The 111,342-nt window shown below is 63.1% G+C and carries 110 protein-coding genes, 1 tRNA gene, 1 other RNA gene and 4 pseudogenes (2 of these 116 only partly in view); 77 read left to right on the top strand and 39 right to left on the bottom strand.

What is annotated here, in order from left to right; translation table 11 throughout:
• The 8 genes from NKI31_RS18150 to NKI31_RS18115 form a co-directional block, all read left to right on the top strand.
• Positions 1-313, top strand: partial view of a TRAP transporter small permease gene (locus NKI31_RS18150; RefSeq protein ID WP_023668678.1) — the 3' portion only. The gene continues 251 nt to the left of window position 1, outside the view; the window shows 313 of its 564 coding nt (coding positions 252-564); the start codon falls outside the window, past its left edge; it ends in the stop codon at positions 311-313.
• The gene (locus tag NKI31_RS18145; protein WP_352652244.1) at positions 314-1,594 is read left to right on the top strand and encodes a TRAP transporter large permease; all 1,281 of its coding nucleotides are present in this window, start codon (positions 314-316) and stop codon (positions 1,592-1,594) included.
• A gap of 23 nt (positions 1,595-1,617) precedes the next feature.
• Positions 1,618-2,394, top strand: a complete 777-nt coding sequence (locus NKI31_RS18140) for a FadR/GntR family transcriptional regulator (RefSeq protein WP_023684107.1) — start codon at positions 1,618-1,620, stop codon at positions 2,392-2,394.
• A gap of 20 nt (positions 2,395-2,414) precedes the next feature.
• Positions 2,415-3,272, top strand: a complete 858-nt coding sequence (gene kduI / locus NKI31_RS18135; protein ID WP_023704937.1) for a 5-dehydro-4-deoxy-D-glucuronate isomerase — start codon at positions 2,415-2,417, stop codon at positions 3,270-3,272.
• Positions 3,269-4,036 carry a 2-dehydro-3-deoxy-D-gluconate 5-dehydrogenase KduD gene (kduD, locus tag NKI31_RS18130; protein WP_023704936.1) on the top strand — a complete coding sequence of 256 codons (768 nt, stop codon included), beginning with the start codon at positions 3,269-3,271 and terminating at the stop codon, positions 4,034-4,036. The genes kduI and kduD overlap by 4 nt, the downstream gene beginning before the upstream one ends.
• A gap of 10 nt (positions 4,037-4,046) precedes the next feature.
• Entirely contained in the window at positions 4,047-4,385 is a 339-nt protein-coding gene (locus tag NKI31_RS18125) for a cupin domain-containing protein (protein WP_352652243.1), read from the top strand.
• A 260-nt stretch (positions 4,386-4,645) separates the two neighbouring features.
• Entirely contained in the window at positions 4,646-6,484 is a 1,839-nt protein-coding gene (gene recQ / locus NKI31_RS18120) for a DNA helicase RecQ (protein WP_023747309.1), read from the top strand.
• A gap of 395 nt (positions 6,485-6,879) precedes the next feature.
• Entirely contained in the window at positions 6,880-7,032 is a 153-nt protein-coding gene (locus tag NKI31_RS18115) for a hypothetical protein (protein ID WP_352652242.1), read from the top strand.
• A gap of 740 nt (positions 7,033-7,772) precedes the next feature.
• Here NKI31_RS18115 and NKI31_RS18110 read toward each other — a convergent pair.
• Positions 7,773-8,711: an AraC family transcriptional regulator gene (locus NKI31_RS18110; RefSeq protein ID WP_023747308.1), complete on the bottom strand. Its 939-nt coding sequence runs from the start codon at positions 8,709-8,711 to the stop codon at positions 7,773-7,775.
• A gap of 127 nt (positions 8,712-8,838) precedes the next feature.
• Between NKI31_RS18110 and NKI31_RS18105 the strand changes: the two genes are divergently transcribed.
• Positions 8,839-9,732: an SDR family oxidoreductase gene (locus tag NKI31_RS18105; RefSeq protein WP_023704933.1), complete on the top strand. Its 894-nt coding sequence runs from the start codon at positions 8,839-8,841 to the stop codon at positions 9,730-9,732.
• Between the two features lie 277 nt (positions 9,733-10,009).
• On the opposite strand, the gene NKI31_RS18100 is transcribed toward NKI31_RS18105, so the two are convergent.
• Positions 10,010-11,056 carry a class I SAM-dependent methyltransferase gene (locus tag NKI31_RS18100; RefSeq protein ID WP_352652241.1) on the bottom strand — a complete coding sequence of 349 codons (1,047 nt, stop codon included), beginning with the start codon at positions 11,054-11,056 and terminating at the stop codon, positions 10,010-10,012.
• 267 nt (positions 11,057-11,323) lie between these two features.
• Between NKI31_RS18100 and NKI31_RS18095 the strand changes: the two genes are divergently transcribed.
• On the top strand, positions 11,324-13,303 hold the full coding sequence (locus NKI31_RS18095; RefSeq protein ID WP_352652240.1) for a putative bifunctional diguanylate cyclase/phosphodiesterase: 1,980 nt from the start codon (positions 11,324-11,326) through the stop codon (positions 13,301-13,303).
• 138 nt (positions 13,304-13,441) lie between these two features.
• Here NKI31_RS18095 and NKI31_RS18090 read toward each other — a convergent pair.
• Positions 13,442-13,531, bottom strand: a tRNA-Ser gene (locus NKI31_RS18090).
• Between the two features lie 369 nt (positions 13,532-13,900).
• On the opposite strand from NKI31_RS18090, the gene NKI31_RS18085 reads away from it, so the two are divergent.
• The 3 genes from NKI31_RS18085 (at position 13,901) to NKI31_RS18075 (ending at position 15,697) form a co-directional block, all read left to right on the top strand.
• The gene (locus NKI31_RS18085) at positions 13,901-14,608 is read left to right on the top strand and encodes a 50S ribosomal protein L21 (RefSeq protein WP_023693165.1); all 708 of its coding nucleotides are present in this window, start codon (positions 13,901-13,903) and stop codon (positions 14,606-14,608) included.
• 99 nt (positions 14,609-14,707) lie between these two features.
• Entirely contained in the window at positions 14,708-14,977 is a 270-nt protein-coding gene (rpmA, locus tag NKI31_RS18080; protein ID WP_015315190.1) for a 50S ribosomal protein L27, read from the top strand.
• Positions 14,978-15,109: 132 nt separating this feature from the next.
• A complete protein-coding gene (locus NKI31_RS18075; protein WP_023700237.1) occupies positions 15,110-15,697 on the top strand; it encodes a GNAT family N-acetyltransferase in 588 nt (195 codons plus the stop codon).
• 192 nt (positions 15,698-15,889) lie between these two features.
• Here the strand turns inward: NKI31_RS18075 and NKI31_RS18070 are convergent, their stop codons facing one another.
• Positions 15,890-16,753, bottom strand: coding sequence for an endonuclease/exonuclease/phosphatase family protein (locus NKI31_RS18070; protein ID WP_023728671.1), 864 nt, complete (start codon positions 16,751-16,753; stop codon positions 15,890-15,892).
• 167 nt (positions 16,754-16,920) lie between these two features.
• Between NKI31_RS18070 and obgE the strand changes: the two genes are divergently transcribed.
• From obgE to NKI31_RS18045, 5 genes are all read left to right on the top strand, one after another.
• On the top strand, positions 16,921-17,952 hold the full coding sequence (gene obgE / locus NKI31_RS18065) for a GTPase ObgE (RefSeq protein WP_352652239.1): 1,032 nt from the start codon (positions 16,921-16,923) through the stop codon (positions 17,950-17,952).
• A gap of 2 nt (positions 17,953-17,954) precedes the next feature.
• Positions 17,955-19,133 (top strand): glutamate 5-kinase, encoded by a 1,179-nt coding sequence (gene proB / locus NKI31_RS18060; protein WP_352652238.1) that lies wholly within the window; start codon positions 17,955-17,957, stop codon positions 19,131-19,133.
• Between the two features lie 3 nt (positions 19,134-19,136).
• Positions 19,137-20,423, top strand: a complete 1,287-nt coding sequence (locus NKI31_RS18055; RefSeq protein WP_352652237.1) for a glutamate-5-semialdehyde dehydrogenase — start codon at positions 19,137-19,139, stop codon at positions 20,421-20,423.
• Between the two features lie 163 nt (positions 20,424-20,586).
• Positions 20,587-21,174, top strand: a complete 588-nt coding sequence (locus NKI31_RS18050; protein ID WP_023684122.1) for a nicotinate-nucleotide adenylyltransferase — start codon at positions 20,587-20,589, stop codon at positions 21,172-21,174.
• Between the two features lie 84 nt (positions 21,175-21,258).
• Entirely contained in the window at positions 21,259-22,527 is a 1,269-nt protein-coding gene (locus NKI31_RS18045) for an MFS transporter (RefSeq protein ID WP_502899151.1), read from the top strand.
• Between the two features lie 15 nt (positions 22,528-22,542).
• Here the strand turns inward: NKI31_RS18045 and NKI31_RS18040 are convergent, their stop codons facing one another.
• Complete coding sequence (locus tag NKI31_RS18040) at positions 22,543-23,397, bottom strand: mechanosensitive ion channel family protein (RefSeq protein ID WP_352537831.1); 855 nt, start codon at positions 23,395-23,397, stop codon at positions 22,543-22,545.
• A gap of 241 nt (positions 23,398-23,638) precedes the next feature.
• On the opposite strand from NKI31_RS18040, the gene rsfS reads away from it, so the two are divergent.
• The 8 genes from rsfS to NKI31_RS18000 all read left to right on the top strand — a co-directional run bounded on the left by rsfS (position 23,639) and on the right by NKI31_RS18000 (position 31,822).
• On the top strand, positions 23,639-24,016 hold the full coding sequence (rsfS, locus tag NKI31_RS18035) for a ribosome silencing factor (protein ID WP_023668698.1): 378 nt from the start codon (positions 23,639-23,641) through the stop codon (positions 24,014-24,016).
• Positions 24,017-24,078: 62 nt separating this feature from the next.
• Entirely contained in the window at positions 24,079-24,561 is a 483-nt protein-coding gene (gene rlmH / locus NKI31_RS18030; protein WP_023684125.1) for a 23S rRNA (pseudouridine(1915)-N(3))-methyltransferase RlmH, read from the top strand.
• A 122-nt stretch (positions 24,562-24,683) separates the two neighbouring features.
• Complete coding sequence (locus NKI31_RS18025) at positions 24,684-26,042, top strand: murein hydrolase activator EnvC family protein (RefSeq protein ID WP_023668700.1); 1,359 nt, start codon at positions 24,684-24,686, stop codon at positions 26,040-26,042.
• A gap of 1 nt (position 26,043) precedes the next feature.
• Positions 26,044-27,369 (top strand): S41 family peptidase, encoded by a 1,326-nt coding sequence (locus tag NKI31_RS18020; protein WP_023668701.1) that lies wholly within the window; start codon positions 26,044-26,046, stop codon positions 27,367-27,369.
• Positions 27,370-27,552: 183 nt separating this feature from the next.
• Positions 27,553-28,734 (top strand): divergent polysaccharide deacetylase family protein, encoded by a 1,182-nt coding sequence (locus NKI31_RS18015; protein WP_352652235.1) that lies wholly within the window; start codon positions 27,553-27,555, stop codon positions 28,732-28,734.
• Positions 28,735-28,736: 2 nt separating this feature from the next.
• Positions 28,737-29,252, top strand: a complete 516-nt coding sequence (locus NKI31_RS18010) for an RNA pyrophosphohydrolase (RefSeq protein ID WP_352652233.1) — start codon at positions 28,737-28,739, stop codon at positions 29,250-29,252.
• A 74-nt stretch (positions 29,253-29,326) separates the two neighbouring features.
• A complete protein-coding gene (alr, locus tag NKI31_RS18005; protein ID WP_352652232.1) occupies positions 29,327-30,472 on the top strand; it encodes an alanine racemase in 1,146 nt (381 codons plus the stop codon).
• Positions 30,473-30,565: 93 nt separating this feature from the next.
• Positions 30,566-31,822, top strand: coding sequence for a D-amino acid dehydrogenase (locus NKI31_RS18000; RefSeq protein ID WP_023668705.1), 1,257 nt, complete (start codon positions 30,566-30,568; stop codon positions 31,820-31,822).
• Between the two features lie 102 nt (positions 31,823-31,924).
• On the opposite strand, the gene NKI31_RS17995 is transcribed toward NKI31_RS18000, so the two are convergent.
• The 3 genes from NKI31_RS17995 to NKI31_RS17985 form a co-directional block, all read right to left on the bottom strand.
• Positions 31,925-34,075 (bottom strand): phospholipase D-like domain-containing protein, encoded by a 2,151-nt coding sequence (locus NKI31_RS17995; RefSeq protein ID WP_352652231.1) that lies wholly within the window; start codon positions 34,073-34,075, stop codon positions 31,925-31,927.
• Entirely contained in the window at positions 34,072-34,512 is a 441-nt protein-coding gene (locus NKI31_RS17990) for a phospholipase A2 family protein (protein ID WP_023684130.1), read from the bottom strand. The genes NKI31_RS17995 and NKI31_RS17990 overlap by 4 nt, the downstream gene beginning before the upstream one ends.
• 123 nt (positions 34,513-34,635) lie before the next feature.
• A complete protein-coding gene (locus NKI31_RS17985) occupies positions 34,636-35,517 on the bottom strand; it encodes a LysR family transcriptional regulator (protein WP_023668708.1) in 882 nt (293 codons plus the stop codon).
• A 365-nt stretch (positions 35,518-35,882) separates the two neighbouring features.
• Between NKI31_RS17985 and NKI31_RS17980 the strand changes: the two genes are divergently transcribed.
• Positions 35,883-37,379: a CoA-acylating methylmalonate-semialdehyde dehydrogenase gene (locus NKI31_RS17980; protein ID WP_352652230.1), complete on the top strand. Its 1,497-nt coding sequence runs from the start codon at positions 35,883-35,885 to the stop codon at positions 37,377-37,379.
• A gap of 538 nt (positions 37,380-37,917) precedes the next feature.
• Here the strand turns inward: NKI31_RS17980 and NKI31_RS17975 are convergent.
• Complete coding sequence (locus NKI31_RS17975) at positions 37,918-38,607, bottom strand: GntR family transcriptional regulator (RefSeq protein WP_502899150.1); 690 nt, start codon at positions 38,605-38,607, stop codon at positions 37,918-37,920.
• A 69-nt stretch (positions 38,608-38,676) separates the two neighbouring features.
• On the opposite strand from NKI31_RS17975, the gene NKI31_RS17970 reads away from it, so the two are divergent.
• The 13 genes and pseudogenes from NKI31_RS17970 (at position 38,677) to NKI31_RS17910 (ending at position 53,594) form a co-directional block, all read left to right on the top strand.
• Positions 38,677-39,570 (top strand): dihydrodipicolinate synthase family protein, encoded by an 894-nt coding sequence (locus NKI31_RS17970; RefSeq protein WP_352652228.1) that lies wholly within the window; start codon positions 38,677-38,679, stop codon positions 39,568-39,570.
• 51 nt (positions 39,571-39,621) lie between these two features.
• A complete protein-coding gene (locus tag NKI31_RS17965; RefSeq protein WP_280938707.1) occupies positions 39,622-41,040 on the top strand; it encodes an NAD(P)/FAD-dependent oxidoreductase in 1,419 nt (472 codons plus the stop codon).
• A gap of 13 nt (positions 41,041-41,053) precedes the next feature.
• Positions 41,054-42,055, top strand: coding sequence for a 4-hydroxyproline epimerase (locus NKI31_RS17960; RefSeq protein WP_352652227.1), 1,002 nt, complete (start codon positions 41,054-41,056; stop codon positions 42,053-42,055).
• Positions 42,056-42,515: 460 nt separating this feature from the next.
• The gene (locus NKI31_RS17955) at positions 42,516-43,418 is read left to right on the top strand and encodes a branched-chain amino acid ABC transporter permease (protein ID WP_023668715.1); all 903 of its coding nucleotides are present in this window, start codon (positions 42,516-42,518) and stop codon (positions 43,416-43,418) included.
• Positions 43,419-43,422: 4 nt separating this feature from the next.
• Positions 43,423-45,018 (top strand): high-affinity branched-chain amino acid ABC transporter permease LivM, encoded by a 1,596-nt coding sequence (gene livM, locus NKI31_RS17950; RefSeq protein WP_023684138.1) that lies wholly within the window; start codon positions 43,423-43,425, stop codon positions 45,016-45,018.
• Positions 45,018-46,124: pseudogene (locus NKI31_RS17945) on the top strand (ABC transporter ATP-binding protein); the annotation flags it as partial. The gene livM and the pseudogene NKI31_RS17945, both read left to right, overlap by 1 nt.
• A gap of 20 nt (positions 46,125-46,144) precedes the next feature.
• Positions 46,145-46,873, top strand: a complete 729-nt coding sequence (locus NKI31_RS17940) for an ABC transporter ATP-binding protein (protein ID WP_023668718.1) — start codon at positions 46,145-46,147, stop codon at positions 46,871-46,873.
• Positions 46,874-46,984: 111 nt separating this feature from the next.
• Entirely contained in the window at positions 46,985-47,332 is a 348-nt protein-coding gene (locus NKI31_RS17935) for a DUF6867 family protein (protein WP_023668719.1), read from the top strand.
• A gap of 137 nt (positions 47,333-47,469) precedes the next feature.
• Positions 47,470-48,591 carry a branched-chain amino acid ABC transporter substrate-binding protein gene (locus NKI31_RS17930; RefSeq protein ID WP_023668720.1) on the top strand — a complete coding sequence of 374 codons (1,122 nt, stop codon included), beginning with the start codon at positions 47,470-47,472 and terminating at the stop codon, positions 48,589-48,591.
• Positions 48,592-48,873: 282 nt separating this feature from the next.
• Entirely contained in the window at positions 48,874-52,332 is a 3,459-nt protein-coding gene (gene pyc / locus NKI31_RS17925; protein WP_352652226.1) for a pyruvate carboxylase, read from the top strand.
• A 148-nt stretch (positions 52,333-52,480) separates the two neighbouring features.
• Positions 52,481-52,741, top strand: a complete 261-nt coding sequence (locus NKI31_RS17920; protein WP_023668722.1) for a DUF2312 domain-containing protein — start codon at positions 52,481-52,483, stop codon at positions 52,739-52,741.
• 93 nt (positions 52,742-52,834) lie between these two features.
• On the top strand, positions 52,835-53,275 hold the full coding sequence (locus NKI31_RS17915; RefSeq protein ID WP_023668723.1) for a hypothetical protein: 441 nt from the start codon (positions 52,835-52,837) through the stop codon (positions 53,273-53,275).
• Between the two features lie 7 nt (positions 53,276-53,282).
• Entirely contained in the window at positions 53,283-53,594 is a 312-nt protein-coding gene (locus NKI31_RS17910) for a hypothetical protein (protein ID WP_023688926.1), read from the top strand.
• Positions 53,595-53,656: 62 nt separating this feature from the next.
• On the opposite strand, the gene msrB is transcribed toward NKI31_RS17910, so the two are convergent.
• From msrB to NKI31_RS17880, 6 genes are all read right to left on the bottom strand, one after another.
• The gene (gene msrB / locus NKI31_RS17905) at positions 53,657-54,061 is read right to left on the bottom strand and encodes a peptide-methionine (R)-S-oxide reductase MsrB (protein ID WP_013529102.1); all 405 of its coding nucleotides are present in this window, start codon (positions 54,059-54,061) and stop codon (positions 53,657-53,659) included.
• Positions 54,062-54,161: 100 nt separating this feature from the next.
• The gene (locus NKI31_RS17900; protein WP_352652225.1) at positions 54,162-54,959 is read right to left on the bottom strand and encodes an MBL fold metallo-hydrolase; all 798 of its coding nucleotides are present in this window, start codon (positions 54,957-54,959) and stop codon (positions 54,162-54,164) included.
• 16 nt (positions 54,960-54,975) lie between these two features.
• Positions 54,976-56,166, bottom strand: a complete 1,191-nt coding sequence (locus NKI31_RS17895; protein ID WP_352652223.1) for a vWA domain-containing protein — start codon at positions 56,164-56,166, stop codon at positions 54,976-54,978.
• A 9-nt stretch (positions 56,167-56,175) separates the two neighbouring features.
• Entirely contained in the window at positions 56,176-56,436 is a 261-nt protein-coding gene (locus NKI31_RS17890) for a type II toxin-antitoxin system HicB family antitoxin (RefSeq protein WP_050485875.1), read from the bottom strand.
• Positions 56,437-56,471: 35 nt separating this feature from the next.
• A complete protein-coding gene (locus NKI31_RS17885) occupies positions 56,472-56,918 on the bottom strand; it encodes a GNAT family N-acetyltransferase (RefSeq protein WP_023668728.1) in 447 nt (148 codons plus the stop codon).
• A 58-nt stretch (positions 56,919-56,976) separates the two neighbouring features.
• Positions 56,977-57,840, bottom strand: coding sequence for a LysR family transcriptional regulator (locus NKI31_RS17880; protein ID WP_352652222.1), 864 nt, complete (start codon positions 57,838-57,840; stop codon positions 56,977-56,979).
• 163 nt (positions 57,841-58,003) lie between these two features.
• Between NKI31_RS17880 and NKI31_RS17875 the strand changes: the two are divergent.
• A pseudogene (locus NKI31_RS17875) lies at positions 58,004-59,499 on the top strand (MFS transporter).
• A 62-nt stretch (positions 59,500-59,561) separates the two neighbouring features.
• Here the strand turns inward: NKI31_RS17875 and NKI31_RS17870 are convergent.
• Positions 59,562-60,401 carry an AAA family ATPase gene (locus tag NKI31_RS17870; protein WP_352652221.1) on the bottom strand — a complete coding sequence of 280 codons (840 nt, stop codon included), beginning with the start codon at positions 60,399-60,401 and terminating at the stop codon, positions 59,562-59,564.
• Between the two features lie 149 nt (positions 60,402-60,550).
• On the opposite strand from NKI31_RS17870, the gene ssrS reads away from it, so the two are divergent.
• From ssrS to NKI31_RS17845, 5 genes are all read left to right on the top strand, one after another.
• Positions 60,551-60,706, top strand: a non-coding RNA gene (gene ssrS / locus NKI31_RS17865) — 6S RNA.
• 92 nt (positions 60,707-60,798) lie between these two features.
• On the top strand, positions 60,799-61,383 hold the full coding sequence (locus NKI31_RS17860) for a 5-formyltetrahydrofolate cyclo-ligase (RefSeq protein WP_023698428.1): 585 nt from the start codon (positions 60,799-60,801) through the stop codon (positions 61,381-61,383).
• Between the two features lie 82 nt (positions 61,384-61,465).
• Complete coding sequence (locus NKI31_RS17855) at positions 61,466-61,993, top strand: DUF3592 domain-containing protein (RefSeq protein ID WP_352652220.1); 528 nt, start codon at positions 61,466-61,468, stop codon at positions 61,991-61,993.
• Positions 61,994-62,049: 56 nt separating this feature from the next.
• Positions 62,050-62,874, top strand: coding sequence for a TIGR00282 family metallophosphoesterase (locus tag NKI31_RS17850; protein WP_023726164.1), 825 nt, complete (start codon positions 62,050-62,052; stop codon positions 62,872-62,874).
• 70 nt (positions 62,875-62,944) lie between these two features.
• On the top strand, positions 62,945-63,706 hold the full coding sequence (locus NKI31_RS17845; RefSeq protein ID WP_023700265.1) for a TerC family protein: 762 nt from the start codon (positions 62,945-62,947) through the stop codon (positions 63,704-63,706).
• Positions 63,707-63,727: 21 nt separating this feature from the next.
• Here the strand turns inward: NKI31_RS17845 and NKI31_RS17840 are convergent, their stop codons facing one another.
• Genes NKI31_RS17840 through NKI31_RS17830 form a run of 3 tightly spaced genes read right to left on the bottom strand, consistent with a single transcriptional unit; the run spans position 63,728 to position 65,104 of the window.
• Positions 63,728-64,210, bottom strand: a complete 483-nt coding sequence (locus NKI31_RS17840; protein ID WP_352652219.1) for an SRPBCC family protein — start codon at positions 64,208-64,210, stop codon at positions 63,728-63,730.
• A 28-nt stretch (positions 64,211-64,238) separates the two neighbouring features.
• Complete coding sequence (locus NKI31_RS17835; RefSeq protein ID WP_023726167.1) at positions 64,239-64,601, bottom strand: VOC family protein; 363 nt, start codon at positions 64,599-64,601, stop codon at positions 64,239-64,241.
• Positions 64,602-64,621: 20 nt separating this feature from the next.
• Positions 64,622-65,104: an SRPBCC domain-containing protein gene (locus NKI31_RS17830; protein WP_023684154.1), complete on the bottom strand. Its 483-nt coding sequence runs from the start codon at positions 65,102-65,104 to the stop codon at positions 64,622-64,624.
• Between the two features lie 51 nt (positions 65,105-65,155).
• On the opposite strand from NKI31_RS17830, the gene NKI31_RS17825 reads away from it, so the two are divergent.
• From NKI31_RS17825 to NKI31_RS17810, 4 genes are all read left to right on the top strand, one after another.
• Positions 65,156-65,479, top strand: coding sequence for an ArsR/SmtB family transcription factor (locus NKI31_RS17825; RefSeq protein ID WP_023829289.1), 324 nt, complete (start codon positions 65,156-65,158; stop codon positions 65,477-65,479).
• Positions 65,480-65,658: 179 nt separating this feature from the next.
• On the top strand, positions 65,659-66,408 hold the full coding sequence (locus NKI31_RS17820; protein ID WP_023668740.1) for a YebC/PmpR family DNA-binding transcriptional regulator: 750 nt from the start codon (positions 65,659-65,661) through the stop codon (positions 66,406-66,408).
• Between the two features lie 80 nt (positions 66,409-66,488).
• On the top strand, positions 66,489-67,277 hold the full coding sequence (locus tag NKI31_RS17815; protein WP_352652218.1) for an RDD family protein: 789 nt from the start codon (positions 66,489-66,491) through the stop codon (positions 67,275-67,277).
• The gene (locus NKI31_RS17810) at positions 67,274-67,585 is read left to right on the top strand and encodes an Rdx family protein (protein ID WP_023668742.1); all 312 of its coding nucleotides are present in this window, start codon (positions 67,274-67,276) and stop codon (positions 67,583-67,585) included. Before NKI31_RS17815 ends, NKI31_RS17810 begins: the two co-directional genes overlap by 4 nt.
• A gap of 33 nt (positions 67,586-67,618) precedes the next feature.
• On the opposite strand, the gene NKI31_RS17805 is transcribed toward NKI31_RS17810, so the two are convergent.
• Together NKI31_RS17805 and NKI31_RS17800 are read right to left on the bottom strand one after the other, a co-directional pair.
• Positions 67,619-68,095: an anthrone oxygenase family protein gene (locus tag NKI31_RS17805; protein ID WP_352652217.1), complete on the bottom strand. Its 477-nt coding sequence runs from the start codon at positions 68,093-68,095 to the stop codon at positions 67,619-67,621.
• A gap of 1 nt (position 68,096) precedes the next feature.
• A complete protein-coding gene (locus NKI31_RS17800) occupies positions 68,097-68,924 on the bottom strand; it encodes an NAD(P)H-binding protein (protein WP_023668744.1) in 828 nt (275 codons plus the stop codon).
• Positions 68,925-69,041: 117 nt separating this feature from the next.
• Here NKI31_RS17800 and NKI31_RS17795 point away from each other — a divergent pair, with 117 nt between their 5' ends.
• The gene (locus NKI31_RS17795; protein ID WP_352652216.1) at positions 69,042-69,680 is read left to right on the top strand and encodes a TetR/AcrR family transcriptional regulator; all 639 of its coding nucleotides are present in this window, start codon (positions 69,042-69,044) and stop codon (positions 69,678-69,680) included.
• A gap of 187 nt (positions 69,681-69,867) precedes the next feature.
• On the opposite strand, the gene rpmE is transcribed toward NKI31_RS17795, so the two are convergent.
• The gene (gene rpmE / locus NKI31_RS17790; protein ID WP_023668748.1) at positions 69,868-70,089 is read right to left on the bottom strand and encodes a 50S ribosomal protein L31; all 222 of its coding nucleotides are present in this window, start codon (positions 70,087-70,089) and stop codon (positions 69,868-69,870) included.
• 204 nt (positions 70,090-70,293) lie between these two features.
• On the opposite strand from rpmE, the gene NKI31_RS17785 reads away from it, so the two are divergent.
• The gene (locus tag NKI31_RS17785; protein ID WP_352444864.1) at positions 70,294-72,096 is read left to right on the top strand and encodes an ABC transporter transmembrane domain-containing protein; all 1,803 of its coding nucleotides are present in this window, start codon (positions 70,294-70,296) and stop codon (positions 72,094-72,096) included.
• A gap of 10 nt (positions 72,097-72,106) precedes the next feature.
• Here NKI31_RS17785 and NKI31_RS17780 read toward each other — a convergent pair whose 3' ends face one another.
• Positions 72,107-73,594, bottom strand: a complete 1,488-nt coding sequence (locus NKI31_RS17780) for a carboxypeptidase M32 (protein WP_352652215.1) — start codon at positions 73,592-73,594, stop codon at positions 72,107-72,109.
• Between the two features lie 153 nt (positions 73,595-73,747).
• On the opposite strand from NKI31_RS17780, the gene NKI31_RS17775 reads away from it, so the two are divergent.
• The gene (locus tag NKI31_RS17775; protein ID WP_023736868.1) at positions 73,748-74,101 is read left to right on the top strand and encodes a DUF1304 domain-containing protein; all 354 of its coding nucleotides are present in this window, start codon (positions 73,748-73,750) and stop codon (positions 74,099-74,101) included.
• A 78-nt stretch (positions 74,102-74,179) separates the two neighbouring features.
• Here NKI31_RS17775 and NKI31_RS17770 read toward each other — a convergent pair whose 3' ends face one another.
• The 7 genes from NKI31_RS17770 to NKI31_RS17740 form a co-directional block, all read right to left on the bottom strand.
• On the bottom strand, positions 74,180-74,605 hold the full coding sequence (locus NKI31_RS17770) for a hypothetical protein (protein ID WP_352652214.1): 426 nt from the start codon (positions 74,603-74,605) through the stop codon (positions 74,180-74,182).
• 220 nt (positions 74,606-74,825) lie between these two features.
• Positions 74,826-75,857 carry a peptidoglycan -binding protein gene (locus NKI31_RS17765; protein WP_352652213.1) on the bottom strand — a complete coding sequence of 344 codons (1,032 nt, stop codon included), beginning with the start codon at positions 75,855-75,857 and terminating at the stop codon, positions 74,826-74,828.
• Position 75,858: 1 nt separating this feature from the next.
• Positions 75,859-76,884 (bottom strand): MotA/TolQ/ExbB proton channel family protein, encoded by a 1,026-nt coding sequence (locus tag NKI31_RS17760; protein ID WP_023668754.1) that lies wholly within the window; start codon positions 76,882-76,884, stop codon positions 75,859-75,861.
• A 179-nt stretch (positions 76,885-77,063) separates the two neighbouring features.
• Positions 77,064-77,780: a PAQR family membrane homeostasis protein TrhA gene (gene trhA / locus NKI31_RS17755; RefSeq protein WP_023700276.1), complete on the bottom strand. Its 717-nt coding sequence runs from the start codon at positions 77,778-77,780 to the stop codon at positions 77,064-77,066.
• 109 nt (positions 77,781-77,889) lie between these two features.
• Positions 77,890-78,690 (bottom strand): inositol monophosphatase family protein, encoded by an 801-nt coding sequence (locus tag NKI31_RS17750; RefSeq protein ID WP_352652211.1) that lies wholly within the window; start codon positions 78,688-78,690, stop codon positions 77,890-77,892.
• Between the two features lie 22 nt (positions 78,691-78,712).
• Complete coding sequence (gene efp / locus NKI31_RS17745) at positions 78,713-79,279, bottom strand: elongation factor P (RefSeq protein WP_352652210.1); 567 nt, start codon at positions 79,277-79,279, stop codon at positions 78,713-78,715.
• A 141-nt stretch (positions 79,280-79,420) separates the two neighbouring features.
• Positions 79,421-80,305: a LysR family transcriptional regulator gene (locus NKI31_RS17740; RefSeq protein ID WP_352652209.1), complete on the bottom strand. Its 885-nt coding sequence runs from the start codon at positions 80,303-80,305 to the stop codon at positions 79,421-79,423.
• A gap of 80 nt (positions 80,306-80,385) precedes the next feature.
• Here NKI31_RS17740 and NKI31_RS17735 point away from each other — a divergent pair, with 80 nt between their 5' ends.
• A complete protein-coding gene (locus NKI31_RS17735) occupies positions 80,386-81,402 on the top strand; it encodes a zinc-dependent alcohol dehydrogenase family protein (RefSeq protein ID WP_023742241.1) in 1,017 nt (338 codons plus the stop codon).
• Positions 81,403-81,411: 9 nt separating this feature from the next.
• On the opposite strand, the gene NKI31_RS17730 is transcribed toward NKI31_RS17735, so the two are convergent.
• The 3 genes from NKI31_RS17730 to NKI31_RS17720 form a co-directional block, all read right to left on the bottom strand.
• Complete coding sequence (locus NKI31_RS17730) at positions 81,412-82,476, bottom strand: tetratricopeptide repeat protein (protein ID WP_196814895.1); 1,065 nt, start codon at positions 82,474-82,476, stop codon at positions 81,412-81,414.
• Positions 82,477-82,522: 46 nt separating this feature from the next.
• A complete protein-coding gene (locus NKI31_RS17725) occupies positions 82,523-83,170 on the bottom strand; it encodes a thiamine phosphate synthase (RefSeq protein ID WP_023684171.1) in 648 nt (215 codons plus the stop codon).
• 142 nt (positions 83,171-83,312) lie between these two features.
• Complete coding sequence (locus NKI31_RS17720; protein WP_023684172.1) at positions 83,313-84,230, bottom strand: DMT family transporter; 918 nt, start codon at positions 84,228-84,230, stop codon at positions 83,313-83,315.
• A gap of 129 nt (positions 84,231-84,359) precedes the next feature.
• On the opposite strand from NKI31_RS17720, the gene NKI31_RS17715 reads away from it, so the two are divergent.
• Positions 84,360-84,797, top strand: a complete 438-nt coding sequence (locus NKI31_RS17715) for an Lrp/AsnC family transcriptional regulator (protein ID WP_023704892.1) — start codon at positions 84,360-84,362, stop codon at positions 84,795-84,797.
• Here the strand turns inward: NKI31_RS17715 and NKI31_RS17710 are convergent.
• Positions 84,754-85,192, bottom strand: a pseudogene (locus tag NKI31_RS17710) (GNAT family N-acetyltransferase). The gene NKI31_RS17715 and the pseudogene NKI31_RS17710 sit on opposite strands and share 44 nt — an antisense overlap.
• A gap of 261 nt (positions 85,193-85,453) precedes the next feature.
• Between NKI31_RS17710 and NKI31_RS17705 the strand changes: the two are divergent.
• Positions 85,454-86,224 carry a sulfite exporter TauE/SafE family protein gene (locus NKI31_RS17705; RefSeq protein ID WP_023818209.1) on the top strand — a complete coding sequence of 257 codons (771 nt, stop codon included), beginning with the start codon at positions 85,454-85,456 and terminating at the stop codon, positions 86,222-86,224.
• A 7-nt stretch (positions 86,225-86,231) separates the two neighbouring features.
• Here NKI31_RS17705 and NKI31_RS17700 read toward each other — a convergent pair whose 3' ends face one another.
• A complete protein-coding gene (locus NKI31_RS17700; RefSeq protein ID WP_352652208.1) occupies positions 86,232-86,783 on the bottom strand; it encodes a DUF2269 family protein in 552 nt (183 codons plus the stop codon).
• Between the two features lie 310 nt (positions 86,784-87,093).
• Between NKI31_RS17700 and NKI31_RS17695 the strand changes: the two are divergent.
• The 6 genes and pseudogenes from NKI31_RS17695 (at position 87,094) to NKI31_RS17670 (ending at position 91,714) form a co-directional block, all read left to right on the top strand.
• Positions 87,094-87,475 (top strand): annotated as a pseudogene (locus tag NKI31_RS17695) (hypothetical protein).
• Positions 87,476-87,861: 386 nt separating this feature from the next.
• The gene (rcdA, locus tag NKI31_RS17690; RefSeq protein ID WP_023688956.1) at positions 87,862-88,392 is read left to right on the top strand and encodes a protease adaptor protein RcdA; all 531 of its coding nucleotides are present in this window, start codon (positions 87,862-87,864) and stop codon (positions 88,390-88,392) included.
• Positions 88,393-88,459: 67 nt separating this feature from the next.
• A complete protein-coding gene (gene ruvC, locus NKI31_RS17685; protein ID WP_023688957.1) occupies positions 88,460-88,966 on the top strand; it encodes a crossover junction endodeoxyribonuclease RuvC in 507 nt (168 codons plus the stop codon).
• A 10-nt stretch (positions 88,967-88,976) separates the two neighbouring features.
• Positions 88,977-89,597, top strand: coding sequence for a Holliday junction branch migration protein RuvA (gene ruvA / locus NKI31_RS17680; RefSeq protein ID WP_023668770.1), 621 nt, complete (start codon positions 88,977-88,979; stop codon positions 89,595-89,597).
• A gap of 43 nt (positions 89,598-89,640) precedes the next feature.
• The gene (gene ruvB, locus NKI31_RS17675; RefSeq protein ID WP_023700287.1) at positions 89,641-90,678 is read left to right on the top strand and encodes a Holliday junction branch migration DNA helicase RuvB; all 1,038 of its coding nucleotides are present in this window, start codon (positions 89,641-89,643) and stop codon (positions 90,676-90,678) included.
• A 133-nt stretch (positions 90,679-90,811) separates the two neighbouring features.
• Positions 90,812-91,714: a metallophosphoesterase gene (locus NKI31_RS17670; RefSeq protein ID WP_352444882.1), complete on the top strand. Its 903-nt coding sequence runs from the start codon at positions 90,812-90,814 to the stop codon at positions 91,712-91,714.
• Between the two features lie 144 nt (positions 91,715-91,858).
• On the opposite strand, the gene NKI31_RS17665 is transcribed toward NKI31_RS17670, so the two are convergent.
• On the bottom strand, positions 91,859-93,109 hold the full coding sequence (locus tag NKI31_RS17665) for a glycoside hydrolase family 5 protein (protein ID WP_352652207.1): 1,251 nt from the start codon (positions 93,107-93,109) through the stop codon (positions 91,859-91,861).
• A 64-nt stretch (positions 93,110-93,173) separates the two neighbouring features.
• Between NKI31_RS17665 and ybgC the strand changes: the two genes are divergently transcribed.
• The 9 genes from ybgC (at position 93,174) to ftsH (ending at position 103,174) form a co-directional block, all read left to right on the top strand.
• Positions 93,174-93,644 (top strand): tol-pal system-associated acyl-CoA thioesterase, encoded by a 471-nt coding sequence (gene ybgC / locus NKI31_RS17660; protein ID WP_352444886.1) that lies wholly within the window; start codon positions 93,174-93,176, stop codon positions 93,642-93,644.
• 312 nt (positions 93,645-93,956) lie between these two features.
• Complete coding sequence (gene tolQ / locus NKI31_RS17655) at positions 93,957-94,667, top strand: protein TolQ (RefSeq protein WP_023673844.1); 711 nt, start codon at positions 93,957-93,959, stop codon at positions 94,665-94,667.
• A gap of 9 nt (positions 94,668-94,676) precedes the next feature.
• Positions 94,677-95,129: a protein TolR gene (tolR, locus tag NKI31_RS17650; RefSeq protein WP_023673843.1), complete on the top strand. Its 453-nt coding sequence runs from the start codon at positions 94,677-94,679 to the stop codon at positions 95,127-95,129.
• 7 nt (positions 95,130-95,136) lie between these two features.
• The gene (tolA, locus tag NKI31_RS17645) at positions 95,137-96,294 is read left to right on the top strand and encodes a cell envelope integrity protein TolA (protein WP_023684181.1); all 1,158 of its coding nucleotides are present in this window, start codon (positions 95,137-95,139) and stop codon (positions 96,292-96,294) included.
• A gap of 38 nt (positions 96,295-96,332) precedes the next feature.
• A complete protein-coding gene (tolB, locus tag NKI31_RS17640) occupies positions 96,333-97,637 on the top strand; it encodes a Tol-Pal system beta propeller repeat protein TolB (protein ID WP_352560891.1) in 1,305 nt (434 codons plus the stop codon).
• 249 nt (positions 97,638-97,886) lie between these two features.
• Positions 97,887-98,393 carry a peptidoglycan-associated lipoprotein Pal gene (pal, locus tag NKI31_RS17635; protein ID WP_023684182.1) on the top strand — a complete coding sequence of 169 codons (507 nt, stop codon included), beginning with the start codon at positions 97,887-97,889 and terminating at the stop codon, positions 98,391-98,393.
• A gap of 211 nt (positions 98,394-98,604) precedes the next feature.
• Complete coding sequence (gene ybgF, locus NKI31_RS17630; RefSeq protein WP_023733018.1) at positions 98,605-99,687, top strand: tol-pal system protein YbgF; 1,083 nt, start codon at positions 98,605-98,607, stop codon at positions 99,685-99,687.
• A 51-nt stretch (positions 99,688-99,738) separates the two neighbouring features.
• Complete coding sequence (tilS, locus tag NKI31_RS17625) at positions 99,739-101,145, top strand: tRNA lysidine(34) synthetase TilS (RefSeq protein WP_352652206.1); 1,407 nt, start codon at positions 99,739-99,741, stop codon at positions 101,143-101,145.
• A 103-nt stretch (positions 101,146-101,248) separates the two neighbouring features.
• A complete protein-coding gene (gene ftsH / locus NKI31_RS17620; protein WP_023673598.1) occupies positions 101,249-103,174 on the top strand; it encodes an ATP-dependent zinc metalloprotease FtsH in 1,926 nt (641 codons plus the stop codon).
• Positions 103,175-103,240: 66 nt separating this feature from the next.
• On the opposite strand, the gene NKI31_RS17615 is transcribed toward ftsH, so the two are convergent.
• Positions 103,241-103,579: a winged helix-turn-helix transcriptional regulator gene (locus tag NKI31_RS17615; protein WP_352652205.1), complete on the bottom strand. Its 339-nt coding sequence runs from the start codon at positions 103,577-103,579 to the stop codon at positions 103,241-103,243.
• A gap of 215 nt (positions 103,580-103,794) precedes the next feature.
• Here NKI31_RS17615 and NKI31_RS17610 point away from each other — a divergent pair, with 215 nt between their 5' ends.
• Both NKI31_RS17610 and NKI31_RS17605 read left to right on the top strand, forming a co-directional pair.
• Positions 103,795-104,559 carry an SDR family oxidoreductase gene (locus tag NKI31_RS17610; protein ID WP_352652204.1) on the top strand — a complete coding sequence of 255 codons (765 nt, stop codon included), beginning with the start codon at positions 103,795-103,797 and terminating at the stop codon, positions 104,557-104,559.
• Between the two features lie 28 nt (positions 104,560-104,587).
• The gene (locus NKI31_RS17605; protein WP_502899149.1) at positions 104,588-105,463 is read left to right on the top strand and encodes an NAD(P)-dependent oxidoreductase; all 876 of its coding nucleotides are present in this window, start codon (positions 104,588-104,590) and stop codon (positions 105,461-105,463) included.
• Positions 105,464-105,536: 73 nt separating this feature from the next.
• Here the strand turns inward: NKI31_RS17605 and NKI31_RS17600 are convergent, their stop codons facing one another.
• Both NKI31_RS17600 and NKI31_RS17595 read right to left on the bottom strand, forming a co-directional pair.
• The gene (locus NKI31_RS17600; protein ID WP_352652272.1) at positions 105,537-105,989 is read right to left on the bottom strand and encodes a hypothetical protein; all 453 of its coding nucleotides are present in this window, start codon (positions 105,987-105,989) and stop codon (positions 105,537-105,539) included.
• Between the two features lie 238 nt (positions 105,990-106,227).
• Positions 106,228-107,232 carry a hypothetical protein gene (locus NKI31_RS17595; RefSeq protein WP_352652203.1) on the bottom strand — a complete coding sequence of 335 codons (1,005 nt, stop codon included), beginning with the start codon at positions 107,230-107,232 and terminating at the stop codon, positions 106,228-106,230.
• Positions 107,233-107,576: 344 nt separating this feature from the next.
• Here NKI31_RS17595 and glmM point away from each other — a divergent pair, with 344 nt between their 5' ends.
• From glmM to NKI31_RS17575, 4 genes are all read left to right on the top strand, one after another.
• On the top strand, positions 107,577-108,929 hold the full coding sequence (glmM, locus tag NKI31_RS17590; RefSeq protein ID WP_023673591.1) for a phosphoglucosamine mutase: 1,353 nt from the start codon (positions 107,577-107,579) through the stop codon (positions 108,927-108,929).
• A 251-nt stretch (positions 108,930-109,180) separates the two neighbouring features.
• Positions 109,181-109,996, top strand: a complete 816-nt coding sequence (locus NKI31_RS17585) for an outer membrane protein (RefSeq protein WP_023684191.1) — start codon at positions 109,181-109,183, stop codon at positions 109,994-109,996.
• 229 nt (positions 109,997-110,225) lie between these two features.
• Positions 110,226-110,996, top strand: a complete 771-nt coding sequence (locus NKI31_RS17580; RefSeq protein ID WP_023684192.1) for an outer membrane protein — start codon at positions 110,226-110,228, stop codon at positions 110,994-110,996.
• Between the two features lie 201 nt (positions 110,997-111,197).
• Positions 111,198-111,342: the 5' portion of a phosphoserine transaminase gene (locus NKI31_RS17575; RefSeq protein WP_352652202.1), read on the top strand. Its footprint extends 1,031 nt past the window's final position; 145 of the gene's 1,176 nt are visible here — the first part of the coding sequence; its start codon is at positions 111,198-111,200; its stop codon lies beyond the right edge, outside the window.

Here is a 111,342-nt window from a genome sequence, read left to right as displayed (position 1 = left end):
CTTCGACGTGCTGCTCTATATCCTGCCCAAGGGCAGCAAATGGGCGCTGCGCACCCTGTCCGACCTGATCGCGTTCGGCTTCGGCTTCGGCATGGTCTGGTACGGCTGCAAGCTGGTCGGGCTGACCTGGCACACTGTCATCCCGGCGCTCGAACTTCCCGGCGGTTTCGACTATCTGCCGCTGGTTGCCGGCGGCTTTCTGATCTGCCTGTTCTCGGCCGAACGCATCGCGCTGCGCTGGTCCGGCGCCGACATCGACAAGGATATCAATCTCGAAGAAGTGCCGGAAATGCCGGCCGTGCAGGAGGCCTAGATGGAACTCTGGATCCTGTTTGGCGTCTTCACGCTTTTGATGTTTGCCGGCACGCCGATCGCCTTTTGCCTGGGTGCGGCGTCCTTCGCCACCGCGCTTTATCTCGGCCTGCCGCCCCTGGTGGTGTTCCAGCAATTGAAGTCGGGCATGTCGGCGTTCTCGCTGATGGCGATCCCGTTCTTCATCTTTGCCGGCGACCTGATGGTGCGCGGCGGCATCGCGCAGCGCATCGTTTCCTTTGCCGGCTCGCTGGTCGGTCATGTCCGCGGTGGGCTCGGTCAGGTCAACATCATCGCCGCGACGTTGTTCGGCGGCATTTCCGGCTCGGCTGTGGCGGAAGCCGCTGCCGTCGGCGGGCTGATGATCCCGCAGATGAAAGCGCGCGGCTACGGAGCCGACTATGCCGTCAACGTCACCTCGATGGCGGCGCTGATCGCGCTGCTTCTGCCGCCGTCGCAGAACATGATCATCTATTCGATCGCCGGCGGCGGCAAGATTTCGATCGCCGACCTGTTCACCGCCGGTATCCTGCCTGGTCTGCTGTTCGCCGCTTCGCTGATGGTCACCGCCTATTTCGTCGCCCGCAGCCGCGGCTACCCGGTCGAGGCTTTTCCCGGCTTCTCGCGTGTCGGCCAGCTGGCGGTCATCGCCATCCCCGGACTTCTGCTCATCGGGATCATCTTCGGCGGCGTTCGCTCGGGCATTTTCACGGCGACGGAAAGCTCCTGCATCGCCATCATCTACGCTTTGCTGGTCACCGTCTTCGTCTACCGGTCGATGGCCTGGGGCGATTTCGTCCATGCCACAAAGGGCGCGGTGCGCACGACCTCAATGGTGCTGCTGATCATCGGCACGGCGGCCTCGTTCAGCTGGCTGATGGCCTATCTCAAAGTGCCGGTGTTGCTGATCGCAGGCATGAACGCCATCTCCACCGATCCGCTGGTGGTGCTGCTTCTGCTCAACGTCTTGATGCTGCTGCTCGGCACCTTCATGGACATGGGGCCGATGATCATCATCTGCACGCCGATCTTCCTGCCGCTGGTCACCCATTACGGCGTCGACCCCGTGCATTTCGGCGTCATCACCATCCTCAATCTCGGCATTGGCCTCAACACGCCACCGGTCGGCACGGTGCAGTTCGTCGCCTGTGCCGTCGGCAAGATTACGGTCTGGGAAGCGATGCGCTCGATCTGGCCGTTCTATGGCGCGGGCATCCTGGTTCTGGGGCTGGTGACCTATATTCCGGCGATTTCGCTCTGGTTGCCGAGCGTGTTCAAATAGGCGTCTTCAAACAGGGGTGCGATATGGCATCGGATAGCGCTGTTGATCTCAGGGTCGAGAGAAAACCCAAACTGTCGGAGACCGTCGTTGCGGCGATCCGCAAGCAGTTGCAGGCGGGCGAGATCCTGCCCGGCCACAAATTGCCGACCGAGGGCCAGCTGACCGAGACCTTCGGCGTCAGCCGCACCGTCATCCGCGAAGCGCTGGCCAAGCTCGCCGCCGACGGGCTGGTCGAGGCGCGCCAGGGCGCAGGCGTGTTCGTCACCGAGCACATCTCAACGATGTTCGGCGCGCTCGCCGCCGACATGGGCAGCAAGGATTCCATCGCGCTCAATGTGCTCGAAGTGCGCCTGGCCGTCGAAATCGAATCGGCCGGGCTCGCCGCCATTCGCCGCAACGCCGCGCAGGAAGCAGCGATCCAGGAAGCGTTCTTCGAATTCGAACGGCTGCTTCTCAACAGCGAGCCGACCGGTCCGGCCGATCTCGCCTTCCACCGGGCAATCGCCAGCGCCACCAACAACCCGTTCTATGTCGAGATGCTCGATGTGCTCGGACGCCGCGCCATTCCCTGCGACGTGACCTCGCCCTGGTCGACGGAACTTGTGCAATCCGACAGCTATCAGCGCGGGCTGCAGCGCGAGCATCTGGTGATCCTGAATGCGATCACGTCAGGCGACGCCGAAGCCGCGCGCGAGGCGATGCGCACCCATCTCACCGCCAGCCAGCAGCGCTACCGCGAGCGCCTGCACGCCCGCCAGGTCTTTTATGCCGACTCGGTCAGGGCGACGGCATCCGAATAACCATTTCAGCCGGAGCAGTAATGTCTCAAAGTCACCCGCATACCGATTTCACCTCGCGTTTCGCCATCGACCCGGTTGCCGCGGCTTCTATGGGCACCGACGAACTGCGGCACAACTTCCATATTGACGACCTGTTCCAGCCGGGACGCGTCAGCCTGACCTATGCCCATTATGACCGCATGATCGTCGGCGGCGCCGTGCCGGAAGGGACAGCGCTGCCGCTGGAAGCGATCAAGCCAACGGGGACCAGGAATTTTCTCGACCGCCGCGAGCTGATCATCGTCAACATCGGCGGCGCCGGCTCGGTGACGGCAGATGGCGACACCCACCAGTTGCAGGCGCGCGACATGCTCTATCTAGGCATGGGCAGCACCGACGTGGCGTTCGCGTCGGCCGACAAGGCAGCGCCGGCCAAATTCTATCTGCTCAGCGCCCCGGCGCATCACGCCTATCCGAACCGGCTGATCCGCATCGGCGACGCCAAGCGGCTCGACCTCGGCAGCAAGGAAACCTGCAATGAGCGCTCGATCTTCCAGTTCATCCATGCCGATGGCGTCAAGACCTGCCAGCTGGTCGTCGGCATGACGCAGCTGGCGCCGGGCTCGGTGTGGAACACCATGCCTTGCCATGTGCATGACCGGCGCATGGAGGCCTATCTCTATTTCGACCTGCCGGAGACGGCGCGCGTCTTCCATTTCATGGGCGAGCCGGACGAAACCCGCCACATCGTCATGGCCAATGAGGAGGCAGTGCTGTCGCCCGGCTGGTCGATCCATTCAGGGGCAGGCACCTCGAATTATTCCTTCATCTGGGCGATGGCCGGCGACAATGTCGACTACACCGATGTCGACCCGGTGCCGCTGGGCGAACTGCGTTGAGCGGCCCTTCCTCCTTCAGCCTGGCCGGCAAGCGCGTCCTGGTCACCGGCGCAAACACCGGCATCGGCCAGGGCATCGCGGTCTCGATCGCGCGCGCCGGCGGCACCGTCATCGGTGTCGGCCGCTCGGCGATGGACGACACGGAAAGACAAGTCGCGGAAGCCGGCGGCCAGTTCGAGACTGTGCGGTGCGATCTCGCCGATCATGTTGCCGCCAAGGCCATGCTCGACCAGGTGTGGGAGAAGACCGGCCCGATCGACGGGCTGGTCAACAATGCCGGCATCATCCGCCGCGCCGATGCGGTCGATTTCTCGGAAACCGACTGGGACGACGTCGTCGACGTCAATCTGAAGACGCTGTTCTTTCTCAGCCAGGGTTTTGCCAGGCGCGTGCTGACCGACCCGAGGCGGCGCGGCAAGATCGTCAACATCGCCTCGGTGCTGAGTTTCCAGGGCGGCATCCGCGTCGCGTCCTATACCGCGTCGAAACATGGCGCGCTCGGCATAACCCGGCTGCTGGCCTGCGAATGGGCGGCAAAAGGCATCAACGTCAACGCCATTGCGCCCGGCTATATCGAAACCAACAACACCGAGGCGTTGCGCGCCGATCCCGACCGCAGTGCTGCCATCCTGGCGCGCATTCCGGCGGGACGTTGGGGCGGGCCGGAAGACATAGGCGATGCCGCCGTGTTCCTGCTGGCGCCAGCGTCCGACTATATGCATGGCGCGGTGGTTCCCGTGGACGGCGGCTGGCTGGCGCGATGAGGAGATGGTCATGATTGAAGCCAAGATTTTCGCACAGCCCGGCGAGAGCGCGTGGACGCCGACGCCGGACGGCAACAGGCGGCGCGTTCTCGTCTCCACCGATGAGCTGATGATGGTCGAGTTCGGCTTCGACAAGGGCGGCGTCGGCGCGCTGCATTCGCACCCGCATGTCCAGGCCAGCTATGTCGCCGAAGGCCGCTTCGAGGTGACCATCGACGGCCGCACCGCGACCATCGAGACCGGCGGCAGCTTCATCGTGCCGTCCAATCTGGGGCACGGCGTCAAGGCGCTGGAGGCCGGGCGCCTGGTCGACAGCTTTACCCCGCACCGCGCCGATTTCCTGGCCTGACCTTTTTCGGCAATTCCAGAAACAGGAAACCCGCGCCTCCTGGGGAGGCGCGGGCTGTTGCCTGTGCGCTCGTGGCGCAGCGGTACTCGAAACATCGCCGCAGGGTTGGACGGTGCCGCAACATGGTGAAGATAGGTTTAACGATGCCAATCAGGTCGATCGCCGGTGGGGTGTTGCTGCTGCTTGTTGTGGTCACGCAGGGGCTGCGCTAATCGTTCTGTCCACGCCGCTGCTTCGGGCGGCCGATCGAAACATCAGTGATGCAGATATTGACGACAAGCGTGCCGACGCACGATCCCAAACGGCGCGTCCTCAAGGACGTGTTCGGCTTCGACGATTTCCGTCCCGGACAGGCCGCGGTGATGGAGGCGCTGCTTGGCGGCCGCCATGTGCTGGCCGTCATGCCGACGGGTGCCGGCAAATCGCTGTGCTACCAGGTTCCGGCGCTGGTCAAGGGTGGGCTGACCATTGTCGTTTCGCCGCTAGTGGCGCTGATGCAGGATCAGGTCGCGGCACTGCGCCTCGCCGGCGTCGCCGCCGATACGATCAATTCCTCGATCGACCGTGATGCCAATGTCGCGGCATGGCGCCGCGTCGCGTCGGGCCAGACGCGGCTGCTCTACCTCGCGCCGGAACGGCTGATGACCGAGCGGATGCTGGATGCGCTTGCCAGGCTCGATGTCAGCCTGATCGCCATCGACGAGGCGCATTGCATTTCGCAGTGGGGGCCGGCGTTCCGGCGCGAATATGAAGACCTGTCGCAGCTGCGTGGCATCTTTCCCGACGTACCGATCATTGCGGTGACGGCGACGGCGGACGAGACGACGCGGGCAGACATCGAGAGACGGCTGTTTGGCGGGCGTGTCGAAACGCAGGTGCTTGGCTTCGACCGGCCCAACATCAAGCTTGCCATCGAGCCCAAGCAGGACAGCAAGCGGCAGTTGCTCAACTTCATCGAGCGCCATCAGGGGCGCAGCGGCATCGTCTACTGCCTGTCGCGCAAGAAGACCGAAGAGATGGCGGCATTCCTCGAAAAGAACGGCGTCCCCGCGCTCGCCTATCACGCCGGCATGAGCAAGGAGGCGCGTGATGCCAACCAGAACGCCTTCATGACGCTGTCGGGCGTCGTCATGGTGGCGACCATCGCCTTCGGCATGGGGATCGACAAGCCTGATGTCGCGTATGTCTTCCACACCGACCTGCCGGGCAGCCTCGAGGCCTATTACCAGGAAATCGGCCGCGCCGGTCGCGACGGCCGGGCGGCGGAGGCGCATATGCTTTACGGCCTTGGCGACATCCGCATGCGCCGCATGTTCATCGACGACGAGGACGCCGCTGTCGAACACAAGCGCCGCTCGCATGGCCGGCTCGATACGCTGATCGGCTATTGCGAGACGGCCGAGTGCCGCCGCCAGGTGCTGCTCGGTTATTTCGGTGAAGAGGCGGTCCCTTGCGGCAATTGCGACAATTGCCTGGAACAGGCGCCGCGCGCCGACGGCACCTCCGAGGCGCGCCTCATCCTGGCGGCGGTGGCGCAGAGCGGCGAGCGCTTCGGCGCCGGCCATGTCATCGACATCCTGATCGGCCACGAGACTGAAAAGATCGCGGCAAGGGGGCATCACAGGCTGGCAGCCTTCGGCAATGGCGCCGCGCACAAGAAGGATTTTTGGCAATCTATGATTCGCCAGCTGGTCGCGAACGGTTTCCTGATGCCGGACCCGGCCGGCCATGGCGGGTTGGCCATCGCGGACAAGGGCCACGCACTCGGCCGGGACGAGGTGCCGTTCCAGTATCGGGTCGAGATGCGCACGCGCGCCGCGCGCCGCGCGGCTCGCGCCGGGCAGAGCCCCCAGAGCGAAAATGTAGATGCGTCGCTGCTCGCGGCGCTCAAGACGCTGCGGCTGCGTCTGGCCAAGGAACGCCAGGTGCCGGCCTATGTGGTGTTTTCGGATCGTACACTGATCGACATGGCCGAGCGTCGTCCGCAAGACCTCGACGATTTTGCCGGGGTGAATGGCGTCGGCGCCGCCAAACTCAAGGAGTTCGGCAAGGCTTTTGTGAGCGCCATTGCCGCGCACCTTTCCGAGACGCCAGGCTGAAAGGGTTTTGCTGGACCAAAGCCCGATCCGGCATCAGTACGCCTTCAACTTGCCCGCCCGCTTATCCTTTCATTTTGGCGCTACCCTGCCGTAGGGGAATGGCCTTCTAAATTGTATGGAACCGGACGACAACACACATTCCTGAATCTATGCGGTCGATTCTTCGGATGTAGCCGTGACTATGGAAACCCGCTGTTGCGCGCGGATGGCGGTTTTCTCGGCCTTGGAGACGCTACCTCGGCAGCCGCTATCCGCTGACCCGAATGGTATGATTCAGACCATCTTTGTTGTTGAAAACCCGCTTTCGACGGGAGTATAAAACTCGAGGTTACCATTGCTTTTCGTATAGAGGCTGTGGTGGAAACGTGGGTCCAATCCGCAAAGCATTGCCTTGCGTGGAAGTGGTCGAAGCCTGCGGCGGATGGTCCGTTCCTGTGGCCAAGGAAGACCAGGAAATTACCCGATCATTCGTGATTGAACCGTTTGCGCTGTCCTATGCTGAGGGCCAGCGGATACGCCTGCATCTCGACAAGTTCGTTCGTCTGTAGAGAGGCTAAGCCCGATGAAAGACCGGTGGGAACCTGACCACCAGTTCATTGAAAGCGCCCGCCGTAGCCAGCTCCGAGCGGAGAGCCAACTGGACTCCCTGCAATCGACCATCGCCGAAACGCGACGCGTCCTAGAGGCTTCACGGAAGCTCTTGGAAAAGATAGGGAATGGCCGGTGCAGGTTGGGCATGCTTGTGGGGCTTCACCGCACCGGCCACTGCGGGAAGATATGAGGCCCCCCGCGCCGCCTAAGATATAGGCATATTAGCAATCGCGCAATTAACCCTATTGCGCTACCCAGCCGTAGAGGCAAGGAAATCGGAGAAGTTGGTGCCGGTTAACCGCCAGCACGCGAGCAAGTCATTCTGAAAGCATGAAAAACGCGATTTTGCTCGTGCCAATTGAGCGTCTGAAATCTAGTTCCTCCTGCCGATTATCCCTAAGTTAACTGGAATACTTATATCCCCGAAGGGTTGCGAATCAGTCGATTGTCAAGCGCATGCCATGGAGCAAGCAAGGGATCGATTTGAGCAGAAGGGCCGCAGCGGTCGAAGCGCGCTGGGAAATCCGAGCGGCTTCGGCAATTGTCCGCTCTGGCTCGCCCGCTACAACTCGACTCGCGCAGTGTGGACGGAATCACCGGCCATGTGGACGAGAACAATCTGGCGATGTCGTTCACCGAGTTTCGTTCGCGCTACAGCCTCTAAGGGCAAGGTAATCAAGGCGCTCGGATCGCCGCCTCAGGCGGCTTCGCGTTCGGCCTGCGCAGTCGGGTCCGGCTCCTGGCGGCTGTACTGCCGCGGCGAACAGCCCATGACGCGCTTGAATGCCGTGCTGAAGGCGCTTTCGGATTCGTAGCCGAGCGCCAGGGCGATGACGGAAACCGGATCGCCGGAATGCATCAGCCTGTCGCCGGCCAGCATCATGCGCCAGCGCGTCAGATAATCCAGGGGTGAGGCCCCGACCGTCTGCTTGAATCTGAGCGCAAAAGTCGATCGCGACATGCCGGCGCGCTCCGCCAGTTGCTGCAATGTCCAGCCATGCGCCGGGTCCTCGTGCATGGCGCCGATCGCCGCGCCGATCTGCCTGTCGGTGAGTGCGAACAGCCAGCCGACATTGCCTTGCGCGGTCATATGCAGGCGCAAGGCCTCGATCAGGATCATGTGGGCGAGGTGCTCGACGATGAGAAAGCCGCCGGGACGCCGCTGGCGCAATTCCTGCATCATCCGCTCCACCGGCCAGCGAAGCGCCGAATGGTCGCTCTCGCCGCGGATGTGGACGATGGGCGGCAGCATCCGCAACAGGATGCCGGCATGGTCGCCGGACAGCGTGAAGCGACTGCTGACCAGGAGGAAATCGCCGCCGCCATTATGGACGGTGATGCCGCCGGTCCGCGCCGGTGAAAAGATCGTTCGCGCATCGACCGTCGGCAGGCCGAGATCGCTGGCAAGGCGGAAAGGCCGGCCGCGCGGCAACAGGAAGCAGTCGCCCACGTCCAGCCGCACCGCGTCAGGGACGCCCTCGACCGACAGCCAGCATCGGCCGGACACCACGGCGCCGCATTTGATGGCGGCCTGCTGGTCAGGGAACTGGATCGCCCAGTCGCCACCGGTTTCCAGCCCAGCCGACAGGTAATTGCGCGGCTTCAGTAGCGACAGCACGTCTGACAGCGGATCCATGAGCGTTCTCGGACGATTGCGAAGATATCTCGGATTTTACAGTATAGATCGTATGATCGCAACCTTCTATCTCCTTCGGCAACGGGCTGCCTGTACGGCCTTCGCCGAAAACCAAGGAGAAATGATCATGCGTGTGTTCGTTACCGGGGCTACCGGTTTTGTCGGTTCGGCTGTTGTGCGGGAATTGCTCGGGGCGGGCCATCAGGTGCTTGGCCTCGCGCGGTCGGAAGCAGGTGCGGAGTCGATCGTGGCCGCGGGCGCCGAGGCGCATCGCGGCGATATCGAGGATTTCGAGAGCCTGCGCAGCGGCGCTGCCCAATCGGATGGCGTCATCCACACGGCCTTCAACCACGACTTTTCGAGATTCGCCGCCAGTTGCGCAGTTGACCAGCGCGCCATCGAAACGCTCGGCGCGGCGCTCGAGGGTTCCGAGCGGCCGCTGCTTGTCACCTCCGGACTCGCCGGTTTTGCTCAGGGAAGGCCGGCAACCGAAGACGACAAACCTGCGCCTCCATCGGTCTCCATGCCGCGCGCTTCGGAAGCAACGGCCGTGGCGCTCGCAGCGCGCGGGGTGCGCGCATCGACGGTGCGGCTGGCGCCGACCGTCCATGGCGAGGGCGATCACGGTTTCGTGCCGATGCTGATTGCCATTGCGCGTGAAAAGGGCGTCTCGGCCTATGTCGGCGACGGCGCAAATCGCTGGGCGGCGGTGCACCGGTTCGACGCCGCCACCCTGTACAGGCTGGCGCTGGAGAAGGGGGCGGGCGGCGTCAGCTATCATGCGGTTGCCGAACAGGGCGTGGCGAGCAAAGAGATCGCCGAGATCATCGGCCGCCGGCTCGGCCTGCCGGTCGTTTCCATAGGCCCCGAGGAGGCGGCTGCGCATTTCGGCTTTCTCGGGCATTTCATCGGCAGGGACTTGTCGGCGTCAAGTGAGCAGACCCGCACTGCGCTGGGATGGCAGCCGACCGGGCTTGGGCTCATCGCCGATCTCGACCGTCCCGGCTATTTCGAGGCCTGATCAGGCCGGCCAGTCGCGTTGCATTGCACGACCGACAGCCTGGCGATCAGCGGCAGTGCCAGCAACACGGCCAGACGCAGCCCGCCGAGCGGGCAGCACCGTCGTGCTGCTGGAACCGCCGCCACATCTGTATGGCGGCAGCAGAACGAACACGGCGTAGAGGCCGACCGCAGCCCGGACGAGCTGCTCGCCCGTCGCCGGAAAGCCGGCGAAGACATGGCCTCGTCATGGCAGACCTACCTTGCTACGGGGATGCGCGCGCGATTCCCGCGCCTAGTTAGAGATCGCCCTTCCTCACCTTGCCGTAAACGATATTCCGGTTCGAGCCATAGTAGACTTTCGCGTCGAAAGGACTCCCGCCGAGGGCGGCATTGATGATGTCCCACATATCGTCGGCCGAACGTAGGATGAGCGGCCAATCCATGAAAGTCTCCATGTAACCATCCGTCGTTATCTCGTCGCTGAAATTGGCAAACAGGAATTCGCCACCGGGCTTGACAAGTTCCATGGCTCTTTGAAGCAGGCGGACGCCGATGGCACGCGGCAGGTAATCGTAAAGCCCCGATGCGTAGACGAGATCGAATGTGCCAAGGGCGTAGGCGCGGCGTAGGATGCCGCGTACGGAACCCTGGACTGCCTCGACTGCCGTGCCGGCAAAGTCGTGGTTCACCATGGCTACGCTGACGGGGTCCTGATCCAGGCCGATCCAACGTTGCAGTTTATGCCTGGCCAACGCGTCGGAGCGTTCGGCTTCCCTGAGGTGGCCGCAGGCAATCGCCAGCACCTCAGCCTTTTCCACACTGCTGGCCGTCTCGTCCACGGTCCTGGCCAGAATATCCCGCCGCTCGCGCCCCGCCACCGAACTGGCAGCTTCACTGGTGTACGCATAAATTTGCCGACCAAGTAAGGTCGACGAGGCCACGATCTCGTCGGCGATCGGATGCTTGTAGTAAATATCCAGCAGGCCTGCATCGCCTGAATACCCGCGCGGTTTTTCGACCGACCACCGCGTGAACGGGTCTTGGAGCAAATATTCCGCGACCCGATGCTGCTGAGCCAAAGGAACGAGTTTCTGCCAGACCGCGGGAGCAACCTGCCGGCGGAGCTTGTGGAGTCGCCCCGCCAAACGATGGACGACGGGGGCGGCCGGTTTGTTTCGCGCAAAGGCTTGATGAGCAAGGTCCAGTATCAGGGCGAGCTGGGCCGTGCTGTCCCTCAACTCGTCGGAGTCAGCCGCCTCTTCGGAGGTCGCAACATGTTTCTTCATCAGCCTGGTGGTGACCAGGCTGTATTGGTCGAGCTGCAGTTTTGGCTTGATAGGCATGCCGTTTACTCTCCGGTTTACCGCCCCGGTCCCCGGCCAGCAGCATAGGTGCGCCGCCAACCAATGCTAACAATTTTAATAAAATTTTAGTAAAATTTTAATCAACGGAACGGCCATCAATCCTGCAAACTGGCTAAATCCGAACCGCCCGTTTACCCTCGGTTAGCGACATCTGACTTTTCTTGCGGACAGGGACGTCTTCATTCCCCAACCGCAGGCGACGTCGGCTGTTGCATTCGCTACTGCAGATCGCGGAGGAGCGTTGCGATGCAACTGAGCGAGGACGTTGCCCAGAAGGTGGCGGCAGCGATTGGACGTCCGCGGTGGCATTCCGCCGATCCGGAACTCCTGACACTGTTCCTGCAGAAGGATGCCGATGAGAATCGCAGCCTTGTGCGATGGGGTATTGCGGCTGCTGTATTCAGCTATGTGGCCTATGGCCTTTTCGATTGGTTTCTCTTTCCGGATGTCGCCGGCCGGCTTGTTTTGACGCGCGTTACGCTAGGGATCACTTCCCTGGCGCTTGTCGAATTTGTCGCCCGACGGGGCTTTGCCCTTGCCACCTTGCACCTTGTAGCAGCGCTGGCGATTGTCTCCGGTGCCCTTGGGTGGCTCGTCTCCGCTGTTGGAACAGAGCATCAGGATGCCCTCTCCCATTTCATGGTTTTTGGCACAGTGTTCATCCTGGGTGCGAATCTGTTCTTCAACTTCCGTTTTTGGCTTTCAGCCCTTGCCTCCGCGACGGTCGCCGCAAGCTTTGTGTACGCCGCGATGTTCTCCCTTCAGGCCGACATCGCCGGCCGCATCGTGCTGTCGGCCTATTTCGTGAACTGCCTCGTCTTGTCGCTTTATCTTTCGTGGCGGCTGAGCCTGGAGCGGTACCAGACTTTCCTGCACGCGCTTCGGGCGCAGTTCCAGGAGCAGGCTGCTATCAAGAAGGGGCAAAAGCTAACCGAAATCGCCGACACCGATCCGCTCACGGGAATGAAGAACCGCAGGGCGATCATTCGAGAATTCTCGGAGCTGCGCGAAGACTGGGCCGCGGACGACGACGAGATAGGGCTCATTCTGATCGACGTCGACTACTTCAAAAGGTTCAATGACGGACTTGGTCATCAGGCCGGCGACGATTGCCTGATCAAACTCGCCCATGTCCTCTCCGAGATGGCGGCTGCCAACAACGCCATCGCGGCCCGCTATGGCGGAGAAGAATTCGTCATTCTCTGCAAGGTCACCGGGCGGGCTCACCTTCATGAGATAACGAAGAAATTCTGTCGCGCTGTAGAGGATTTGGATATCTATCACCCTGACCGGGGCGACAAGCTCAACATCGTCACGATCAGTGCCGGAGCGTCGTTGACGCGCGCCGATCAGAGCATAGAGCTTAGAATCCTGCTGCAGGAAGCTGACCGCGCACTCTACGCGTCCAAGTTTGCCGGTCGGGCTACGTTCACGATTTACGACCCACACGCCACCAGCCAGGATCGCTCGGGCGAAAATCTTTCAGAACTGCTGAAGGTGGCAGTTTCCAACCAGCTCGTTTCTGTCGCCTACCAGCCAATTCGCGAGCTGGCGTCGGGACGCGTGCTGGGCCACGAGAGTCTGATGCGGGTATGCGACTTCGACGGCACCATGATCAGTCCGTCCGTATTCATACCCGTTGCCGAGCAGACCGGAGCGATCGTGGAACTGGGTACGTGGCTGATCGATCGAGCCTGCGGTGACATGACGGAATACGGATTGGGCTCGGTCGTGACGGTGAACGTCTCCGTTCTTCAGCTCAAGGCTCCCAACTTTTCGCTCCGGATCACCGAAATCCTTGGCAGGCACGGTCTTGCGCCCCAGAAACTGGCCATCGAAATCACCGAAGGCAGTGACATCTTTCTGGAGGCGCAAGCGGTAAGAAACGTGGAGCGGTTGCGAAAACTCGGCGTTCAGATCTGGCTGGACGACTTCGGAACGGGATTTGCCGGCCTGACATGGCTCCGCCGCTTCAAATTCGACGTGGTCAAGATCGATCGCAGCTTCCTCCACGATTGCCAGACGTCTCGTGGCTTGAGCCTGTTGCGGGACATGGTCGGGCTGCTTCGCAATCTCGGCCATGTCGTGCTCGCCGAGGGCGTCGAAACGGAGGAGCAGTACATATTGCTGCAGCGCCTGGGGGTAAATTTGATGCAGGGCTTCCTCACCGGGCATCCAGTCCCGATCGAAGGCGTAAACCAAATGAGGCAAGGCCTTGTTGCCTAGCGGCAGCCTCTACGCTGAAGCTTCGGAGGGCATCCTGCTTCGTTCCGGTCCCCCTACGCTACTTCGTAGCTTCGGGCGACACTCCTACGCCCAGATTCGGTTCCGGGTGGCCTGCCACCCGAAGCCCGCAGGGCGTAGTGGCGGAGAGGGAGGGATTCGAACCCCCGATGGGCTTGCACCCATGCCGCATTTCGAGTGCGGTGCATTCGACCACTCTGCCACCTCTCCGCGGTCATGGTCGGCCGTTGCCGGCGCGGCGCACTAGATAACGGCTGGGCGGGGAGGTTACAAGGCCAAATCCGCGGGGGAATTCAGCTTCCTGTGCGGGCTCTGCCGGGAGGGCTGCGTTGCGGCCACGTCGGCAGATGGGGCTAACCGGTCCTCGACCGGAGGGATCGGGGGCGGCAAGGAGGCGGCGTGGCCAAGGATTCCGCCCGTTTGCCTTGACTCGTACCGAACCTTCGGTTAGGGGAAGCGCGCAATCGGCGTGGAGGGTTCTTCCACGCCGCTTGTTTTTCGAACCCGCAGACTGACAAAAAGACGGCCGAACCGCGTGACGCGGCTCATCGAGGCCGACCGAACAGCGAAAGGCAAAAAATGTTCGCAGTCATTAAAACGGGCGGTAAGCAGTATCGCGTTGCCGCCAACGATCTCCTGAAGATCGAGAAGCTCGAAGCCAATGTCGGCGATATCGTCGAAATCGGCAGCGTCCTCGCCCATGGCGAAGGCGAAAATGTCACCTTCGGCGCCCCGTTCGTCGATGGCGCTCTGGTCACGGCGGAAGTCGTCGAGCAGGGCAAGAACCGCACCGTCATCGCTTTCAAGAAGCGCCGCCGGCAGAATTCGCGCCGCAAGATCGGCCACCGCCAGCTTCTGACCACCGTGCGGATCGCCGAGATCCTGCTGGGTGGCGCCAAGCCTTCCAAGAAGGCCTCAGCCAAGGTGGAAGCCAAGGAAGTCAAGGCTGACGTAGCGCCCGAGGCGAAGGCCGAGGCCGCGCCGAAGGAAGCCAAGGCGAAGAAGGAAGCCAAAGCCGAGGCTGCTCCGAAGGATGAAGCCAAGACGGAGACCGCCGTCGCCGCGCCGCTGTTCAAGGCGCCGAAGGGCGAGCCGGACGATTTGGCCGTGATCAAGGGCATCGGCCCGGTTGCCGCCGGCCAGCTGCACGAGCAGGGCATCACCACCTTCGCCCAGCTTGCCAAGCTGTCGGACAAGGACGTGGCCAAGATCGACGCGCACATGCCCTTCAGCACCGACCAGATCAACGACTGGCGCGAGCAGGCCAAGGAACTGGCGAAGAAGTAAAACGATCCGGCGACAAGGTCGCCGGATCGGACTTGAAACGGAACGCGAACGCGTTCATAAGACCATTCAAGCGCCCCAGGGCGCATCGGAGTTAGTTAGATGGCACACAAGAAAGCTGGCGGCTCGTCGCGCAACGGTCGCGACTCGCATTCCAAGCGTCTGGGCGTGAAGAAGTTCGGCGGCGAAGCCGTCATCCCGGGCAACATCATCATCCGTCAACGCGGCACCACCTGGCATCCCGGCGTCAATGTCGGCATGGGCACGGACCACACCCTTTTTGCGCTCGAGACCGGCGCAGTCACCTTCAACAAAAAAGCCAACGGCCGAACCTACGTATCGGTCAACCCGATTACCAAAGCCGCGGAGTAGCCGGTTCCGCACTATAAAACCGGCGCCCATCTCGGGAACCGGTGTCTGGCCAAACCAGTGAATGGAGCCAGGAAAAGGATCAGGGGAGATGGGTTTTCCATCTCCCCTTTTTTCTTGCCTGGAGGACGTCGAATGGTTGCCGAAGCGGAAGACACCGAAGACGAAAGTTACGCGATAGATTGCCCGGTGCTGGCCACGGAGCGGCTGGTGATGCGCGCTCCCTGCGAAGCCGACATCGCGCAACTGGTCGAGCTTGCCGACAACCGTCACGTCGCCGAGATGCTGGCCCGCATGCCGCACCCCTATGGTGAGGCAGAGGCACGCGCCTTCCTGGCTATGACGAGATCGCGCCGGGCCGGCATCGCCTATGCGCTGACGCTGGCCAGTACCGACATTTTCGTCGGCTGCGCCGGCCTCAACATGACCGACCGCGGGCTGGAGCTCGGCTACTGGATCGGCGAGCCCTACTGGAAGCGCGGCTATGCGACGGAGGCCGCGCACGCGTTGGTCGACCTCGCCTTCCAACGGACCTCGATCCAGGTGCTGCAGGCTTCGACGCGGGTGATCAATCCGGCCTCGCGCCGGGTCATCCACAAATGCGGCTTCCAGTATGCCGGCCAGGGCATGCTGAACTCGATCGTCGCCGGCCAGGTGCCGGTCGAGCGGTACCGGCTGGACAGAAAGACCTGGATCAGTCTTCGAAACTGGGTGCATTTCTAGGTGTTTTGATATTCAGGTGAGGCCGGCCTGCAAACGCGGGTTTTATGCGCTTCCGGTGCACGTACTTAAGTACACTCCGCTCCGGTTCTCGAAAACCAGTGTTTTCGGCTCGGCCTGACCTGAATCTCAACACACCTAGCGCGTGCCTCCAAACGACAGGTTTGGAAACGTTGGTTGTGGATCGGGCTCAACTCAGCCCATCTCGACCCAAATCGGGAGATGGTCCGAGCCGACCGCTTCACGGTCGACCCACAGGCGCTTCAGCGATCCGGCGAGCGAGGCCGAGGTGAAGATGTAGTCGATGCGTTTGTGGCGGCTTGTGTCTTCGGGTCGCGTGGGATCGACCCAGGTGACGACGTCTGGTGTGTTCAGGCGCTGGGCGACGTCGACGGCGAGATCGGCGGTCAGCGGCATGCCGAATTCATGGTCCGGGCGGCCGACGAGTTCGACATATTCGGGCGAGCCGGGCAGCATGTTGAAGTCGCCCATGACTATGAAGGCTTCGGGATAGGGCAGGTCCGGCAGGCCGATCTCGGGAATGCCGGAGAGACCGCCGCCCTCGAAGGCATAGTTCAACAGGCGCTGGCGCAGGAACCTGATCTGGCTGGCGCGCTCAACCGGACTGCGATGGTCAAGATGCGTGGAATAGAAGCGGATGAAGCCGAGCGGGGTCTCGACCAGCGCCTCGAGTGCGCCGCGCTGGAAGTTCATCGCCTCAAGGCTGCGGCTGCGCGGCAAAAGCAGATTGCGCGACAGATGGATCGGCGTCTTCGACAGCACCATGTTGCCGAGCTGGAAAGTGGTGGTGATGGCGCGGCCGGCCTCCAGGCGCGAGCCGACATTGACCTCGAAATTGCTGCCGTAGGCGGCAAAATATTCGGGCAGCGCCTCGCCGATCTCGGCGACCATGTCGCGGTTGCCGTTCCTCGGATTGTTGCGGGTCACTTCCTGCAGCGCGATCACGTCGGCGCCGCGAACCGCCGCGGTGATGCGGCCGAGATCGTAGCGGCCATCCAGACCGATACCGTACTGAATGTTGTAGCTTACAACCTTCATTCCCGCGCCCCTCAAGCTCCGTCCGCGAACACTGCTACCGCGTCCCCGGCAAAAGGGCATCCGGCGCTTTAGTCGCAAAACGGCCTCGCCCTTGGCCGCGCCTTGGTTTAGAGCAAGGCGCAAGATCTAAAGCAAAGCCGCAAGGCCAACAGAAACCGCGTAGTCCAATGAAATTTCTCGATCAAGCCAAGGTTTATATCCGCTCCGGCGACGGTGGCGCCGGCTCTGTGTCGTTCCGGCGCGAAAAATTCATCGAGTTCGGCGGCCCGGATGGCGGCGACGGTGGCCGCGGCGGTGATGTCTGGCTGGAAGCGGTCAATGGGCTGAACACGCTGATCGACTATCGCTACCAGCAGCACTTCAAGGCCAAGACCGGTGTCCACGGTATGGGCCGCAACATGACCGGCGCCAAGGGCGCCGATGTGACGCTCAAGGTGCCGGCCGGAACCCAGGTGTTTGCCGAGGACAATGAGACGCTGATCTGCGACCTGACCATGGTCGGCCAGCGCTTCCTGCTGGCCAAGGGCGGCAATGGCGGTTTCGGCAACCAGCATTTCAAGACCTCGACCAACCAGGCGCCTCGCCGCGCCAATCCGGGCCAGCCCGGCGAAGAGATGAATGTCTGGCTGCGGCTGAAGCTGATTGCCGACGCCGGCCTGGTCGGGCTGCCCAATGCCGGCAAGTCGACTTTTCTGGCAACCGTCACCGCAGCCAAGCCAAAGATCGCCGACTACCCCTTCACCACGCTGCATCCAGGTCTCGGCGTTGCCCGCATCGATGCGCGCGAATTCGTCATCGCCGACATTCCGGGCCTCATCGAGGGCGCGCATGAGGGTGTCGGCATCGGCGACCGGTTCCTCGGCCATGTCGAGCGCACGCGTGTACTTCTGCATCTGGTTTCGGCGCAGGAGGAAAATCCGGGCAAAGCCTATAAGACCGTGCGCGCCGAGCTCGACGCCTATGGCAATGGGCTGATCGAGAAGGTCGAGATCGTCGCGCTCAGCCAGGTCGATATCCTAGATGCCGATGAGCGCAAGAAGAAGGTTGCGTCGCTCAAACGCGCTGCCGGCCGCGCGCCGATGCTGCTGTCGGCGGCCACCGGCGAGGGCGTCGAAGCGGTGCTGCGGGCGCTGATGGCGGTTGTCGGCGAAGCGCGCGACAGGGCTGCCGCTCCCGTCGAGACCCGCTGGGACCAATAGCGATGACGGCGCAATCGCTGACAAAATACCGGCGCATCACGGTCAAGATCGGTTCGGCCTTGCTGGTCGACCGCACCAGCGGCCTGAAGCGCGACTGGCTTGCCTCGCTTGCCGAGGATATTGCGGTGCTCGCCAATGGCGGCGCCGAGATCCTGGTCGTATCGTCCGGCGCCATTGCGCTCGGCCGCACCATTCTCGGTCTCGGCAAACGGGCGCTGAAGCTGGAAGAAAGCCAGGCGGCTGCGGCCGTCGGCCAGATCGCGCTGGCCGGCGCGTGGTCGGATGCGCTGGGCAAGGGTTCGCTGAAATCGGGCCAGATCCTGCTGACGCTGGGCGACACCGAAGAGCGCCGCCGCTATCTGAATGCCCGCGCGACGATCTCGACGCTGCTCAAGATGAAGGCGGTGCCGGTCATCAACGAGAACGACACGGTGGCGACGTCCGAAATCCGCTATGGCGACAATGACCGGCTGGCGGCACGCGTGGCGACCATGATGGGCGCCGACCTGCTGGTGCTGCTCTCCGACATTGACGGGCTCTATACGGCGCCGCCGGCGCGCGATCCCGCTGCGAAATTCATTCCGGTGGTCGACCGCATTACACCCGATATCGAAGCAATGGCGGGGGCGGCCGCTTCCGAACTGTCGCGCGGTGGGATGCGCACCAAGCTCGATGCCGGCAAGATCGCCACCGCCGCCGGCACCGCCATGATCATCACCTCCGGCACAAGGCTGTCGCCACTGATGGCGATCGAGCGTGGCGAGCGCGCCACCTTCTTCAGGCCGAGCGCCAATCCGGTGAAGGGCTACAAGAGCTGGATCGCCGGCCAGCTCGAACCGGCGGGGCGGCTCACCGTCGATGCCGGCGCCATCGGTGCGCTGCTGTCCGGCAAATCTTTGCTGCCGGCCGGCGTCAGGCTGGTCAGCGGCAATTTCTCGCGTGGCGACACGGTGGCGATCCTGTCGCCCGAGGGCCGCGAGATCGCGCGCGGGCTGGTTGCCTATGATGCCGCCGATGCCGTAAGGATCGCAGGCCTGAAGACCGCCGAGATCGAAACCGTGCTCGGCTACGAGGCGCGCTCGGCGATGATCCACAGGGACGATCTGGTGGTGAGCGATCCGGGTGACCAGATACGGCCTGCCGGCCAGCTATGGGCCGGGGGCGAGGTAAGCGGAGGATGAGCCATGCTGAAACTGCATGAACAATCTGGGGATGACACCGTCGCGCTGATGGCGGATATCGGCCGCCGCGCCCGCGCGGCCGCCCGACCGTTGGCCATTGCGACCGCCGCCGCCAAGAATGCCGCGCTTCTCGCCATGGCCGACGCGATCATCGCGCGCCAGCAGCAGATTCTCGATGCCAACGCCATCGATGTCTCTAACGGACACGAATCGGGCTTGTCCGGCTCGTTCATGGACCGGTTGAAGCTCGATCCGGCGCGCACCCGTGCCATGGCGGATGGCATCCGTGAAATCGCCGAGCTCAGGGACCCTGTCGGCGATGTGATCGCGGCCTGGGATCGCCCCAACGGCCTGCAGATCGAGCGCGTGCGCACGCCGCTCGGCGTTGTCGGCGTCATTTATGAAAGCCGGCCGAATGTGACGGCGGATGCCGGCGCACTCTGCCTCAAGGCCGGCAATCCGGTGATCCTGCGCGGCGGCTCGGACTCGCTCAATTCATCCGCCGCCATCCATGCCTGCCTGGTCGAGGGGCTGAAGGCCGCCGGCCTGCCCGAAGACGCCATCCAGTTGGTGCCGACCACCGATCGCGCCGCCGTCGGTGAGATGCTGAAAGGGCTTTCCGGCAATCTCGACGTCATCATTCCGCGGGGCGGCAAGAGCCTGGTCGGGCGCGTCCAGAGCGAGGCGCGGGTGCCGGTCTTTGCCCATCTTGAAGGCATCTGCCATCTCTACATCGACCGCTCGGCCGATCTCGACATGGCGGTCAGGATCGCCGTCAACGCCAAGATGCGGCGCACCGGTGTCTGTGGCGCCGCAGAGACTTTGCTGGTCGACCGCGCTGTGGCCTCCACCCATCTGGTGCCGATCCTCGACGCGCTGCGCGCGGCAGGCTGCGAGATCCATGCCGACCAGGAAGTGATGAAGCTGTTCTTCGACGCCAAGCCGGCGACCGATGCCGACTGGGTGACCGAATATCTCGACGCCGTCATCGCGGTAAAACTGGTCGACGGGATTGCCGGCGCCATCGACCATATCGAGACGTTCTCCTCACACCACACAGAGGCGATCATCGCCGAGGATACCAAAGCGGTCGAGCGGTTCTTCAACGAGATCGACTCGGCGATCCTTTTGCACAATGCCTCCACCCAGTTCGCCGATGGCGGCGAGTTCGGCATGGGCGCCGAGATCGGCATCGCCACCGGCAAGATGCATGCGCGCGGACCGGTTGGCGTCGAACAGCTGACCTCGTTCAAATACCGCGTGCGCGGGTCGGGACAGGTGAGGCCTTGAGCGCTGGCCTTACCCTCCCCCTTGTGGGGAGGGTGGCGAGCGCAGCGAGCCGGGTGGGGGTACGACGCTGAATTCTGCAATCCCCCCACCCCGCTCCGCTTCGCGGATCGACCCTCCCCACAAGGGGGAGGGTGGGGCGCCTCTTTCCTCGCACTACCTCCGCATGCCGCATGCCGAAAAGGGCCTCGCCGTCGGGCTGTTCGGCGGATCGTTCAACCCGCCGCATGCCGGCCATGCGCTGGTGGCGGAAATTGCCTTGCGGCGCCTCGCGCTCGACCAATTGTGGTGGATGGTCACTCCAGGCAATCCGCTGAAGAGCACGAGGGAATTGGCGCCGCTGAGCGACCGGCTGCTGCAGTCGGAGCAGATCGCCAAGAACCCGAAGATCAAGGTCACCGCCTTCGAGGCGGCGCATCATATTCGCTTCACCGCCGACACGCTGGCGCTGGTCAAGGCACGCAATCCCGGCGTCGACTTCGTCTGGATCATGGGCGCCGACTCGCTTCGCGATTTCCACCGCTGGCAGCGCTGGCGCCAGATCGTCATGACCTTCCCGATCGCCGTCATCGACCGCCCGGGCGCGACGCTGTCCTTCCTGTCCTCGGTCGTGGCCAAAACCTTCGACTATGCCCGCGTCGACGAGGGTGACGCGCCCCGGCTCGCCCGCATGAAGGCGCCGGCCTGGACTTTTATTCACGGCCCGCGTTCGTCGCTGTCATCGAGTGCTATTCGCAAGCAAGCCAAGGGGTAACTCCTAAGCCAGATCGCCGATGTCGCTTTTACGGCGGCCTTTCGCGATCCGCTGGGCGATGCTGCGCTGGATATGGCCAATTCAGTGAACCAGACCGACATCGACCACAATCATGGCGCCCCGCCGGCGCCCGTGATCGCCATTGCCAGCGTAATCATGTCGATGGCGCTGATCGCGGTCGGCAACGGGTTGATGTTCGCCTATATCCCGGTCCGGCTTGGCGTCGAGCGCTTCGATCCGACCTGGGCCGGGCTGATCATCACCGGCCTGTCTGCCGGCGGACTTGCCGGCTGTATCCTGACCGGGCCGCTGGTGCGCCGCGTCGGGCACGCCCGCGCCTTCATGGTGCTGTCGGCGCTGATAGCGCTGTCGAATGCTGCCATTGGCGCCGGCACCTACCCGCTGCTGTGGATCGCGGCGCGCGCGCTTTACGGTTTTGCCATATGCGGCCTGTTCATCGTCGCCCAGAGCTGGCTCAACGATGCCGTCGCAAACGCCATTCGCGGCCGGGTGATGGCGGTGTTTTACGTCGCCTATGTCGCCGGACTTGGCGTCGGCTATGCCCTGCTGACGGCGGTCGACATCGCGACGGCGCAGGCGCCGCTGATCGGCATTGCCTTCACCGCGGTGTCGATCCTGCCGGTCGGCATGACGCGGTTGGCTCAACCGCCGCCACCTCGCGCAGCCTCCGTGGCGCTTGGCCGCGCCTGGCGGATCTCGCCGGTCGGCGTGGCCGGCATGCTGGCCGTCGGCGGCCTGTCGATGGCGATCGCCGGGTTCGCACCGATCCATGCCACGGCCAAGGGCTACAGCCAGGCCGATGTGGCGCTGCTTTTGTCGGCCATGCCCGTCGGCACGCTGATCCTGCAGATCCCGCTCGGCTGGATTTCGGATCGTACCGATCGCCGTTACGTGCTGGCCGGCGCTGCGGCACTGGCCATCGTTGCCGGTATTCTGGCTATCGGCTTTGACGGTGGCGCTCTGGCGGTGCTGGTGGTGATCTATGTGATCTGGGACGGCGCTTCGGAATCGATCTATTCGCTGGCCAGCGCACACGCCGCCGATCGCGGCGGCAAGGACGACATGGTGGCGCTGTCGAGTTCGCTGCTGTTTGCCTGGTCGCTGTCGGGTTTCATCGTGCCAGGTATCGTGACGGCCCTGTCGGCCGTCTATGGAACGCAGGCCTTCATCTATGTGGCGATCATCATCGCCACCGTGTTCTGCCTGTTCGTGCTGTGGCGAGTGGCGACGACGCAGGCCGTTCCCGCCACGGCGACCGGCAGTTTCGCGCCGATGTCGGCGCAGGCGCCATTGCCGGTGGAGCTCGCCTACGCCCCGGAAGATCAGCGCTGAACGGTTTCACAGCTCCTACTGCCTGGTGGCGGCAGTTTCCTGTCGGGCCTCCGGCGGAGGTGCGGGAACCGAAATGGCTTCGGCGTCGAAGGCCTGCTTGACGCGTTTGGTGAGATCGATCTGGGTGGCGAAGAAATCCGCCGCCGTGGTCCAATAGCGCAAGGTGATGGCGACGCTGGCATCGCCCACGGTGGCAACGAAGGCGATCGGCGCCGGCTCTCGCTTGACGCGGCGCTCGCTGCCGGCAACGCCCAGCATGGTTTTCTGCGCCAAGTCGATGTCGTTCCAGGAGCCGATGCTCAGCGTGATATCGCCGCGGCGCACGCCGTTGCGGGTAAAATTGCGCACCGGCTGGTTCCATAGCGTCGAATTGGGCGCCAGCACATAGACGCCGTCTGTCGTGCGGAGCTTGGTGGCGAACAGGCCGATTTCCTCGACGGTGCCGGAAATGGCGCCGACCTCGACATATTCGCCGATGCGGAATGGCCTGAGCGCCAGAAGCATGATGCCTGCGGCGATGTTCTGCAGCGTGCCTTGCAGCGCCAGGCCGATTGCCAGCCCGATGGCGCCGATGGCGGCGATGATCGAGGCCGTCTGAACGCCGAACTGGCCGAGCACCATGATGACCACCAGGATCAGGATGGCGTAGCGCACGATCTTCGAGAAGAAATGGCGCAGCGTCGCGTCGAAACCATGGATATGGCCGAGGCCGGCTGAGATCGATCGTTCTGCGAGCCCGGCGACGAGATAGCCGACGACCAGCAGGATGATGGCGCCGATGGCGGAGAAGGAATAGGAAACGATCAGCGTGCTGAGTTGCGCAAGGCCAGCCTGCACGGTGAGCAGCGTGTTCTGGGGGTCGATTGGCATCAGGAAAATCCGTTTGGGGGGTGTGTCGATAACCCCTGCCGCGGCCATGGGTTCCGATTTTTCTCAAGGCTCCGGAACCGGAAGTCTTGCACTGCGTTCGCGGTGGCAGGGCCTCCCGTCTTGAAACTGCAAGGGAACTCTGCCTATCTATAGGGTGTCACCTGATTTCGTGGGTGATTTGGTTGTTCTTGCTGCGAAAGGAAATACACTGAGAACAGCATTGCGGAAGAAGGCTGACGTCATGCCTTCGCCGGCCAGGATCAGCGTAGATGACGCCGTGTCCCGTGCCATCAAGACAGTCCTTGCCAGTCTGGAAGACTCCAAGGCCGAAAATATTGTCTCAATCGACATTCAGCGGAAATCGAGCCTCGGCGACTATATGGTCATCGCGTCGGGCCGGTCACACCGTCATGTCTCGGCTGTCGCCGACCACCTGCTCAAGGCGCTCAAGGATGCCGGTCTCGGCACGGCGCGCGTCGAGGGGCTGTCCGGCGCCGACTGGGTCCTGATCGATTCAGGCGACATCATCGTCCATGTCTTCCGCCCAGAAGTCCGCGAATTCTACAATCTTGAAAAGATGTGGCAGGCGCCGGACCTTGAGGAAGAGACCTTGCACTGAGCTCCGTCTCATGTCGTAACCATCCTGGGTGCGACATGGATTGAAAGCTCGCCGAGGCAGGGATGAAGATAGCAGTTCATGCCGTGGGCCGGATGAAGGCCGGCCCCGAGAGAGAACTCGCCGACCGCTATTTCGAGCGTTTCGCCAAGAGCGGCCCGGCGATCGGGTTCGAATTCTCTGGTGTCGCCGAGATCGCCGAGGGACGAGCCCAGAACGCCAATGAGCGCCGCCGCGAGGAAGGCCAGAAGCTGCAGGCACAGCTGCAGCCGGGCACGGCGCTGTTCCTGCTCGACGAACGCGGCAAAAACCTGTCCTCAGACGATTTCGCCAGCCGTATCGGCCAGCTGCGCGATGGCGGACGCAAGGCGTTGGTCATCGCCATTGGCGGCGCCGACGGGCACGACCAGTCGATTCGCGATCAGGCTGAGCTGATAGTCTCGTTCGGCGCGGCGACCTGGCCGCACCAACTGGTGCGCGTCATGCTGGGCGAGCAGCTCTATCGGGCGGCAACGATTCTTTCGGGACATCCCTACCACCGTTCGTAAATCAGTGGGTCGAGGATCAATCGTCCGGATTTCCGCCCCAATGCGCGGCTGTTTTGTGCTAGGCTTCGGTTCGATCATGGTTGATGGTTCGTTAACGAAGCCACGCATAGAGTCGGGCTTCAATGGCTGACAACGGGAAATCACGAACGGGCTTCCGGCACGCGCGCTGCGGCATCGCTGCAGCGGTGGTTTTGCTGTCGCTCGGGCTTGCGCGGGCCGAAAATACGCTGGACGTGGCGCCCGACCCCGATCTGAGCCGTGCCGAATATGAGAAGGTGTCGGCCGAGATCACGCTGTCGTCCGAACGGCTGGCCAAGCTCGCCGCCGACATTGCTTCGGTCAAGAAGGACCATGCCTCGATCACCGCGGCGCTTATCCAGTCGGCGATGACCGAGCAGAAGCTCGGCCAGGACATCGAGGATATCGGCGCCAGGCTCGAAGGACTGAAGGGCGAGGAACAGAAGATCCGTGTCTCGCTGGCGGCGCGGCGCGACGTGCTGGCCGAGGTGCTGGGGGCGCTGCAGCGCATGGGGCTCAATCCGCCGCCGGCGATCCTGGTCAAGCCGGAAGACGCACTGTCGTCGGTGCGCAGCGCCATCCTGCTCGGCGCAGTGGTGCCCGAACTGCGCCAGCAGACCGACAAATTGCTGGCCGACCTCAGGGAACAGACCCGGGTGACGGCCTCGATCGAGGCCGAGCGGACGCGGCTGACAGCGGCGGTCGGCGAGCAGACGGCGGAAAAGAAACGCCTCTCCATGCTGCTCGAAGCCAAGCAGAAGCTCGAGGCGGACACCTGGACGGCGATGGCCGCTGAAAAGCAGCGGTCCCAGGCGCTTGCGGCCAAGGCCGGCAGCCTGAAAGAGCTGATCGCTTCGCTTGAAGCCGACAAGAGCCGCAAGGCGGCGGATGCCGTCAAGGCAGGCGAACAGAAAGCGGCCGACAGCGATAAGCCGGACGCCGATAACGCCGATGCAGGCACAACCGCGTCGACGGAGCTGGCTTCGCTGCCCGTGCCGGAAGGCAACCGCCTCACCGCCGCCGCGCCGTTTTCGGCACTTCAGGGACAAGTCTCGCTGCCGGTCACCGGCAAGATCAAGCTGCGTTTCGGGGCCGATGACGGTAACGGCGCGGTGATGCTTGGCGACATGGTTGCGACACAATCGGGAGCCATCGTCACGGCACCGGCGGACGGAAATGTGCTTTATGCGGGGCCTTTTCGCTCCTATGGTCAACTCTTGATCCTCAATGCGGGAGACGGCTATCATGTCGTCCTGGCGGGGATGAGCAGAATCAGCGTCGCGTCTGGCCAGTCGGTGCTCGCAGGAGAGCCGGTCGGCGCGATGGGAGAGGCCCGGGTGGCAAGCACCTCGGCCTCGAAGAATGGAAATGCCACGCCGGAACTCTATGTCGAGTTCCGCAAGGATGGAAAACCCGTCGATCCGACCCCATGGTGGGCGGACCGCTTCTCTGGAAGGACGTGAAATGATGCGGAAACTGTCGCTTCTTATTGCCGGTGCGCTGATGGGCGCGTCAGCGATGAGCCTGGTCTATGGCGCGCCCGGCTCGACGGCGAACGCTGCAGGCTCCGAGACCTACAAGCAACTGGCGATCTTCGGCGACATCTTCGAGCGCGTGCGGGCGCAGTATGTGACGCCGCCGGACGACAAGTCGCTGGTCGAAAACGCCATCAACGGCATGCTCACCTCGCTCGACCCGCACTCCTCCTACATGAATGCCGAGCAGGCGCAGGACATGCGCGTGCAGACCAAGGGTGAGTTCGGCGGCCTCGGCATCGAGGTCACCATGGAGAACGACTTGGTCAAGGTGATCACGCCGATCGACGACACCCCGGCTGCCAAGGCAGGCGTGCTGGCCGGCGACTATATCGCCAAGATCGACGGCCAAGAGGTTCGCGGCCTGACGCTCAACGATGCAGTCGAAAAGATGCGCGGCCTGGTCAACACGCCGATCAAGCTGACCATCCTGCGCCAAGGCGCCGACAAGCCGATCGAGCTGACGGTGGTGCGCGATATCATCAAGGTCAAGGCGGTCAAGTTCCGGGTCGAGAACGACATCGGCTACATGAAGATCACCTCCTTCACCGAAAAGACCTATGACGACCTCGAGAATGCCATCGACACCATCAAGAAGCAGGTGCCGAACGACAAGCTCAAGGGCTATGTGCTCGATCTGCGCCTCAACCCGGGCGGCCTGCTCGACCAGGCGGTGAGCGTGTCCGACGCCTTCCTCGACCGTGGCGAGATCGTCTCGACCCGCGGCCGCGACCCGAAGGACGTCACACGCTTCGACGCCAAGGCAGGCGACGACATCGGCGCCAAGCCGCTGATCGTGCTCGTCAATGGCGGTTCGGCCAGCGCCTCCGAGATCGTCGCCGGCGCGCTTCAGGACCTGCGCCGCGCCACAGTGGTCGGCACGCAGTCGTTCGGCAAGGGCTCGGTGCAGACCATCATCCCGCTTGGCGAGAACGGCGCGCTGCGCCTGACGACGGCGCTCTATTACACGCCGTCCGGCAAGTCGATCCAGGGCAAGGGTATCACGCCCGATATCAAGGTCGACCAGCCGCTGCCGCCCGAACTGCAGGGCAGGGACCTGACGCGCGGCGAATCGGACCTCAAGGGCCATATCAAGGGCGCCGACGAGAGCGATACCGGCTCGGGCTCGGCTGCTTATGTGCCGCCGGATCCGAAGGACGATCTGCAGCTGATCTATGCCGAACAGCTGCTGCGCGGCCAGAAGACCGATCCGGCATTCCCGCCGAATCCGGAGAAGGCAGTGCTCAACCAGTAAAATCGACTGGTAGCTCTGGCTGCCCAATCGAAGCGATGCAATGCTGCCGGGACCGTGAGGTTCCGGCAGTTTGATTCGGGGACCGCTGGGCGCTGCGCCTCAAAAGGCGCAGGGGACGCGCCGTCAGTTTTGGATCTGCGCATGGCGAAAAGATTTCGCCGATCATGCGCCCGGGGATGCGGCTTGGCTGACATCGGCAAGGACATCGAACGCCCACTCGGACAGGCCGCCCGACCGCGTGCTGCGTCGCGCGGGATCAGCGCTGTCGCCGTCGCGGCGACGCTGGTCGTGCTGGCCGCGGTCGGCATCTCCGGCGCGATCGCGCTGCGCGAGAAGCCGTTCCGCAAACCGGAAGCAATCGCGGTCTCGACGCCAAAGGTGACGGCGGCGGCCGAGCCCGCGGCCGCAGCACCCACTGCTCAAGCGACGGCGGCAGCGCCGAAGGCGGAAACGCCCAAGGCCAGCGGTCCGCAGATCATCCATGTGCAAACCCAGGAGGGTGACGGCCCGCCCAATGCAGCCATTGTCATCCACGACCCGTCGACGATCGGCCAGAACCTGAAGATCGCGCATATCCCCGACAGGGCGCTGATCGAGGCCAGCGACACCGGCCCACTCCCGGTTCGCGCCGCTGACGGCCGGCGGCCGTTCGATGTCTATGCGCGGCCGTGGTCGGGTTCGCGCGGCGCTCGCGTGGCAATCGTCATCGGCGGGCTTGCCGTGTCGCAGACCGGCACGCAGGCGGCAATCGCCAAGCTGCCGGCTGAAGTGACTTTGGCCTTTGCGCCGCAAGGCAACAGCATCGGCCGGTGGATGCAGGCGGCACGGCAGAGCGGGCATGAGGTGGTCATGCAGGTGCCGCTCGAACCGTTCGACTATCCCAATGTCAATCCCGGCCGCAACACGCTGACAGTGGCGGCAAGCCAGGACGACAATCTGAAGAATCTGCGCTGGGCGCTGTCGCGGACCACCAACTATACCGGCGTCATGAACTATATGGGGGCGCGCTTTTCGGCCGACGCGACAGCGATGGGGCCGTTCATGGCCGAGCTTGGCAAGCGCGGCCTTGCCTATGTCGATGACGGCTCGTCCGCACGGAGCTTGGCGTCCGATCTCGCCTTGAAGGACGGTGTGCCGTTCGTCGCCGGCGATACGGCAATCGACGCCGTGCAGGACCGCGGCGCCATCCTGAAAAAGCTCGACGCGCTGGAAGCGACCGCGCGTGCGAAAGGCTCCGCCGTCGGCATCGGCTCGGCTTTCGACCTCACCGTCGACACCGTGGCGTTCTGGGCGGTCGAAGCGAAAAAGCGCGGCATCGAGATCGTGCCGATCTCGGCGGTGGCCATCGACCCGGAAAAAGGCTGATCATGACGAAGAAACCTGTCGACCCCGAGACGCTGCCTTACCGCCCTTGCGTAGGACTGATGATCCTCAATGGCGACGGGCTGGTCTGGGTTGGGCACCGCATCGCCGAGCCGGACAGCGAATTCGCCGGGACCACGCAGCTCTGGCAGATGCCGCAAGGCGGCATCGACGAGGGCGAGGAGCCGCTGCAGGCGGCCGGGCGCGAGCTCTATGAAGAGACCGGCATGCGCTCGGTCACGCTGCTGGCCGAGGCGCCGCACTGGATCAATTACGACCTGCCGCCCGATCTGGTCGGCATCGCCCTCAAGGGGCGTTATCGCGGCCAGACGCAGAAATGGTTCGCCTACCGCTTTCACGGCGAGGCCAGCGAGATCCATATCAATCCGCCGCCGGGCGGCCACACCGCCGAATTCGATGAATGGGCATGGCGGCCAATGCAGGACCTGCCCGATCTGATAGTGCCGTTCAAACGCAAGGTCTATGAGGATGTGGTGACGGCGTTCCGGCATTTGGCTTAGGCGGCTCGCTGTTGCGACGTCCATGATCTGTCCTTACTGATAGGGTTTGTTTCGTGCTCTGGTCAGGAGCGGGGATGAGCAGCGCCTCAGGGAAGTCATTGCATTCTGCACCGGAATCCGGCTTGCAGCCGATCAGCGAAGCGGCGGCCGGCGCCATTCTCACCATCGATCTCGGCGCTATCCGAGAGAATTACCGGCGGCTCAAGGCAAAGCTCGGCGGCGTGCGCTGCGCCGGCGTCGTCAAGGCCGACGGTTACGGGCTCGGCGCGCGGCAAGTGGCGGCGGCACTGGTTGCCGAAGGCTGCGACAGCTTCTTTGTCGCTCATCTCACCGAGGGTGTCCCGCTGCGCGACGCACTCGGACCGAAGCTGGAAATCCATGTGCTGAACGGGCTGCCGCCGGGCTCGGAACCCGAAGCGGTGGCTGCCGACCTTGTTCCCGTCATCAACAGTGGCGGACAATTGAAGGCGTGGAGCAAAGCCGGCCAGAAGGCCGGCCGCAAGCTCAAGGCCGCCATCCAGGTCGACAGCGGCATGTCGCGGCTGGGCATGGCGCCGGCAGAGGTCGAGGCGCTTACGGCCGATGCTTTCGCCGGCGTCGATGTCGTTCTCGTCATGAGCCATCTGGCCCGCGCCGACGAGCCGGGCAATCCGGCCAATGACGCGCAGCTCAAAGAGTTCGAACGGCTGCGCAAAATGCTGCCCAAGGCGCCGGCGTCGCTGGACAATTCCTCCGGCATCTTTCTTGGGCCGCGCTATCAGTACGACCTCGCGCGTCCGGGCGCTGCGCTCTACGGCATCAATCCGACGCCTGATGAGGCGAACCCGATGCTGCCGGTGGTGCGGCTCGAGGCAAAGATCATCCAGACACGCGGCATCGATAAGGGCGCGGGCGTCGGCTACGGACATGCGTTTCTGGCCAGCGGTCCCTTGCGCGCGGCCACGATCTCGCTCGGCTATGCCGATGGCTGGCACCGGCGCGCGGCTTCGGCTGCCTGGCTCGACGGCGTGCGACTGCCCTTTGTCGGGCGGGTGTCGATGGATTCGATCATACTCGACATCTCGGCCCTGCCGGCCGGCCGGCTGCGCGAGGGCGACCTTGTCGAACTCCTGGGCCCCTCGCAGAGCGTCGATGACGCCGCCGGTCATGCCGGCACGATCGGTTATGAAATCCTGACCAGTCTCGGCCCCCGCTTCCACCGCCGCTATATCAACGAATAGAGCCGCGACACGCCGCCCCTTGGCGGACGCCGCAGAATCCGGCAGACAGGAGGCGGCGGCCCTCTGACGGAAGTCGTCGTGGAGAGTGATGCGATGAAGATCTTCGTGTTGGGCGGCGGCGTTATCGGGGTCACCACTGCCTATTATCTCGCCGAGGCCGGCCACGAGGTGACGGTGTTCGACCGCCAGAAAGGGCCGGCGCTGGAAACCAGCTTCGCCAATGCCGGCGAGATCTCGCCGGGCTATGCTTCGCCCTGGGCCGGCCCCGGCATCCCGCTGAAGGCAATCAAGTGGCTGTTGATGAAGCACGGCCCGCTGGTGGTGCGGCCGGCCTTCGATCCGTATATGTGGACATGGCTCATCAAGATGCTGCGCAATTGCACCGCGGATCGCTACGCCATCAACAAGGCGCGCATGGTGCCGCTCGCCGAATACAGCCGCGACACGCTGAAGGCGCTGCGCGAGGCGACCGGCATCGCTTATGACGAGCGGACCAAGGGCACGCTGCAGCTGTTTCGCACGCAAAAGCAGCTCGACGGCACCGGCGGCGATGTAGAGGTGCTGAAGAAATATGGCGTTCCCTACGAGTTGCTCGATCCCGAAGGCTGCATTGGCGCCGAACCTGCGCTGGCCGGCGTGCGGGAAAAGTTTGTCGGCGGGCTGAGATTGCCCGGCGACGAAACTGGCGACTGCAAGATGTTCACCGATCGGCTGGCCGAGCTCTGCGTGGCGCGCGGCGTCACGTTCGAGTACGGCACGCAGATCCGGCGCTTCTCCAAGAACCGCAATCGCATCGTCAGCGTCGGCACCGACCAGCGCTCGCGCGCGGCCGACGCTTATGTGCTGGCGCTGGGCAGCTATTCGGCGCGCTTCATGCGCCTGCTCAGGCGCCCGATCCCGGTCTATCCGGTCAAGGGCTATTCGATCACTGTTCCGATCAAGGACGCGGTCGCCGCCCCGGTGTCGACGGTAATGGACGAAACCTACAAGGTGGCGATCACCAGGCTCGGCGACCGCATCCGCGTCGGCGGCACGGCGGAGATTTCCGGCTTCGATCTCAGGCTGCATGAATCGCGCCGGCGCACCCTCGAACATTCGGTCGGCGATCTGTTCCCGGATGGCGGCGACCTCAAGGCGGCGTCCTTCTGGTGCGGGCTGCGGCCGATGACGCCGGACGGGCCGCCGCTGGTCGGCCGCACCGAGTTCTCCAACCTCTATCTCAACACCGGGCACGGCACGCTTGGCTGGACCATGGCCTGCGGCTCGGCCAAGGTGCTGTCCGACATCATCTCCAGCAAGGTGCCTGATATCGATGTGCGGGAGCTGGGGCCGGAGCGGTATTTGAGGTAGGGGTGCTTTTTAAAGCTGGCGGGCCAGCACCCCTCTGTCCTACCGGACAGAGGGGTGTAAAGGATCGCTACAGAACGGCATTCCTTCAGCCTCGCCAGCCCCTCAAAACGCCTCCTTCACCCAGCCCTTCGAGAACAGCCACCGGTAGGCCCAGGGGATCATTACCTTGGTCGATACCGGATTCGAATGGGCGACATAGTCGTCGTAGACCGGCTGCATCCTGGCGTAGAAGGCAGGGTCGAGCACCGTCATGCCGTTCTCCAGATCGTGGAAGAAACTGCGGTTGTTGAGATTGACCGACGAGATCGTCACCAGCCTTTCGTCGATCATCATGATCTTGGAGTGCAGCACGACATCGGGCGCCTTGAATTCGCGGATGTTGATGCGGTCGCCATATTTCTCGACGAACAGCTTGTTGAGCGCGGTCAGCAGCTTGCCGCCAATATCGCCCTTGAGGTCGATGCGGCCGACAATGTCGATCCTGACGCCGCGCGCCAGCGCCCGCTCGATGGCCAGGCTGAGCTTCGGCGTCAGATTAAGGTAGGGATTGACGATCTCGATATGGTGCCGGGCAGTGTCGATCAGCTCGACGAAATAGGTCTCGAGCGCATGGTTGTCCTCGTAGGGCACGGAAATGAAATGGCGCACCGTGCCCGGCGGGCGCCGGCTGTCGGAGCGCACCGGAATGGAGAAGGGCCTTGCAATGTTGGTGTCGGCGTCGCGCAGCCACAATGTCGAGAGATGCGCGGCCAGCGTCTCGACCGTGGCCGGGTCGGCAAACTCGATGTCGAAATCGCTCCAGTTCGAATAGTAGTTGAGCGAGAGGCCGTCGGTCTTGCCGTATTGCTCGAGGTTCGGATAGCGCGACAGGTCGATCGGCTTGTGGAACAGGAAGCCGTCATGAATGTTGCGGCCGCCGATGATGACGCGCGAGCGGGCGGGATCCTCGGCAAGTGTCGCCAGCATCTTGACGTGATGGGTCTTGTGCAGCTGTGACAGTTGCTCGTCGACCGGCGCGCCGTGGTCGGCCCGCCAGCGATATTCCTGCAACTCGACATTGGGATAATCGGCCGCCAGCCGGTGCAGCAGCGCGTCGTCCTTGTCGCGCTCCAGCACGTCTGTGACCATGATGCGCACTTTGGTGCCGAGGCCTGCGTGATGGCGGATCAGCCGCTCGATGACGCGGCCGGAAAAATCGGCCTTGAACTCCAGCGACGACAGATAGACCAGCTTGAGTTTCGGCGCGCGCGAGAAATCGAGCGGCAGTTCGGGGTCGGCCTTGTCGAAGGCGCTGTCGGGTAAAAGCGCGCCGAGCAGCGCTTCGACCTTGGCGTTAAAGCCGTCGCGCGACTTGCGTAACAGGCGCGGTGACCCGAGCGGCAGCGAACAGGTCTGCGACAGCCAGCGGCCGGCGTAAAAGACGCTGGCAAGCTTATCCAGGCGGGATGGATCGGGCACTGGACAACGCTCGTAGCGGCTGTCGAGCGCGGCTATCGCCGGATAGGCAACCTCTTCGCGCAGGATGGTGAGCGGGGCGCCTGCCGGCGCCAGGCTGGAACTGAGCTTGAGGCTGCAGCGGTTCAGGTCAAATCTGGGGAACATGGAGACGGTTTGCCCGGCCGACAGGCGGAGCCGGAAGGCGGCGCCGCTCGCCACGCTGCGCGAGCCACCGCCGGCGCGAAACGCCAGCGCACCGTCGCAGACGCCCGATATCTCAACCGGCTGCTTTCCCGCCTGGCGCATCACGATCTCGACCGAGCGCGCCTGCAGGCCGGAAAAGCTGAACGTCTTTGGCGCGGAGGGCCGCGCGGCGGCGTCGACATAGAGCGTCTGCCGCGACACCCGCCAGCGGCCGTCAAAATGGCCTTCGCCGGGCTTGCCCTCTGCCGGCATCTGTTCGGCGGTGACCGGTTTCGCCAGCCGTTCCAGCGTCCGGTAGGTGGCCTGGAAATCGCGGTTGGCGATGGCGTGGCGGTCATGGCCGAACGGACCGGTGCCGTTCGCCCTGTCGATGGCGCCGATCTGGTTGTGGGCGAGCAGCGCCAGAAACTGCCTTTCATAGTCGCGGGCGCCGGCATCGCCGAAAAACGCTGCTGCTGCAGTCTGCGGTCCCGGCGTGTCGGCCGATAGCGACGGCCGGCCGCAATCCTTCGCATCGGGAAAGAAATCGCAGCTGTGCCGGATCGGGGCGGCGCAACCGGCAAGGGCCGCCAGCCCCAGCCCGGCCAAGGCCAGGCAGATGGCGCGGTTCATCCGGTCGCACCGTTCATCGTCTTCAGTTCAGCCGGATCGCGCGGCGGCAGGAAGCCTTGCGGAAACACCTTGCAGACGGGAAGCGCGAAAGTGGCGATCAAAAGCTCGGCCTCGCCGCGCATCTTTTTCGGCGCTGTCTTGTCATCACGGATCGCCTTTGCCGAGGCGACGAGCGCGCCGTCGCAGTCGCAATGATTATGGCGCGCGATGTAGCAGGCGTCATGGATTTGGCAGGCGCTGTCGAGGCGATTGACAGGGCGAGCCGAGAGGTCGCCGGTGCGGGTGCCGGGACCGCAATAATTGCCGAAGACGAAAGGCGACGGGCGGGCCATTGCGATACGGACCGGCTTGGGCAGTTCGGCTTCCGGAACTTCGGTCCATGGATTGGCGCAGGCGGAAAGCGCGACAAGCGGCAAGATGGCGAGCACCGCTCGCATTTTGATCCGCACCAGCTTTGCAAAAAAGTGTCCCACCCGGCGCAGCCAATCCTTAATGATAGGCGACATCGCGCTTGTTGCCACACTGGCCGATTTTGTGGCGAGGGCAAGGCGGCGCGGCCATCAGACAAACAGCCCGCGCTCTCTCTCGACTGCCTTGGTGATGAAGTTGGCGACGATCTGCACGCGGCGCAGTGGCCGGACCGATTCATGATAGACCAGCCAGTAGGCGCGGCGGATCGGCGTCACGATGTTAACGGGGATCAGCTCCGGCATAGAGCGGGCGACAAAGGTGTGCAAGATGCCGATGCCGGCGCCCGACCGCACCGCTTCGGCCTGGCCCAGCGCTGAGGAGATGGCGAAGCTGGTGCGCCAGTCCGGGCTGAACTCCGCCGCATAGTCGAGCGACGGGCTGACGATCAGGTCTGGGACATAGCCGATCAGCGTATGCTGGCCGAGTTCGGCAGCGGTCTCGGGTAAGCCGTGCGCCTGCGCATAGTCCCGCGAGGCAAACAGGCCGAGGGTGTAGTCGACCAGCTTTCCCGCCACCAGCCTGCCTTCGCTCGGCCGCTCGACGGTGATGGCGATGTCGGCCTCGCGCCGCGACAGCGAGAAGGAACGCGGCACCGGCACCAGCTGGATGGTGAGTTCGCGGTGCAGCGCGGTCAGCGCGCCAAGACGCGTGGCGAGGAATGCAACGCCAAACCCGTCGGGCGCGCCGATGCGCACCGTGCCTGAGATATCGTCGCCTTCGCCCGACACGGCGGAGCGCGCGGCGATCATGTCGGCTTCCATGCGCTCGGCAATATCGAGAAAGCGCTGGCCGGCCGGCGTCAGCTCGCTGCCGGTGGTAAGCCGGCGAAACAGTTTTGTCCGTAACGCATCCTCAAGCGCTGCGATGCGGCGCGAGACGGTGGCGTGATTGAGTTCCAGCCGCTTGGCGGCGCCAAGGATCTGCCCGGCACGGGCCACGGCGAGGAAGATGCGGACGTCATCCCAGTTCATTGGGGTGGTCCGGGCTAGCGGCGAACGCGGCGTTCTCGCCCACCCCCCTCTGGCCTGCCGGCCATCTCCCCCGCAAGGAGGGAGATTGGCAGCTCCGCCACCTGCGTCTCTTTTGGTGCGTTGAAGATTTGCGAAGGCGGCAGCCACATCTGATCTCCCCCCTTGCGGGGGAGATGTCCGGCAGGACAGAGGGGGGTGTGACGGAGCGCAACCTTCGGGCCTTTCAGCAATCTGTAATTTGCGGCAATTAATGCACACTCGTCCTTCGTTGTCTATTTCTTGCACAACGGTTGCGTTTCCCCTCGCGTTGCCTTCGCGCCTGCAAAGGGGTTGAATGCGCCATCACAAACTCAGGGAGAGAAACCATGATCGAATACGGTCATTTCATCGGCGGCAAGCATGTCGCCGGGACCAGCGGGCGCAAGCAGGACGTCATGCAGCCCATGGACGGCTCGGTGCGCGGCACGGTGGCGCTGGCTTCGCCGGCGGAACTGCGTGCGGCTGTCCTGAATGCCAAGGAAGCACAGATCAAATGGGCTGCGACCAACCCGCAGCGGCGTGTGCGCGTGCTGATGAAGTTTCTTGAACTGGTTTCCCGCGACTATGACGAACTGGCCGATCTCCTGGCGCGCGAGCACGGCAAGACCATCGCCGACGCCAAGGGCGACATCCAGCGCGGCCTCGAAGTGGTCGAAGTCTGCATCGGTGCGCCGCACATGATGAAGGGCGAGTTCACCGACGGCGCCGGCCCCGGCATCGATGTCTATTCGATGCGCCAGCCGCTTGGCGTCGTTGCCGGCATCACCCCGTTCAATTTCCCGGCGATGATCCCGTTGTGGAAGATTGCCCCGGCGCTGGCCTGCGGCAACGCCTTTATCCTGAAGCCTTCCGAGCGTGACCCTGGCGTGCCGATGCGCATCGCCGAACTGTTCCTCGAGGCTGGCCTGCCGGCTGGCGTTCTCAACGTCGTCAATGGCGACAAGGATGTCGTCGACGCCATCCTCGACGATCCTGATATCAAGGCTATCGGCTTTGTCGGCTCGACGCCGATCGCGCATTACATCTACTCGCGCGGCACGGCCGCGGGAAAACGCGTGCAGTGCTTCGGCGGCGCCAAGAACCACATGATCATCATGCCCGATGCCGACATGGACCAGACCGTCGACGCGCTGATCGGCGCGGGCTACGGCTCGGCCGGCGAGCGCTGCATGGCGATCTCGGTTGCCGTTCCCGTGGGCAACGACACCGCCAACCGGCTGATGGAAAAGCTCATCCCGCGTGTCGAAAGCCTCAAAGTCGGCCCGTCGACGGATTCGTCCGCCGATTTCGGCCCGCTGGTCACGGCGCAGGCATTGGAACGCGTCAAGGGTTATGTCGACACCGGCGTCAAGGAAGGCGCCAAGCTGGTCGTCGATGGCCGCGGCTTCTCCATGCAGGGCTACGAGGATGGCTACTATATGGGCGGCTGCCTGTTCGACAATGTGACGGCTGACATGCGCATCTACAAGGAAGAGATTTTTGGCCCGGTGCTGTCGGTGGTGCGTGCGCCGACCTATGAGAGCGCCATCAAGCTCGCCAACGATCATGAGATGGGCAATGGCGTCGCCATCTTCACCCGTGACGGGGATGCTGCTCGTGATTTTGCTTCGCGCGTCCAGGTCGGCATGGTCGGCATCAACGTGCCGATCCCGGTTCCGATCGCTTACTACACGTTCGGCGGCTGGAAGGCGTCGTCCTTCGGCGACCTCAACCAGCACGGCCCGGACGCGTTCCGCTTCTACACCAAGACCAAGACGGTGACCTCGCGCTGGCCCTCCGGCGTCAAGGACGGTGCCGAGTTCGTCATCCCGACGATGAACTGATCGGACGATTTCGAAGATCGGCAAGAAGGCCTGGGTTCAACGTCCCGGGCCTTTCTTTGTACGAAACCGACATTGGCCATCACGTTTAAGCGATGGAACCAAGAGCCTGTCATCTGCCTTAAATTGCATTCCTGCCGTGGTGCAGGCCATCAAAATAGCGCCGGTAGCAGCCGGGGTTCTCGTCTGGCGCAAGGAGGTGTCAGATGACACGACGTCTTGTGGCGGCGATGTTCTTTGCGGTGTTCGCGATGTCCGGCATCGCCCAGGCTAAAGCCGATCAATGCGCGGCGCGGACCGACTTGGTCAAGGCGCTCGGCGAGAAGTTCCACGAAAACCAAGCCGCTCGTGGCCTGGTGAACCCGAATGTGGTGCTTGAGATCTTCGTCTCCGACCAGGGCCCTGGACCATCCTGGCCACCGACACACGCGGCCAAAGCTGCATCATCACGGCTGGCGAAGGCTGGGACGGGGCGGCTATGGCAGCAGTCTTGCCGGGCACCTGATAAAAGAACCGGCCGGAAGTCTGGAGCAGACGGAGTTCAGCGTGTGGTCGCTATTTCGGCATGGCCGCGCAGCAGTGCCATCAGGCGTTTGGCGTCCTTGGCGGCAGCCTCTTCGTCGCCGGCCAGGATCGAGCGGATTAGCGCGACGTGGTGCTCGGCCGATTCGGCCAGTCCTGTGTCGGCCTTGTAGCGGAACCAGAAGCGGCGGCTGTGGGTCTGCAGGGGCGCGGCCAGACGGGCCGCAAACGGGTTGTCGGCGGCCATCGCCAAGGCCTCGTCGAGCGCCTTGTCGGCCTGGATGAAGGCCAGCACATTGCCCGAGATGACGGCCTTCTGCATGGCAAGGGCTGCCTCATGAAACAGGTCGGCGGCCTCACGGGTGACGAAGCGGGCGGCCGAGCGCGCCAGCACCACCTCGACACCGCGCCTGGCATCCAACACGCGCAGCCAGTCGCCGGGATGCAGCGGGGCAATTGCGATGCCGGCGCGTGGCCTGACATCCAGCAGTCCTTCCCAGGCGAGGCGCTGGATCGCTTCGCGCACCGGCGTGCGTCCTAGCGCCAGCTTTTCGATCAGCGCGCCTTCCGTCACGAAGCTCGCCGGCGCCAGTTCCAGCGTCACGATCATATGCTCGAGTACATGGTAGGCCTTGGCGGCGGCCGGCTCGGGGTATGCTGTCTCACTGGATAACAAAGGTGGGCTCCTGATATATCTTCCATATATCACAACGGATTCCGCATTGACAGCCGGTTTTCCAACAGATATACGGCTGATATATCAGATGGAGAGACGATCATGTGGACCGGAGTTTTCCCCGCCGTCACGACCAAATTCACCGAAGACGACCGCCTCGACCATGCCGAAATGGAGCGCTGCTTTGCCTTGCAGATGGAGGCAGGCTGCGACGGTATCATCGTCTGCGGTTCGCTCGGCGAAGGGCCGATGCTGTCGCATGACGAGAAGATCGAGGTGCTGAAGACGGCGCAGAAAGTTGCAGGCAACAAGCCGGTGCTGCTGACGGTCAACGAGGCGGGCACCCGTGAAGCCGCAAGCATCGCCAGGCGCGCCGCAAAGGAGGGTGCCAACGGCCTGATGGTGGTGCCGAGCCCGATCTATCACACCAACCCGGAAGAGACGGTCGCCGCCTTGCGCGCCGTCGCTCAGGCCGGCGACCTGCCGGTGATGATCTACTCCAACCGCCTCGCCTACCGCGTCGACGTCACCGTCGACCAGCTGGAAGAACTGGCCGCCGACAAGCGCTTCGTCGCCATCAAGGAGTCGTCCGACGACATCCGCCGCTCGACAGAGATCATCAACCGCTTCGGCGACCGCTACGATTTGTTCACCGGCGTCGACAATCTCGCCTTCGAGGCGCTGTCGGTGGGCGCCATCGGCTGGGTGGCGGGTCTGGTCGTCGCCTTCCCGCGCGAGACCGTCGCCATCTACCAGCTGATGAAGCAGGGCCGCCGCGAGGAGGCGCTTTCGATCTACCGCTGGTTCCGGCCGCTGCTCGATCTCGATGTCTCGACCTATCTGGTCCAAAACATCAAGCTTGCCGAAGTGCTCGCGATCGACACAAATGACCGCGTGCGCATGCCGCGCCAGCCGCTGTCGGGCGAGCGCCGCAAAGCGGTCGAGAAGATCGTCAAGGACGCGCTGGCGGTACGGCCGAAGCTGCCGCAGTTCTGAAGGCTTTCTTCTCCCCGTGCACGTGCACGGGGAGAAGATGGCGGCAGCCAGATGAGGGGCAGCGCCGACGTGCAAGGAAATTCCAGGGACACAGAGGAGGGCCGCCGCCCCTCATCCGCCCTTCGGGCCCCGCAGCCCTTCGCTGGCGCTCCGGGCGTTCGTCGTTCGGAAAGCCAAGCAGTCGGCTTTTCCACCGCTTCGCGGACCACTCCTCACCCCCGTGAACGGGGAGAAGGGGTAGATATCGCCATTGTCGGTGGCGGCATTGTCGGCATCTGCGCGGCGGCCATGCTGGCCGAGGCCGGGCGCAGCGTCACGGTCTTCGACCGCACCGGCATCTGCGAGGAGACGAGCTCCGGCAATGCCGCCGCCTTCGCCTTCTCCGACGTGCTGCCGCTGGCGCATAAGGGCATGATGCGGCACTTGCCGAAATGGCTTGCCGATCCGCTCGGGCCACTCAGCATCCCGCCGGCCTACTTGCCGAAGCTGTTGCCTTGGCTGTTGCGCTTCTGGCGCGCTGGCGCACCAGAAAAATATGAGGCGAGCCTTGCTGCTCAGGCAGGCATGATGAAGCTCGCCGAGGCTGAATGGATGGGCCTGCTCGACCGTTCCGGCACGCGGCTGATGCTGCGCGAGGACGGCTCGCTGGAGCTTTATGAAAGCGAGGCCGAATTTCAGGCCGGGCTGCCGGGCTGGGCGGCGCGCGAGCGCTTCGGCATCGGCTTTCGCCATGTCGAAGGCGACGAACTGGCGCGGCTGCAGCCGGGACTGTCGCCGCGCTTCATCAAGGGCACCTTCGTGCCGGGCTGGAAGACCGTCGCCGATCCGAAACTGCTCGGCAAGGGGGTGTGGGCCTATGCCGAAAGGCTGGGCGCGCGTTTCGAAAAGGCGCGCATAGAGCGCGTCGCCGCCAATCCTGATGGCGCGACGCTGACGCTGACGGACGGCACGACCAGGCAGGCAAGACATCTTGTCGTGGCCGCCGGGGCATGGTCGCATCTGCTGACGAAGGCGCTTGGCGACACCATCCCGCTCGAAACCGAGCGCGGCTACAACACGACACTGCCGAAGACCGCTTTCGACGTGCAGCGGATGCTGATCTTTTCCGGCCATGGCTTCGTCATCACGCCACTCGAGACGGGCTTGCGCGTCGGCGGCGCCGTCGAGTTGGGCGGTCTCGACCGGCCGCCGAATTTTGCGCGTTCGAAGGCCATGCTGGAAAAAGCCAGACAATTCCTTCCGGGGCTGGACGCGTCAGGTGGCCGCGAGTGGATGGGGTGTCGCCCGTCGCTGCCGGATTCGTTGCCCGTCATCGGCACGGCGCGCACCGCGTCCAACGTCGTCTACGCCTTTGGCCATGGCCATCTCGGCCTGACCCAGGCCGCGGCCAGCGGCCGCTTGATCCGCGATCTTGTTCTCGGGCAAACTTCGCCGATCGATCTTGCTCCCTTCAGCCCGCAACGGTTTTGAGTTCGAGGAAATCATGGCCAAAAAATCCTTCTTTTGCATCGACGGCCATACCTGCGGTAATCCGGTGCGGCTGGTCGCCGGCGGCGGCCCTTTGCTTCAGGGGCCGACGATGATGGAGCGGCGGGCGCATTTCCTGGCGGAGTATGACTGGATCCGCACCGGGCTGATGTTCGAGCCGCGCGGCCACGATGTCATGTCGGGCTCGATCCTCTATCCGCCGACGCGCGAGGATTGCGACATAGCCATCCTGTTCATCGAGACGTCGGGCTGCCTGCCGATGTGCGGCCACGGCACGATCGGCACGGTGACGATGGCCATCGAACATGGGCTGATCAAGCCGAAGACACCCGGCGTGCTCCGGCTCGACACACCGGCCGGGCTGGTTATCGCCGAATACAAACAAGTCGGCGACTATGTCGAGGAGGTGCGCATCACGAATGTGCCGTCCTTCCTTTATGCCGAGGGACTGACGGTCGACTGCCCGCAGCTTGGCGAGATCACTGTCGATGTCGCCTATGGCGGCAATTTCTACGCAATCGTCGAGCCGCAGGCGAATTTTCGCGACATGGCTGATTATTCCGCCAGCGATTTCATCGCCTGGAGCCCCGTCGTGCGGCAGCGGCTCAACGAGAAGTACTCGTTCGTGCATCCGGAAAACGCCGGCATCAACCGGCTGTCCCACATGCTGTGGACGGGCGAGCCGACAATGGCGGGCGCGGATGCGCGCAACGCGGTCTTCTATGGCGACAAGGCGATCGACCGCTCACCTTGCGGCACCGGCACCTCGGCGCGCATGGCGCAGCTCCATGCCAAGGGCAAGCTCAAGGCCGGCGACAGTTTTGTCCACGAATCGATCATCGGCTCGCTGTTCAAGGGCAAGGTCGAGAGGGACGTCACTGTTGCCGGCAAGCCGGCCATCATTCCTTCGATAGGCGGCTGGGCCCGGATGACCGGCCTGAACACCATCTTCATCGACGACCGCGATCCGTTCGCGCACGGTTTTGTGGTTAAGTGATGCGGTAGGCTGCCGATCATCCACCGAGACCAGGACTTGGACCCAGAGCGGGACCTCTTGGCAAACCAGTCAGCGAAAGGTTAGCGCGTTGGGCGAGGCATCCACCGCCATAAGTCGGGAAGTAACCCATGTTGCAGCTGGCCAGTACGGAATGTGGCTAAAAAACGAAACCCGCCAACAACGCAAGGATTCGTCTCATCACCGAATTTTGACCGGGATTTCTTCGAAATGAGGTCGCTGGCCCGGCTGAATCGTCAAAGACATTGCGTTATGCCAATGATAGGGTCCGCGATAGTCCAGGGGTCGGGAGCAAAAAAACGGGCAATCGGAAGGCGTGCCGGCAAAACACGCTCGACGTTTGAAAAATCACGTTGCAATCCGGGCTCGAAACTTTACGACTAGGGGAAATACGAAAAGGAATGCGTCTGCATGGGCGACATTCCAGGGGAGCCATGTACACATGCAGTACTTTGTCCAGCAGCTTATCAATGGGCTGACGCTGGGATCGATCTATGGGCTGATCGCAATCGGCTACACGATGGTCTACGGCATCATCGGCATGATCAACTTCGCCCACGGCGACATTTTCATGGTCGGGGCATTCGCCGCCCTCGTTGTCTTCCTCATCCTCGGCTCCTTGTTCTATTCGGTCCCGGTCGTCCTGGCGCTGCTGATCATGATGATTGTGGCGATGCTGCTCACCAGCCTCTACAACTGGACGATCGAGAAGGTGGCCTACCGGCCGCTGCGCGGTTCGTTCCGGCTGGCGCCGCTGATCACCGCCATCGGCATGTCGATCGCGCTGTCGAACTTCATCCAGGTGACGCAAGGTCCGCGCAACAAGCCGATCCCGCCGATGGTCAGCCAAGTCTACAACATCAACGGCATCAGCGTGTCGCTGAAGCAGATCATCATCGTCGTCGTCACCGCCCTGCTGCTGGCGCTGTTCTGGTACCTGGTCAACAGGACTTCCCTCGGCCGGGCGCAAAGGGCGTGCGAGCAGGACCGCAAGATGGCGGCGCTGCTCGGTGTCGATGTCGACCGTACGATCTCGATCACCTTTATCATGGGTGCAGCGCTTGCGGCCGTCGCGGGCACGTTGTTCCTGATGTATTACGGCGTCATCGCCTTTTCCGACGGCTTTGTGCCGGGGGTCAAGGCCTTCACCGCGGCCGTTCTCGGCGGCATCGGGTCTCTGCCGGGCGCGGTGCTTGGCGGGCTTTTGATCGGCTTCATCGAGAGCATGTGGTCGGCGTATTTCTCGATCGACTACAAGGACGTCGCGGCGTTCTCGATCCTGGCGATCGTGCTGATCTTCCTGCCTTCCGGCATTTTGGGCCGGCCAGAAGTCGAAAAGGTCTGAGACAATGGCGGTTTCCGTATCCTCGGAGCGCGACACCGTCGCGTCCCCCGTGCAGCGTGCATTGCGCGAAGCGTTCTATGCCGGCGCCATCTCGCTGGGGTTGTTCATTCTCTTCATCGGCCTGAAGACCGACCAGAACATCAGCAACCAGTTGATCCTGGTGCAGCGCTGGTTGCTGCTCATCACCGTGGTCGTGCTGACCATGCTTGGCCGCTTCTTCTACATTGCCTATGGCCAGCCGTTCATGGCCAATCAGAAGATCACCAATGTCGCCACCGGCCTATTGCCGGCGAGCGTCGCGTCGCGCTTCTTCCTGCTTCCGGCCTTCATCGTCGCCGTCGTGCTGGCGGTTGTCCTGGTTGCGTTCGGCAGCGCCCTGCCGGCGTTGGTAGGACCCGATCTGGCCGGCTACCTTCAGTTCCTGCGCGCATTGGCCGTCATTTACGCGCTCGCTTGCGTGATCTTCTATTTCCGCTCCTTCATCCACGCCAATTTCACCAAGCTCGGCATTGCGGCGCTGGTGCTATACCCGATCCTCGTCGTCGTTGTGCTGTCGATCTACGCGTGGTCGATAACCGGCGGCCTGCAGGGCTCGTTGAAGTGGGTCGACAATTTCGGCATCCAGATCCTGATCTATGTGATGCTGGCCTGGGGGCTGAACATCGTCGTCGGCCTCGCCGGCCTGCTCGATCTCGGCTACGTCGCCTTTTACGCGGTCGGCGCCTATGCCTATGCGTTGCTCGGTTCGCAATACGGCCTGTCGTTCTGGATCCTGCTGCCGGCCGCCGGCGCCATGGCCGCCTTCTGGGGCGTTATGCTCGGATTTCCGGTGCTCAGGCTTCGTGGCGATTACCTGGCGATCGTGACCCTGGCCTTCGGCGAGATCATCCGCCTGGTGCTGATCAACTGGCGTGAAGTCACCAACGGCTCGGCCGGCATCTCCGGCATCCCGAAGGTCACCTTCTTCGGCCTGATGACGTTCAATTCGACGGACCCGAACTACATCGGCAAGGTGCTGCACATCGCCCAGTCGAGCGCCTACTACAAGATCTTCCTCTACTATCTCATTCTCGGGCTGGCGCTGCTGACCGCGTTCGTCACCATCAGGCTCAGGCGCATGCCTGTCGGCCGCGCCTGGGAAGCGCTGCGCGAGGACGAGATTGCCTGCCGCTCGCTTGGCATCAACACCACCACCACCAAGCTCACCGCCTTTGCCACCGGCGCCATGTTCGGCGGTTTTGCCGGCGCCTTCTTCGCCGCACGGCAAGGCTTCGTCAGCCCTGAATCTTTCGTCTTCCTGGAATCGGCGATAATCCTGGCCATCGTGGTGCTCGGCGGCATGGGCTCGCTGGTCGGCATCGCGGTCGCCGCGCTGGTGATGATCGGCGGCACCGAGGCGCTGCGCGAACTCGATTTCCTGAAAAGTGTCTTCGGAAAAGATTTCACCCCGGAGCTTTACCGCATGCTTTTGTTCGGCATGGCGATGGTCATCGTCATGCTGTGGAAGCCGCGCGGCTTTGTCGGCAGCCGTGAACCGACGGCCTTCCTCAGTGAACGAAAAGCGGTCTCCTCCTCCTTCACCAAGGAAGGGCACGGCTGATGAGCGCGACCTCCATTCAGAAGACCAATCCGGGTATGAAAGACGCCATCCTCCAGGTCGAGCATCTTTCGATGAAGTTCGGCGGCCTGATCGCCATCGGCGACCTGTCGTTCCAGGCCAAGCGCGGCGAGATCACCGCGCTGATCGGACCCAATGGCGCCGGCAAGACCACCGTCTTCAATTGCATCACCGGCTTCTACAAGCCGTCGGAAGGCATGATTACGCTCAACCGGGCCGACGGCTCGAGCTTCCTGCTCGAACGGCTGCCCAATCACGAGATCCCGGCGCGCGCCAAGGTGGCGCGCACCTTCCAGAACATCCGCCTGTTCTCGGGCATGACGCTGCTGGAGAATCTGCTGGTTGCCCAGCACAACAAGCTGATGAAGGCATCCGGCTATACGATCCTGGGCCTGTTCGGGATCGGCGGCTACCGCAGGGCCTCGGCTGAATCGGTGGAGCTTGCCAAGCACTGGCTGGAGAAGGCTGATCTTGTCGATCGCGCCGACGATCCGGCCGGCGACCTGCCCTATGGCGCGCAGCGGCGCCTCGAGATTGCGCGCGCCATGTGCACAGGGCCTGAACTTCTGTGCCTCGACGAGCCTGCGGCCGGTCTCAATCCGAAGGAGTCGGCTGCGCTGAATTCGCTGCTGATGGACATCAAGAGCAGTACCTCGATCCTGCTGATCGAACATGACATGTCGGTGGTCATGCAGATTTCCGACCATGTCGTGGTGCTTGAATATGGCCGCAAGATTTCCGACGGCAGCCCGCAATCGGTGCGTACCGACCCGCGCGTCATCGCCGCCTATCTCGGCGTCGACGACGAGGAGGTCGAGACGGTGCTGACCGAGGTCGGCGATAAAGACGTCATCGAGCAGCTGGACATCGGGCCGGATTCGGCTCACGGACCAGGCACATCGTCTTCCTATCTCGCCGGCCCGGTAAGCGACACGATCGGCCACAGCCAGGGCGAGCGGGTCACAGTGTCGAAGGGAGCTTCAAAGGCCACCCAATACGATACAAGAGCCAACTCCGCGCCAAGAGCACCGTCCGAGCGTCTAACGGCCAAGTCCAAGCCGGCGGCCACCAAATCCCCGACAGGCAAGCCGCGCGGAGGGCGTAAGTGATGGCCGAGACAACGCTGCTCGACATCAAGGGCGTCGAGACCTACTACGGCAACATCAAGGCGCTGAACGGCGTCGATGTCCACGTCAACCAGGGCGAGATCGTCGCGCTGATCGGCGCCAACGGCGCCGGCAAGTCGACGCTGATGATGACCATCTTCGGTGCGCCGCGCGCTCGTGCCGGCTCAATCACTTTCGCCGGCACCGACATCACCCAGATGCCGACGCACGAGATCGCCCGCATGCGCATTGCGCAGTCGCCGGAAGGCAGGCGCATTTTCCCGCGCATGACGGTGATGGAAAACCTGCAGATGGGCGCCGGTCTCGACAATCTCAAGCACTATGACGAAGATGCCGAGAAGGTGTTCGCGCTGTTCCCGCGCCTCAAGGAGCGCATTGCCCAGCGCGGCGGCACGCTGTCGGGCGGCGAGCAGCAGATGCTGTCGATCGGACGTGCGCTGATGGCGCGGCCGAAGCTGCTGCTGCTCGACGAGCCGTCACTGGGTCTGGCGCCGCTGATCGTCAAGCAGATCTTCGATGCCATCCGCGAGCTGAACCGCACGCAAGGGCTGACCGTGTTCCTGGTCGAGCAGAACGCCTTCGGCGCGCTCAAACTCGCCACGCGCGGCTATGTCATGGTCAACGGCAACGTGACCATGAGCGGCACAGGCAAGGAATTGCTCGCCAATCCGGAAGTGCGGGCGGCCTATCTCGAAGGCGGCCATCACTGATTTTGGAGCGGAATGTATGCATACGGTATTCCGCTCCAACTTGTTTGTTTGTCGCATGACCTTTGTCCGAAAAGTCTGCAACTTTTCGGGATCATGCTAGGAGTCTTCATCATGCAAGGCATTCTTCACGAGGAACCTTCCATCTGGCAGTTCTTCTTCGTCACCTGTCTGCTCGGCGGCTGGGCGGCATGGATGACCGGCAAGGCTAGCGCCCAGACATGGCGCAGCCTGCCGGCGCTGTTCGCCTATCTGCTGGGTCTCGGCATCGGCATCAGGTTCATCCATCATGCCTTGTTCGGCGGCACGATGTTTTCGCTGCAATACTATGTCGTGGACACAATCGTGCTCATGATATTGGGGTTTGTCGGCTATCAATACACGCGTACGAACCAGATGGTGACGCAGTATAATTGGCTTTACGAACGGGCTTCGATCTTAAGCTGGAAACCGAAAGGTTGACGTTCATCATTAACGCCGTTCCGGGGATGAATCGGCGTGACAAGGGCCTGAAAATCGGCAAAGTACGCTTTCTGCGATAAGGGTGGGCATCGCATGAAAGTTTCATCCACGCCCACCTCGTAAATGGGAGCGTTTAAATGAAGAAATCACTTTTGTCCGCCGTTGCCCTGACCGCGCTTGTCGCGTTCGGTGGCAATGCATGGGCTGACGTTATCGTCGGCGTCGCAGGTCCGATCACCGGTCCGAATGCGGCCTTCGGTGCGCAGCTGCAGAAGGGTGCGGAAGCGGCCGTTGCCGACATCAACGCAGCAGGCGGCATGAACGGCGAGCAGATCAAGCTCGAAGTCGGCGACGACGTCTCCGATCCGAAGCAGGGCATTTCGGTCGGCAACAAGTTCGTCGGCGACGGCGTGAAGTTCGTGATCGGCCACTTCAACTCGGGCGTCTCGATCCCGGTTTCGCAGGAAGTCTACGTCGACAACAACATCGTCGAAGTGACGCCTGCGGCGACCAACCCGAAATTCACCGAGCGCGGCCTGTGGAACGTGTTCCGCACCTGCGGACGCGATGACCAGCAGGGCGGCATCGCCGGCGGCTATATCGCGACCAACTTCAAGGACGCCAAGGTTGCCGTCATCCACGACAAGACCCCCTATGGTCAGGGCCTTGCCGACGAGACCAAGAAGGCGATGAACGCAGCCGGCCTGACCGAAGTCATGTACGAAGGCGTCAATGTCGGCGACAAGGACTTCTCGGCGCTGATTGCCAAGATGAAGGATGCCGGTGTTACCCTGATCTATTGGGGCGGCCTGCATACCGAAGCCGGCCTGATCATCCGCCAGTCGGCGGACCAGGGCCTCAAGGCTACCCTGATGTCGGGCGACGGCATCGTCACCGACGAGCTGGCTGCGATCGCCGGCGATGCGGTTATCGGCACGCTCAACACCTTCGGTCCCGATCCGCGCCTGATCCCCGAGAACAAGGCACTGGTCGAGAAGTTCCGCGCTCAGGGCTTCGAGCCGGAAGCCTACACTCTCTACTCCTACGCCGCCATGCAGGTGATCGCCGAGGCTGCTGCCGTGGCCAAGTCGAACGACCCCGTGGAAGTGGCCAAGGCGCTGCACGAGAAGGGCCCGTTCAAGACCGTTCTGGGCGATCTCGCCTATGACGCGAAGGGCGATCCGAAGCTCCCGGGCTACATCATGTACGAATGGAAGAAGGGTCCGGACGGCAAGATCTCCTGGTTCCCGAAGTCGTAATTCGAAACGCAGCTCTATGGAATGCCCGGCGCTCGCGCCGGGCATTTTTGTTGGTGACAGGGCGGCAGCGAGGGTGGCTGGACAAGCCGTTAGCCGGGGTCGAATTTGTGCGGGCACGACAATTAGCGTCACCTCGCGGCGCCAATCGCACGCAGCTTTTCGAGCCGTGGTGCTAGAATCGCATTTAAATCGGTTTAATCTCTCCTCGATTTTGGTTGCACTGCAGCATTTTCGCGTTAATCATGCCTCCGCCCCATCCCTCCCTGTCCGGAGCCTCCTTCCTTGGCCATCACGAAGATCCTCGTCGCCAACAGGTCCGAAATTGCCATCCGCGTCTTTCGCGCGGCAAACGAGCTCGGCCTCAAAACCGTGGCGATCTGGGCCGAGGAGGACAAATATTCACTTCATCGGTTCAAGGCCGATGAAAGCTACCAAGTCGGGCGCGGGCCGCATCTGGCCAGGGACATGGGGCCGATCGAAAGCTATCTGTCGATCGAGGAAGTGATCCGGGTCGCCAGGCTGTCCGGCGCCGACGCCATCCACCCGGGCTATGGCCTCCTGTCGGAAAGCCCTGAATTCGCAGATGCCTGCGCCGAGGCCGGCATCACCTTCATCGGACCGAAGCCCGACACGATGCGCCGGCTCGGCAACAAGGTCGCCGCGCGCAATCTGGCCATCGAGGTTGGCGTGCCGGTGGTGCCGGCAACCGAACCGCTGCCGGACGACATGGAAGCAGTCAAGCAGCTCGCCAAGACAGTCGGCTATCCGGTGATGCTCAAGGCATCATGGGGCGGCGGCGGGCGCGGCATGCGCGCCATCCGCGCGGAAGCCGACCTCGCCCGCGAGGTGATGGAAGGCAAGCGCGAGGCCAAGGCCGCCTTCGGCAAGGACGAGGTCTATCTCGAAAAGCTGATCGAGCGCGCTCGCCATGTCGAGGTCCAGGTGCTCGGCGACACGCATGGCAACGCTGTACATCTGTTCGAGCGCGACTGCTCGATCCAGCGCCGCAACCAGAAGGTCGTCGAACGGGCGCCGGCGCCCTATCTCAGCGAGGCATTGCGCCAGGAGCTTTGCGGCTATGCGCTCAAGATCGCGCGCGAGACCAGCTATATCGGCGCCGGTACGGTGGAATTCCTGCAGGACGCCGACACCGGCAAATTCTACTTCATCGAGGTCAATCCGCGCATCCAGGTCGAGCACACCGTCACCGAGCAGGTGACCGGCATCGACATCGTCAAGGCGCAGATCCACATACTGGACGGCTTTGCCATCGGCACGAAAGAGTCGGGCGTGCCGGCGCAGGCCGATATCAGGCTGAACGGTCACGCGCTGCAGTGCCGCATAACGACCGAGGATCCGGAGCATAGTTTCATTCCGGACTACGGCCGCATCACCGCTTATCGCGAAGCCGCCGGTTTCGGCATCCGCCTCGACGGCGGCACCGCCTATTCGGGCGCGGTCATCACCCGCTTTTACGATCCGCTGCTGGAGAAGGTGACTGCCTGGGCCCCGACACCGGCCGAGGCGATCGCCCGCATGAACCGGGCCTTGCGCGAGTTCCGCATCCGCGGCGTGGCGACCAACCTCACCTTCCTCGAGGCAATCATCAACCACCCGCGCTTCGCCGACAATTCCTACACGACCAGGTTCATCGACACGACGCCGGAGCTGTTCGCGCAGGTGAAGCGGCAGGATCGAGCCACCAAGCTGCTCAACTATCTGGCCGACGTCAGCGTCAACGGCCATCCCGAAACCCGCGGCCGTCCGATGCCCAAGGCCGATGCGGCAGCGCCCGTCGTGCCCTATCTCAACGGCAATGTGCCTGATGGCAGCAAGCAGAAGCTCGACACGCTGGGGCCGGAGAAATTCGCTGCCTGGATGCGTGAGCAAAAAGAGGTGCTGGTCACCGACACGACGATGCGCGACGGCCACCAGTCGCTGCTCGCCACCCGCATGCGTACGCATGACATTGCCGGCATTGCCGGCACCTATGCGCGGGCGCTGCCGCGGCTGCTGTCGCTGGAATGCTGGGGCGGCGCCACTTTCGACGTCGCCATGCGCTTCCTGACCGAGGATCCGTGGGAGCGGCTGAGCAAAGTGCGCGAAGCGGCCCCCAACCTTTTGCTGCAGATGCTTCTGCGCGGCGCCAACGGCGTCGGCTACACCAACTATCCCGACAATGTGGTGCAACATTTCGTCAGCCAGGCGGCGGCCGGCGGCGTCGACCTGTTCCGCGTATTCGACTGCCTGAACTGGGTCGAGAATATGCGCGTCGCCATGGACGCGGTGGGCGCCGAGGGCAAGCTGGTCGAAGCGGCGATCTGCTACACCGGCGACATCCTCGATCCGGCGCGCGCCAAATACGACCTTAAATACTATGTCGGGCTGGCGAAGGAATTGCAGGCCGCCGGCGCCCATATCATCGCCGTCAAGGACATGGCCGGGCTTTTGAAGCCGGCTGCCGCCCGCGTGCTGTTCAAAGCGCTGCGCGAGGCGACCGACCTGCCGATCCATTTCCACACCCACGACACGTCAGGCCTGTCGGCGGCGACGGTGCTGGCCGGCGTGGAAAGCGGCGTCGACGCCATCGACGCGGCGATGGATTCCTTCTCCGGCAACACCTCGCAGCCTTGCCTGGGCTCGATCGTCGAGGCGCTGAAGGGAACCGAGCGCGATCCCGGCCTCGATCCGCAATGGATCCGCAAAATCTCCTTCTACTGGGAAGCGGTGCGCAACCAGTATGCCGCCTTCGAAAGCGACCTCAAGGGGCCAGCCTCGGAAGTCTATCTGCACGAAATGCCGGGCGGCCAGTTCACCAACCTCAAGGAACAGGCGCGTTCGCTGGGGCTGGAAACGCGTTGGCACGAGGTGGCACAAGCCTATCACGACGTCAATTTGATGTTCGGTGACATCGTCAAGGTGACGCCGTCGTCCAAGGTGGTCGGCGACATGGCGCTGATGATGGTGAGCCAGGATCTGACCGTTGCCGACGTCGAAAACCCAGCCAAGGACATCGCCTTCCCGGACTCGGTCGTCTCGATGCTGCGCGGGGATCTCGGCCAGTCGCCCGGCGGCTGGCCTGCGAAGCTGCAGAAGAAGGCATTGAAGGAAACCAAGCCGATCACCGTACGGCCGGGCTCGCTGCTCAAGCCAGCCGACCTCAAGGCCAGCCGCAGGGAGATCGAGCAGAAGCTGGAGCGCAAGCTCTCGGAGTACGAATTCGCCTCCTGGCTGATGTATCCGAAGGTGTTCACCGACTTCGCCGCCGCGCAGGAAACCTACGGGCCGGTCAGTGTGCTGCCGACGCCGACCTATTTCTACGGCATGAAGTCCGAGGATGAGATCTTCCTGGACATCGAAAAAGGCAAGACGCTTGTAGTGCGCTGCCTTGCGATCGGCGACGTCGATGAGAAGGGCATGGTCACCGTGTTCTTCGAGCTCAACGGCCAGCCGCGCCGTGTCCGGGTGCCGGACAGGGCGCATGGCGCCTCGGCGGCCAAGGCTCGGCGCAAGGCCGAGCCCGGCAACGAGGCGCATGTCGGCGCGCCGATGCCGGGCGTGGTCTCCGCCCTTTCGGTTGCCGCCGGCCAAGCTGTCAAGGCCGGCGACGTGCTGTTGTCGATCGAAGCCATGAAGATGGAGACGGCCCTGCATGCCGAGCGCGACGGCACAGTGGCCGAAGTGCTGGTCAAGGCCGGCGATCAGATCGATGCGAAGGATCTGTTGATCGCGTTTGGCTGACGCGCGGATCCATCACACTGGGGACGGCTGGCAGCAGCCGTTCACGAAGCGCCGATAATGGCTTGACCCGCCGCGCCTGCTCGGGCATCGAACCCGCTCCAATTTACCGCGCCAGAATCGCGGTGCGAAAAAGTAGTGGAGAAAAAACATGGCCGACGACATCACAGATACCAGCCAGACTGTTGCCGCCGGCCAGTTGCGCGCCTTCATCGAGCGCATCGAGCGGCTCGAGGAAGAAAAGAAGACCATCGCCGACGACATCAAGGAAGTGTTCGCCGAGGCCAAGGGCACCGGCTTCGACACCAAGGCGATGCGGTCGATCATCCGGCTGCGCAAGAAGGACCAGGCCGAGCGCCAGGAAGAGGAAACCATCCTCGATCTCTACAAGGCCGCGCTCGGCATGGTGTAAGGCTGTCTGGAAATTCTACTCCGGCTGATATCGCCAGAGCGAATTTCGAAACAGTCTCGGGCCAAGGAATGATGCTGGAACGGGCATCGAACCATGAGCGAATTCGACTTCGGCGCCCGCCGCGCCTCTGAATTCCGCCAACGCAGCTTCTGGGCGCTGTTCGCCGAACGGCATCCGGAGGAACGCGCTTCCATGGCGCGGCGCGGACCCTGGTTCTGGCAGCGCGGGCTGCCTGACTTCGCTCTGGTCCTGTCCATGTATGTCGCGCCGGCGCAAAGCCAAGTTGGCGTCTTTTTCGGCCGTAACGAGAAGTTCGGCGCGACCGGGGTCTGGTCGCGGCTGAAGCCGTTCCAACCGGCAATCGAAGACTGGCTGAAGCTCAGGCCGGAGCAGAGCTGCGAGGGCCTCGGCATCAATTCGATGTGGCGGGTGAACTGCTATGCCGAGGACAACTGGCCGGCCATGGCCGACTGGCTGGTGACGGAATGCTCGCGCTTCGAGCGCGCCGTCACCGACGTGCTGGGAGAGGGATAGCTATCAGGTGTTGGTGCAAAGCATCGGATCCTTCTTCGGCTCGCGCTGGCAAGGCGCGGTGCCGGTCGAGCGGTTGTTCTGGCGCGATCTAGTCCTTGTCGGCACGGCGATCAACATCGCCTCGTCGGTGGCCGCGCTCATTCTGCTCGGCTTGAAGCTGCCGCTCGCCGTCGTCCTGGCGGTGCATTTCGCGCCCGTGCCCTACAACATCTTTCTGACCTTTGCCGTCTGGCGAACCACGGAAAAATCCAGTGGCGCCAAGGCTTCGTTGATGACGCTCGGGGCTACGCTTTGGCTGATCCTGGTGGTGGTTGTCTGAGAAGATTGACACGAAAAAGGGCGGCCGAAGCCGCCCTTTGAAGATGGTGGTCAAGCTGCGGCTTAAGCCGCCGGCTCGAATTTCAGCGCCACGCCGTTGATGCAATAGCGCAGGCCGGTCGGCGGCGGGCCGTCCTCGAAGACATGGCCGAGATGGCTGCCGCAGCGGGCGCAGTGGCATTCGGTGCGGACCATGCCGTAGCTGCGGTCGACGGTGTTTTCGACCGAACCGGGCACCGGATCATTGAAGCTCGGCCAGCCGGTGCCGCTCTCGAACTTGAGCTTGGATTCGAACAGCGGCTGGTCGCAGCCGACGCAGGAAAAGGTGCCGGCGCGCTTTTCGTAGAGCAGCGCGCAGCTTCCGGGCCGTTCGGTGCCATGGCCGCGCATGACCGCATATTGCTCGGGCGTCAGGCGGGCGCGCCATTCGGCGTCGGTGCGGGTGACAGGGTAGGTGTGGGTGTCCATTTGATCTCCTCAGCCTTGGCGGCTTGTTGTTGGTTGCAAGCTATATTCGCTTAGAGATAGGCGTTTGTTACGTGTTTTGCTCGCATTTTCAGCCGAGCTCCTACCCAATCGCCTGAAGATAGCGGGCGATCGACGCATGAAATGCCGTTCTTGCGCCGCCGATGATGTTCTGCTGCCACCACGCGCCGTAGATGTCGTCGAATTCGAAAGGCTCAAGTGCCGCCGCGATGCGTCGCACGGCCGGCGCATTGAGCGGAATGTAGTTCGGATAGCTGTACATGAAGCTGACATGGCGACGCGTCGGCGTCACCTGCAATATGTCGCCGGACAGCAGGGTGTTACCGTCATCGCGTTTCCAATGCAGCACCTGGCCGCCGGCAAAATGGCCACCGCAACGCACGAGTGTCAGCGACGGGTTTATGGCCAGCGTCTCGCCCGCCCAGCTGACGATGGCGTTGTGCGGCCGCATAATCCACTGGCGGTCGTCGGCATGGAGATAGATCGGCACGCCGCCAAACGCCTCGCTCCACTCGACCATCACCGAATAATAGTGGCAGTGCGAAATGGCGATCGCGGCCAGGCCGCCGCGACGGTTGATTTCGGCTACCGCCTCGTCGCTCACCATCGAGATGCAATCCCACAGCACATTGCCGTGCGGCGTCTGCGCCAGCAGCGCCCGCTGGCCGATAGCAAAGCGCGGCTCGATGCCGAAAGCGAGAACGCCGGCATCGTCCTTCATCACAAGCCTATGCCCGGCAGAGAGTTCTTCCCCAGTGATCCAGGCCTGGCCTTCCCAGCGCACATATTGCCGCTCGTCCTCGCAGATCGGGCAATTTTCTGGAGGGGTCTGCGTTGCCGCGAACTGGACGCCGCATTGCGGGCAAAGAAAGCAGGTCATCGGTTTTCCTCTCATATCAATGCTTGCGTGAAAGCTGCTTGGTCGCGGCTTCCAGCCCCGCCATCGTCAGCGGGAACATGCGGCCGCCGAAGAGATGGCGGATCATCGCGATCGAATGGGTGAAGCCCCAGTTTTTCTGGTTTTCGGGGTTCAGCCAGACCGCATTCGGCCATTGCTGCAGCAGCCGGCCAAGCCAGACGCTGCCGGCTTCCGGGTTCCAATGCTCGACCGAACCGCCGGGATGCGCGATCTCGTAAGGGCTCATCGAGGCATCGCCGACGACGATCACCTTGTAGTCGGGGCCGTATTTGTGAAGCAGATCGAAGGTCGGGATGGTCTCGGCATGCCGGCGACGGTTGTCCTTCCAGACGCCCTCGTAAAGGCAGTTGTGGAAGTAAAAATATTCGAGCCGGCGGAATTCGGCGCGGGCGGCCGAAAACAGCTCCTCGACGCTTTTGATGTGGTCGTCCATCGAGCCGCCGACATCGAAGAACATCAAGAGCTTCACGGCGTTGCGCCGTTCGGGGCGCGTCTGCACATCGAGATAGCCGTGCTCGGCGGTGGCATGGATGGTGCCGGGCAGGTCGAACTCTTCCTCCGCACCCTCGCGCACCCAGCGGCGCAGGCGCTTCAGCGCCACCTTGATGTTGCGGGTGCCGAGCTCGACGGCGTCGTCGAAATTTTTGAACTCGCGCTTGTCCCAGACTTTCACCGCACGGCGATTTCGGCTTTCATGCTGGCCGATGCGCACGCCTTCGGGATTGTAGCCATAGGCGCCGAAAGGCGAAGTGCCGCCGGTGCCGATCCATTTCGAGCCGCCCTGGTGGCGGCCTTTCTGCTCCTCCAGCCGCTGCTTCAGTTTCTCCATCAGCTTGTCGAAACCGCCGAGCGCCTCGATCAGTTTCTTCTCTTCCTCGGTCAGGTGCTTTTCGGCGAGCCGGCGCAGCCATTCCTCAGGGATGTTGGCGACACCGATGGCATCGGGGCCGGTGAGCGCCTCGATCCCCTTGAAGACATGCGCAAACACCTGGTCGAAGCGGTCGATATGGCGTTCGTCCTTCACAAGCGCGGCGCGGGCGAGGTAGTAAAAACCCTGGACGTCATAGTCGACCAGCCCGGCCTCTAGCCCTTCCAGCAGCGACAGATATTCCCTGAGCGAAACGGGAACGCGCGCGGCCTTTAGTTCGAGAAAGAAGGGGAGGAACATGGTTTGCCGTTATCTATGCCGAACGGTCACGGCGGAGTCGCCACGGGCACTGTCGATTTCGCCGGATTGCAGAAGATTTGCCACAGTACGTGGGTTGGGCATGGGCAAGTGCTTTGCGATGCGGGCTTCCGCCCATTCGCGCATAGCCGAGGCGGCATCGGCTATCGCTTCCGCCGGGTTTGCGCCGGCCCCGTGGCAGCCGGCGAGATCGGGCATCCGCACTCCCCAAACGCCGTCACTGCCATCCAGGATTCCGACATAGCGGATCATTCGGCTCCTTCCGCGTTATTTCGATCGCGCTCGCATCATAGCAGATCATACTCGATAAAACCTGTCCGCCGCGCGACATGGTCGTAGAGCTTGCGCGCTGTGGCGTTGGTTTCGTGGGTCATCCAATAGACGTTCTTGACGCCGATCTTGCCGGCTTCCTGCTTGACCGCTTCAATGAGGGCCGCACCGATGCCCTTGCCGCGCACATCAGGGTCGGCGAACAGGTCCTGCAGGTAGCAGTTGTTTTTCTCCGACCAGCCGGAGCGGTGATAGAGATAATGGGTCAGGCCGACCGCCTTGCCGTCGAGCGTGGCGATAAACCCCTTCGGTTCGAATTCACCTTCCGTGAACAGTCGTTTCCAGGTGATGTCGTAGACCTCGTCCGGCAGCTTGGTCTCGTAGAAGGTGAGGTAGGCAGTCCACAGCCGCCGCCAGTCGGCATGGTCGGCCAGCGCCAGCGGGCGGACGGTGATCTCGGTCATTTCGGTTCCTCCAAAGCCTTATCGGATTCCGGCGGAATCAGATCGGAAACACCATCGCCTAATCCACCGGCGAATTGTACTCGCGAAATGCGGTCGCCAGCATTTGCAGCGCGTCACGCGCCCGCGGCGCCAGATTGTGCGAATGCAGGACCACTTCGGAGGGGTCAAGCGACGGCAGGCCGAGCTTGCGGCCAACCTCGATCAGGCCGGGCGGAGCGACGCAGTGAGCCAGCGCCGAAACGGCAAAGCCCGCCGATATCGCAATGTTGACGGCCGCGCCGCCGCCGCCGACGAAGGCCTCCTCCCAGGCGATGCCTGCTTTGTCCAGCGCCTCGACCGCCCGCACACGATCCGGACAGTTGGACACGGTGCTTAAGAGCGCGAGGCGCAACGGCGTTCCGCGCTGCCACTCGAAGGAAGGTGCGGCGAACCAGCCATAGTGGTTGCGCGACAAGGTCCGGCCAGGACGGCTGTCGCCTTCGCGGTGCACGATAACCGCGTCGAGCTCGCCGTGATCGAAAGCTTCCTTGAGCACCGTGCTGGTATCGATCCTCAAACTGAGCGTCAGCGATGGATCGTGCGCATGGAGCTGGGCAATCAGAATGGACAGCGCCGGACCGGCGGCATGATCGACAAAGCCGAGCGCAAGCCGGCACGGTGCTGATGCAAACTCCGCCATGGCGCGCTCGTGCGCGGCAAGGAAGTCGCGCGCGGCGGGGAGGAAGACGGCGCCTCGTGCCGACAGGCTGACGCGGCGCGGCGTTCTTTCGATCAATCGCGCGCCGAGCTTTTCCTCAAGACGGCGCAGCTTGACGCTGATTGTCGCCTGGGTGCTGCCCAGCGCCGTGGCCGCCTGGGTGAAGCTCTGCAGATCGGCCACCATCACAAAGGTTCGTACGGCGTCCACATCAAGACTGGTCATCGCAGCACTCCATTGGGCCAATCATTCCGTTTTGTCATTTCTGATATAGCCGAGCATAGCCTTTTTTCATGGTCGAGTCTCCTCTATCTCAAACTGGTCGCGGTTTGAAGAGCGCCTCATGCTCGGCTGGAAAGAGATCGATATGCCAATTTAACGGAACACCATAGCGCTCACCGGCGTGTGCCTGGCGTCGCTGCTGTTCGGGCTCGAAATCTCCAGCGTGCCGGTGATCCTGCCGAAACTGGAAAGCGTGCTCGCCGCCAATCTCAGGGATTTGCAGTGGATCATGAATGCCTACACCATCGCCTGCACGACAGTGCTGATGGCGACGGGGACATTGGCCGACCGTTTCGGCCGCAAGAGCGTGATGGTGATCACCACCGTCGCCTTCAGCCTCGCCTCGCTGCTGTGCGGCCTGGCTCCGAGTGCTGCACTGCTGATAGCCGCCCGCTTCCTGCAAGGCCTCGCCGGCGGCGCGATGCTGACCTGCAGCGTCGCCGTGCTGTCTCACCAGTTCCAGGACGGCCGCGAACGCGGCAAGGCTTTCGTCGCCTGGAGCGTCGTCTCAGGCATCGGGCTCGGTTTCGGGCCCGCCATCGGTGGCTTGATCGTGGCGCTGTCGAACTGGCAATGGGTGTTCCTCATCCACGTGCCGCTGGCGATCCTGGCGCTCGCCTTTATCGGCGCCGGTGTCACGAATCGCGCGATCACAACGCCCAGAAGCTTGACTGGGCCGGCATGCTGACGCTGTCGGCTTCTGTGTTCGGCTTCTCCTATCTGATCACGCAGGGTGCGGATCTCGGGACCAGCGCCCGCATCGGCGTGATATCAGCCTCCGTGGCTGCGTTCATCGCTTTCCTTGTGGCCGAGAGGGTCAATCCCTATCCGATGTTCGATTTCTCCGCGTTCCGCATCCGCCAGTTTTCCGGCGCGATCATGGGCGCCATCGGCATGAATTTCAGTTACTGGCCGTTCATCATCTATCTGCCGATCTATTATTCGGGCGTTCTCGGCTATGACAGCACGACGACCGGCCTGCTGTTGCTCGTCTACACGCTGCCCTTCATGGTGATGCCGCCGATCGCCGAGCGCCTGCGCGCGCGCTATCAGGCGCGAATTGCCATCCCGCTCGGTCTGCTGACGCTAGGGATCGGTTTCATCGCCATGTGGATCGGCTCCGGGCTCGAGGGCGCCACCTGGCTGACCATGCTGCCCGGCACGCTGATTGCCGGCATCGGCATCGGTCTCACCAATTCGCCGACCACCAATACCACGACCGGCGCGGTATCGCCGGATCGCGCCGGCATGGCGTCCGGCATCGATATCAGCGCACGCCTGATCACGCTTGCCATCAACATCGCGGTGCTCGGCCTGCTTCTGACGCAAGGTATCGTTTCCCACCTGCGGGCCACACTCGGCGCGGCTTTGGAGCCGGATGAGTTGCGGGCACTGGCGGAAAGGGTCGCCACCGGCAATCTGGAGGACCTTGCGCAGGGGACGCCGAAGCTCGCAGCCCTCGACCCATCCGGCGCCATCGTGCATGCCGCCCTGGTCAACGGTTTCGGCTGGGTCATGCTCTATTGCGGGATCGGCGTTCTCGCCCTGTCGGTCATCGGCTTCGTCATCTTCGGGCCGAAGCGCGTCGCGCCGCAGGAGTGAGGTTTTGCTCCCGCGGAGTAAGCGGCCAAAGCCGCCCGTAGCTGTCAGCCAACCCTCGATCCTCACCGCTGCCGTCTGGCCATGAAGGCCAGGCGTTCAAACAGATGCACGTCCTGCTCGTTCTTGAGCAGTGCGCCGTGCAGCTTCGGCAGCGCATTCTTGGGGTCGGCGCGCAGATCCTCGGGTGCGATGTCGTCGGCGACCAGCAGGCGGATCCAGTCGAGCGCCTCGGAGGTCGACGGCTTCTTCTTCAACCCCTGCACGTCGCGGATCTCGTAGAACTGGGTCAGGGCAGCACGCACCAAATTCTGCTTTATGCCGGGATAGTGCACGTCGACGATTTTGTGCAGCGTGTCGACATCGGGAAAGCGGATGTAGTGGAAGAAGCAGCGGCGCAGGAAGGCGTCGGGCAGTTCCTTCTCATTGTTGGAAGTGATGATGACGATGGGGCGCACAGCGGCGCGGATCGTTTCGCCGGTTTCGTAGACGAAGAACTCCATCCGATCGAGTTCCTGCAAAAGGTCGTTGGGGAATTCGATATCGGCCTTGTCGATCTCGTCGATCAACAGCACGACCTTCTTGCCGGCCGCGAAGGCGTCCCAGAGCTTGCCGCGCTTGATGTAGTTTTTGATGTCGTTGAACCTGGCGTCCCCAAGCTGGCTGTCGCGCAGCCGCGAGACGGCGTCGTACTCATAAAGTCCCTGCTGCGCCCGCGTGGTCGACTTGACATGCCATTCGATGAGATCGAGGCCGAGGGCTGACGCCACTTGTCTGGCAAGCTCGGTCTTGCCGGTGCCCGGCTCGCCCTTGACCAGCAACGGCCGCTCCAGCGCGATCGCGGCGTTCACCGCCACCATCAGATCCTTGTCGGCGACATAGGCCGCCGTGCCTTCGAAACGCATACTTGCTCCTCGGTTCATCAGCGCGACCGTAAGGACGCTGCTTGACCTGTGCAAGGGCGAGCCGGCTGCGACCAAAGCGTGTGAGATCGAAATGGAAACATCGGCTCATGTCACTAGCGCTTGACCGACCAGCCGCCTATATTGGGCTTGGCGGTCTGCGCTTCCCGGCAGGAGAACATTTTCCCCGGGGCCTTAACGATCCTTAGGGAGCTGTCCCTGGGAAGACCCGTGGGTTTTCTCATACGGCGCCCACCTACTTTGTAGGTTCCCGGGATCGCTCTCTCCACCGGTTGTGTGGATCGTCACTTACCTCTATCCGCCCAGTTTGGCGGATGATGTGGTAGAAAACGTCGCTCATGAAACGTCACCCAGATCCGACCTTTTCTATCGTCCGCGCATGACATCTCCCAAAGACCTGAAAAAGCAGTTGCGCCTCGAGGCACTCGGCCGTCGCGATGCGCTCGATCCGCTGTGGCGGGTGGAGATCGCGCTTGAAATGGCCGAGACGGCGCGCGACCACCTCGCCATCGAGCCGGGTCAGATCGTTTCAGCTTTCTGGCCGATGCGATCGGAAGTCGACGTCAGGCCGCTGATGTTCGCCTTGCGCGAGAACGGGGCCAGGCTTTGCCTGCCGGCCATCCTCGACAAGACCACCATCGTCTTTCGCGAACTGGTGCGCGGCGCGCCGATGGTCGAGATGGGTTTTGGCACGGTCGGTCCGCATGCGGAGGCCGAGGTTCTCGATCCCGCGGTGATGCTGGTGCCGCTCGCGGCCTTCGACAGCCGCGGTCATCGCATCGGGTATGGCGCCGGCTATTACGACCGCGCCATCGCCAGGCTGATCGACAAGGGCCAGCCGCCACGACTGATCGGCATCGCTTTCGATTGCCAGGAGGTGGGTCTGGTGCCGGATGAGGCGCACGACGTCATCATCCCGGAAATACTGACCGAGAGCGGTTTGCGCCGCTTCGACATCGCTTAAAAGACCGCGATCCCGCTTAACGCGTTTCCAAGACGTGCCGGATAGTATTCCGGCAACACAGTCCGAGCCGATGGCGGCCATCATGTTTGTCTTCGCACGCTTCCTGCTGATGCCGTTCGTCCTCATCGCGGTAACGCTGTTCGCGATGGCATTGCACATTTCCGGAACGGCCCTGCACCACCAGTTCGCCTGGCATCAGACGGTTGCCACAGTGACGGATGTCAGTTCCTACAGCGAAGCCCAGGGTAATGGCCTCACCGCGAAAGGCATCAACGTCGCTGTCACCTATGTCGCGAACGATGCACCGATGACGTGGTCCGGCAAGGGAAAGGACATCGGCCTCTACACGGCGTCCAAAGGCGACGCGGTGAAGTTGTATTACAACCCTGCCAATCCATCTATCCTCGATACCGCGGCGATGAAGGGCTGGCGCGGCGGGCTGTTGCTCCTGGCCGCTACTGGTGGGTTCACTGGTTTCTACGTCTGGTTCTTCTGGCTGCGCGGACGCGCCGCACCGCCGGCGTCACCAATGATGCCTTCGGCAGTTCGCGTCGCGGGCGCGAGCGCAAAGCCGTCTCAACAGCAGCGTGGTACTTTCGGCCGGCGTTAGCGCCAATCGCCCGGGTAGCGCTTGCCTAGCGTCCGTGCCTCTGGATAGAAGTGGGCATGAGACTTCTCTTCCTCGGCGACATGGTGGGCAAATCGGGACGTACGGCGGTGTGGGAACAACTGCCCGGCCTGATCTCGGATTTCAAACTCGACTTCGTCATCGTCAATGGCGAGAACGCCGCCGGCGGCTTCGGCATCACCGAAGACATTTTTCGCGACACCATCGCCGCCGGTGCGGATGTCGTCACCACCGGCAACCATGTCTGGGACCAGCGCGACGCACTGGTCTTCGCGCCGCGCGAGGAGCGCTTCTTGCGCCCGTCCAACTTCCCCAAGGGCACGCCGGGGCGCGGTTCCGGCGTCTATATCGCCAAAAACGGCGCGCGCGTGCTGGTCGCCAACATCATGGGCCGGGTGTTCATGCATCCCGAGCTCGACGATCCGTTCCAGGCCGGCGAGCGCGAGCTGGCCGCCTGTCCGCTGGGCGAGCAGGCCGATGCCGTGGTCATCGACTTCCATGCCGAAGCGACCTCGGAGAAAATGTGCTTCGCGCATTTCGTCGACGGCCGCGCCAGCCTCGTCATCGGCACCCATACGCACCAGCCGACGGCCGACCACCAGATCCTCAACGGCGGCACCGGCTACATGTCCGATGCCGGCATGTGCGGCGACTATGATTCCTCGCTCGGCATGGACAAGGAAGAGCCGCTCAACCGCTTCCTGTCGAAAGTGCCGAAAGGCCGCTTCGAGGCGGCGACCGGACCGGCGACATTGTGCGGCGTCGGCGTCGACATTTCCGACCGGACGGGCCTGGCCGAAAAGATCGCGCCGTTTCGTCGCGGGCCGCGGCTTGAAGAAACCGCGCCATCCTTCTGGTCGTGACATTGATATGGTGGAATATAGTACCTAATTGGCGACGAAACTGCTCTAGATCGTAGAGGGGACGACCTCCATGCAGCTCGTTGAGTTCCTGGCGCCGCATTTTCAATTTGTTGCCGATCCAACCGCGTGGGTCGCGTTGCTGACGCTGATCGTGCTCGAGGTCGTGCTCGGCATCGATAATCTGATCTTCATCTCGATCCTGACCAACAAATTGCCGGAAGCGCAGCGCGCCCGCGCCCGGCGTCTCGGCATCTCGGCGGCGCTGATCATGCGGCTGGTGCTGCTCGCAACCATCTCCATCATCGTGCAGCTGACGACGCCGGTGTTCACAGCGTTCGGCCATGGCTTTTCCTGGCGCGACCTGATCCTGATTGCCGGCGGCCTGTTCCTGGTCTGGAAGGCGACCAAGGAAATCCACCACACCGTCGATCCCGACGACCACAAGGATACGATGATGGGCGAGACGCTGCAGATCTCGCTTGCCGGCGCCATCTTCCAGATCCTGCTGCTCGATCTCGTCTTTTCGATCGATTCGATCATCACCGCCGTCGGCATGACCGACGAGATTGCCATCATGTACATCGCCGTGATCGTGGCGGTGAGCGTGATGATGCTGGCGGCCGGGCCGCTGGCCAACTTCATCGCCAAGAACCCGAGCATCGTCATGCTGGCGCTGGGCTTCCTGCTGATGATCGGCATGACGCTGATCGCCGACGGCATGGGCTATCATGTGCCGAAGGGCTACATCTACGCCGCGATGGGCTTTTCCGCTCTGGTCGAGGGCCTCAACATGCTGGCGCGGCGAAGGAAGAAATCCAGCGGTGGGCATTGAGGCTGGGCGATCGGGGCGATCCTAGCGCCCCGGCACGCCCTTCGGATAACGGTCGCCGATCAGGCCAAGCGACAGGCCCTGTTCCAGCAATGCCTTTGCGCCGGCAAGAACCAGTGCGAAGCCGTCGGTCGAGCCGACCGCCTGCTTGACCTGCTCGTCGGCGGTGCCGGCGAAGCCGAAATTGCTGACCTCAAGAAAGGTCGCACCGTCAGGCGTTTCGGCGCCGGGCATCTCCGGGAATGTCCAGACCACAGTGGTCGGCGGATCGCTCCATTGCATGACGATCTTCTTGTTCTCGACGATCTCGCTGACATTGACCATCGCCGAGGCGCCGTACATGCGCCACTCCCAGCGAACCTCTTTGCGGCTATCCAGCCGGCCGCTACTGTGGGTAAACCAGAATTTCGTGGTGATGGCCGGGTCGACCATCGCCTCGAAGACATCGGCGACCGGCCGCTTAATCAGCATGCCGGCTTCGGCAGTCGGCGTTTTGTGAATTTCCATCGATGCTCCTTCCTTGTCCGGTTTGCGCTCACCATGCGTCAGGCTCGCGCACCATGTGAACGATGCTGGCCGGGTTGGCGATCCAGAAGCCGCGAAAGCCTTCGCCCAGGGGCTCGACCGCGTCGCAACGGACGACGCCGGCCTTGGCGAGATGATCCGCAATGGCTGCAGAATCGTCGGTGAAAAGCTCAAGCCAGACTTCGGCCTGGCTCAGCATCGGCGCCTCGTCGATCCACAGACGGTTTGGGCCAAGCTCGAAGCCGATGGCTGGCGTCTTGGCGGTAAATGGCTTCAAGCCGACGACATCACGATAGAAGGCGATCGTCGCCTCGTACTGGTGCGGCGGCACCTTCATGGCGATGTTGATGCCGCCGGTCATCTTCGCGGTCATTGCGGGCTCCGTTGCGCTGTTCATCTGTTTGTCTCGTTGGCCGGCTCGCCCCTCATCTCGCCGCGGTAGTAGCCGTCGCGCAGGTTGATGCCGTATTCGACATAGGCCTTCATGCAAGCCAGCATCTGCGACCAGCCCTCGCAATTGAGGTAGGATTTCTGCAGGCCGACCACGCCTTCCGGCCAGCCGGATTCAGCAATGGTCACAAGGGTGCCGCCATCGTCCAGCGGCTCGAAGTTCATCTCGATGCGTGTCTTGTAGGCGGGCCTGTCGTCGGCATCTGTGGCATCCCAGCGCAACACGATGCGGCTGTCCTTGACCACTTCATCGACCTCGACCGGCACTTTTCCCCACCAGACGACACCGATGCCGGCTTCTAGCGGGGCGCTGGCGCCGCCGATGGTGGTGAAATAGCCGCTGAGCTTCTCCGGATTGACGACTGCGTCGAAGACTTCTGCGACCGGTTTGCCGATGCGCCCGGAAACTCTGAATCCAAGAGACATATCCACAGCTCCTTTCTTGATTGGCTCGACGATATGTTATAGAAACATAACATGTCAAGCCAAACCGCAGACGATCACATTTTCAAGGCGTTGGCGCATCCGCGCCGTCGCGAATTGCTGGATCGGCTGAAGGATGCGCCGCAGACGACCGGCATGTTGTGCGAGGCGTTTCCCGACATCGATCGCTGCACCGTCATGCTGCATCTCAAGGTGCTGGAAGAAGCCGAACTGGTGGTGGCAAAGCGCGAAGGGCGCGAGCGCTGGAACCATCTCAACGCGCTGCCGATCAAGCACATCCACGACCGCTGGATCAGCCAGTATGCCGGCCATGCGCTCAGCATTATCGACCGGCTGAAATCCGATCTGGAGGGCTGAACCGGCGCGGCTGGACGAATTGAGCCGATTTATCTATAAGCCGGCCATTCCGACAGAGAACGCCGTGCATCCATAGCGTTGCACCTTGGACGGCTCTGAAATTTGAATTCGAGTACCCGGGAAGACGAGGTGAGACCACCTCGCTTCGGGATGCTCTAGCCGAAGACGACAGGGGTGCCATGGCTGGCCATTCACAGTTCAAGAACATCATGCACCGCAAGGGCCGGCAGGACGCGGTGCGGTCAAAAATGTTTTCCAAGCTGGCGCGCGAAATCACCGTCGCCGCCAAGAGCGGGACGCCCGACCCATCGATGAACCCGCGTTTGCGCCTGGCTATCCAGAACGCCAAGGCGGTGTCGATGCCGAAGGACAACATCCAGCGCGCCATCAACAAGGCGTCGATGGGCGATGCCGAGAATTACGAAGCGGTGCGCTATGAAGGCTATGGGCCAGGCGGCGTGGCGCTGATCGTCGAGGCGCTGACCGACAACCGCAACCGCTCGGCCTCGAATGTGCGCGCCGCCTTCACCAAAGCCGGCGGTGCGCTTGGTGAAACCGGCTCGGTGTCGTTCATGTGGAACCGCGCCGGCGAGATTTACTATCCGGCCTCCGCCGGCAGCGCCGACAAGGTGATGGACGCGGCGATCGAGGCCGGCGCCGATGATGTCGAGTCCGACGAGGAAGGCCACACCATCTACTGTGCGTTCGAGAGTATGGGCGAAGTGTCTAAGGCGCTGGAAGCCTCGCTTGGCGAGGCCGAATCGGTGAAGCCGATCTGGCAGCCGCAGAACAATGTCCCGGTCGACGAAGAGCGGGCGCAATCGCTGATGAAACTGGTGGCAACGCTCGAGGACGATGACGACGTGCAGAGCGTCTACGCGAATTTCGAGGTCGACGACGAGACCATGGCCAAGCTCAGCGCGGCGTAGGTCCGTGCAATACAGTCGGATGCGAATATTGCTGTATGACGGCGGCCTGCCTATAGATTAGTCAGTGATCAGGGGGGCCGATGACCGACTATAAAGAGGCAAGTTTTGCCGATGCGGTGGCCTGGCCTCGCCGGCCCGGCATATGGCGACGGTTTCTCGCTGCACTCATCGACTACCTTGTAATCCTGATCGCCCTCTATTTGCTCGTAGGGGCTCTATTTCTGCTGACCAACGGTGGCGTAAAAGGCAGCTTTTGGCTGAACTGGAAGCTATGCCAGGAGGGTACGGTTCACGGTGCCCCGACACTTGCCCGTTATGACTGGCAGGTGTGTAGAACATCAGTACTCGGTTTGCCGGTCGCCATATGGAGCGTGGGTACGGCGCCGGGCTCAAAGCCTGGAGAAACCTCCTCCATCTCGATCAATCTGGATTCGCAAGGGAATTTCAGGCCTGCAGCATTGGACCTGGGTTTCCTCGAGCTGATCGCTCTGGCGTCTTATCTCCTCATTATGGAGTTGAAGTCCGGCCAATCAATCGGCAAGCGGCTCACGGAGCTCACTGTACATGATGAGGACGACAGACATAGGGCCGGCCTGCCGGCGAGAAAGGCTGTTCGGCGGCAACTTATCAAGTTTCTCGGCGCATTACCGATCGTCCTGACGGGAAGCTGGTATGCTTTTCAGGCTTGGGGCACCGCTCCCGGTGGCGTGCAGGATTACTCCAGCCTGGAAATAGTGGTTGCATCCGCTGCCCTCGTTTTGGTGCTGATCTGGCCGGTCTGGATTGCGATATCCATAGCTCTGGGCGACGACCCGATACACGATCGATTCGCAAATACCACGGTGCGCATACAGGAGGCCCAGACATGAGTGTGCCGGAGAGGCCCCGCGTGGTCATCACCTATTGCACGCAGTGCCAGTGGCTGTTGCGGGCCGGCTGGATGGCGCAGGAACTGCTCTCCACCTTCGGCACGGATCTTGGTGAAGTGACGCTGGTGCCGGGCACAGGCGGCATCTTCACCGTTTCCTGCAACGATGTGCTGGTCTGGGACCGCAAGCGCGACGGCGGCTTTCCCGATGCCGCCAAGCTCAAGCAGCTGGTGCGCGACGTCATCGATCCGGGCCGCGATCTCGGTCATTCCGACCGCAAGGGTCACACGCAAAAGGACCCCGCTTGAGGCGAGGTCCTTGCGTTTGCGAAGTGCCATTTTTCAGAGCAATGCGAACATGAAGCAGGCCATCGACACGATGGCGGTGATGGTGCGGACGTGGTTCCACATCACCCATTGATTCAGATGGTTCGCCCACACGGCTGCGCCATTGGCGCTGGCCGGGTCGACGGCGGCGAGCGCATCGTTGAGCGGCACATTGAAGACCATGGTCACGATCGGGTTGCCGATCAAATAGATCACGGCACCGGCAAGCAGCCAGTATGAGCCGGACTGGCTCCACCCCATGAGAACGGCGGCGATAAGCACCAGACAGAGCTGGCCGGTGCCGAACAGCGCCGTCATGAAGGTGGGCGTGATCACCGTGATGTTGATCGAATTCATCGCTGCGATGCCTTGGGGGACCGGCAGCCGGGCAAGCGCCGCCATGATAAAGTTGGAAAAGGCGAAGAACACGCCGCCGACGACGCCCGAGCCGATTGCAGCGATGATGGTGAGGGTGGGAAGAAGCTTGATCATCTCAGTTGCTCCAGATGCCGGTTGCAGCGGTTTCATTTGCGTAGGCGGAAAAGTCTTTCGGCGCGCGGCCGAGCACACGCTGGACGCCGTCGGTCAGCGTCTCGTTGCGGCCGTCAAGCACTTCGGTGAACAGCTCGTTGAGCAGCCAGGCGATTTCGGGCGGCAGTTCGTATGCCGCCGTCGCGGCGGTGAATTCGTCATGCGAGATCTTGATATAGCGGATGTCGCGGCCGGTCGCCTTGGCGATCTCGGCAACCGCGTCGGCGAAGCTTAGCAGCCGCGGCCCGGTCAACTCATAGAGCTGGCCGACATGACCCGGTTCGGTCAGCGCAACGAAGGCAGCATCGGCGATGTCGTCGACATCGACGAAGGGCTCGCCAACAGGGCCGACAGGCAAAGCCACTTCGCCTTGCCGCAAGGACTCGACGAGAAAACCTTCACTGAAATTCTGCGAAAACCAAGCGCAACGCAGGATCGTCCAGTCAGCGCCCGAGGCTTTGACCATCTCTTCGGCGCGCTGGGCTTCGGTCTCGCCGCGGCCGGAGAGCAGCACCATGCGGGTGACGCCATTTGCCACCGCAAGCCTGGCGAAGGCGCCGACGGTCTCGGCGGCGCCCGGCACGGCGATGTCGGGATAGTAACTGATGTAGACGGCGCCCACGCCCTGCATGGCAGGCTCCCAGGTCGCCGGAACCTCCCAGTCGAAGCGGGGGCTGCCGGAACGCGAGCCGATGCGCACGGGAATGCCCTGTGAGGTCAGCCGCCCGGCGAGGCGACGGCCGGTCTTGCCAGTGCCACCGAGAATCAGGACTGGTTTGGTGTCGGTCATGGTGGTTTTCCTTTGTTACAAATATGAATAATCCTCACATTTGCAAAATGTGATAAACCCTCGTATTTTGGGAGTCAAGCCGTTTGTTGGCAGATTTTGTCGAGACCGGAGGCCGTCATGGAAGACACAGCAACGCCCGCATTTGAGGAGCAGGTCGCATCGCCGCGACGGGCGCCCACCCAGCAGCGCAGCCGCGAGCGGGTCGAGCGCATGCTGGCCGCAGCCTCGGCGCTGATTGCCGAGCAAGGCAGCGACGCCATGCGCATGGGCGAGGTAGCGGAACGGGCCGCGGTGTCGATCGGTTCGCTCTACCAGTTCTTTCCCGACAAGCGGGCGATCGTCTGGGCGCTGGCCGAGCGATACACCGCCGAAAGCCAGGCCTGCATCTCCTCGGCGCTCAAGGATGTCGTCGACGCCGAGGGCCTGCGGCAGGCGTTTTCGGAGCTGGTGGATATCTACTATCAGCTGTTCCTGGCCGAGCCGGTGATGCGCGACATCTGGTCGGGCACCCAGGCCGACAAGGCGCTGCGCCAGCTCGAACTCGCCGACAGCCGGGCGAATGCCGAATTCCTGACGATGGTGCTGAAGCGGCTGCATCCCGGCGCCGATCCGGTGGCGCTGGAGACCACAGCGTTTCTGGTCTGGCAGATGGGCGAGGCTGCCGTGCGGCTGGCGATCTCGGTCGACCGGCAGGAGGGCGACAGGCTGGTCGCCGCCTACAAGCGCATGGCGCTGCGGGAATTGGTGGACGGGTAGGCTCGCACCACTCTGGGAAGGGTCGCTTCGAAGCAGCAGGGTGGACGCGTCGGACCGCATCCGACCCTTGGGCCGACCTCCCCACAAGCGGGAGGTATCGGCGCGTTAGCTTGAAGCGACTGACTTTGGCGGCAACAAAAAAACCCGCCACAAAGGCGGGTTCTTGATTCAGCGATACAGGTAAACTTTAGAGGCCGAAGCCTTCGAAGCGCTTCTTGAACTTCGACAGGCGGCCGCCGCGGTCGAGCAGGGTCTGCTGGCCGCCGGTCCAGGCCGGGTGCGTGGTCGGATCGATATCGAGGTTCATCGTATCGCCTTCCTTGCCCCAGGTCGAACGGGTCGAGTATTCGGTGCCATCGGTCATGACGACCTTGATGGTGTGGTAGTCGGGATGGATATCGGCCTTCATTGTCGTGCTTCCTGGCTTGCGGCGCTACAGACGGGCCCGCGGCCTGCGTCGATGCGCCCCTTTTTAAAACTCGAAGCCGCAGCTATTGAAAAGCCACGGCTTCTAAAACGGTCGGCGAGCCTATACATCAGCCGGAATTGAATCACAAGGCCACGGCAGGCGCATATTGAACGCGCCCACCTGGAGCGGCCAGAGGAAACGGTCATGGCGGACATCAGCGGCGAGCAAGACGGGCGCAGGCGCTCGCTCGGGCCGCTCAGGCGCCTATATCCCTACATATTCCGCTACCGCAAACTGGTCATAGGCGCCCTCATTTCGCTCGCCATCGCCGCGGCGACGACGCTGGCGCTGCCGCTGGCCGTGCGGCGCATGATCGATCACGGTTTCAGTGCTTCCGGCACCGTCTTCATCGCCGAGTATTTCGCCGCTTTGGTGGCGATGGCAGCCATTCTGGCGGCAGCGTCGGCCGGACGCTACTACTTCGTCATCACGCTCGGCGAGCGGGTCGTTGCCGACATCCGCAGCGACGTGTTTTCGCATGTCACGACGCTTTCGCCGTCCTTCTTCGACACCGCGCAATCGGGCGAGATCGTCTCGCGGCTTGCCGCCGACACCACGCAGGTGAAATCTGCGGTCGGCGCCACCGCCTCGGTGGCGTTGCGCAACGTCATCCTCGGGCTCGGCGCGGTGGCGATGATGGTCGTCACCAGCCCGAAACTGTCGGGCCTGGTGATCGCGGCCATTCCGCTCATCGTACTGCCGCTGGTCGCGTTCGGCCGTTCGGTGAGGCGCCGGTCACGGCAGGCGCAGGACACGCTGGCGCAAGCGACCGCCTATGCCAGCGAGCAGATCGGCGCGGTGCGCACGCTGCAGGCGTTCACCAACGAGACGCTGGTCACCGGGCGGTTCTCGGCCGCGGTGGAAGCCGCCTTCCAAGCGGCGCGCTCGTCGATCTTCTCCCGCTCGCTGCTCACCTTCTTTGCCATCTTCATGATCTTTTCCTCGGTCGTGGCGGTGTTGTGGTTCGGCTCGCGTGACGTGCTTGCCGGCACGATGTCGCCCGGTACGCTCGGCCAGTTCCTGCTTTACTCCGTGTTTGCCGCAGGCGCGCTGGGCGCACTGTCGGAAGTCTGGGGCGAGCTTGCCCAGGCGGCGGGTGCGGCCGAAAGGCTGACCGAGATACTCGACGAGACGCCGGCGATTCAACCGCCGGCCAATCCGCTGCCGCTGCCCGCCAAGGCGACAGGCGCGATCAGCTTCGACGACGTCTCCTTCTCCTACCCGGCAAGGCCGGACCGTGCCGCCGTCCACGGCTTGAGTTTTCAGGTCAAGCCGGGCGAGACGGTGGCGATCGTCGGCCCGTCGGGCGCCGGAAAGAGCACCGTCTTTTCGCTGATTCTGCGCTTCTACGATCCCGAAACCGGCCGCATCGCCATTGACGGCGTCGACGTGCGCGAAGCCGATCCGGCTGAAGTGCGGGAGCGCATTGCGATCGTGCCGCAGGATGTCACCATCTTTGCGGCAAGCGCGCGCGACAATATCGGCTTTGGCCGGCCGGGCGCGACGAATGCCGAGATCGAGGCCGCCGCCGGGGACGCGCTGGCCGACGAGTTCATCCTCAGGCTCGACAAGGGCTACGACAGCCAGGTCGGCGAGCGCGGTGTGACCTTGTCCGGCGGCCAGCGCCAGCGCGTGGCGATCGCCCGCGCCATCCTGCGCGACGCGCCGATCCTGCTGCTCGACGAAGCCACGTCGGCGCTCGACGCCGAAAGCGAAACGCTGGTGCAGACGGCGCTGGAACGGCTGATGCAGGGCCGCACCACCATCGTCATCGCCCACCGGCTGGCGACCGTGCTGAAGGCCGACCGCATCCTGGTCATGGATGGCGGCCGCATCGTCGAGGAAGGCACGCACCAGAGCCTGGTCGCCAAGGGCGGCATCTATGCAAGGCTGGCCAAGCTGCAGTTCGAAACCGGAGCAAGCGCCTTCAGGGGTGCCGCGGAGTAGCAACCCGCAATCAGGCGGGACCATACCGCTTGCGGAGATGCTCGGTGAAATGCGCGGCATTCAGTTTCTCGCCCGTGGCGCGCTCAAGCAGTTCGGGCGTCGACCAGCGCGATCCCTGCGACCAGATATTGTCGCGGCGCCAGTCATTGATGGCGGCGAAATTGCCCCTGGCGAGATCGCTGTCGGCTGAAGGATGGTCGCGCGTCAGCGCAGCCCATTGCTGCGCCGCCATCATGGCGCCCAGCGTATAGGACGGGAAATAGCCGAAGGCGGCGCCCGGCCAATGCACGTCCTGCATCGGTCCGTCGGCTGGGTTGTCGATGGTCGAAAGGCCAAGATACTCCCGCATCTTGGCGTCCCACGCCTCGGGCAGGTCGGCCGCCTGCAGCCGCCCCGAGACCAGCTCCTGCTCCAACTCGTAGCGCAGGATGACATGCAGCGGGTAGGTGACCTCGTCGGCGTCGACGCGGATCAGGCCGCGCTCGACCCGGTGCACATGCGGCAGGATGTCGTCCAGCGACCAGGCCTCGCCGAGATGCTTTTCCACCACCGGCAGCGCCCAGCGCCAGAATTCGGGGTTGCGGCCGACCTGTTTCTCGACGAACAGGCTCTGGCTTTCATGCACCGCCATGCCGCGCGCCTTGCCGAGCGGCCAGTGCGCCCAGGCCTTCGGTAGGTTCTGCTCGTAGAGCGCATGGCCGGTCTCGTGCAGCACGCCCATCAAAGCCGACAGGAAATCGGACGTTTTGTAGCGGGTGGTGATGCGCACGTCGCTCGGCACGCCGCCGCAGAAGGGATGGTGCGATACGGACAGAGAACCGTGGGTGAGGTCGAAGCCGACCGAAGCCATCATGGCGAGACCAAGCTCGCGCTGTTTGTCGATCGCATAGCTGCCGGAGAGCGGCTTCACGGGATGCCTGGCCAGGCGCGCTTCCTGCGCGGCCAGGGCTTCCGGCACGAAGCCCTTCAGGAATGTCTTCAGCTCGGTGAACACCGGCGTGATGTCGGCGGCGCGGTTGCCAGGATCGTATTGCTCCATCAGCGCGTCGTAGGGATCGAGGCCGAGCGCGTCGGCGCGCAGGGCGGCTTCCTCGCGCACCAGCGCGATGACACCTTCGAGCGCCGGCAGGAAACCGGCCCAGTCATTCTTGGCGCGCAGGTCGCGCCAGAGCTGCTCGGAGCGCATACGCGCCACCGTCTGGCGCTCGACGAATTCGACCGGCAGGCAGGTCAGGTTGGTGTATTGGCGACGCAGTTCGCGGACCGCCGCCTGCTGCTCCTCGTTCAGCGCCTCCTGTTCGGCGGCGGCGAGCCAGTCGGCGATCTCCGGCGCGGTAGCCCTGATATGCAGCATCCCGGCCAGGGACGACATGGCTTCGGCGCGCTTCTCGCCGCCGCCGACGGCCATGTGGGTCGCCTCGTCGGCGCCGAGGATAGCGAGCGCATGTTCCAGCGCTTCGAGCTTGTGGCCGAGATCATCGAGCTTCTGAAAAGACATGGCAGGTTCCGCGTTTTGGACCGCGGGAAAAGATACCAACGCGCCAGGATTGGCAACCCTCAAAGGTGGCTTTCGCCGATGCAGCTTGCGCCGATGAGCTTGTGCGTGGAATGCTGGCTGGCGGTGGAACACCGCCATGCAGGGGAGACTAAGATGATCGGCAATATCCTGGTCGGGCTGGTGGCCCTGATCCACCTCTATATCGTCTATCTGGAGATGGTGGCGTGGGACACACCGCGCGGGCACAGGGCGTTCAACCTCAAGCCGGACTTCGCCAGCGCATCGAAGGTGCTCGCCGCCAATCAGGGGCTCTACAACGGCTTCCTTGCCGCGGGGCTGATCTGGGGCCTCTATCTCGGCGCGGCGGGATTCCAGATCAAGGTGTTCTTCCTGCTTTGCATCGCCGTCGCCGGCCTCTATGGCGCGGCGACTGCCAGCCGGAAGATCCTCTATATTCAGACCGTGCCGGCGGTGCTGGGCCTCGCTGCGCTGTGGCTGGGCTGGTGACAAAAAAGACGCCCTCGGAGCCAGATCCGGGGGCGTCAGACAGTCCCTTCCTCATTCCTGGAGATATCAGAGCGGATCTCAGCCGTTCGGATAATTCCCGCCGTCGGAGCCATCACCGATCATGAAGCCGCTGCCGGTGTCGGACATCAGCCTCTGATCGACATTGTCGAGGCGGCGCAGCAGATCGTGATATTGCGCGGCCGGGATCCGGCCATGGTCCGAAGCGGCGACCCGTTCGGCGGCCTGGCCGATATGCGCCGCACGCAGATGCAGCCACCGCGCTTCCGAGGTCGAGATGCCCCTCGTTTCGCGCGCATCCGTGATGCCCTGTTCGACGCCCCGCACCTGCTCGATCAGGCCGGTCACGCGCGGACCGGTCATGTCGGTCGGGTCGCTGGCGTCGAGGGCGCCCTTGTGATGTCCGGCGGCATGGGCGCCGGCGAGTGGAACAGTGATCAGAAGTGTCGTGAGGGTTGCGGTCCTGAGAGTCTTCAAAGAGCGCATGATGTGCGTCTCCTCCTGCTGTGGAAGGGGCAAGCGCTTTCGCTCCGCCTTCCGGAAGCGGGCCGTCCGGTTCCGTCGCGTCGCGATGGGAGGCATCGCCGGCGGTTCTCGGCCCTGCGCGTCAAAGTAGGAGCCCGGAAACGCGAAATGTTTTCAGGCCTTGCCGGCCTGGCGTTTCGCCCTAGAGTTGAGCTGGCAAACAATTTCGCGTGACTGAAAATCACCGTTCGGTGAGCTTCAGTTCAATGCGTCGGTTCTTGTTGCGGGCGTCTTCGGTGTCGGCGGGGTCGAGCGGCTGGAATTCGCCGAAGCCGGCCGCAACCAGCCGGTTGGCGGGCACGCCGTTCTCGATCAGGAACTTGACCACCGAGGTCGAACGCGCCGTCGACAATTCCCAATTGTCGCGATAGCGGCCGGCGCCGGACAGCGGCTTGTTGTCGGTGTGGCCGTCGACGCGCAGCACCCAGTTGATCTCGGGCGGGATTTCCTTTTGCAACTCGATGATGGCGTCGGCGAGCTTCTTCATCTCGACCTTGCCGGCATCGTTGATCACTTCGGAGCCGGTCGGGAACAGAACTTCCGACTGGAAGACGAAGCGGTCGCCGACGATGCGGATGTTCTCGCGATCGGCGAGGATTTCGCGCAGGCGGCCGAAGAAGTCGGAGCGATAGCGGTTCAGCTCCTGCACGCGCTGCGCCAGCGCGACGTTGAGCCGACGGCCGAGATCGGCGATCTTGGTGTTGGAATCGCGGTCGCGCGTTTCGGACACGTTGAGGGCGTCCTCGAGCGCGCCGATCTGCTTGCGCAGCGCCGCGATCTGCTGGTTGAGGATCTCGACCTGGCTCAGCGCCTGCTGGCTGATCTGGCGCTGGTTGTCGAGTTCGCCGCCGAGCTCCGCGGCGCGCTGGTTGGCGGCGTCGCCGGTGCCGGCGCCTTGCGCCAGCAACTGCTCGAGCCGGCTCTTCTCAGCTTCCGCCGCCGACAGCGACGCCTGCAGATTGGCCAGCGAATCGTCCTTGTCCTGCGCGCTCGAGCGCTCCAGCGCCAGCAACTGCGTCAGTTCGTTGATCTGCGAGTTGAGGCGCGTGAGCGCCGTATCCTTGCCGGAGAGTTCGCGTCCGAGCAGGAACTGCGCCAGCACGAAAACGGTGAGCAGGAACATGATGGCCAGCAGCAGCGTCGACAGCGCGTCGACGAAGCCCGGCCAATAGTCGATCCGGCGATCGGTGCGCCGGCCCCTGGCGAGAGCCATGCTAGTGGACCCCAGGTTTCTTCAGCGCGTCGGCGATCTTTTCCAGCGTGTTGCGCATCGCCTTCTGCTCGTCCGACTGGGCCTCGACCCAGTCGCGCATGATCTGCTGCTCGGAGCGCATGTTCTTGACCAGGCCGGAAATGCCGTCGGCGAGATTGGCCATGGCGGTGGCGACGCGCGGATTGGAGCCGCCGCCGCTTTCCTGCATGCTGCGCAGCCGTTCCGACAGGACCCGGATCTCGTCGGAGGATTCAGTCTTGGCCGGGTCGGCGACGGCGATGTCGGAGGAGAGATCGGTGACCGAGGACAGCCAGTTTTCAAGCTCGGTATAGAAGCGGGTCTGCGCGCGGCCGGCCTGCAGGTCGAGGAAGCCTAGCACCAGCGACCCGGAAAGGCCGAACAGCGAGGACGAAAAGGCCGTACCCATGCCGGCCAGCGGCGCCGACAGCCCCTGCTTCAGCGAATCGAGCACTGCGGCGGCGTCGCCGGTGCCGGGATCGAGCGATTCGATGGTTTCGCGGATCGAGCCGATGGTGTTGAGCAGGCCCCAGAAGGTGCCGAGCAGACCGAGGAACACCAGCAACCCGACGAGATAGCGCGAGGTGTCGCGGCTTTCGTCGAGGCGGGTGGCGATCGAATCCAGCATGGTGCGCATCGAAGACGTCGAGAAGGCGACCGTCGAGGAGCGGCCGATCATCGCCTTCATCGGAGCCAGCAGCACCGGCTCGGTGGTTTCGGAACCGGCGCGGAAGGAATTGACCCAGCGCACTTCGCGAAACAGTCGTCCGACCTGGGCGAAGGCGAGCAGGATGCCGACCACAAGGACGCCGACGATGAGGCCATTGAGGCCGGGATTGCTCCCGAAAGCGGTCGAGATCTGGCGGGTGAGGATGGCGGCGATGAAGGCGACGATGACCAGGAAGATGACCATGGTCAGGAGGAAGACCTGCGGGCTCGACAGTTTGTGCGGATCGTACATCAGGACATCAGAACGCCTGCCCACGCCGAAGGATCTGAGAAAAGCCATCCGTGCCCCGTTTCCGATGCTCTATTTGCCTTGACGCAATTCCGAACGGGAAGCCGCTCATACTTCCCTGGAACCGCTCCATTGCCGCCGATCACGTAATTCGCGACTCTAAACGGAATTGTGACCAAATTGAATGGCGCTTGGCAATATTGCCCGACTGTCGGGCCGCACCACGCCGTTCAGAGGCGGTTGACGACCAGGCAGTCGACCATGGCGGCAAGATGCAGCCCGGCGCCGGTGACGACAAAGCCGTGCCAGAGGGCATTGTGGAAGCGCAGGCGTTTCCAGGCGAAGAAGATGACGCCGCAGGAGTACACGATGCCGCCGGCGACAATCAGCGCGATCGAAGTCGTCGGCAACGTCGCCACCAGCGGCTTGACCAGGACGACGCCGCTCCAGCCGATGGCGAGATAGAAGACAATGGCCAGACGATCAAAGCGGCCGGGCAGGAACACTTTCATGGCAATGCCGGTCAAAGCAGCGGTCCAGACAAGGACAATCATCGGCAGCGCCAGCGGCGAGCCGTCGAGCTGGGCCAGAAAGGGCGTGTAGGTCGCGGCGATCAGGAGGTAGATCGCCGCATGATCGAAGCGCCGCAAGATCCACTTCGCCGGCGACGTCACCGGCCACAGATTGTAGGTCAGCGAAATCGACAGCACAGTCAGCAGCGACACCACGAAGAAGGCGGCGGCGATGTATTCGCCGGGACCGGCATGGAAGGCGGCCAGCGCCAGCAACGCCGAGCCGGCGGCTATTGCCAGCACGATGCCGACCGCGTGGACGATGCCATCGGCGATCATCTCCGCACGCGAATAGTGCCAACGCCCGACAAAAGGGATTTCAATTGGCTGGTCTGGCTGCGCTTCTCGCGAGGATAGTGAAGGTATGCTCGTCATAAAGATCCTGCGTCACCCTTATCTGGGCGGCCGCCGGGCAGTATTTCAAGCTTTGATTGCGGTTTTGCGACTGCGGCGCTTCAGCGCGCCGCGCCGGCATGCCAAGTAATCAGCGCGCCGAGATCGGCTTCTTCACCGCCTTGAGCAGCGCGCGCTGGATGACCTCGTTGCCAGCGACGAGCGAACCCGCCTCGAGCATATCCTGGCCGCCATCCATGTCGGAGACGAAGCCACCGGCCTCGCGGATCAGCAGCAGGCCGGCGGCAATGTCCCAGGCCGACAGGCCGGTTTCCCAAAAGCCGTCCATGCGGCCGGCGGCGACATAAGCGAGATCGAGCGCGGCGGAACCCAGGCGGCGCACGCCCGAGACCTCGGCCATCACATTGCGCAACTCGACGAGGAAATTGCCGTGCTGGCCGCGGCCGAGATGCGGCACGCCGCAGCCGATGACGCAGTCGGTGAGCTTGCTGCGGCCGGCAACGCGCAGCCGGCGATCGTTCATGAAGGCGCCGCCGCCGCGCTCGGCGGTGTAGAGCTCATCCATTGCCGGATTGTAGATGACGGCGGCGACCAACTGGCCCTGTCGCTCCAGCGCGATCGAGATGGAAAAGATCGGAATGCCGTGCAGGAAATTGGTGGTGCCGTCGAGCGGGTCGACGATCCAACGGTGCTGGTCGTCGTCCCCTGCGATCATGCCGCGCTCTTCCATCAGGAAGGCATAGCCCGGCCGTGCCTTCGACAGTTCGGCAAACAGGATGTCCTCGGCCTTGTGGTCGGCTTGGCTGACATAGTCGCCCGGTCCCTTCATCGACACCTGCAGGTTCTGCACCTCGCCGAAGTCGCGCGACAGCGAGCGGCCGGCCTTCATGGCGGCCTGGACCATGACATTGAGAAGTGCGGAGCGTGCCATCGTATCTGTTCCTGCCTACGCGTCAGTCTGCGCGGCGTATGTAGGTGAGTTCGTTGGTGTCGACGACGATGCGTTCGCCGGCGCCGATGAATGGCGGCACCAGCACGCGGATGCCGTTTTCCAGCACCGCCGGCTTGTACGAGGACGCGGCCGTCTGGCCCTTCACCACCGGGTCGGCCTCGGTGATGGTCAGCGTCACCTGGTCGGGCAGCGAAATGCCGATCGGCCTGTCCTCATAGAGCTGGACCGTCACCATCATGCCGTCCTGCAGGAAGGCGGCGCGGTCGCCGACGAAATCCTTCGCCAGCTCGAGTTGCTCGTAGCTCTGCGTGTCCATGAACACCAGCGCGTCGTCCTGGGCGTAGAGGAAGGAAAAATCCTTCAGATCGAGCCGGATCTGCTCGACGGTCTCCGCCGAGCGGAAGCGCTCGTTGAGCTTGGTGCCGTTGATCAGGTTCTTCAGTTCGACCTGGTTGTACGCGCCGCCCTTGCCGGGCTTGACGGTGTTGGTCCTGACCGCCACCCAGAGGCCGCCATCGTGTTCGATGACATAGCCGGGACGGATTTCGTTGCCATTGATCTTGGCCATGATGAGATTGATCCGGGATGCTACCAACGGCTTGGCCGTTGGTATGGGGATGGTCGCTGGACAAGCGATTTCGGGCCCCCAAGACCACAAATCGGCAGGAGAGGCAAGGGATGCCAGATCGCCCGACAGCGGCTGGTAGCCTCAAACCTGGGCTGCAATGACTTTGCCGACGGCCTCGACGATGGCATCCGCAGCCTCAGTCAGCCGGTTGAGATGAGGCGAGCGAAGTGCGGCGACCTGTAAGGAAAGGTCGACATCTTCCGTGTTGACGAGCATGAGGCCGTCGGGAAGTCGGCGCCTTGCAAGACGCAACGGCATTAGCCCAAGGCCGTGCCCCCGACGGACCCATTCCATCTGCAAGGCCGGATCCTGTATCTCCGCCGCGATCTCGAAATAACGCCTTCCGCCGACCAGAACGGACGTGAGCTTCTGGCGCGCGTCGCAAGGTGCCGGACTAAGCACCCACGGCATGGGTGTCCGGCCACCGTCTTCCGGATCGGCGACGGTGGACGCAGCGATGACGCCAAGACGTTCAGTGCCAAGCGCTTCCGGACCTGGCATGTCCGACGATCGCAGAACAATCGTCACATCGAGCTCGCCGCGTTCGAATTGATCGATCAGTTCGGCGCTCCAGCCGGTCTTGAGCCGTAGCGACACTTTCGGGAATGCCGCCGCGGCGTTGGCGATGGCCCCCGCTATGTCGCGGTCCGAGAGGCCATGGGCGAGACCCAGGCGGAACAGTCCTTCCGGCTCGGTCTTTCCGGCGAAGGATTTCAGCGCTTCTACGGAAGCGATGATATCGCGGCCGCGCGCCAGCACTTCCAGCCCCGTCGGCGTCAGTCGCGGCGGCTTTTGCCGGCGGTCGAGCAGCGTCGTGCCAAGCATGTCCTCCAGCCGCTGGATTTGCCGGGTCACAGCCGGCTGCGTCAGCGGCAGGCGCCGGGCGACCTTCTGGATCGAGCCCTCCTCGGCAAACAGGGCGAGCGTGCGCAATTCCTCAAGCATAGTCAGAACGATGTTTTGCAAGCATAATCATTCTGAACATTATGAATTTGAAATCCACCGCCTGGCAAGCGATTTTCCTTTCAAACGGAAGGACAATGACAATGAAGGCAATCGAACTGCAGAGCCCAGGCGGCATCGACAATCTCATGATGGTCGAACGGCCAACGCCGGAACCCGGCCGTCAGGAGATGATCGTCCGCGTCAAGGCGACGGCGCTCAACTACCGCGATGTCGAGATCGCGCGCGGCAGCTATCACACGACATTCCCCTTGCCGCTGGTGCCGCTTTCCGACGGCGTCGGCGAGGTCGTTGCGGTTGGCTCCGAGGTCAGCCGCTTCAAGGTCGGCGACCGGGTCTGCGGCACGTTCTGGCAGCGATGGGTCGGCGGCAGCTTCGCCATGGCCGAACCCTCATACCAGCGCGGTGGCCCCATCGATGGGCTGCTAAGCGAATTCGCCCGGCTGGACGAACAGGCGGCGGTCATCGCCCCGGCGCAGCTCAGCGATGTCGAGGCGGCGACGTTGCCTTGCGCCGCGGTCACTGCCTGGCATGCGTTGTTCACCGAGGGCAAGCTCAAGCCAGGCGAAACCGTGCTCAGCCTCGGCACCGGCGGCGTGTCGCTGTTTGCCGTGCAGTTGGCAAGGGCGGCCGGCGCGCGCGTCATTGTTACGTCGAGCAGCGATGAGAAGCTTGCCCGGGCGAAGGGGCTTGGCGCGCATCACGGCATCAACTACCGCGACAATCCGGACTGGTCGTCGGCCGTGCTGGCGCTGACCGATGGCCGCGGCGCGGACCACATCATCGAAGTCGGTGGTCCCCAGAGTTTCGCGCAGTCGCTCAAGGCGTCGGCGCGCGGCGCCCAGATCAACGTCATCGGCTATCTCGGCGGCAGCGAAGGGGTGATCAATCCGCTCGACATCTTCCGACGCCAGGTGAAAGCACGCGGCATACCGGTCGGCTCGCGCGAGTCCTTCGAAGCGATGAACCGGGCGCTCGCCGTCAATCGGCTGCGGCCGGTGATCGACCGGGTCTTCCCATGGGCAGAGGCAGCGCAGGCCTTTCGCCATCTCGAACACGGCTCTCCCTTCGGCAAGGTCGTGCTGGATCATACACAGTGACGTTGCGTGTCAGGGCAGGCGGTTGGCCTTCTGCAAGGCTTGCTTTGTCTGATCGTCGGTCAGCCCTTGCAGGAAATCGTCCATCTCCGGATCGATAAGGCCGGCGCGGCGGGCGACCACATACCAGGCCCCGGCCAGGATCAGGTCGGGGTCGGTTCCGATGCCGCCCATATAGAGCTTTGCCAACCGGTTCTGGGCAGCGACATTGCCGCCTTCAGCTGCCTGCTTCATCCAGTTGAAGCCGGATTTCAGGTCGCGAACACCGCCCCGGCCCTCGATCATCCAGGCGGCAAGATCGATCTGCGCGGTGTCGTAGTTCTGCCTGGCAGCCTGTGCCAGCAAGCTGCGGGCCTTTGCATCGTCGCGGGTTTTGCCGCCGACGCCATTGGCATAAACCTGCGCCATCGCATACTGGGCGTCGGCAAGCCCTGTCGCCGCGGCACGCTCATAATAAGGCACAGCCCTGGCGATGCCGGCATCGCCCGGATCCTGCTGCACGAGCAATTGCGCGAAGTTGAACTGCGCCAGCCGGTTGCCGGCCTCGGCGGCGGCCTGCATCAACGCATAAGCTCCCTTCTCGTCCTTCTTGACGTAGCGGCCGTCGAGCAGCATCAGCGCATACTGGAACTGCGATTCAGGAATCCCCTGCTCGGCGGCCTGCGCATACCATTTGGCGGCTTCCGCTGGGTTGAGCGGCACGCCCAACCCGCGCGACAGGATCTCGGCCACCAGCGTTTGCGCCGCCGGGTCGCCATTCTTGGCCCGCACCAGCGCCAGATTGTAGGCGGTCTTGTAAAGACCGCGCTGGAAAGCGCCATAGGCGGGGTCCGCCGGCTTGGCGCCGAAACGCTCTGGGTTGATCGCGTCGGCCGACGGCAGCGGCGCGGTTGTCGCGGGCTGCGGCAGCGGGGTGTCGATCGGCTTTTCGATATGGACGCCGGAATCCGTGGCACCGGCTTTCGGGGCACCCGTATCGGGGGCGACCGCATCCGGCACGCTGAGGGCGGGCGCGCTGGTGTCCGGCCTCGGCTGCGGCAGCGGAACGGTTTCCGCCGCGATCGCTGCCCCGCTCATCAAGGCCGCAACGAGAACCGCCAGAGGAAGTCCAGGTCGGCGCACGTCAGCCCTCGAAGCGCGGCGCGGTTTGGTCGAGCAGCGCATTGGCGGCGGCAATCGCCGCCTTCGGATCGGCGCCTTCGGCCAAGACGGCGCTGGACAGCGCCACGAACTCGGCGCCAGTGGCGGCCACCGCTTCTACCGAAGCGATGGCGGAACCGGCCATGACGACGCAAGGGATCTCAATCACGTCCGCCCACCATTGCCCGAGCGACAGGTTGCGCGGATGCGGTTCCGGCTTGTTGTCGTAGCCGAAGCGGCCGAAGAAGATGTAGTCGGGCCTGGTTTCGCCGAGTTCCAGCGCGTCGTCGCGCGTCTTGGCGCCGCCGGCGCCGACCATCATCTTGCCCTGGAAGTGTTCGATGGTCTCGGCGAGCGCGTCCTTGGAAACCTCGACATGAATGCCGTCGGCCTGGACACGGCCGGCAATGCGGGTATCGCCGGCGATGATGACGGCGATGCCGGCCGCTTGCGCGGCCGGTACGATCTGTTCTGCGAAGGCCTGGAAGGCAGCCTCGTCCATGCCGTTCTCAGGCAGGATCAGGGAAGCGATATCACCGCCGTCGAAGGCAGCCGCAATGCGCTGCGCCGGAGCGTCCTTGGGTGCGATCAGCACGATGCGGCAGCGGTTGGGGGGTGTTGCGTCGTTCATGGCTTTCGATCCCGGGTTTCGCCTATGCCGGGCGAAGATGGTTGCATTGCGGCATAGAACAAAGCGCCCGCCTTGAACAGGCGGGCGGGGATCGATGAGATGGCTTTGGTTTACGATAGCCCGCAAGAAGACGCTCTGCCGCTCATTTGACGGCTTGCGGGCTTTCGACCGTTGGTTTGGCTTTCCACAAAGTCCAGCCGAGGTTCATGCCGGCGGCGGCGACCAGGATCGCGGCGGCGCCGACGAGCTGGGCCGGATGCAGCCGGTGGCCGAAAGCCATGACATCGACCAGGATCGCCACGACAGGATAGATGAAGGACAGCGACCCCTGCAGATGCGTCGGCAGTTTCTGGATGGCGGCGTACATCAATATGTACACCAGGCCCGTGTGAACGACGCCAAGCGTGGCCAGCATGGCCCAGCTCCAGGCATCTGCGGGCAAATGCGAGAGGTTGGCGAAGGGCGCCAGCATGACGACGCCGACGCAGACCTGGATCAGCGCGATCAGATGCGGCGGGGTGCCCTTGAGCTTCTTGGCGACGATTGCCGCGACAGCCCAGAAGAAGGCCGCTCCGAGCGCCATGACGATGCCGATGACATAATCTGTGCCGGTTATGCCGGAACCGACACCCGCATCGGGCCCTGTCTGCACGATCAGCAGCATGCCGGCGAAGGCGATGCCGAGCCAGGTCAGCTTGGCCAAGGTCAGCCGCTCGCCGAAGAACAGCGCGCCGAAGCCGACCAGCATGAAGGGCTGCGTGTTGTAGACCGCCGTGGCAATCGAGATCGAGGCGCGGGAGAAGGCGCTGAACAGCAACAGCCAGTTGATGACAATGGCCGCGCCGCCAAGAGCGGCGATGGCAACAATGCGCAGCGTCAGCCTGCCGCGCAGCAGCCCGAGTGCCGCGCAGGTGATCAGCAGCGCCACCGCGCCGAAGGCGCAGCGCCAGAACACCACGTCCATGACGGGCTGGCCCGACATGACGACAAACCAGCCGATCGTGCCGACGATCGTCATCGCCGCCGTCATCTCGATCGTGCCGCGTACCGTGTTGTCCATGACAATACCTCTATCTGTTGAGGCCATAATCTCATGCCGTCTTGAGGGTTTATATGCCCTATGAAAGGTGATAAGGGGACAACACCTTATTTAATAAGGCGCGCGCTGCCCTTTTGCGAGGAGATGAAAATGCTGGACGAGTTGGACAGAAAGCTTCTCGACATCCTGATCCTGGATTCGCGGACTTCGTTGAAGGATCTGGCGCAGCAGGTCGGGCTGTCGTCGCCGAGCGTCTCGGAACGGCTGCGGCGGCTCGAGGAACGCGGCGTCATCCGCGCCTTCACCATCGAGATCGACCCGGAGGCGCTGGGGTTTCCGCTGCAGGCGATCGTGCGGGTGCGGCCACTGCCGGGCAAGCTGCATATCGTCCAGAAGCTGATCGAGGAGATCCCGGAATTCGGCGAATGCGACAAGGTCACCGGCGACGACTGTTTCGTGGCCCGGCTCTACGTGCGCTCCATCGGCGAGCTCGACAAGCTTCTCGACCGCATCGCCGACAAGGCGGAGACCAGCACCGCCATCATCAAGGCGCAGCCAATCCGGCGCCGTCCGCCGCCACTGAATTAAGCTCCAGCTTGTAGCCGATGTGGCTGGCCTTGAAGCCGAGCCGGTCATAGAAGCGATGCGCGTCCTGGCGGCTCTTGTTGGTGGTTAGCTGGACAATCTTGCAGCCGCGTTCACGGCACTGTTCGATCGCCCATTCCAGCAGACGCTGTCCCAGCCGTTCGCCGCGGCGGTCTGCGACGACGCACAGCCTCGATCTGGCCGCGCAAGGCGCCCTGCAGCGACAGCCCGGCGAGATAGCTGATCTGCAACGTGCCGATGACGCGGCCGCTATCCGTCATCACGGCAAGAAACTGGTTGGGGTCGGCGTCGATGGCGGCAAAGGCGTCGCGATAGGCCTTGGCGAGTGGTTCGGTCGCATCCTCGCGGCTGCGGCCAAGCGGATCGTCGGCGAGCATGACTACGATGGCAGACAGGTCGGCCGCTTCGGCGCGGCGGATGTGGGTTTCCTCATTGTCAAAAACCTGGGGGTCAAAAACCTGGGGCCAAAACCTGATGCAGCGGGGACGGCGCCCTTATGCATCGGCGACGATCTTGCCGCAAATCCGGAACCGTCGCTTTACGCACAGTTGATCGACACGGCCGGCATTTTCCCGGTCGCGGCGCAAGGGTTTCTGGGCTATTGCAGGGCACCGTCTTCCCTCCAGCATTTCCAGCTCATGTCAGGTCTGCTCGCCGATCCGTGGTTTTATGCCGCCGCCATTCCGGCGGTGATACTTGTCGGGCTGTCGAAAGGCGGCTTCGGCGGCGCTGTCGGCTTCGTTGGCGTGCCTTTGATGGCGCTGGCCATGCCGCCGGTGCAGGCGGCGGCTATCCTGCTGCCGATCCTGTGCCTGATGGACATCGTTTCGGTGTGGACGTGGTGGGGTGTGTATGACAGAAAGATGCTGGTCGACATGATGCCGGGCGCGGTGATCGGCATTGGGCTCGGCTGGCTGACGGCAGCGCTCGTAACCGAAGAGATGGTGCGGCTGATCGTCGGCGCTGTCGCGCTGATCTTCGTGCTGCGCTGGCTCTATCTCCAGTTCCGCCACGGTTCCGACCATGCGGCGGCGGCCAACCGCATCGCCGCCGCCTTCTGGGGCACCGTCGCCGGCTTCACCAGCTTCGTCGCCCATGTCGGCGGGCCCCCCTTCCAGGTCTATGCGCTGCCGATCCGGCTCGATCCGAAGGTGCTGTCGGGGACATCGGCGATCTTCTTTGCCGCCACCAACGCGCTGAAGCTGATCCCCTACTTCGCGCTTGGCCAGTTCGACACCGCCAACCTGACGGCGTCGGCCGTGCTGATGCCGCTGGCGCCGCTGGCCACCATCGCCGGCGCCTGGCTGGTGCGGCGCATGCGGCCGGAGATTTTTTATCCCTTCACCTACGCGACCGTGGCCGTGGTCGCGGTCAAGCTGCTTTGGGACGGGATCGCCGGCCTGCTCTAAATCCCGCTCAGGCGGCTGCCGGTTTGGTTCGCGGGGCGCTCGCAAAGGTCAGCGATGCACCACCCATGACCACGACCGCCATTGCGCCGAGAGTGGCGATGTCGTGCGCGGTCGGCTTCAGCACCATGTCGGCGACGACGACGATCATGATGACGAAATCGAACTTGACGATCCGTATCATGCGGCGCCCAAACGCTATGGCAGCCGGGGTCATGCCGTCCGCGGCAAGCATTGTGGCAAGCTTTTCGAACGAAGGCTTCAGCACGAGGATACCGGTCAGAAACGCGGCGGCGTAGCCGCAAAGGCCGATGACGACCCAAAGGTCGGAGAAGCCGGTCCATAGCGAAGTCAGCACCAGGCCAGAAGCCAGGGTCGCGACGGACGCCGGCACGAACAGACGCAAGCCGAGTTTGTCCGTCGTTCTCAGCATGACCATCAGCGTCTCGTCGTCGCCGTCGCGATCGGCGAGTATCGAAACCAGCAGCATGGCGAAACCGCCGCCGAGCCAGAGGATCGCTGCCATGACATGCAGGAATTTGAAGAGAGAATACCAGTCCATTGCCGCTCCTTGTGCATCGTTCCGGGGGTAAACGCTGCTATCGCGCGTCTGCTTCCGAAGGAGGGCGGATTATCTCCGTACATGTATCCAGAAGATGCCGCGTGGGTGCCGGCTTGTTGCGGTGGCGCCGTCGCCGGATTTTACCGCAGCCCGCACAATACCCGGCATTTGCCGGATAGACGCCGTGTCGGCATTGGCTGGTTTCGCGGCATGATCCTGAAACCTGCGGGGACTAAGCCGCTCGCCACCGACGCTCCATTTTGGCCGCGCGCGGTCGGACCAAGTCTGCAGCAACCAACGAGGGTATCCCATGCAAGGCGTAGCACGAAATTTCTTCACCCCTGGCCGTCATCTATTCCCTGTGCGGCATGGCGCTCGGCCTGCATATGGCGATCTCCAATGACCATGGGCAGATGCCGACCCACGCGCACACCATGGTGGCGGGCTGGCTGATGTCGGCGGTGTTTGCTTTCTTCTACCACCTGTTTCCAGCGGTCGGGCAAAAGACGATTGCGGTCGTGCATTTCTGGCTGACGGCAATCTGCGGCATCGCACTGATGATCGGGCTTTACCTTGAACTTGCCGGCCATCCGGAGATCGAGCCGGTGCTGGCTTCCTCCTCGATGGGCTTTTATGCGGCAATGCTGCTGTTCGCCTTCATTTCCTTGCCGGCTGTGTGGAAGAAGGCATGAACAAGCCGACGATCAGGCTTAGGGGGCCGTTGTGCTGATACGGCACAGAAGGGCAGCGGTCGATCAAGAAATATCCGCGCCGTTAAGGGTTCATTAAGCTTTACAGGTGTTTACTATGTCCATCCAGTGATCTGGATTCTTACCGAGTGGTTGGAGCCACTTCGTTTGACGCCTCCCTGTTAAACTCCTGAGAGCCGCCTTATCCGCGGCTCTTTTTTTGTCTGCTTCTGGTCCGCTTGGCGCCCCTGCGCAGGCGTTAACCGTTTGTTAAACATGTGCTTGCCTTCACCGGCGGCGAAGCGCATTTTCAAGCTTCAGTCATCTAGGGTGCCGGCGTTACGGCGATGAAGCCGAATCAGCCGACGGGGCAGTGCAGGGGCGTATCGATGAACGAGCCTTCGAAGGGCAGCGCGAAAACCATCAAGCTGGCGGAACGCCGGGTTTTCTCCCAATCCTTCAAACCGCTCTACCAGGAAGGAATGGGCCTGGTTGAGCAAGCAGCGGAATATCTCGACGGCAAGGGCCGGGCCGAGGCCAAGAAGCTGTCCAGACTGGCGGCGACGCTCTATGCGGCCGAATCGATGCGGCTGACCACAAGGCTGATGCAGGTCGCCTCCTGGCTGCTTTTGCAGCGGGCGGCAAACTCCGGCGAGATGACCCGCGACCAGGTCGCTTCGGAAAAATCCAAGGTGCGTCTCGACACCGCCTCGGCGCATGACGAAGCGGTCGGCTGGGGCGAACTGCCGAAGGATTTCCTCGACCTCGTCACCCGCTCGCTGCGCCTGCAGGCGCTGGTGCGCCGCATGGACGAAGAGATCTATGGCGGCGCGTTTGCCGAGACGCCGGTAACAGGCCGCCGCGCCAATCCGGTTTCCGACCAGATCACGCTGCTGAATACGGCTTTCGCTCGAGGTTAAACGCTACCCGTTTCCGGTTTGTTCACATTTCCCTGACATCGCTGTGCGCCGGAGGTAGACTTCGCGCATGAGGGAAGCGATTCGCATTATCGGTATCGATCCGGGGCTGAGGCGCACCGGATGGGGCATCGTCGAGAGCCTCGGCAACTCGCTGCGCTTTATCAGTTCCGGCACTGTACGCTCCGACGACAAGGCGGCGCTGGCGACACGGCTCTGCCAATTGCATGACGGGCTGGCCGAGATCCTGCATGCGGCCATGCCGCAGGAAGCGGCCGTCGAGCAAACCTTCGTCAACAAGGATGCGGTGGCGACACTGAAGCTCGGCCAGGCGCGCGGCATAGCCATGCTGGTGCCGGCGCTCGCCGGCCTTGTCGTCGCCGAATATGCCCCCAATGCCGTCAAAAAGGCGGTGATCGGCGTTGGCCATGGCGATAAGAAGCAAATCCACATGATGGTAAAGGTGCTGTTGCCGAAAGCCGTTTTCGACACCGAACATGCCGCCGACGCGCTAGCTATCGCCATCTGCCACGCGCATCACCGGCAAAGCGTCGCCTACAGGATGGCGCTGGCATGAGGGATCACGCATGATCGGCAAATTGAAAGGCACGCTGGACGAGATCGAGGAGGATTTCTGCCTCGTCGATGTGCACGGCGTCGGCTATGTCGCCTATTGCTCGGCGCGCACGCTGGCCGCGCTGCCTTCGCCCGGCGAGGCGGTGGTGCTGTTCATCGAGACCTATGTGCGCGAGGACATGATCCGGCTTTACGGTTTCCAGTCGGTGCTTGAGCGCGAGTGGTTTCGGCTGTTGATGAGCAATGTGCAAGGTGTCGGCGCCAAGGTGGCGCTGGCCATCCTGTCGACGCTGGCGCCGGCAGACCTCGCCAATGCGATCGCGCTGCGCGACATCGCCATGGTCAGCCGCGCGCCCGGCGTCGGCAAGAAGGTGGCCGAGCGCATCGTCACCGAGTTGAAGAACAAGGCGCCGGCCTATGCCGGAACCGCCTCCGGCACCATCGGCCTTAAGCAGGAGCTCGGCGAAGGCGTGGCGCCGGCGCCGATTACCGACGCCGTCTCGGCGCTGGTCAATCTCGGCTATTCGCGCGACACAGCAGCCAATGCTGTCGCGGCGGCGCTGAAGACGGCCGGCGAGGACGCCGATGCCTCGAAGCTCATTCGTTTCGGGCTGAAGGAACTGGCGCGGTGAGTGATTGCTTGTCCGGTCCTTTGCCCTGTGCGAGGAAGGCCGCATGAGCCTTTCACCCCGCCTCATTGCCCCGGAAAAGCGCGGCGAGGATGCTGAGCAGACCTTGCGGCCGCAGACGCTCGCCGATTTCGTCGGCCAGGCCGCGGTGCGGGCCAATCTCAAAGTCTTCATCGAGGCCGCCAAGGGCCGCAGCGAGGCGCTTGACCATGTGCTGTTCGTCGGGCCGCCGGGGCTTGGCAAGACAACGCTGGCGCAGATCATGGCGCGCGAGCTCGGCGTCAATTTCCGCTCGACCTCCGGTCCGGTGATCGCCAAGGCCGGCGATCTCGCCGCACTTCTCACCAATCTCGAAGACCGCGATGTGCTGTTCATCGATGAGATCCACCGGCTCAATCCGGCAGTCGAGGAGATCCTTTACCCGGCGATGGAGGATTTCCAGCTCGACCTGATCATCGGCGAAGGTCCGGCGGCACGCTCGGTCAAGATCGATCTTGCCCGCTTCACGCTCGTTGCCGCCACGACCAGGCTCGGCCTTTTGACCAACCCGCTGCGCGATCGCTTCGGCATTCCGGTGCGGCTTAATTTCTATTCGGTCGAGGAACTGGAGCAGATCGTGCGCCGCGGCGCCCGTATCCTGCAAATGCCGCTCGGCGACGACGGCGCGCTGGAGATTGCGCGCCGCGCCCGCGGCACGCCGCGCATCGCCGGCCGACTGTTGCGCCGCGTGCGCGATTTCGCCTCCGTCGCCGGCGACGGCCACGTCGACAAGCAGATTGCCGACGAAGCTCTCACCCGGCTCGAGGTCGACGCGCTCGGCCTCGACGCGCTCGACCGCCGCTATCTCTCAATGATCGCGCGCAATTTCGGCGGCGGACCGGTCGGCATCGAAACCATCGCCGCCGGCCTCTCCGAGCCGCGCGACGCCATCGAGGACATTATCGAGCCCTATCTGATCCAGCAGGGTTTCATCCAACGGACGCCACGCGGCCGCGTGCTGACCGCCAACGCCTGGCGCCATCTCGGCCTCGACGCGCCAAAGGATCTGGCACAGCAGCAGATCAACCTGTTCCAGGAAGAGTAACGGACATTTGTTCTTCGGAACGGATTCTGTGCAGAATCTCCTCAAACCTGCCAGCGTGAAGGCGCATTCCTCGATTGTATCGGGCGTCGCAATGTCGGCGCGAACTGCTCCGATCAAGGTCGGAGCCAGAAAAGTGATCACCAGACGCGGGTTCCTGAAATTCGCCGGAGGTTCGTTCCTCTCGCTAGCTTCGCTCAGTGCTTATGCGGTCGGCATCGAACCGATGCTGCTGACCCATGTGAAGCGCTACCGGCTGACGCCGCCGCACTGGCCGGCAGGTCTGAAGCTGCGCGTCGTAGCACTTGCCGATATTCACGCCTGCCGCCCCTGGATGACGCCTGAGCGGATCGCTTCGCTCGTCGAGGGTGCGAACGTGCTGCAGCCCGATCTGATCGTACTGCTCGGCGACTATATCTCAGGCATGTCCCTGGTGACGAACCGGGTGGAGGCCCATGAATGGGCGCCGGCCTTGTCAGGACTGAAGGCGCCGCTTGGTGTCCTGTCGATCCTCGGCAATCACGACTGGTGGCACGATCCTTTCGCGCAGCAGGCCGGAGCGGGGCCGACTGTGGCGCGCAAGGCATTGGAGGAAGCCGGCATCTCGGTTCTGGAGAACGACGCTGTGCGTCTGGAAAAGAATGGATACGGCTTCTGGATCGCCGGACTCGCCGACCAGCTGGCACTGTTACCGAACAAGGCCGCAGGCCGCGACAGATTTGAAGGCCTGGACGATCTCGACGGCACGCTGGCCAAGATCACCGACCAGGCACCGATCATCCTGCTTGCGCATGAGCCTGACATTTTCCCGAAAGTGCCGTGGCGGGTTTCGCTGACGCTGTCGGGCCACACACATGGCGGGCAGGTCAGGCTGTTCGGCTATTCACCGGTGGTGCCGTCCCGCTTCGGCAACCGCTTTGCCTATGGCCATGTCGTCGAGAATGACCGCAATTTGATCGTGTCAGGCGGACTCGGCTTCAGCATCGCGCCGGTGCGCTTTGGCATGCGGCCGGAGATCCTGCAGATCGACCTCGGTTAGGGCATGCCGGTATTCAGGTGATGCCGGCCTGCAAATGAGGTGTTCCTGCGCTTCCGGTAGTCACGGACCAAAGTCCGCTCCGTTCCGGTTTTCGGACCCCTCATTTTCGACTCGGCCTGACCTGAATCTCGACATGCCCTAGGGCTAATGGAGCGAGCGGATCGCATCCATCACGGCGGGTTCGGCCTTTTCGCCGTTGAAAGCGTCGACGATGCCGAAGGCGCCGCCAAAACTCCACACCGACCATGAGAAGCCATGCGCCTCGGCGCGCGCGATCATGTCCTTGACATAGGCCGCGCGGTATTTGGGCGGCATCACATAGGGATTGCCATATTCCTGGCGGATCATGCCGAACTCGCCCAGCGTGATGTTTTCCGGCTTGATGGCGTTGGCCTTCGCCCAGGCCTCGACCTTTTCGAACGGCGCATCCATGACGCCGAGCAGCTTTTCGTCCGTGTCCATGCTGGCGACTTGTTCATCGAGATAGGCGAGCAGGCCGTTCCGTCTGGTCCGTGGCGCCTCGGCTTTTATCTTGGCGCGGATCGCATCCAGCGTCGCATCGAGCTCGGCGCGCGGCACCGCGGTCAGCGGATAGGGCAGGCCGGTAACATAGAGAATGAAATCGCCGGCCCAGGTCGCGCCCTGATGCGTCAGCAGGAACGGGTCGTAGGAGTGGAAGGTCCAGATGATGTTGTCGTCGGGGATCGACTTTGGGTCGATCCTGACCAGCGAAGCCGCACTGGAATAACAGGCGCCGGTCAGGATCAGCGTCAGCCTGGTGGCCGAGGCGCGCGCGGCCGCGAACAGCTTTTGCTGACGCTCCGGCCACAGGCTGGTGCCCTCGCTGTCGCAGTCGACGATAGGCTCGTTCATCGGCTCGAAAGCGACCTGCGCCGGGTCCTCAGTGGCAAGCGTGCGCGCCATTTTGCGGACGACCTCGACATAGGCGTCGAAGGTTGCGGGATCGTCCATCACCTGGCCCATGCCGATCTCGCGGCCGCCGCCGGCCGGGATCAGGTGCATGTCGACGATCACTTTCAGACCGGCCCGGTTGATCATGCGCGCCGAGTCCCGCACGCTGGCATAAAGGTCGTCACGCAGCGCCAGTGTCTGATCCGACATAAACGGCGAGGGATCGACCGGCATGCGCAGAAAGTCGAAACCGGCGGCCTTCAGCGCCTTGAGGTCATCCTCGTTCAGGAACTTGCGCCATTCCGGATAGGGCAGGATGGCTTGTCGGTCGTTCCATTTGTCTTCCCCGACCCAGGTCGTCCACTGGTCGAGGTTGAGGCCGCGCTTCATCGAAAAGCTCGCGGCCTGACCGGGAAGCGCAGACGACGCCAGCACCAGCAGCGCTGCCATCACGGTCTTGATCATCGCCGTCAACAGTGCCATCGGTTTGCTGCGCTGGTGATTTCGGCAAGACAGGTGCCCCGCCGGGGGCAAAAAGGAAAGCGCGATGGACGATCATGGTGAATCGGCGGCGCTTGCTGCCTGGCTTTCCGGAGCCTTGACGGAATTCGGCCATCGGCTGATGGCGCGGGTCTACTATGCCGACACCGACTTCTCCGGCGTCGTCTACCACGCGCGCTATCTCGAATTCTTCGAGCGCGGCCGCTCGGACTATCTCAGGCTGGCGGGCGTCCACCACACAGAACTTCACGAAGGCAAGCACGGCGAACGGATCGTCTGGGTGGTGCGGCGGATGGAGATAGATTTCCGCTCGCCTGCCCGCATGGACGACATCCTGACCATCGACACATCAACGCAGGATATTTCCGGCGCCCGCATCGTCATGGCGCAGCAATTGAAACGCGGGACAGAGGTTCTGGTCGAAGCAAAGGTCGAGGCGGCGATCATCGGCGAGAACGGCCGGCCGAAGCGCTTTCCGAAAGAATGGATCGCGGCCTTTCTACCAGGAGCAAGCTGATATCCAGGCCTGCCGGCCGGCAACGAGCGGCCAATCGGCAGCGCATTCGATTGTGGATGGATGGCCCGCGTCGTGCCTTGGCGCGGCAATGCGCCGCGCCATATTTCCTAACCCATCCTTAACCATAACGGTTCATGAAGAGATCGGTGAAGATTGGAAGAATCCGCGCGCCTTCCTTTCACCAATATTTGCCCTGAAAAGGCCGCCAACGGTGCATTTTGGGGTTAATCCGGAAGCCAAGCGCGAACGGACCACAAGGGATGCCCATGGGCCAGCCGCCAGCGATGCCCGGAAAATCTTAAGGACTGAAGCATGGAAACTACCGCACTCGCCGATCCGGCAGCGCAATTGTCGATTTGGGCGCTGTTCACACAGGCCAGCTGGGTGGTCAAGCTGGTCATGATCGGTCTGCTCTGCGCCTCGGTCTGGACCTGGGCGATCATCGTCGACAAGCTGGTCAGCTATGCCCGCATGCGTCTGTCGCTCAATCGCTTCGAACAGGTGTTCTGGTCGGGGCAGTCGCTGGAAGAGCTCTATCGCACGCTTGCCGACCGCAAGACCACGGGCATGGGTGCGATCTTCGTTGCGGCCATGCGCGAATGGAAGAAGAGCTTCGAGAAGGGGGCCAAATCGCCGCTCGGCCTGCAGACCCGCATCGACAAGGCGATGGACCTGGCGTTGACGCGCGAGATGGAGAAGCTGGAGGGCCGTCTCGGCTTTCTCGCCACCACTGGTTCGGCCGCACCCTTCATCGGCCTGTTCGGCACCGTCATCGGCATCATGACCTCGTTCCAGGCGATTGCCGGTTCGAAGAACACCAGTCTCGCGGTTGTTGCACCCGGCATTGCCGAAGCGCTGCTGGCGACGGCCATCGGTCTTCTCGCCGCCATACCGGCGGTTATCGCCTACAACAAGCTGTCATCCGACGCGAACAAGATCGCGGTGCGGATGGAAGGGTTCTCGGATGAGTTCTCCGCCATACTCTCGCGCCAAATCGATGAAAAAGTAGCGCCTAAGGGCTGAGGTAAGAAGATGGGTATGTCGGTTGGCATGGCAGGACGCGGCGGGCGCGGACACAGGCGGCGCGGCCGCCACCATGCATTGATGTCGGAAATCAACGTCACGCCGATGGTCGACGTGATGCTGGTGCTCTTGATTATCTTCATGGTCGCCGCACCTATGTTGACGGTCGGAGTGCCGGTCGACCTGCCGGAGACGAAGGCCAAGGCTATGAACGCCGACACCCAGCCGATCACCGTTTCGATCGACGCGGCCGGCAAGATTTTCCTGCAGGAGACCGAAATCCCAAGGGAAGAGCTGGTCGCCAAACTGCAGGCGATTTCCAAGACCGGCTACGAAGAGCGCATCTTCATCCGCGGCGACAAGGCGACCAACTATGGCGCCGCGATGGAGGTGATGGCCCTCATCCAGGCCGCCGGCTACAAGAATATCGGCCTGATTTCACTGCAGCAACAGGATCAGTAGACGCACGATGAAGACCGGCCTCACCACATCGGTGATACTGCATACGGTGGCACTGGCTTTCGGCCTGTTCACCCTGTCGGCGCCGGCCGCGCTGCCGTCCACGGATGTCGAGTCGATAGCGGTCGACATCGTTCCCATGGAAGCCATTGCGCAGACGCTGCAGGGCGACAAGAAGGCGGTGATGCACGAAAAGCCGGCGCCGATGCCGACCAAGCGTCCCGACATCGTGCCAGATGCACAGAAAATCGGCGAGAACAGCGTTGATACCGACAAGCCGGTGACGGACGAGCCCAAGCCGAAGCTGGTGGAGAAAACAGCGACGGCTGCTCCGGCGCCGACCCCGACCGAAAAGCCGAAGACCGAGGACACGCCGAAGCCAAAGGAAGCGCCGAAGCCGACACCTGCGACGGAGGTGGCGCCGGAGCCGCAGCCGAAGGAAGAGGTCAAGCCCGAGCCGGTGAAGCAGGTTGAACCGAAGCCGACCCCGGTGAAGGAGCCTGCACCAACACCGCAGCCGGACACGACCGCCGCCATAGAGCCGAAGCCACGCGTGAAGCCCGATGCGGTCGCCGAAGCCATATCGGATCAGCAGCCTCTGGAAGAAGCGCAGCTTCCGACTTCCGCTCCTGCTCCCGAAGCACGGCCGAAGCCGCAGCCGGCGCAGGCCGAAAGCGCGAAGGCACCGGACCGCAAGGACGCTGACAAGCCAGTCAAGGAAGCCTCGTCGAAGCCGAAGTCGGATGACAAGCAGTTCAATGAGGCTGACATCAAGGCTTTGCTCGACAAGCAGAAGCCATCCGGCGGCGGCGCCAAGCGCTCGACCCAACAGGCATCGCTAGGCGGCGACAAGGATCAAGGCCAGAAGCTGTCGAAGTCCGAGCAAGGGGCATTGGAAGAACAACTCGGTGGCTGCTGGACCCTCCCGGTTGGGCTTGAGGGTTCTGAGGATTTCACCGTGGTGATCCGTTTCAGCCTGGATGCCTCCGGCAAGCTGGAGGGCCGTCCGACCGTCGAGAAGTCCAGCGGCAACCCCCAGTTCGACAGCAGCGCGGTTCGCGCTGTGCAGAAATGCGATGTCGCCGGCCTGCAGGTGCCCGCCGGAAAGCATGACATTTGGTCCGACGTTCGCGTCAACTTCGATCCCAGAGCGATGCTTGGCCTGTAGCCTGAGCACCCAGAAATCAGCAAGAGAAGCGAGAAGACATGAAATCCATCCTCAAGCCGCTCCTGATGGTCGCCGCGATGGCGATGGGCATGAACGCCGTCGTCACCTTGCCTGCTCGAGCAACCCTCGAGCTCAACGTCAACAAAGGCAATGTCGAACCGATGCCGATCGCCATCCCAGATTTCCAGGGAGGGCTCGGCGCGCAGATTTCCGAGATCGTCACCGCCGACCTGAAGCGCTCCGGTCTCTTCGCACCGATAGACAAGAACGCCTTCATCGAGAAGATCGCCAATCCGGATGCGCAGCCCCGTTTCGACGACTGGAAGGTGATCAATGCGCAGGCGCTGGTCACCGGCAGCGTGAGCAAGGAGGCGGACGGCCGAATCCGCGCCCAGTACCGACTATGGGATATTTTTGGCAACCAGCAGATAGCCGGGGAGCAGTTTTTCGCCAACGACGCAAATCAACGCCGTGTCGCCCACATCATCGCCGATGCGATCTATGAGAAGCTCACCGGCGAGAAGGGCTATTTCGACACACGCGTCGTCTTCATCGACGAATCCGGCGCCAAGAATGCGCGTAAGAAGCGGCTCGCCATCATGGACCAGGACGGCGCCAATGTGCGCTATCTCTCCGATGGCCGCTCGATCGTGCTGACGCCGCGTTTCTCGCCGAATCGGCAGGAAATCACTTACATGTCCTATGAAAGCGGCCAGCCGCGGGTCTATCTGCTGCAGATCGAGACCGGACAGCGCGAACTGGTCGGCAACTTTCCCGGCATGACCTTTGCGCCGCGCTTCTCGCCCGACGGCCAGAAGGTGATCATGAGCCTGCTGCGCGATGACGGCAATTCCAACATCTTCGCCATGGACCTGCGAAGCCGCTCGACCACCCGGCTGACCAACTCGACCGCCATCGACACCTCGCCCTCTTATTCGCCCGACGGCAGCAAGGTGGTATTCACTTCCGATCGTGGCGGCCGTGCGCAGATTTATGTGATGGGCGCCGACGGCTCGGGCCAGACCCGCATTTCGTTCGGCGACGGCGTCTATTCGACGCCGGTGTGGGCGCCGCGCGGCGACCTCGTCGCCTTCACCAAGCAGACCGGCGGCGAATTCCAGATCGGCGTCATGAAGACCGACGGTTCGGGCGAGCGCATCCTCTCCTCGGGCTTCCAGCAGGAGGGACCGACCTGGGCGCCCAACGGCCGCGTGCTGATGTTCTTCCGCGACTCCGCCGGCGGCCCAAAACTGGTTTCCGTCGATCTCACCGGCCGCAACGAACAGTCGATCCCGACCGCGAATTTCGCGTCGGATCCCGCCTGGTCGCCGCTGCTGGAGTAGTTTCGGCCGAATTGCCACACCTGCTAAAAAGGGGCCCGTTTGGCCCCTTTTCCATTCATTAGTCGCGTTTCGGCCGCATTTCCGCCTAGGGTCCGCGCCAACTGTGACTGTGGATTTGAAGGTCGTGGACGGACGATCGAAACCAAACATTAACCGTATTTCTTGAATGCCGGTTAACCCAAACGTGGTTACTGGGTGATCAACGAAATCACTCGAAATACGATCACTCGAATACGAAGGAGAGGCGGCATGGGCCGTATCGCAGCACTTACCAGAAACCCGGCGATGATCGCCCTGATCGCGATGCTCGCCATCACCGGTTGCGCCTCGAAGAAAACCCCGAACAACGCTGCCGATCTCGGTCTCAATGGCGCGGGTGCCGCAACGCCGGGCTCGGCGCAGGACTTCACCGTCAACATTGGCGACCGCATCTTCTTTGACACGGACTCGACCGCGATCCGCGCCGATGCGCAGACGACGCTGTCGCGGCAGGCACAGTGGCTCAACCAGTACAAGCAGTACGCCATCGTCGTCGAAGGCCATGCTGACGAACGCGGCACACGTGAATACAATCTGGCTCTCGGCGCCCGCCGCGCCGCCGCCACCCGCGACTTCCTGGTCGCCAGGGGCGTTTCGGCGAGCCGCCTGAAGACCATTTCCTACGGCAAGGAACGTCCGGTCGCGGTCTGCGACGACATCTCCTGCTGGTCGCAGAATCGCCGCGCCGTCACCACGCTCTCCGGCGCCGGCTCCTGATGAGTAAGACGGCGGCCTTAGTCGCATAATTGCAACACCTCCATGCGAAAGGCGGCCTTGTGGCCGCCTTTTTTAGTTTCGGCCCCGGAAACAAACCCGGAAACAAAATTTGGCCGAAGTCTCGCCTCCTGCTAAGAGCCGAGGGCGTCGTGCCGGTCCCACTGTGATCGGAAGGCGCGAACAGGCTCACGATATTCACGGCGAGAGGCACATGCATTTCAGATCGGTCTTGAGCGGCACGCTTGCGCTGCTGCTCGTATCAGGCTTCGCGGCTTCCGCGAGCGGCACCGGACAACCCGCGGATAGCGGCTTTTCCTTCCATCTGCCGACGCTCGGCATTTTCGGCAAGAAGGAGAAGCCGGAGCAGCAACAGATCGCGCAGCAGCAGGACGGCACCGCCGCCGCGGGGCTGGAAGATCAGCTCCGGCAGATGAACGGCAAGCTCGAGGAACTCAACTTCCAGATCCTGCAGATGCAGGAGCAGATGCGCAAGCAGCAGGAAGACAACGAGTTCCGCTTCCAGCAGTTGGAAGGCGGCTCCAGCGGGCAGCCGCCGGCCCAGAAGAAATCGGAGGCCGCGCCGCAGGACGGTGGCGCGGGCACCGGCGTCGCCGAGGCCCCGGCAGACCAGGCGCCGGCCGATGCCGGCGCGCAGTCGGATGGCGGCCAGAGCGTCGGCGAGGTCATCGTCGAATCGCAGACCGGCGATCCCGGCAAGGTGATCAACGGCACGCCGCCCAAGACCTTCGGCACCATCACCGTCGACAAGAACGGCAATGTAATCGACGCCGGCGGCAACACGCAGGCAGCGGCGCCGGCGGAAGGTGCGGCTCCCGCCGCCGAGGCGCCGGCTGCCGGGGCTAAGACCGGCAAGTCGGACGGCACGGTGGTGGCGGCGCTGCCTGCCACCAACAACCCGGAAGAGATCTACCGCAACTCCTACCAGTTCATCCTGTCGGGCGACTACAGCACCGCCGAGCAGGGTTTTCGCGACCACATCGCCCGCTTCCCGAAGGACGCCAAGGCGGCGGACGCGCATTACTGGCTTGGCGAATCGCTGCTTGGCCAGCAGAAGTATCATGACGCTGCCGAGGTTTTCCTCTCCGCCAGCAAGGACTATCCGAAGGCCAAGAAGGCGCCTGACATGCTCCTGAAGCTTGGCGTGTCGCTGGTCGGCCTCAAGCAGAAGGATGTCGCCTGCGCCACCTTCGGCGAGATCGGCAAGCGCTATCCCGATATTTCGGCCGCGCTCAAGGAACGCGTCAAGCAGGAGAGGGCGCTGGCGGCGTGCTAGTCTTTGCCGTGTTGTCCCAGAACCGGGACCACTTTTGCGCGACATGCACTGATGCTCGATACCGAGCCTGACCTTTCGAATTTTTCGCAGATCGACTTTACCAACGGCGCGCTTGCGGCCGTGTCCGGCGGCAGCGACTCGACCGCCCTCCTTCTTCTCCTCAAGGCTCACCTCGACCGCAGCGCCCCGACAGCCCGGCTGCTGGCGGTGACGATCGACCACGGCCTGCGTCCGGAAGCAGCAGCCGAAGCGCGCAGCGTGGCAAAGCTTTGTGCCGAGCGCGGCATCGCGCACCTGACGCTCAACTGGTACGGCGCCAAGCCGTCGGCCGGCCTGCCCGCGGCGGCGCGCGAGGCGCGCTACCGGTTGCTGGCCGAGGCAGCGCAGGCGCAAGGCATTGGTGTGATCGTAACCGGCCACACCGCCGACGACCAGGCCGAGACCGTCCTGATGCGAGCCGCGCGGAATGACGGGCGAGAGCTTGCAGGCCGAGGTCTCGCCGGCATGGCGCCTGTCACCCTCTATGACTGGCGGATCTGGATCGCGCGGCCGCTGCTCGGCGCTCGGCGCGCGGCGTTGCGCGCCTTCCTGCAGCGCGAACATGTCGGCTGGGTCGAGGATCCGACCAACATCGACACGAATTTCGAACGCCCGCGCATCCGCGCCGTGCTCGGCGAAGACCGGAGCGGGCAGCGTTTTGCCGAAGCGATCGGCCTGGCCAGGCGGGCCGCCGGCGAGCGCGAACAACTCGGTCGCCGCGCCGCCGCCCTGATCGGTGAATTTGCCAGCCGGCCGGCGAGGGGTCTCATCCGTCTCGATCCCGGTCTTGCCGAAGCTGACGACACGCGAGCCTCGGTCTATGCGCTGCGTGTCCTGCTGGCGGCGACGGGCGGCACCGCCTTGTTGCCGGACCAGGCGCGCGGCGAAGCGCTGTTCGAGCAAATGCGGGCCGGTCGGCTTTGCGCCACATTGTCGCGGGCGGTCGTCGATATCAGGCGAAACGGCATCTTCCTGCGCCGTGAATCGCGCGACCTGCCGCGTTCCGCGTCGATAGCTGGCACTCTGCTTTGGGACGGTCGCCGGCGGATCACGCCAGACATCGAAGCCGGGGCGATCACATTGGGCGACAGTCCGGGTGCATGGTTGATCGCGCCGCTTGGCGCCGCTGCCGCCGCCAGAACGCCGATTGCCGGGGATGGCGCGCCGCCAAGCCTTGTGCGCGCCGCCCTGGCTGCGGAACCGGCGCTAAGGCGCGGCGGCGAATGCCTTGGTTTTGCAGGGGATGTAGCGGCGGCGGCGGCAATCGCCGTCAGTCCCGCCGTTGCGCCCTTTGCCCGTTTTCTGCCGTGCTTCGATCTGGTGTTGGCGCAGGCCGTGGCCGAGTTGATCGGCGCACCGCCTGTCCCGGCTTGCCCTTTGGCCGCCACAGTGCCGGTTGATCATGGCGCGAAAGCTTAACCCAGACGTGCTGTTATGCTTGGCAAGGGGGGGCGCTCTCCCTATGTTAGGCGCAAGTTTCCTCTCATGACGCGTGTCCCAGCGGGCACCAACGGGACAATTGATGAATCCGAATTATCGCAATCTCGCGCTCTGGGCGATCATAGCGGTCCTGCTCATTGCTCTCTTCAATCTGTTCCAGACGCCGCAGACTCGCGGGGCCTCGACCGACGTTCCCTATTCGCAGTTCCTGCAAGAGGTCGCGGCCGGCCGGGTCAAGACGGTGGTCATCGCCGGCGCCCGCATCACGGGCACCTACGCCGACAACGCCAATGGCTTCCAGACCTATTCGCCTGGCGATCCGCAGCTGGTCTCGCGGCTGCAGGACAAGAACGTCACCATCAATGCGCGGCCTGAGTCGGACGGTTCCAACTCGCTGTTCAGCTATCTGATCTCCTACCTGCCGATGATCCTGATCCTTGGCGTGTGGATATTCTTCATGCGCCAGATGCAGTCCGGCTCCGGCCGCGCCATGGGTTTCGGCAAGTCGAAGGCCAAGCTTCTCACTGAGGCGCATGGCCGCGTCACCTTCCAGGATGTCGCCGGCGTCGACGAGGCCAAGGAAGATCTGGAAGAGATCGTCGAGTTCCTGCGCGATCCGCAGAAGTTCCAGCGCCTCGGCGGCAAGATCCCGCGCGGCGTGCTTCTGGTCGGCCCTCCTGGCACCGGCAAGACGCTGCTTGCGCGCTCGGTCGCCGGCGAGGCCAATGTGCCGTTCTTTACCATTTCGGGTTCCGACTTCGTCGAGATGTTCGTCGGCGTCGGCGCAAGCCGTGTCCGCGACATGTTCGACCAGGCCAAGAAGAATGCTCCCTGCATCATCTTCATCGACGAAATCGACGCTGTGGGCCGCCATCGCGGCGCCGGCCTCGGCGGTGGCAATGACGAGCGCGAGCAGACGCTGAACCAGCTGCTGGTCGAGATGGACGGCTTCGAGTCCAACGAGAGCATCATCCTGATCGCCGCCACCAACCGGCCCGACGTGCTCGATCCGGCGTTGCTGCGTCCGGGTCGCTTCGACCGCCAGGTGGTGGTGCCGAACCCCGACATCGTCGGCCGCGAGAAGATCCTCAAGGTGCATGTGCGCAACGTGCCGCTGGCACCGAATGTCGACCTCAAGGTGATCGCACGCGGCACGCCGGGCTTCTCGGGCGCCGACCTGATGAACCTGGTCAATGAATCCGCTCTGATGGCGGCGCGCCGCAACAAGCGCCTTGTCACCATGGCCGAGTTCGAGGACGCCAAGGACAAGATCATGATGGGCGCCGAGCGCCGCTCGTCGGCCATGACCCAGGCCGAAAAGGAGCTCACGGCCTATCACGAGGCCGGCCATGCCATCCTGGCGCTCAACGTGCCGTCGGCCGATCCGCTGCACAAGGCGACCATCATCCCGCGCGGCCGCGCGCTCGGCATGGTCATGCAACTGCCGGAAGGCGACCGCTATTCGATGAGCTACAAATACATGATCTCACGGCTCGCCATCATGATGGGTGGCCGCGTCGCCGAGGAGTTCAAGTTCGGCAAGGAGAACATCACCTCGGGCGCCTCCTCGGACATCGAGCAGGCGACCAAACTGGCGCGCGCCATGGTCACGCGCTGGGGCTTCTCCGACAAGCTCGGCCATGTCGCCTATGGCGACAACCAGGAAGAGGTTTTCCTCGGCCATTCGGTGGCGCGCACGCAGAACGTCTCGGAAGAGACCGCGCAGATCATCGACGCCGAAGTGCGCAGGCTGATCGACGAGGCCTATGTCACGGCCAAGTCCATTCTGACCAAGAAGAAGAAGGAATGGATCGCTCTGGCGCAGGGCCTGCTCGAATACGAGACGCTTTCGGGCGAAGAGATCAAGCAGCTGATCGCCGGGCAGAAGCCCGCGCGAGATTTGGGGGATGACACCCCCACAAGCCGCGGCTCGGCTGTGCCGAAGTCCGGCCGCCGCAAGAAGGGTCCCGAGCCCGAAGGCGGCATGGAGCCTCAGCCGTCGAGCTGAGCTGACATCACTTGATGCAAGAAAACGCCGCGGCTCAATCCGCGGCGTTTTGCTATTCAGGGTCTCTCAAAAAGCATGCGGGACGGATGCATTTGCTTTGCCGGGGCGCACACCGTCAGTCCGGCCAGCATGTTGCTTGCCCCATCTGGCCAGCGGGATCAGGGCATTGTCCAGCTCGATGCCGAATTCGGTAATCGAGTATTCGACCCTCGGCGGCACCTCGGGAAAGATTTCGCGATGGACGATGCCGTCGGCCTCCATTTCGCGCAGCTGTTGGATCAGCATCTTTTCGCTGATGTCAGGCACCAGCCGCTTCAGCTCACCGAATCGTGCCGGCGCCTTGTGAATCTGCCAGAGCAGTAGCGCCTTCCATTTGCCGCTGATGACCTCCAGCGCCGGCCCCAATCCGCAACTATCTGGCTGTTTCTTTCCCATGTTTCATCCAATTCTGAGCAATCGGTGGGTAGCTTACATTTTTGTCGGTACTTGAGAAAAACCAAGCCGGTCCATAGCTTCAAACCAGCTCGCCGGCATCGGCGAACACCACAACATCATATCGGTACCTCGCTTCGACCTGCAAAGGCCGTCGGCGGCCGGATTTTGTCAAAAAGGGATGGATCATGACACGATACGCAAACAAGAAGGCCGTTGTCATCGGCGGGACGCACGGCATGGGGCTCGCCGTTGCCGAAGCCCTGATCGAAAGCGGCGCCGAGGTCCTGGTCACCGGCCGCGACCAGCGCAACATCGAGGCCGCGCGAGTCAAGCTGTTTTCGCGAGCTCATGTCGTGCGGTCCGATATCTCAGACATGGCCGATATCGTCACGCTCGGTGCCGAAGTGGGGCAGAAGCTTGGCCAGATCGACTTCCTTCACGTCAATGCCGGGGTGGCCAATCTCGAACCCGTCGAGCGGGTCACCGAGGACAGTTACGATCGCACCTTCGACATCAACACCAAAGGCGCTTTCTTCACCGCGCAGCGCCTGCTGCCCCTCATCAGGGATGGTGGCGCCATAGTCTTCACCTCGTCGATCGCCGACGAATCCGGCACTGGCGGCATGAGCGTCTATTCCGGATCGAAGGCGGCACTGCGCGCCTTCGCCAAGGTCCTGGCCGCCGAGCTTCTGCCGCGCCGGATCCGCGTGAATGTGGTCAGCCCTGGTTTCATCGATACGCCGACGATGGGTGTGGCCGACGCGTCGGCCGAGGAGCGGGCCGCCTTCATGGCGATCGGCGACGCGGTCACGCCGATGAAGCGCCACGGCACGATGGAGGAGGTGGCGCGCGCAGTGCTGTTCCTGGCGTTCGACGCGACCTTCACCACGGGCGCGCGGCTGACCGTGGACGGTGGCCTTGGCCAGGACCTGAGCCCGACACCGGCGTAACCGCGCAACCAAACCAAGGAGAAGCAGAATGAGCGACATAACAGTGATCGGTCTCGGCGCCATGGGCACGGCGCTTGCCGAAGCCTTTCTGAACCAGGGACATGCGGTGACGGTGTGGAACCGTTCTCCGGCAAAGGCTGAGGCTTTGGCAGCCAAGGGCGCCATTGTGGCCAAGAGTGTCGAGGAAGCCGTCAGATCGAGTCCACTGATCGTGGCGTGCCTGCTTGTCTATGACACCGTTCGTGAGGTGCTCGGCCCAAGCCGAGAGGCGCTGTCGGGCCGCACATTGGTCAATCTCACCAACGGCACGCCCGAGCAGGCGCGGGCGATGTCGGGCTGGGCGGTGAGCCAAGGCGCCAGCTATATCGACGGCGGCATCATGGCGGTGCCGCCGATGATCGGCGGGCCGCACGCCCTGATTCTCTACAGCGGTTCGCGCCAGGCGTTCGATGCCTGTTCGGGGCAGCTCGGAGCGCTCGGCACCAGCAAATTCCTCGGTGAGGATGCTGGCCTCGCGCCGCTCTATGATATCTCGCTTCTGACCGGCATGTACGGCATGTTCGCGGGCGTTCTGCAGGCGTTGGCATTGACGGGCGCAGCAGGAATCCCGGCCGGCGAGTTCATGCCGCTGCTGGCCTCCTGGCTTCAGTCGATGCAAGGCCTGCTGCCGAAGTGGGCCGAACAGATCGACAGTGGCGATCACACCAGCAATGTCGTTTCCAATCTGGGCATGCAGGCTGATGCCTACGTCAATCTCATCGATGCCAGCAGGTCGGCTGATGTCAGCACCGAACTCGTCCTGCCGATGCAAAGCCTGATGAAGCGCGGGGTGGCTGCCGGCCAGGCCAATGCCGATCTTACAAGCCTGGTCGCACTGCTCCAGCTCTCGAAACAAGGCGCTTGACGGGGCAAGACCCGAGAGAAGGCCCGCCAACCTTGCGGTTGGGGGCCTTCGATCTTCAAACGCTGCTGGTCGATCAGCTCTTCAGCTTGGCGTTGCAGAGGCTGTAATAGCCGCCGCCCTTCTGGATCCAGCGAAGGCCGTTCAACGTACCCGCGTCCTTGTTGCCGTGGTAGCCCTGCAGGCAGGTCTTCATCCGCGCCTTCGAGGGCTTCTCGGTCTTGAATTCGGCGGCGAGGGTGGTCGGGAATGTCACGCCCGTCGGCGCTACAGCGGGGGCGATCCCCGCGCTGGCTTCCTTCTCCGGCTGCGGCTGGGTTTTGACCGCATCCGTACTGGCACTCTCCGCAGCTGACGTCGCGCATTTCTCGGTGCGGAAAGCGGTCCAATCCATGCCGTTCAGAGTGCCGCCTTCCTTGGCTGTGCGATAGGCCTCGCCGCATTCCTTCATCGTCAGTGCGCTTGCAGGGGCGACGCTCCAAGCAATCCATGCCGTCACAGCCAATGCCGCCAATTTCAATCTGGACATAAGACCCTCCTGGTTGACAAAAGTTCGATGTCCTTTTGTATACCATTTGTTCTGCATATGTTCAATTGGAATCTTTGCGCCAACCATAAGTCTGCGGTGGGCAGTGTGGGCGAATAGATGATGCCAACACCTTCCGCGATATGTAAACGCGAGCAACGCCAGGTGTTTTCGAGCGCAATAAAAAGGCCCGCGCATGTTGCGATGCGCGGGCCTCTGTCTGGAGAATATGGCTACGCGATCAGCTCTTCAGCTTGGCATTGCAGAGGCTGTAGAAGCCGCCGCCCTTCTGGATCCAGCGCAGGCCATTCAGCGTGTTGGCATCCTTGTTGGCGTAGTAGAGCTCGAGGCAGGTGTGCATGCGGCCCTTGGCCGGCGTCTCGCCGGCGTATTTCTTCGAGATCGCGGCCGGGAACTTCACGCCCTTGGGAGCGGTGACCGAGGGCTTCTCGGGCTCGCTGGTATAGGTCGCCTCGCTCGGAGCGGGCACGGTGTCGTCGTCATCTGCGCCTGCGCCGCATTCGGCCTTGCGGAAGTCGTTCCACTTCTTGCCGCCCAGAGCATTGGCAGACTTGGCAGCCTGGTACTTGGCGCTGCAATCGGCCATGCTCAGGCCCTTGCCGCTGCTGTCGGCAGCTGCCTTGGTGGTTGCCTTGGCGGGTGCTGCCGCGGCCGAGGCCCCGGCGGCGCATTCGGTCTTGCGGAAGTCGTTCCACTTTGCGCCATTGAGCGTACCGGCGGCCTTTGCCGCCTGGTATTTGGTGCTGCATTCCTTGGCCGTCAGGCCCTTAGCGCCATCGTCGGTTGTGGCTGCGGCCTTGGTCGTGGCCTTGGCCGGTTTTGCCGCGGCGGAAGCGCCGGCGGCGCATTCGGTCTTACGGAAGTCGTTCCACTTCGCGCCATTGAGCGTACCGGCGGCCTTGGCAGCCTGGTATTTAGCGCTGCATTCCTTGGCCGTCAGACCCTTGGCGCCGTCATCAGCAGCGGCGGCGGCCTTGGTCGTGTCCGTCTTGGCCGCAGCGGCCTTCTTGGCCGCCGGCTTTGCGGTCTCGGTGGTGGCCGCCGCGTCGGTGCCGCACTCGGCCTTCCGATACTGATTCCAGGTCTGCCCGTTCAGCGTGCCGGCGTCCTTGGCGGCATTATACTTGGTACTACACTGGGCCATGGTCAGCGCGTTGGCGGGCGCCGCCATGAACAAGGTTGCGACGGCAAGACCCGTCAAAGTTGCAAGTCGGTGGATGAGCATGGCGATTCTCCCGTTGCTGCGCCCATAGGTTGTACCTGTGTCAATCAATAGCTCTCAACGCTAGGCTGCGCCAGATGCTAAACGGCGTTCTCCCGATAAGGTGATGGACCCTTGCGATCTGCCCCTCCAACAGTCCGGCTTACCGGCCCAATCTGCGCAGTGTGGCCCAGTGTGAATGCTATATTGCGGCAACACCGTGTCATGATACGCTGCCAACGCTCCGAACAGCCTGCTACAATGATTTTCTAAGAATTGGTAATATACAATCACACAATGTGATAGTCGGGCTCGGACCAATTGTGGCACTACGAGCCGGCTGAAAACCGACGGGGATTCTGGCAAGCATGGCAGGACGTTATTTTGGCACCGACGGCATTCGCGGGCGCGCCAACAAGTTTCCGATGACGGCTGAGATCGCGATGCGGGTCGGCATGGCCGCCGGCCTGTCGTTCCAGCGCGGCAGCCATCGCCACCGCGTCGTGCTCGGCAAGGACACCAGGCTGTCCGGCTACATGATCGAAAACGCCATGGTGTCCGGCCTGTGCGCGGCCGGCATGGATGTGTTCCTGCTCGGCCCGATCCCGACACCGGCGGTCGCCATGCTGGTGCGCTCGCTGCGCGCCGATATCGGCGTCATGATCTCGGCCTCGCACAACCCTTATTACGACAACGGCATCAAGCTGTTCGGTCCCGATGGCTACAAGCTCTCCGACGAGATCGAGGAGCGCATCGAGAGCATGCTCGACAAGGATATCGAACTGGCGCTCGCCGATTCCGACGGGCTCGGCCGCGCCAAGCGCGTCGACGGCGTGCATGACCGCTACATCGAATTCGCCAAGCGCACGCTGCCGCGCTCAATGTCGCTGTCGGGTCTCAGGATCGTCGTCGATTGCGCCAACGGCGCGGCCTACAAGGTGGCGCCAGCAGCACTTTGGGAACTGGGCGCCGAGGTCATTGCCATCAATGTCGATCCGAACGGTTTCAACATCAACAAGGAATGCGGCTCGACCCATCCGGCCGGCCTGCAGAAGAAGGTGCATGAAGTGCGCGCCGATATCGGCATCGCACTCGACGGCGATGCCGACCGTGTCGTCATCGTCGACGAGAACGGCACCATCGTCGACGGTGACCAGATCATGGCGCTGATCGCCGAGTCCTGGCACCAGAGCGGGCGACTGGCCGGCGGCGGCGTCGTCTCGACGGTGATGTCCAATCTCGGCCTCGAACGCTTCCTTGGCGACATGAAGCTGCAGCTGCATCGCACCAAGGTCGGCGACCGCTATGTCGTGGAACATATGCGCGCGCACGGGTTGAATGTCGGCGGCGAGCAGTCGGGCCACATTGTGCTGTCCGATTTCTCGACCACTGGCGACGGGCTGGTCTCGGCTCTGCAGGTGCTGGCCTGCATCAAGCGGCAGAACCGGCCGGTCAGCGAATTGTCGAAGAAATTCGAGCCGGTGCCGCAGCTGTTGAAGAATGTCCGCATCGCCGGCGGCAAGCCGCTTGAGGAAGCCACGGTCAAGGCGGTGATCGAAGACGCGCGCAACCGTCTCGGCAAGGCCGGCCGCCTGGTCATACGGCCCTCCGGCACCGAGCCGCTGATCCGCGTCATGGCCGAGGGCGACGACCCACAGCTGGTCGAGGCCGTGGTCAACGACATCGTCGACATTATTTCGGAAACGCGCAGCGCCGCCTGATTGCGCTGCGTCCAACGGCAGGGGCGAACTGCCGGCTCAAGACTTCAAGCCCGCCTGCAGGCGGGCTTTTTGTTTCGGCCAGGGTTGGTCCCAGCGTTATGCCGGGGGAGACTGTTTGCTAAAATGTCGAGAATTCGTGGTTAATCGACAGGGTTAAACGCCTTTTAACTTTTCCAATTCATTATCCACAACTGAGGTCAATCACATTCGGGCAAGTTGGACTTTCCCGACGGTTCTCAGGGGTGACAAACATGTTCAATACAGCAAAAAAGGCCCTCCTTGCCGCGCTGTTCGCAGGTGTGGCCGGGCCAGTATTCGCCGCCGATCTGGCGGAGCCGCCGGTGGTCGAAGAGGCGCCGGCGCCGATCGCCTACGAGCAGCCGGCCGATTTCGGCGGCTGGTACATCCGCGGCGACATCGACTATCATAAATCGGATTTGCGCGGCATCGACTATATCACCTACGGGCCGCCTCCCGGCAGCAATGTTTTCGATTCCGGCGAGCTTAAGGGCGGCTTCTCACTCGGCGCCGGTATTGGCTACAAGATCAACGATCATTTCCGTACCGACCTGACAGCCGACTATTGGTTCGCTTCGGACTTCAACGGATCAACCAACGATGGCGTTACGACCTCGGTCGAAGTGTCGAAAATGAGCGCATTGCTGCTCTTGGCCAACGCATATTACGATATCGGCACCTGGCACGGCATCACGCCTTATGTTGGCGCTGGCATCGGCGGCGCGCACGTCAAATGGGATACCGTCCACGACCCGAACACAACCGAGACCAACCCCGGGTCGAAGAATTGGCGCTTTGCCTACGCGCTCATGGCCGGCGCGTCCTATTGCCTTACCGACAGGGTGATCCTGGATGCCGGCTATCGCTACTCTCACATTGAGGGGGGCCGCATGTTCGACTTCGACGTGAGCAGTTCCGGGCCCGGCTTCGACCATGGCATCAACACACATGAGGTACGAGGCGGTCTGCGCTATCAGTTCGGCGGCAATAATGGTTGCACATCGCCGGAGCCCTACGTTCCAGAGCCGGAGCCGATCTACACCAAGTAGTCGCTTCGAAATCCAGGAATTCGCGAACCGCCCGGTCTTGCCGGGCGGTTTTCGTTTGCCGATGCTTGCGCGTTTTCAACCGGCCGCGTGTGCCGAAGAAACCCAATTGAAATCAATTCGGTACGCCGCGTTATCCTTAACCCTGACTTAACCACTATGGTTAACAATGCTTGGTGAAACGGCGCTTGCGATCAAAATGACGGGCGCCAATTTCAGGAGCCGGGGACCCATGAATTTCAAATCGCTGACAGCGCCGGCGCTCGCCGCACTCGTCCTTGTGCCGCTGACGCCGGCGCAGGCCGCGGACTACGATCCGCCGATCTATGTCGATCAGGCGCCGGACTATCAACCGGTCGAGGTCGGCTCGGGCTGGTATCTGCGCGGCGACGTCTCTTATCTGGCGCAGAAGAGCTACGAGGATCAGGATTTCACCTTCGCCCCCGCGAGCTTCAGCGAGAAGCAGGATCCGGCCTTTGCCAGCATCGGCTTCGGCTACCACTTCAACGACTATCTGCGCGGCGACGTCAATCTTGGCTATCTGCCCGGCAACAAGATCGGCGTCGGCTTTGACGATTCGGCGACGCCGCCGCCGGGTGGTGCGACCATCGCGTCGGCATCGCTGCAAAATTATTCCCTGTCGGGCATGGTCAATGGCTATGTCGATCTCGGCACTTATGTCGGGATCACGCCCTACCTCGGCGCCGGCATTGGGCTGGTCCGGAGCAAATACAAGCTGTCGGCGAGTTACTTCACCGACAATGTCGACCCTACGGATGATTTCGTCCGGAACGACAACAAGACCCAGTATTCCCTCGCCTACACGCTGGATGCGGGCCTGGCCTATCAGGTGACCAAGAATGTTTCTGTAGATCTCGGCTACCAGTACTTCTCCGCGCCGGATGCCGAATATGTCACGGCCGAGAGCCTGACCTCCTATCCGATCCGCAAGGGCATCAGCAATCATCAGGTCAAGCTCGGCCTGCGCTACGACCTCTGGTAGGAAGCTTGCTGTTCGGAAGCCCAACGGCGGATCTCTTCGATCCGCTGTTTGCGTTTTAGCCCACGACATGCTGATCCCGTATCGCCGGTATCCCGCTAGCGACAAAAACTTTCCTCTTGACGCCTGAGGGCTGAACGCATATCGCCGTCCGTGGGCCACCCCTCCCCAACGAGGGGCCACTATCTGGAAGGATAGACCACGATGACGACGCATACGAAGCCCGGACTCCGTCCGGCAAACCCCAATTTCTCCTCAGGTCCCTGCGCAAAACGCCCCGGCTGGTCGGTCGAGGCACTGAAGAATGCTGCGCTCGGCCGTTCCCACCGCGCCAAGATCGGCAAGACCA

The sequence above is a fragment of the Mesorhizobium sp. M0659 genome, assembly GCF_040320605.1.
In the GTDB taxonomy this organism is placed as follows: domain Bacteria; phylum Pseudomonadota; class Alphaproteobacteria; order Rhizobiales; family Rhizobiaceae; genus Mesorhizobium.
Note: the sequence above shows the minus strand (reverse complement) of the source record. Positions and strands in the feature narration are given on the sequence as shown.

Bases quoted from the DNA above. Each gene is read 5' to 3' on its own strand.
- NKI31_RS18145 (WP_352652244.1), top strand. From the start codon at position 314: ATGGAACTCTGGATCCTGTTTGGCGTCTTCACGCTTTTGATGTTTGCC.
- NKI31_RS18140 (WP_023684107.1), top strand. From the start codon at position 1,618: ATGGCATCGGATAGCGCTGTTGATCTCAGGGTCGAGAGAAAACCCAAA.
- kduI (WP_023704937.1), top strand. From the start codon at position 2,415: ATGTCTCAAAGTCACCCGCATACCGATTTCACCTCGCGTTTCGCCATC.
- NKI31_RS18125 (WP_352652243.1), top strand. From the start codon at position 4,047: ATGATTGAAGCCAAGATTTTCGCACAGCCCGGCGAGAGCGCGTGGACG.
- recQ (WP_023747309.1), top strand. From the start codon at position 4,646: ATGCAGATATTGACGACAAGCGTGCCGACGCACGATCCCAAACGGCGC.
- NKI31_RS18110 (WP_023747308.1), bottom strand. From the start codon at position 8,711: ATGGATCCGCTGTCAGACGTGCTGTCGCTACTGAAGCCGCGCAATTAC.
- NKI31_RS18105 (WP_023704933.1), top strand. From the start codon at position 8,839: ATGCGTGTGTTCGTTACCGGGGCTACCGGTTTTGTCGGTTCGGCTGTT.
- NKI31_RS18100 (WP_352652241.1), bottom strand. From the start codon at position 11,056: ATGCCTATCAAGCCAAAACTGCAGCTCGACCAATACAGCCTGGTCACC.
- NKI31_RS18095 (WP_352652240.1), top strand. From the start codon at position 11,324: ATGCAACTGAGCGAGGACGTTGCCCAGAAGGTGGCGGCAGCGATTGGA.
- NKI31_RS18085 (WP_023693165.1), top strand. From the start codon at position 13,901: ATGTTCGCAGTCATTAAAACGGGCGGTAAGCAGTATCGCGTTGCCGCC.
- rpmA (WP_015315190.1), top strand. From the start codon at position 14,708: ATGGCACACAAGAAAGCTGGCGGCTCGTCGCGCAACGGTCGCGACTCG.
- NKI31_RS18075 (WP_023700237.1), top strand. From the start codon at position 15,110: ATGGTTGCCGAAGCGGAAGACACCGAAGACGAAAGTTACGCGATAGAT.
- NKI31_RS18070 (WP_023728671.1), bottom strand. From the start codon at position 16,753: ATGAAGGTTGTAAGCTACAACATTCAGTACGGTATCGGTCTGGATGGC.
- obgE (WP_352652239.1), top strand. From the start codon at position 16,921: ATGAAATTTCTCGATCAAGCCAAGGTTTATATCCGCTCCGGCGACGGT.
- proB (WP_352652238.1), top strand. From the start codon at position 17,955: ATGACGGCGCAATCGCTGACAAAATACCGGCGCATCACGGTCAAGATC.
- NKI31_RS18055 (WP_352652237.1), top strand. From the start codon at position 19,137: ATGCTGAAACTGCATGAACAATCTGGGGATGACACCGTCGCGCTGATG.
- NKI31_RS18050 (WP_023684122.1), top strand. From the start codon at position 20,587: ATGCCGCATGCCGAAAAGGGCCTCGCCGTCGGGCTGTTCGGCGGATCG.
- NKI31_RS18040 (WP_352537831.1), bottom strand. From the start codon at position 23,397: ATGCCAATCGACCCCCAGAACACGCTGCTCACCGTGCAGGCTGGCCTT.
- rsfS (WP_023668698.1), top strand. From the start codon at position 23,639: ATGCCTTCGCCGGCCAGGATCAGCGTAGATGACGCCGTGTCCCGTGCC.
- rlmH (WP_023684125.1), top strand. From the start codon at position 24,079: ATGAAGATAGCAGTTCATGCCGTGGGCCGGATGAAGGCCGGCCCCGAG.
- NKI31_RS18025 (WP_023668700.1), top strand. From the start codon at position 24,684: ATGGCTGACAACGGGAAATCACGAACGGGCTTCCGGCACGCGCGCTGC.
- NKI31_RS18020 (WP_023668701.1), top strand. From the start codon at position 26,044: ATGATGCGGAAACTGTCGCTTCTTATTGCCGGTGCGCTGATGGGCGCG.
- NKI31_RS18010 (WP_352652233.1), top strand. From the start codon at position 28,737: ATGACGAAGAAACCTGTCGACCCCGAGACGCTGCCTTACCGCCCTTGC.
- alr (WP_352652232.1), top strand. From the start codon at position 29,327: ATGAGCAGCGCCTCAGGGAAGTCATTGCATTCTGCACCGGAATCCGGC.
- NKI31_RS18000 (WP_023668705.1), top strand. From the start codon at position 30,566: ATGAAGATCTTCGTGTTGGGCGGCGGCGTTATCGGGGTCACCACTGCC.
- NKI31_RS17995 (WP_352652231.1), bottom strand. From the start codon at position 34,075: ATGAACCGCGCCATCTGCCTGGCCTTGGCCGGGCTGGGGCTGGCGGCC.
- NKI31_RS17990 (WP_023684130.1), bottom strand. From the start codon at position 34,512: ATGCGAGCGGTGCTCGCCATCTTGCCGCTTGTCGCGCTTTCCGCCTGC.
- NKI31_RS17985 (WP_023668708.1), bottom strand. From the start codon at position 35,517: ATGAACTGGGATGACGTCCGCATCTTCCTCGCCGTGGCCCGTGCCGGG.
- NKI31_RS17980 (WP_352652230.1), top strand. From the start codon at position 35,883: ATGATCGAATACGGTCATTTCATCGGCGGCAAGCATGTCGCCGGGACC.
- NKI31_RS17970 (WP_352652228.1), top strand. From the start codon at position 38,677: ATGTGGACCGGAGTTTTCCCCGCCGTCACGACCAAATTCACCGAAGAC.
- NKI31_RS17965 (WP_280938707.1), top strand. From the start codon at position 39,622: ATGAGGGGCAGCGCCGACGTGCAAGGAAATTCCAGGGACACAGAGGAG.
- NKI31_RS17960 (WP_352652227.1), top strand. From the start codon at position 41,054: ATGGCCAAAAAATCCTTCTTTTGCATCGACGGCCATACCTGCGGTAAT.
- NKI31_RS17955 (WP_023668715.1), top strand. From the start codon at position 42,516: ATGCAGTACTTTGTCCAGCAGCTTATCAATGGGCTGACGCTGGGATCG.
- livM (WP_023684138.1), top strand. From the start codon at position 43,423: ATGGCGGTTTCCGTATCCTCGGAGCGCGACACCGTCGCGTCCCCCGTG.
- NKI31_RS17940 (WP_023668718.1), top strand. From the start codon at position 46,145: ATGGCCGAGACAACGCTGCTCGACATCAAGGGCGTCGAGACCTACTAC.
- NKI31_RS17935 (WP_023668719.1), top strand. From the start codon at position 46,985: ATGCAAGGCATTCTTCACGAGGAACCTTCCATCTGGCAGTTCTTCTTC.
- NKI31_RS17930 (WP_023668720.1), top strand. From the start codon at position 47,470: ATGAAGAAATCACTTTTGTCCGCCGTTGCCCTGACCGCGCTTGTCGCG.
- NKI31_RS17920 (WP_023668722.1), top strand. From the start codon at position 52,481: ATGGCCGACGACATCACAGATACCAGCCAGACTGTTGCCGCCGGCCAG.
- NKI31_RS17915 (WP_023668723.1), top strand. From the start codon at position 52,835: ATGAGCGAATTCGACTTCGGCGCCCGCCGCGCCTCTGAATTCCGCCAA.
- msrB (WP_013529102.1), bottom strand. From the start codon at position 54,061: ATGGACACCCACACCTACCCTGTCACCCGCACCGACGCCGAATGGCGC.
- NKI31_RS17900 (WP_352652225.1), bottom strand. From the start codon at position 54,959: ATGACCTGCTTTCTTTGCCCGCAATGCGGCGTCCAGTTCGCGGCAACG.
- NKI31_RS17895 (WP_352652223.1), bottom strand. From the start codon at position 56,166: ATGTTCCTCCCCTTCTTTCTCGAACTAAAGGCCGCGCGCGTTCCCGTT.
- NKI31_RS17890 (WP_050485875.1), bottom strand. From the start codon at position 56,436: ATGATCCGCTATGTCGGAATCCTGGATGGCAGTGACGGCGTTTGGGGA.
- NKI31_RS17885 (WP_023668728.1), bottom strand. From the start codon at position 56,918: ATGACCGAGATCACCGTCCGCCCGCTGGCGCTGGCCGACCATGCCGAC.
- NKI31_RS17880 (WP_352652222.1), bottom strand. From the start codon at position 57,840: ATGACCAGTCTTGATGTGGACGCCGTACGAACCTTTGTGATGGTGGCC.
- NKI31_RS17870 (WP_352652221.1), bottom strand. From the start codon at position 60,401: ATGCGTTTCGAAGGCACGGCGGCCTATGTCGCCGACAAGGATCTGATG.
- NKI31_RS17860 (WP_023698428.1), top strand. From the start codon at position 60,799: ATGACATCTCCCAAAGACCTGAAAAAGCAGTTGCGCCTCGAGGCACTC.
- NKI31_RS17855 (WP_352652220.1), top strand. From the start codon at position 61,466: ATGTTTGTCTTCGCACGCTTCCTGCTGATGCCGTTCGTCCTCATCGCG.
- NKI31_RS17850 (WP_023726164.1), top strand. From the start codon at position 62,050: ATGAGACTTCTCTTCCTCGGCGACATGGTGGGCAAATCGGGACGTACG.
- NKI31_RS17845 (WP_023700265.1), top strand. From the start codon at position 62,945: ATGCAGCTCGTTGAGTTCCTGGCGCCGCATTTTCAATTTGTTGCCGAT.
- NKI31_RS17840 (WP_352652219.1), bottom strand. From the start codon at position 64,210: ATGGAAATTCACAAAACGCCGACTGCCGAAGCCGGCATGCTGATTAAG.
- NKI31_RS17835 (WP_023726167.1), bottom strand. From the start codon at position 64,601: ATGACCGCGAAGATGACCGGCGGCATCAACATCGCCATGAAGGTGCCG.
- NKI31_RS17830 (WP_023684154.1), bottom strand. From the start codon at position 65,104: ATGTCTCTTGGATTCAGAGTTTCCGGGCGCATCGGCAAACCGGTCGCA.
- NKI31_RS17825 (WP_023829289.1), top strand. From the start codon at position 65,156: ATGTCAAGCCAAACCGCAGACGATCACATTTTCAAGGCGTTGGCGCAT.
- NKI31_RS17820 (WP_023668740.1), top strand. From the start codon at position 65,659: ATGGCTGGCCATTCACAGTTCAAGAACATCATGCACCGCAAGGGCCGG.
- NKI31_RS17815 (WP_352652218.1), top strand. From the start codon at position 66,489: ATGACCGACTATAAAGAGGCAAGTTTTGCCGATGCGGTGGCCTGGCCT.
- NKI31_RS17810 (WP_023668742.1), top strand. From the start codon at position 67,274: ATGAGTGTGCCGGAGAGGCCCCGCGTGGTCATCACCTATTGCACGCAG.
- NKI31_RS17805 (WP_352652217.1), bottom strand. From the start codon at position 68,095: ATGATCAAGCTTCTTCCCACCCTCACCATCATCGCTGCAATCGGCTCG.
- NKI31_RS17800 (WP_023668744.1), bottom strand. From the start codon at position 68,924: ATGACCGACACCAAACCAGTCCTGATTCTCGGTGGCACTGGCAAGACC.
- NKI31_RS17795 (WP_352652216.1), top strand. From the start codon at position 69,042: ATGGAAGACACAGCAACGCCCGCATTTGAGGAGCAGGTCGCATCGCCG.
- rpmE (WP_023668748.1), bottom strand. From the start codon at position 70,089: ATGAAGGCCGATATCCATCCCGACTACCACACCATCAAGGTCGTCATG.
- NKI31_RS17785 (WP_352444864.1), top strand. From the start codon at position 70,294: ATGGCGGACATCAGCGGCGAGCAAGACGGGCGCAGGCGCTCGCTCGGG.
- NKI31_RS17780 (WP_352652215.1), bottom strand. From the start codon at position 73,594: ATGTCTTTTCAGAAGCTCGATGATCTCGGCCACAAGCTCGAAGCGCTG.
- NKI31_RS17775 (WP_023736868.1), top strand. From the start codon at position 73,748: ATGATCGGCAATATCCTGGTCGGGCTGGTGGCCCTGATCCACCTCTAT.
- NKI31_RS17770 (WP_352652214.1), bottom strand. From the start codon at position 74,605: ATGCGCTCTTTGAAGACTCTCAGGACCGCAACCCTCACGACACTTCTG.
- NKI31_RS17765 (WP_352652213.1), bottom strand. From the start codon at position 75,857: ATGGCTCTCGCCAGGGGCCGGCGCACCGATCGCCGGATCGACTATTGG.
- NKI31_RS17760 (WP_023668754.1), bottom strand. From the start codon at position 76,884: ATGGCTTTTCTCAGATCCTTCGGCGTGGGCAGGCGTTCTGATGTCCTG.
- trhA (WP_023700276.1), bottom strand. From the start codon at position 77,780: ATGACGAGCATACCTTCACTATCCTCGCGAGAAGCGCAGCCAGACCAG.
- NKI31_RS17750 (WP_352652211.1), bottom strand. From the start codon at position 78,690: ATGGCACGCTCCGCACTTCTCAATGTCATGGTCCAGGCCGCCATGAAG.
- efp (WP_352652210.1), bottom strand. From the start codon at position 79,279: ATGGCCAAGATCAATGGCAACGAAATCCGTCCCGGCTATGTCATCGAA.
- NKI31_RS17735 (WP_023742241.1), top strand. From the start codon at position 80,386: ATGAAGGCAATCGAACTGCAGAGCCCAGGCGGCATCGACAATCTCATG.
- NKI31_RS17730 (WP_196814895.1), bottom strand. From the start codon at position 82,476: ATGAGCGGGGCAGCGATCGCGGCGGAAACCGTTCCGCTGCCGCAGCCG.
- NKI31_RS17725 (WP_023684171.1), bottom strand. From the start codon at position 83,170: ATGAACGACGCAACACCCCCCAACCGCTGCCGCATCGTGCTGATCGCA.
- NKI31_RS17720 (WP_023684172.1), bottom strand. From the start codon at position 84,230: ATGGACAACACGGTACGCGGCACGATCGAGATGACGGCGGCGATGACG.
- NKI31_RS17715 (WP_023704892.1), top strand. From the start codon at position 84,360: ATGCTGGACGAGTTGGACAGAAAGCTTCTCGACATCCTGATCCTGGAT.
- NKI31_RS17705 (WP_023818209.1), top strand. From the start codon at position 85,454: ATGTCAGGTCTGCTCGCCGATCCGTGGTTTTATGCCGCCGCCATTCCG.
- NKI31_RS17700 (WP_352652208.1), bottom strand. From the start codon at position 86,783: ATGGACTGGTATTCTCTCTTCAAATTCCTGCATGTCATGGCAGCGATC.
- rcdA (WP_023688956.1), top strand. From the start codon at position 87,862: ATGAACGAGCCTTCGAAGGGCAGCGCGAAAACCATCAAGCTGGCGGAA.
- ruvC (WP_023688957.1), top strand. From the start codon at position 88,460: ATGAGGGAAGCGATTCGCATTATCGGTATCGATCCGGGGCTGAGGCGC.
- ruvA (WP_023668770.1), top strand. From the start codon at position 88,977: ATGATCGGCAAATTGAAAGGCACGCTGGACGAGATCGAGGAGGATTTC.
- ruvB (WP_023700287.1), top strand. From the start codon at position 89,641: ATGAGCCTTTCACCCCGCCTCATTGCCCCGGAAAAGCGCGGCGAGGAT.
- NKI31_RS17665 (WP_352652207.1), bottom strand. From the start codon at position 93,109: ATGGCACTGTTGACGGCGATGATCAAGACCGTGATGGCAGCGCTGCTG.
- ybgC (WP_352444886.1), top strand. From the start codon at position 93,174: ATGGACGATCATGGTGAATCGGCGGCGCTTGCTGCCTGGCTTTCCGGA.
- tolQ (WP_023673844.1), top strand. From the start codon at position 93,957: ATGGAAACTACCGCACTCGCCGATCCGGCAGCGCAATTGTCGATTTGG.
- tolR (WP_023673843.1), top strand. From the start codon at position 94,677: ATGGGTATGTCGGTTGGCATGGCAGGACGCGGCGGGCGCGGACACAGG.
- tolA (WP_023684181.1), top strand. From the start codon at position 95,137: ATGAAGACCGGCCTCACCACATCGGTGATACTGCATACGGTGGCACTG.
- tolB (WP_352560891.1), top strand. From the start codon at position 96,333: ATGAAATCCATCCTCAAGCCGCTCCTGATGGTCGCCGCGATGGCGATG.
- pal (WP_023684182.1), top strand. From the start codon at position 97,887: ATGGGCCGTATCGCAGCACTTACCAGAAACCCGGCGATGATCGCCCTG.
- ybgF (WP_023733018.1), top strand. From the start codon at position 98,605: ATGCATTTCAGATCGGTCTTGAGCGGCACGCTTGCGCTGCTGCTCGTA.
- tilS (WP_352652206.1), top strand. From the start codon at position 99,739: ATGCTCGATACCGAGCCTGACCTTTCGAATTTTTCGCAGATCGACTTT.
- ftsH (WP_023673598.1), top strand. From the start codon at position 101,249: ATGAATCCGAATTATCGCAATCTCGCGCTCTGGGCGATCATAGCGGTC.
- NKI31_RS17610 (WP_352652204.1), top strand. From the start codon at position 103,795: ATGACACGATACGCAAACAAGAAGGCCGTTGTCATCGGCGGGACGCAC.
- NKI31_RS17605 (WP_502899149.1), top strand. From the start codon at position 104,588: ATGAGCGACATAACAGTGATCGGTCTCGGCGCCATGGGCACGGCGCTT.
- NKI31_RS17600 (WP_352652272.1), bottom strand. From the start codon at position 105,989: ATGTCCAGATTGAAATTGGCGGCATTGGCTGTGACGGCATGGATTGCT.
- NKI31_RS17595 (WP_352652203.1), bottom strand. From the start codon at position 107,232: ATGCTCATCCACCGACTTGCAACTTTGACGGGTCTTGCCGTCGCAACC.
- glmM (WP_023673591.1), top strand. From the start codon at position 107,577: ATGGCAGGACGTTATTTTGGCACCGACGGCATTCGCGGGCGCGCCAAC.
- NKI31_RS17585 (WP_023684191.1), top strand. From the start codon at position 109,181: ATGTTCAATACAGCAAAAAAGGCCCTCCTTGCCGCGCTGTTCGCAGGT.
- NKI31_RS17580 (WP_023684192.1), top strand. From the start codon at position 110,226: ATGAATTTCAAATCGCTGACAGCGCCGGCGCTCGCCGCACTCGTCCTT.